This is a genomic window from Marinomonas foliarum (genome assembly GCF_003337275.1).
GTDB classification, from domain to species: domain Bacteria; phylum Pseudomonadota; class Gammaproteobacteria; order Pseudomonadales; family Marinomonadaceae; genus Marinomonas; species Marinomonas foliarum.
Window position 1 is genome coordinate 1 of sequence record NZ_QPJQ01000003.1, and the last position, 115,343, is coordinate 115,343.

Genomic DNA, 115,343 nt, shown 5'->3' on the forward strand with positions numbered 1-115,343 from the left:
ACGTTGATAGGTTGGGTGTGTAAGTGCTGTGAGGCATTGAGCTAACCAATACTAATTGCTCGTGAGGCTTGACCATATAACACCAAAGTGGTTTTGGATGAGAAAAGTGAAAGCTCAATCTCATCAAAATGACAAAGACACAGATACGATAAAGCATCAGCAATGATGAACATCGGTTTAATACTTGATCCACGTTATTTCAAAACAGAATTGTTAAAGATCCAAGCACGTATTCGCGTGTTTTGAGACAAGTCGAAAGACAATGCAATCAACGCATAGCTCAAAACAAACGCAAAACGAATTGCTTGACGATCATAGAGGCGTTGAACCACCTGATCCCATCCCGAACTCAGAAGTGAAAAGCGCCATCGCCGATGGTAGTGTGGGAGATCCCATGTGAGAGTAGGTCGTCGTCAAGCTTTATATTAAGAGAAACCCCATCCTGCTCAGCAGGGTGGGGTTTTTTCGTTATGGGGAATCACCATCGCCCATGCTAGTCTCGCAAGGGGATAAGCATCGTCAAGCTTTATATCAAGAAGGCCTGATAGCTAACGCTGTCAGGGTTTTTTTCGTTTAAAATAACGGCAATACAGATATTAACCTCAGAGTACCTCTATGTTAGATAAAGAAGCACAGAAGAAAGTTGATAAGGCGAATGTATACAGGTTAGTCGTATCAAATTTTTTAATTAATTTAGGGGATGTTTTGATTAACCCTAAGGTTACTCTTCCTTGGCTTCTACAAAGCGTAGGTGCACCCTTGTTTTTGTTAGGGTGGCTTGTACCTATTCGTGAGTCTGGCTCTTTGTTACCGCAGGTTATTATTGCTCACTTTATTTATAAGATAAAAATTAGGAAGTGGGTGTGGGTGCTTGGAAGTGTTATCCAATCTTTATGTGTCGTATTGATTGGCTTTGCCGCCTTATTGCTCGAAGGTGACTCTGCTGGTTGGGTGATTATTAGTGGATTAGTTGTTTTTAGTGTTGCGAGGGGATTGAACTCTGTCGCGTCTAAAGATGTTTTGGGCAAGACTATAGTTAAAAATAAACGAGGGAGTGTGACTGGTTGGTCAGCTAGTGCCGCTGGTTTTATAACTATTATCATTGCTTTCAGTATGTTACTCGGCTTTGACAGTCTTCATAACAATACAGGTCTCTACGTTTGGGGGATTGTTGCAGCTACATCTATTTGGTTAGTTGCTGCTTTAATTTACTCGTTCGTACGAGAGCCTTTTAGTGAAGTGGGTGGAGTAAGCTCGAGTTTACTTAGCGTATTTAAGGAGTTTGCTTTATTACGTACAGACCGGACATTCCGTTCATTTGTTATCGCCCGATCGTTGTTTTTGTGTGCTGCTTTAAGTGCGCCTTATTACGTTCTAATTGCTCAAAATAACGCTCAAAATTCAGTTTTCACTTTGGGCTTATTTATATTGGTAAGTGGTTTGGCTTCTTTGTTGTCTTCTCCGTTTTGGGGGCTTTTTTCCGATTATTCCAGCCGCCAGGTGATGGTTTTTTCTTCGTTATTAAGTGTGTTATCTGGGGTGGGATTATTTTTTAGTGCTAATTTTGAGCTAGAGATGTTCTCGGGAAGTTGGTTTTTACCTCTGTTATATTTTGTTCTTAGTATCGCGCATCAAGGCATTCGTATTGGGCGTAAGACGTATTTAGTTAATCTGGGAGAGGGGAATAGGCGTACCAGCTATGTATCTGTTAGTAATACAGTCATAGGTATTATTTTGTTAGGTATGAGTAGTATCAGCTTATTATCTTACGTAGTTTCCCTAGAAACTCTCGTTTTGATATTTTCATTCATCACTTTGGTCGGTGCTGTTATGGTTATTCGTTGCTTACCTGAAGTTTAAAGCGGCATTTGTTCTGATATTGCTAGTTTCTACCGCTTTAAGCTCTCTATTATTAGTTTGGTAAGGGTATAGAGGGGGCATGCTTGATACGATTCAGTACTACTGTTGAAGTAAGATCTCGAACACAGGTTAGACTGGAAAGTGACTCGCTTAAAAAAGAAGAAAGCGATGGTAGGTTTTCACTAATGACTCGCAGCCAATAATCAGAGTCACCGCTGACAGAATAGCATTCTAATATCTGAGGAATCGCCTCAATTGCCTGTTTAAACTCTTTATCAGAATTCTTGGTTCTCTTGTCGAGAGTGACACTAACAAAGGCGGTTATTTGATAACCAAGCTCACTGGCATTTAATTGAGTAAAGTAAGCTTCTATTAGATTGTTTTGTTCAAGTCTCTGTAAGCGTCGAGAGCATTGTGACGGTGATAAACTCACTTGTTCGGACAAGGCAACATTACTTAATCTTGCATTTGTTTGCAGTGCTCGTAGCAATCGCCAATCATAACTGTCTAGTTCAATATGACTCATTCAAAGTTCCTTAATCAGCATCTATAAATGTGTGCTGCTATTTTTATATTTACTAAGCTGTTTTTAGCTCAATCAACAAGAATAAGGGGTTTTATAAACTAAACAAGCTTAAAAGCTTTGTTTTTGCATTTTTTTAGACATTTATTTGCACTTTTGTATTTGTGGGTCGTAAACGCATGGAAGGTGTTTTGAATTCGTTGAATAAAAAATGCCGCGTATCATGGTTGATAGCGGCATTGATAGGTTTCTTTAGTAAACGGCTATTTTTGAGGTAGATGCTCAGATAGCCAAGCTAGTGCTTCTGGGTAAGGAGCTGGCATATTCAATTTTCTGAGTGCTGCCTGAAGTATTTCTGGGTTACCAGAGCAAAAATTAAGATGCCCGACTTTTCTCCCTGGACGCACTTCCTTTTTATACCAATAAAGCTCTAAGCCTTGTAAGTTGAGCCAATCATAGTTGAGATCGACGCCAATCAAGTTGACCATCATACTTTGATTCTTAACTTCTGATGGCGTCAGCGGTAAGCCTGCTACAGCTCGTACATGGTTCTCGAACTGACAAACACTTGCACCTGCTTGAGTCCAATGTCCGCTGTTATGGACTCGCGGAGCAAGCTCGTTGATGAGTAGCTTATCACCTACGCGAAAGCATTCCATAGCCATTACACCAACATAGCCTAAAGCGTCCATTAGTTTACTAAGCATCGCCTCAGCTTTGCTCTGTAGAGGCTTCAGGCGTTCTAATGGTGATATGGAGGCGTATAGGATGCCGTTAATGTGTAAATTGAGAGTTAGAGGGTAAAAATGTGTTTCACCATCTTTTCCTCTGACACCGACTAAAGAGACTTCCTCATCAAAGTTGATGGCTTGCTCTGCAATTGCGCGTCCTTTCCAATCTTCAGGGATTTCGGTTTCTTCAGATTGTTTTAACCAATATTGTCCTTTGCCATCATAGCCACCGCGACGCTGCTTCATGAGAACACGTTCACCTAATGTCTCATAAGCATATGTAGCTGTTGAATCTGATTCAACAGGAAACCAGGGCGCTGTAGCTAGGGCAAGACGATCTAGCCACTGCTTTTGTGTTAGTCGATCCGCTAGCTGTGGAAAGGTGGTTAAGTTGACAAAGTTGCTGTGCGTAGCGAGTTGTTTGGTCGCCACGGTCTCTGGCCACTCCTCTCTTTCTGCTGTCACAATGTCTGTTGGTGACAGAGCCAGTGTCTCTGTTGACTCAATATCAACTGGACGAACATCAAGACCAAGTGGTGTTCCTGCCTGCTTTAGCATCGCGCCTAATTGACCTGCACCTAATACCCATAGAACTGACATAGATTAAGCCTCTCTTGGGTCTGGATTCGCTAACACAGTTTCGGTTTGATTCGTGCGGAAAGCTTCAATTCTTTTCGCAAGCTCAGGGTTAGAAACAGCTAGAATTTGGCAAGCTAATAAGCCTGCATTGAAAGCGCCAGCGCTACCAATGGCAAGGGTTCCAACAGCAACGCCTTTCGGCATTTGAGCGATAGAAAGTAAGCTGTCCATGCCGTTTAGAGCTTTGCTTTGCACTGGAACACCTAAAACAGGTAAGCGTGTATGAGCAGCTACCATACCAGGTAAATGAGCCGCACCACCTGCGCCGCCAATAATGACCTTAAAGCCTTTGTCTGCAGCGCTTTCTGAAAATTCTGCAAGTTTAACTGGTGTTCGATGCGCGGACACAACCTCAACGTGGTAGCTTACGCCAAGAGCATCCATTATTTCTGCGGCACCTTCCATTGTCGCCCAGTCGCTTTTTGATCCCATTATTAGGGCTACATCTGCTTGCAAAACTCTTCTCCTATAAGTTGTATCCAACGTGATGTTGAGGGGCTTGTACGTTGAATCTAATTAGTAAGTTTACTTCGCTAAACGCGGCCTAACACGTTTATGCATGGTAACAATTGGCGGCTAATATAGCCGATTTTGAAGTAAACCGCGAGCTTTGAGGAGCGTAGAAGTGCTTAAGTTCAAACATAGTAAGTAGTAAAGAAAAGAGCGACTAAAGTCGCTCTTTTAGGTATTTATCGTAATCCGGAATCTGTCGTTCAAACTCCGTTTCAAATAATGGGGAAGAAACTAGAAAGTTTGCTGAAGAAACACTGCATGCAATCGGAATGTTCCAGACCGCAGCGACTCGAAGTAAAGCCTTAATGTCTGGGTCATGCGGCATCGGCTCGAACGGATCCCAGAAAAAAATCAATACATCAATTTTACCTTCGGCAATGAGACCACCAAGTTGCTGATCTCCACCTAAAGGGCCGCTAATGAGAGACTGTACAGGAACGTTTAATTGCTTATGCATTAAATTCCCTGTTGTCCCAGTTGCCATGAGGTTATGTTTGATTAGCTTTTTTTTGTGCTTTTCCGCCCACTCGATAAGGGCAGGTTTCATATTATCATGAGCAACCAGAGCAACATTTTTACGCTCTGGTGTCATGATGGTTTTTTGTTGCAGTGTATTGTTTTTCACTGTGGATTATTCCTCAGCAGCGCCCACTTTAACCACTTTCATCATGTTTGTTGTGCCGTAACTTACTAGGTGATCACCTTTAGTTACTATAACAAGGTCACCATCTTTGATTAGGCCAAGCGATTTAACATGGTCAACCAAGCCAGTAATAATAGTGTCTACATTGTACTCCTGTGAAGAGAAAGCCACTGGTGTTACGCCACGATAAAGGTTTACTTTATTCAGGGTGGCTTGATTTGGAGATAATGCATAAATTGGCAGACCAGAGCTGATGCGAGACATTAGAAGTGGTGTTGTGCCAGATTCAGTTAAGCTAATGATAGCTTTAACGCCTTCCAAATGGTTGGCAGCGTACATAGCAGACATAGCAATGGTTTCATCGATACTAGTAAAAGTAACATCAATACGGTGCTTAGAACGGTTAATTGCTGGTTGCTTTTCAGCACCCAGACAAACACGGTTCATGGTTTTAATTACTTCTTCTGGGTATGCGCCAGCAGCGGTTTCGGCAGACAGCATGACTGCGTCCGTACCGTCTAGTACAGCGTTAGCAACATCAAACACTTCCGCGCGAGTTGGCATTGCGCTAGTAATCATGGTTTCCATCATTTGAGTTGCTGTAATAACAGGGCGGTTCAACTGACGACAACGCTTGATCATGTGCTTTTGTACGCCGATTAATTCTGCATCACCAATTTCAACACCGAGGTCACCACGAGCAACCATAACGGCGTCAGAGGCAAGGATGATAGCATCCAGTGTTTCGTTGTCTGCAACCGCTTCCGCACGTTCTACTTTAGATACGATACCCGCTTTGAGGCCAGCAGCTTCCGCTAGTGCACGAGCTTCGTGAAGATCTTCTGCAGAGCGAGGGAAAGAAACGGCTAAGTAATCGGCTTTTAATGCCGCCGCTGTTTTGATGTCTTCGCGATCTTTATCGGTAAGTGCCGCTGCAGACAGTCCACCACCTTGACGGTTAATACCTTTGTTATTTGATAAAGCACCACCAACGATGACTTTAGTAATAACTTCTTGGCCTTTCACTTCTAATACTTCCAGGACAACTCGTCCGTCATCAAGAAGCAAAATGTTACCTGGTTGAGAGTCTTTCGCCAGTTGAGGGTAATCAATACCAACTCGAGTTTCGTCACCGTTGTTTTTGTCAAAGCCTACATCAAGAATAAAAGTCGCTCCGTCCTTCAGTTCAACCTTTGTATCTTTAAAGCGTGCAATACGGATTTTAGGACCTTGTAAGTCACCAAGGATTGCAACATGACGATTATTTTTCTTCGCCATTTCACGAACCACTTCCGCGCGGTTAATGTGATCTTCTGGTTGACCGTGGGAGAAGTTTAAGCGAAAAACATTCGCTCCAGCCAAAATCAGTTTTTCGATCATTTCTGGTGAGCTGGAAGCAGGGCCTAAAGTGGCAACAATTTTAGTTCTACGAGTCATGTTAAGTACCAAAGATTAGAAAGCGTGAAGAGAAGTATAAGAGACGACGAAGGCTGCGTCAGCAGCCTTCGTGTATTTTGACTATTTAGCAGTCATTAATGCGATAGTATTATCGAGCATTCGGTTTGAGAAGCCCCATTCGTTATCATACCAAGCCATTATTTTAACCAACTTACCTTGAACGCGAGTTTGTGTTGCATCAAAGTTAGATGTGTAAGTGCTGTGGTTAAAGTCAGAAGAAACTAGAGGTTCATAATTGATATGCAATACCTGAGCAAGAATAGGATCCGCTTTGATTGCGTCTTCTATAATTTTATTAACTTCTTCTACTGTCGTTTCGTGTGGTGCTAGGAAAGTTAGGTCAACCAAAGACACATTGATTGTAGGCACACGAACCGCCATGCCATCAAATTTACCAACCAATTCTGGCACAACAAGACCAACAGCAGCAGCAGCACCAGTTTTACTTGGAATCATATTTTGCGCTGCAGCACGAGCACGGTATAGATCTTCGTGATAGACGTCAGACAGGCGCTGATCGTTAGTGTAAGCATGGATAGTAGTCATTAAACCACTTTCGATGCCCAGTTTATCGCTTAATGGCTTAGCTACAGGTGCTAGGCAGTTAGTTGTACAAGAAGCGTTAGAAATAACTGTCATATCAGATGTAAGAACATCTTGGTTAACACCGAATACAACTGTTGCGTCAACTTCTTTTCCTGGTGCAGAAATAATGACTTTCTTTGCTCCCGCTGTGATGTGTGCACTGGCTTTTTCTTTTGTTGTAAAAAATCCTGTGCACTCATAAACAACATCAACACCTAATTCAGCCCAAGGAAGGTCCGCAGGGTTGCGTTCAGAAAAAGTTCGGATTTTGTCTTTGTTGACATAAAGAGCTTCATCATCAAAAGTGACTTCTTCACCAAAACGACCGTGTACAGTGTCGTATTTTGTTAAATGAGCGTTGGTCTTGGAGTCGCCTAGATCATTGATCGCAACAATTTGGATTTGATCACGCTTGCCTGATTCATACAAAGCTCTAAGCGTGTTGCGGCCAATGCGTCCATAACCATTGATAGCTACTTTAATTGTCATACTCACCTCTAAATAGTGCGAAAGTTACTAATTGTTCGAATTCGAACAATTAGCGTTCAATAATGTTCTTTGACGTAAAAATACTACATAAGTAATTTTTTAAGCAAGGATTAGTAACAAATTCCTTACAGTTTGACTATATTTTGATCAGTTGGTGGTTATTGATCATGCTGCATAGAAGTATATTACAAATGTCGGAAGATTTTAGCGGAAAAAATGCTTTTTTCGAATCCTTAATGTAAAAAAATTACAAAATAATGCGTTTTTAGTTGGTTTTATGGGATTTTTGACGTGAAATAAAATCAAAATGTAGTAATATTACATAAAAATAGTGTCAAGCAGCTTGCTGAGATAACAGAATGAGAAACGGAGATAAGCATGAATCCGATTGTTGCTAAGGTAACGAACGACATCATTGAGCGTAGTAAAACCTTGCGTGAGCAATACCTTAAAGATATGAGAAAAGCACAAGAGCAAGGGCCACATAGAGGGAAGTTGTCCTGTGGTAACTTAGCTCACGGCTTTGCTGCATGCGAACCTCAGGATAAACAAAAACTGACGCTAATGGATGAGGCAAATATAGGAATAGTGTCGTCATACAACGATATGCTATCCGCTCACCAGCCTTACGAAAACTACCCAGATCAAATCCGTTCTGCTGTAAAAGAAATGGGCTCAGTCGCTCAATTTGCAGGCGGCGTACCTGCCATGTGTGATGGTGTCACTCAAGGGCAAGATGGGATGGAATTGAGCTTATTTAGCCGAGATAACATTGCACAAGGTGCCGCGATAGCGCTTTCTCATAATATGTTTGATGCAGCTATCTACTTGGGGATCTGTGACAAAATTGTTCCCGGCTTGTTAATAGCTGCATTACGTTTTGGTCATTTACCGGCTTTATTTATTCCTGCAGGCCCAATGCGCTCAGGTATCACCAACGCGGCTAAAGCGGCCGTTCGTCAGCGTTATGCACAAGGACAAGCAACTCGAGAAGAATTACTTGAAGCGGAATCAGCGTCTTACCACAGCGCAGGTACTTGCACTTTTTATGGTACAGCTAACTCGAATCAGTTGTTGGTCGAAATCATGGGGCTTCAGCTTCCTGGTTCGTCTTTTGTTAACCCTGATGATCCATTGCGAGGTGCGTTGACTAAATACGCTTCTCAGTTATCCACTAAGATCACAGCGCTTGGCCGAGATTATCGACCTTTATATGAAATAGTTGACGAGCGCAGCATTGTTAACTCGATTGTTGGTTTATTGGCAACGGGTGGTTCAACTAACCATACGATGCATATTGTGGCTTACGCTCGTGCGGCAGGCATTATTATTACTTGGGATGACTTTTCTGCTCTTTCTAAAGTTGTACCATCATTGACTAAAATTTACCCGAATGGCCAAGCGGATATTAATCATTTTCATGCGGCTGGCGGTATGGCATTTTTGGTTAAGCAATTACTGAAAGGTGGTTTGTTGCATGAAGATGTAAATACTATCGTCGGTAAAGGTTTAACACATTACACCAAAGAGCCTTTCCTAGATGGCGATAATTTAGTGTGGCGTGATGGCACAGATGAAAGTTTAGATATGAATGTAGTGCGACCGATTGATAACCCTTTCAGCAAAGAAGGCGGCTTGGCTTTGTTAAAAGGTAATCTTGGTCGCTCTGTAATTAAAGTTTCTGCCGTAAAAGATGAAAATCGAATTATAGAGGCGCCAGCGGCTGTATTTCACAGTCAAAATGCATTGGCTGATGCTATTGCGAGTGGTGAGCTAAAACGTGACTGTGTGGCTGTGGTTCGCTTTCAAGGGCCAAAAGCATTGGGTATGCCAGAATTGCATAAATTGACACCTTACCTTGGTAATTTACAGGATCAAGGTTATCGAGTGGCGTTAGTAACCGACGGTCGCATGTCCGGTGCATCTGGTAAAGTGCCTGCGGCTATTCACCTAACACCAGAAGCACTAGCGGGTGGATTGATTGCTAAAATTCAAGATGGCGATATGGTGCGCTTGGATGCTATTGAAGGAACTTTGTCTGTCCTAGTTTCTGATGAAGAGCTGAATCGACGTGAAGCGGCTCAGCAAGATTTAACGGATTCCCATCAAGGCATGGGGCGTGAACTATTTAGCGCACAACGCATTCTAGTAAGCGGTGCTGAACAAGGTGCATGTAGCCTGTTTAATGACTAAACCTTTCCTCTGACTACTAACATTTGTTAGTAAATGGTGTTTGGGGGCTTGTTTCAAGCCCCATTTTTTTGTCTAAACTTTCTCCTTCTCCTGTTAGTGTTCGTTAACTCTTATGCTTATAAAGTCTTATATTTAAATATGTATTTCTCTTGAACCAAAAGGTGTTCAATTTCCTGTGGGCATAAAAAAGGCCCGAACCTATTTATGGGTTCGAGCCTTCTAAAGCAATAAACTCAGTGAGCTTGTTGCTCTTATTACTTAGTTCATTGTATCTAGAGCTTTCTCGTATTCATCAAAAGATTCGGTTACAGACTCTTCTGGTTTGCCTGTAGCCATGCTGACAACAATGATTGCGATGCTTGAAAATACGAAGCCAGGAAGGATTTCGTATAGGTCGAAGATACCACCTGTTAATTGCTTCCATACAACGACGGTAACACCACCGATAATGATGCCTGCTAGGGCGCCGTTACGGTTCATATTGCGCCAGAACAAACTTAGAAGAATAGCAGGACCAAATGCCGCACCGAAACCTGCCCAAGCATAAGACACTAAGCCAAGCACTGAGCTTTCAGGGTTTAGGGCAAGCACTAAAGCAACAATTGAAATCGCCACAACAGCAAAACGTCCAACGTTAACGATTTGTTTTTGCGTGGCTTCTTTATTGAATAGTTGTTTGTAAAAGTCTTCAGCTAATGCAGAAGATGATACTAACAATTGAGAGTCTGCAGTACTCATAATTGCGGCCAAAATAGCGGCAAGAAGAATACCCGCAACCACAGGGTGGAAGACGGCATTAACAAGAATCATAAAGATTTTTTCGGGATCATCTAATGTGCCAGCTAGGTTGTTATCAACAAATGTGATACCAACAAGACCGATTAATATAGCACCAACCATTGAGATAAATGTCCAGATAACCGCAATACGACGGGCCGTTTTGATGTCTTTATTAGAACGAGATGCTTTGAAGCGCGCTAGTATGTGAGGCTGACCAAAGTAGCCGAGACCCCAAGCAACAAGAGATATAATACCAATTGCCGTTAATGGTTCACCGCTCACACTTGTCCAAATATCTAGCAACTCCGGGTTTTTAGCTGTCAGTGTGCTAGACAGCTCAGACCAGCCTCCATCCAATGCAACAAGAGGCACGATAATTAACGCTGCGCTCATCATTAGGCCTTGGACCAAGTCTGTCCATGCAACTGCAAGGAAGCCACCAAATAGCGTGTAAGACACAACACATACTGTACCGATAACCACGGCATAGGTGTAATCTAAGCCAAATACAGTTTCAAATAACTTACCGCCAGCAACTAAGCCAGAACTTGTATAAAACAAGAAGAATAGTAGGATGAATAGAGCTGAAATCGTTTGAATTAGCTTAGATTTATCATTGAAACGAGTAGACAGGAAATCTGGAAGCGTTAAAGCATTGTTTGCTTTGATACTGTAGGTTCTTAGGCGTTTTGCACAGATAAGCCAGTTTAGCCATGTGCCGGCAAGAAGACCACCTGTAATCCAAACGGCTTCTAAACCTGAGGCAAAAGCGTAACCCGGTACCCCAAGCAGCAACCAACCGCTCATGTCCGAAGCGCCAGCGGAAAGAGCCGTCGGCCAAGGGCCTAGTGAGCGCCCACCAAGAAAGTAATCTTCAGAGCTGGAAGTGAGTTTGTAAGCATAAAGCCCAATACCTAGCATAACTACTAGATAGGCTAGGAAGGTAAAGCTGATCGCATAGCTGCTTTCTATCATTATTATTGTCCCCTAGTCGGAATTGTTTTGTGTGGAACAGCTTTGAATAAGTTGGGTTACTTATTCGTGTCCCGAAAAGTGGTAACGTCTAAATCGTTATCATGAGAGTCATCGATATTAGGTGTAAAAAATAATCGCCTGACTGTAAAGAGAATGGACGGCATTTTAATCTACCTCAAGACTCGGGCGGATTCTAAGTGGCTGGGGGGAGATAATCTTTCAAAATGCTCTCGCAAATTTACAAAAAAATCTGGTTTGCTTGCTGAGTAGATGGATTCGAACAAAAACTTAGGAATCATAAAGAAATTTATGAAAGAAGTAAGGCGCAACCAGTGCGCCTTATAGGGGGTTATTTCTTTTCTACTTTTGGTAGTCGAGTGTCCTGAACGCTTTGCTTTAGCTTTTTAAGGTGGGCGTTGAACTCAGGGCCACGCTTTAAAAGTACGCCAGTAGCAAGTGCATCTATTAACGTTAGATAAACAATACGCGAACTCATCGGCGTATAAATATCAGTGTCTTCAGTTTCTTCGATAGGAAGTACAATTGAACAATGTTCTGTTAACGGAGAGTCTGGATTGGTAATGCCAATGACCGACGCGCCAGTCGCTCTAGCAACACGTGCCGTTTCAATAAGCGGTAATGTTCGTCCAGTGTAGGAAATAACAACAATAGCATCTCCTGAATGAGCACCGGCCGCTGCCATGCGCTGTACCAATATGTCGGTGTAAGCAACAACAGGCATGTTTAGGCGAAAAAATTTATGATGAGCATCTTTCGCAACGGGTCCAGATGCACCTAAACCATAAAATTCAATGCGTCGAGCTTGGGCGAGTACATCGACAGCTCTGCTGATTAACGATTCAGGCAAAATCTCTTGAGCTCGAGTTAAATTGTTTTTCGCCGCTTCAAAAATTTTCGCTGTGACTGCTCCAGGCGCATCGTCTGGTTCCACGTTTAAGTTAACGTATGGCGTACCTGTGGCAAGACTTTGAGCTAGCGATACCTTAAAATCCGGAAAGCCGCTGCCGATTAGGCTACGGCAAAAACGGTTTACGGTTGGCTCACTCACCTCAGCTCTAGCTGCCAATTTTGCAATACTTGAGTGGATAGTCGTTTTAGGGTCGACAAGAATCGCTTCCGCAACTTTTCGCTCGGATTTGCTTAGTGTGCTTAAGCGTTCTTGTATTTTACGAATAATGTCTTCGTGTTTATTCATTGATCTGCTTCAAAGTTGTCTATTGACTCGGATGGTTCAGTTGTACATTCTGACAGCGACTTACATTTCTGGCAATAAAATGATGAAAAATGACTGAATTATCTGAGTATTTCGCAAATCTGGCTTGTATTTTACCAAGCTGCGACAAGATTAAAACCACTTCACTTGAAGAAGGCTTTTCTAATGAAGCATACTTAATTGATTGGGGGCACAGTGCTCGTTTGGTATTACGTGTACCCTTTATTGATAGCGATATATTTTATATTAATCGAGTTAATGAAGTGGAAACGCTAAAGAGTGCCGCTATATTAGGCTTATCTCCCGCTGTACTTTGGCATGATCAAAAGGGCGCAGTAGCTTGCCAGTTTGTTGCTCAGCCCTCGCTTGATTGGTCTGTTGCTCATGTGGATAAAGATATTGCTCGAATTGCTCAGGCATTAGCAATTAGTCATCAAGACCTACCAATTACAAATCATCAATACGCTGTTTTTGACGTCATTGAACATTACTTAAGCGGTATTTACTCTTACATTGAAAATGATGCCGTATTGCTGAACGAGTATGAATATCTTAAATCTATTGTTAGCCAGCTACTACAGCCGAATCCGTTGCTGAAGCCAGCGCTTTGTCACAATGATTTGAATCCAAAGAATATCCTCATGGATAATGAACAATTATGGTTCATCGACTGGGAGTACTGTGGTGTGGGTGATCCACTATTTGATCTTGCAGTGGTAGCAAAGTCGCATAATTTAGATGAAAGACAAACGATGCTTTTATTGGCAGAGTATGATGTGGATTTGCCTTTTACAGCGGCTTTAGAAGCAATCTCAGAGTATAAAAAAGCGTATGCAGTAAGGGAGATGGCTTGGTTATTACTAAAGCATTTGGTAACTCCAGAGGATTCTATTTCTTTGGCGTATTATTATGAGTTCAAAGCGATGCCTTCGCTCAATCCATTCTGTGCCTAATACTGGCTCGATATACAAAAGAGAAATGAATAATGGAATTAACAGGAGACTGGCAACACTATTTAGCCAGTGAACTTGAAAAAGAATACATGCATGACTTGCGAACATTTCTTTGTGAAGAACAAAAAACAAAGATAATTTATCCCTCGCGAGCAGAATATTTTAATGCGTTAAATACCACACCATTTAAGCAGGTGAAGGTAGTGATCTTAGGACAAGATCCTTACCACGGTGAGAATCAGGCTCATGGTTTATCTTTTTCGGTAAAGCCAGGGGTAAAAGTGCCGCCTTCTTTAGTGAATATATATAAAGAACTTGAAGCTGATTTAGGCATTGCTCCAGCACAACATGGTTTTTTATTGCAGTGGGCTGAACAGGGGGTTCTACTTCTCAATAGTGTGTTGTCTGTTGAAGCGGGTAAGGCAAACTCTCATCAAAATAAAGGCTGGGAAATCTTTACCGACAAAATTATCGAGCTAATTGATCGGAAGCATCAAGGCGTGGTGTTTATGTTGTGGGGATCTTACGCACAGAAAAAGGGTCGCTCTATTGATAGAGAAAAGCACTGCGTTTTAGAAAGTGTTCATCCATCGCCTTTGTCGGCCTATCGAGGCTTTTTTGGGTGCCACCACTTTTCAAAGGCCAATGAATATCTAACACAACAAAATAAAAAGCCTATTGAATGGGCATTAGAGCCAATAGAAGGCAGAGGAAGCGAAGACGGTGCCCAGTTTGGTTTGCCGTTTTAAGAGTGGTTAAGAGAATCGCACGCTTATCGTTAAGATCCTCTATGCGAAGGGCTATTTTTTGCTATCCAGCGAATATGGAAGAGGCAATAAGGTTACTTCTTCGTTACCTAGCAGGAGTTGCTTGGTGTCACTTGGATCAATGTTTAAAATAGCTTGAGCGAAGTGCGTATTGTTGATTTGAGAAGTTGCAAAGATTTGACCTGCGCTTTTGCCTTGCTCATCGACAAGCTCTTTTGTTGTCTCTGATTTTCCTTCCCAGGTTATTAAGCTAAGCTGCTTTTTCGACTTCCCCTTGTATTGCATTCGAGCAACGATCTCTTGTCCAGTATAACAGCCTTTAGTAAAGCTAATGCCACCAGTGCTTTGCATATTCAGCCATTGCGGAAGGGTTGTTTCACTTTGCTCCAAGGTAATCACTGGACGAGCTGCGAGCAAGCTAAGTGCTGCCAATTCTTTGTTTGTTTCTTCTATTGTTGACGTTGTGATTAACCATTCAATGTTTAGTGGTGTATTGCCCAGAGTCAAAGTGATGGTTTCATTGTTTCTGGTTGTTGCTAGCTGCGAGGATTCCGCACCTTCCGAGGTTAACTTGGTATAAATCGTAAAGTCGTCTTGAGCATCCGTTAGCTCAGTTTTGAAAAAGACCGCGTACTTTTTCAGGTGTAATAGGGTTTTTTCTACTAAGTCCTTTGCCATTAGCATTAGAATATCTTCGTTGCTCTGTACCAAGTAGAAGTTTGTAATGATGCGACCTTTTATATTACAAATAGCGCCATAAAGCCCAGAATTTGCTGATAAAGTATTAATATCACAGGTTATTTGCCCTTGTAGGAACTTTTTAGCGTCTGGGCCTGAGACGCGCAAAGCACCAATATCAGGCAGTTTTGCGATGACATCTTGTTTGAGCAGCGTTGAATCAATAATATCTTGAAGCGAGGGCATAAAACTTTCCGTAAATAGATGAACAAAAAATAGAGTAAGACATTTTTTGTGAAGTTAGCTTATTTGTAATGACTATTTTTTGCTTTTCAATAGATAGGTGATAATGAATTTTATTCTATCTCTGTTTCTGCAAATTGAGCTTTGATCGCTAATATTGTGTCCAGTTCTTGCTTCAGTAGTGGGGGAAGTGCTGGATCGAAATGTTTGCCGCTCTGCTCCATAATATAGCTGATTGCTTCTTCGGTGGGCCATGCTTTTTTATAAGGACGCTCACTGGTCAGGGCATCAAATACATCGGCTAGAGCAACAATTCGCCCTTCGATAGGAATGTCCTCTCCTGATAAACTGTTTGGATAGCCTGTTCCATCCCATTTCTCATGGTGAGTAATAGCAACAGAATGAGCGAGCTCGATAAGGTGAGAGCTTGGATTAGATAGGATTTCAGCACCAATTTGTGCATGTGTTTTCATAATTTCATATTCTTCGTCCGTCAGCTTGCCCGGCTTAAGTAGTATTTTATCGGCAATGCCTATTTTGCCTATGTCATGCATAGGCGCTGCCATCATGAGGTCATCGGCTGATTCTTCACAAAAACCATAGGCCAAAGCAATGACCTTTGCATAGCGGCTCATACGTTGCACATGCATGCCTGTTTCGTTGTCTTTGTATTCTGCTGCACGCCCCAGTCGTTGGATTAAGTCTATGTGGGTGTTAAGCAGCTCATCGGCACGAATTAAGGAGAGGTGCGTTTTGACTCGAGCGAGTACTATAGCGGGAGTAATAGGTTTTGCGATGTAATCAACCGCGCCAATTTCAAAGCCCTTTTCTTCATCAACACTGTCTTTGAGAGCTGTGACAAAAATCACCGGAATATGAGCGGTTTCAGGGTTTTGTTTTAAGCGTTCGCACACCTCTAGACCAGTCATTTCTGGCATCATAATGTCCAGCAATATTAGATCTACTTGTTCTTTTTCGACCAAGTTTAAGGCATCTTGGCCAGATCTAGCAAATGACAAACGGTAACGGGCGGCTTGAAGTACCTGCCTTAATACTCTTAAATTTGAAGGTTCGTCATCGACTATTAGGATTCGAGGGGCTTGTTTGCTACCAATTCTCATGAATTAGCCTCCTTTATCAGTTGCTCCTTGAGAGCGCTAATACTTTCAATGGCTTTGTCGAAGTCAAAGTTAGAAATAGATTGAGCAATATCTACTACTTGAGGTTTTAGGTGCTTTGGAGCCCCTGAAATGATTAAATCGATAGTATTATCATCAATTTCGTAAGATTCTACTGCCTTTATTAGCGTTTCAAGCAACGGCAATAGCTGAGTGTTAGTAAGTATCGGTGGGCCTTCTTGCTGCTTGTTTTCAGTACCATTTGCTTCACTTTCGGTTAACTGTTGAAGTTCGTTTAATATATGAGGAAATAGCACATCCAATGATTCGATGCTGTTATGACATTGGTGTTCATCTTTGTCTTGAGCTGCTCGCTCTAGTGTCGTCATTATTTTAGAAAGGGGAATCAAAGCGAGGTTGCCTGCAGTCCCTTTAATTGCGTGAGCCAATGCATAAAGCTCAGCGTATTCTTCATTGCTCAAATAATTGGAGAAACGACTGCTTAAGTTATGGTTTTGCTGAGAAAATGTAGATAATTCATCTAGGTACACAGAGCGATCTCGCCATAGGGCAAGGCCTTTTTTCATATGGATTTGTTGGATTTGGCCATTTGATGGGCTGTTCTGAGCGTGATCTAATTGCAGTGCTGTAGGTACCTCATTAAGAACCCTTGCCATTTCGCCAATAAGCACTTGGATATCAATGGGTTTATTGGCAAACCCATCCATACCCGCTCGCTGTGCGTCTAATTTATCTTCCATTAAAACATTGGCCGTTAATGCGATAATTGGCGTATGTTTTAAAGCCTGCTCTTTTTCGTAGCTTCGTATTATCTGGGTTGCGGTCAACCCATCCATATTGGGCATTTGAATGTCCATAAGGACGATGTCTGGTTTTATTTCTTTAAATTGTTCTACAGCAGTGATGCCGTCGTTCGCTAAAAAAATGGCGTGACCATAGCGCTTTAATAGTAAAGTCAGCAGAGTTAGGTTCTGTTCTATGTCGTCGGCCAATAAGATTCTTTTAGGGGAGATGGTTGAGAGTTGTGTTGAGTTAACTTCCGGCTGTATTTTTGATTCTTTAAGTGGAAGGTCAAAATAGAAACAGCTGCCTTTTCCTAGCTCACTGCGCACAAAGATTTCGCCACCCATGAGATTGACGAGTTGTTTCGAGATGCTGGTTCCTAAGCCTGTTCCACCGAAGCGGCGGCTCATTGAAGCATCTGCTTGAGTAAAGGGATCAAAAATGTTCTTGAGTCGTTCCTGCGGTATGCCAATTCCAGTGTCTTTAATTGTAAAGCGAAGGTTGCCATTGACAAGCTTGCTAATGGTTAAGGTCACATTGCCTTTTTCAGTAAACTTGATCGCATTTCCTAGTATATTCATCAGAACTTGTCTGATTCTGTCTTCAGCGCCTAAATAAGTATTCGCTACATTGGGTTCTATATGAAAGTTCAGCTCTAAGCCTTTTGACCGAGCTTGTAACCAAAGTGTGGATATAACGGTATCCACCATGTTTGCAGGTAAGAAGGCTCGGATGTCTAAGTCCAACTTGTTCTTTTCTAATTTTGCGCTGTCGAGTATGTCGTTCAGCAGGTGTAATAGAGAACGTGCCGATTTGCTAATTGTGGCTAGGTGCTGCTTACTTTCACCTGAAATATCGGCTTCTAGTAGAATGTCGGAAAAACCAATAATTGAGTTCATTGGGGTACGTATTTCATGGCTCATGTTGGCTAGAAATGACGCTTTACTTTCTGCGGACTCTTCGGCTTTTTCTTTTGCTAAACGCAGCTCGTCTTCCATTTTTATGCGCTGTGAAATGTCCAAAATAACGCCGTCTATCCATTCGGCTTCGCCGTTTTTGTTATGAATTACTGAACCATTTTCTAGCACCCAAACATAATGGCCATCTTTGTGTTTTAAGCGATATTCAATCTCATAAGACTTATATTCCTTTTCGGCCTCATTAATCGCTGCTGTTACGCTCTCTAAGTCATCTGGATGAAGGAGTTGGCCAAGTGAAATTTTTTCTTGATAGAAATCGTCTGTTTGCCATCCTGTTAGATCGTAAATTGCGTCACTGATAAAAAGGGCGGTCCAGTGGTCATTCATTAGGCAGCGAAAAGACGCACCTGGGATATTTTTCATAAGAGAGCTGTACTGTTGCTCACTTTTTTTAATGGATTCCTCCAGCGACTTTCTAGCGGATATGTCACTAATAAAACCAACAAAAAGTGTTTCTTCATCGAGCAAGTCGACCCTACCTACGCCCAACCGAATAGGAAACGTATGGCCATCTTTGTGAAGAGCGAGAATTTCTCTATCTTTGCCTGTTAGCTCGCTTTCTCCTGTTTTACGAAAATGCTCCAGCGAGGTGTTATATTCGTCTGTGTATTCAGGTGAGAACAAGATACCAAAAGACTGACCGATGATTTCCTGTTCTTGCCAGCCGAAAATTCTGATAGCGGCATGATTAAACTCTTTGATAATACCGTGGCTATTGACCGTTATAATGCCATCAACAGCGGTATCTAAGGTGGTCTTTAAGCGTTGTTCACTGGCTGTTTTCTCTAGTAAAAGTTGGCGGTAGCGTAATTGTGACGCGATATTTACTGCTAGGATAGAGAGTAATAAGGTAATAATGGCGACGACAAGAGAAAGGTAGTCGTTAGAGGTTTCTTGCATATGAGAATGAGACATCATTTCGTCGCCTGACGTAATGAACCTTGCCCCAGCCATGCCTGCATAATGCATACCTGAAATAGCTGCGCCCATAATGAGCGCACTAATGCAGCTGACCCATTTAGAGTCTAAATTCGACCACATTTTTCTTACATAATAGTGAGTAGACAGCGCGATAAATGCGAGAACAACTGCTATGACAATAGAAGCAAAGAACCAGGTAGGGTCATACTTGAGTTGGACCGGCATCTGCATTGCTTCCATGCCTATATAATGCATAGCGCCAATGCCACTTCCGACAAGTATTCCACTTGTAAGCAGCAGCCAGATATTTAAATCAGGAATAATTAATCGCTTGAGGGTTACGTAGGATGCCCAAATAGCGGGGATTAATGACAGTGTAGTGAGTAGTGGGTCATAGGTAACGCTATGGCCCATATTAAATGCCAGCATTCCGACAAAATGCATGCTCCAGATACCGCCTGCCATGATGAATGAACCAGACACTAATGCGATAGTCTTGTATTTTTCGATAACAATGTGCTGAGCAACAGAGGCGAAATGCAAAGCAAAAAAAGAGGCGCTAGATGCTAGGAAAATAGAAAGGATAACAAGTAGGTAGTTGTAACTCCCCATTGTTAGTTGGCTTTGATCTACTTGGGAAATAAAAAAACTACTCAACCATTGCATTAGATTACTTGCTACCTATTGAAGCTGTATTTGGATTACCAACTGGCTTATCTGTTTTGGTCAATTATGATATTCACTTAAACTAACCGTTTTTATGATCTGTTTGTACTAAAGAGGCCAATTCGTCAAATTTCATTGACTATCATCACTATTATTTCGAGTATGGTGATGTATGAGTTTGTTGGTTATAGCATGCCAGATAACAGAACAAAATAAACTACTATTTCTTGAGAAGATGAGTAACGAAATGTATTTAGGTCTTGATCTTGGAACCTCTGGGTTGAAAGGGGTTGTTATTGATACTGATGGAAACGTTCTAGCGCAAGAGTCGGTTTCTTTGGTCGTTAGCTCGCCTCAAACTCTCTGGTCGGAGCAAGACCCTGAGTCATGGTGGCAAGCTTGCATAGAGGTGATTCAGCAGTTACAGCAGCGTTTAGATTTAAGTAAATTAAAGGCAATTGGCCTTTCTGGACAAATGCATGGCGCTACTTTGCTTGATGCTCAAGGTAGCATTTTACGGCCTTGTATCCTATGGAATGATGGCCGTAGTCAAACTCAATGTACAGCATTGATGACGCAGTTTCCTGAACTAATGGAGCGCTCAGGTAATCTTGCTATGCCTGGCTTTACAGCCCCTAAAATACGTTGGGTGCAGGAGAATGAGCCAGAAATCTTCGAAAAGCTGGCATTCGTTCTACTTCCTAAAGACTATTTGGCTTATCGATTGACAGGTATTATGTCGTCAGACTGCTCTGATGCTGCAGGTACGCTTTGGCTAAACCCTCAAACACGACAATGGGACGATGCTTTATTGGCTGCCACTGGGTTAACTCAGTCTAATATGCCAACGGTTTATGAAGGCTGCGACATGGTGGGAAGATTATCGGATACAACAGCGCAAGAGTTGCAATTGCCTCCATTGCCTTTAGTGGCTGGTGCCGGTGATAACGCTGCTGGTGCGGTCGGTATGGGTATAACGAACCCTGGTCAAGGCTTTATTTCCTTGGGTACATCTGGTGTTTATTTCACAGTGAGTGAGTCCCATAAAGCCAATCCAGAAAATACAGTACATGCATTTTGTCATGCGTTGCCTAATCGTTGGCACCAAATGGGTGTCACTCTTAGTGCCGCAAACTCTTTAGCTTGGTTTGCAAAGCTGGTCGATAAATCAGTTGCTGAGTTGTTAGATGCTTTAGAGGATAGTGAAATCCAACGCACCAATGTGTTGTTTTTACCGTATCTTAGCGGTGAACGAACGCCGCACAATGATCCTTTGGCGAACGGGCAATTTGTCGGTCTGACCAACATCACGAATACCGAAATGATGACGCTGGCAATATTAGAAGGTGTGGCATTCTCTTTATTGGATTGTCAAAATGCCTTGGACAGCGCTGGTAGCTTTGTGGATGAATTGTCACTTATTGGGGGCGGAGCTCGCTCTGCCATGTGGCGCCAAATTATTGCCAATGTATTAAATAAACGTCTTATTTACCGTGATGGTGGTGATGTCGGTCCTGGTTTGGGAGCGGCGCGTTTGGCCTTGTTAGGTGAGCAACATAGCCAAGGCAAAGACATAGAGTTACTGATTGCAGAATATTGCACTATGCCAGATGTATTGGAAGTGAATGAGCCTGATCCGACTTTCGGACGATACTACCAAGACAAATACACTTTATATAAATCCTTTTACCAATCCACTAAAGGGTTTAATGAGAAGTTGGCCTCTCTGATCTCTTTATAGATATCCTTGTCTAAATAAGAGAAACGCCGTTGAACAGATAATGTACAACGGCGTTTTTTTGGATGTGTACTTGTTGCTTTAAGTTATTATGATACGGGAACTACACCTTCAATGTGAATATTACTTTGAGAGCGAAAATCTCTTGGGGTAACGCCTTTTAATTCATGAAATCGACGGTTAAAGTTGGCGACATTATTGAATCCGACTTGAAAGCAAATAGTAGCGATTTGTTGATCGGTTTCTGTTAATAAACTGCAAGCGCGGCTGACTCTAACGCGATTTACAAACTCAATAAAACGATTCCCTGTTGCTTTTTTAAAGAAGCGTGAAAAATGGCTATCGGACATGCCTATCAAACTGGCTACGCTAGAAAGCGTAATATCTTGGCTGTAATTTTGGGAGACATAATCTACAACCGTATTTATTTTCCGTTGCAGCGTCTCATTGGATTTTAGGTCGATTTGTACCGTTGAAAGTAAGCGGTAGCTCCGACTTTGTGCGAGCTTTTGCAATAAAGGTAGAGCAATAATCAGTCGTGATAAACCACTCGAATCCCTTACATTCCGAAATATTTCTTCTAAAAACTTATGGTCTAGGTCAAAAAACTCGATACCAGATTTTGCTCTTGCCAGCATAGGTAGGACTTCAGCAAGTTCAGGGATGATTTTCATGCCATTGGAAAAAGACTCATGGTCGAAGCGGATTACCATGTCTCTGAGTTGTACAACTTGTTGATCGTCTTGGCATATCCAATTGTGAGGAAGTCTGGGACCGGTCAAAATGAGTTGGCCGGGAGAGTAATTTCCAATGTAGTCCCCAACAAATACTTTACCTGATGTTGCGACTATAAAATGCAATTCATAGTCATCATGAGCATGCCAACGAATAAGATCACTTGGATGCCCATGTTCAAGATAGCGAATAGTTTCGTTGTCTTGAACAATTTCATATTCGGGGGTGATGCGTTTGGCGGTATTGGGCATAATATTCTCGCTCAAACAGCGAAAGATGGTGATGTCTCTGCATCGTGCGCTGTTTTATGTTCTTATTCTTTTATAAAAATGCACTCAAAAAATTAAGGTAATAACTAAATTGTAATACCTTAATTTCTTGAATTAGAGATACTTCTATCTAAGCATACTTTTCCATATTTGTCTGAATAGCTTGAGTAAGCTGAACAACAAAATCAGGAAATTCAGTTGGTATGTTACCCCATAAGAACCGATCTGTAGCAAAAGCCTGAATACCAGCAGCATCATTACCAAACGCAGCCAATGAGGCCTTATTTGGCTCATGATATGGTGTAGCTACTTTGCCTTGATTCGACAATTGCATAAAAGTAAACCAACTAGCAATGCCTTGGATCGTTTTTGTCGGAGTGCGGCCTTTGCGATAAACGCCTTCCAGTGTTGGGAAAACGAAAATCGGAAACTTGGCATAACCGTCCGTACAAATACGCTCAACCGTGTCACCAATATTGGCATTGCTAAAGCGCTGCGCAATAATGTCGAAATAAGCGGGTAGATCCACCACTGAATCACCAATAGCTGGAATCGAGTCTTGCAGAATAAAGTCTGTAAAATACTGTTTTAATTCATCGTCTCGCATGGCTTCATCAAAGTAAGTGAGACCTTTTAATGCCGCTTGATACGTAACACAGGTGTGACCAGCATTAAGAATACGAATCTTCGCCTCTTCAAACGGGTCCACCTTATCAACGAATTGAACACCAACTAGATCAAGAGCGGGTTTTTCGCCTACAAAATTGTCTTCCACTACCCATTGAATAAAGTCCTCGCCCATGACGGTCATATCATCATCAACACCAAAGCGGGCGCGAACATCATCCACATGTTGTTGGCTTGGCTTAGGCGTAATACGATCAACCATAGAGCAAGGGAAAGACACATTGACAGCAACCCATGCTGCTAAAGAGTAATCATTCTTAGCTTCTAAAAATTGCATCAGGCCGGTTTTGAGCAATTCACCATTATGGCGAAGGTTATCGCAGCACAGCAGCGTAATTTTGGCTTTTGACGTTTCGCTGCGAAGTTTAAGCCCTGCATATAAGAAAGCATAAAGAGTGTTACGTGCCCCTTCTATGTCCGCCTTTATTGCTGGGTGCTCAAGCATCAAACGGCGGTTTTCATCAAGGTAGTAACCGCCCTCTGTGACAGTGGAGGTGACGAGTTGAATCTTAGCGTCAGCAAGTGTCTCATCGACTTTCTTCGGTGCTTGCGCTCCGTCAATTTGCTGAACAATAGAGCGAATGTGCTCGTAATTCGTTGTGCCATCCGCAGCCATGGTTTTTAAGATATATTCGCCTTTTTGCTTAATAAAACGATCGAAAGCTTGACTATCTTGTGGGCGAATATTGACGCCAATAACCCCCCAGTTTTGTTGAGCGGTATGAGCTAGCAGTCGATCAATGTACACAGCTTGGTGGGCGCGGTGAAAAGCGCCAACTCCCAAGTGGACTATGCCTGCTTGAATAGCATCTTTAGCATAGTTTTGTACGCAAAGCTGCTCCACATTGGAGGAAGCTTGTAAGTAATTAGCCATATTACGCTTCCTCTGGAATAACAGAGATGACACGGTCACTTTCGTTAAACAAAATGATTTCTGAAACATCAATTTTGATATTGACTTCTTGACCGTCTTTTAGCTCTGTTCGAGCGGGCGCTTTGATGATAATAGTTTGATCACTAGACAGCTGTAGATGGGCATAGGCCTCTGAACCTAAATGTTCAACCAATTCAATGCGTCCGGTTAAATCTCCATCGGTTTCCACCAAGGACATGTGCTCTGGGCGAATGCCAATGACAACAGAGTCCGGCAACGGTCCCTTCAAGCGGTTAGCAGGGAAAGGTATTTGTTGTCCTAATAAATCGATCGATAACGTGTCTTCATTGCGCACAATTCTATTAGCTGGGATGAGATTCATTTTTGGCGTGCCAATGAACTCTGCAACAAAGCGGCTGTTAGGTTGGCGGTAAAGTTCTAATGGCGTGCCGACTTGTTCTATCTGACCTGCATTAAGAATAACTACGCGATCAGCCAAGGTCATTGCTTCGACCTGATCATGAGTTACATAAATCATGGTAGTGCCAAGTTTTTTGTGTAGGCGAGCCAACTCCAAACGCATTTGCACACGAAGGGCTGCATCTAAGTTAGAGAGTGGTTCATCAAACAAGAAAACTTTAGGTTGGCGAACGATAGCTCGGCCAATGGCAACACGTTGACGCTGACCACCAGATAGTTCTTTCGGTTTACGCTCTAATAATGCATCAAGTTGCAAAGAAGCCGACACTGAACGGACTTTGTCTTTGATTTCCGCGTCAGATACTTTGGCAAGACGGAGAGCAAACGACAGGTTGTCTGCTACCGTCATATGTGGATACAGCGCATAAGATTGGAACACCATGGCAAGGTCACGCTTTGATGACGCGACTTCAGTAATGTCTCTGCCATCTAGATCTATGCTTCCGCCTGTGCTGGATTCAAGGCCAGCAATAGTGCGTAGCAAAGTGGATTTACCACAGCCAGAAGGACCAACGAAGACGACGAATTCGCCTTCACTAATAGAAAGGTTGATACCGCGAAGAGCATGGTAATTGTCGTAATGTTTTTGTAGATCTGTAATCGCTAAGTAAGTCATAAAAAAGCTTCCTAATAATTATTTTACGGCGCCGAATGTAAGGCCTTGGACCAATTGTTTTTGACAGAACCAACCGAAAATGACGATCGGTGCGCAAGCAAGCGTGGAGGCTGCAGACAGCTTCGCCCAGAACAAACCCTCAGGGCTTGAGTAAGAGGCGATCATCGCGGTTAATGGCGCGGCATCGGAGGCGGTTAAGTTGAGAGACCAGAATGCTTCGTTCCAGCAAAGTACGATAGACAAAAGAGCTGTAGACGAGATAGCACCGACGGACAGCGGTAAAACGACTTTGACAACTTCGTCCCAAGGTGTGGCGCCGTCCATGCGGGCTGCTTCTAGAATTTCTTTTGGTAGATCTTTGAAGTAAGAAAACAGCATCCAAACGATAATGGGCAAATTCATCAGGGTGAAAATAATCACCAAAGCTGTTTTAGAGTCCAATAAACCATAGTTTCGGCAAAGGATGTAAATCGGTACCAAAACACCTACGGCTGGAAGCATTTTGGTAGAGAGCATCCAAAGCAGAATGTCTTTGGTGCGTTTACCAGGGAAAAACGCCATGGAGTAAGCCGCTGGGATGGCAATGATCAAAGCGATGATGGTAGAACCAAATGACGTAACGACTGAGTTCCAAGCATGGTGAAGGTAATCACTGCGTTCCTGAACAATTCGGAAGTTATCCAGTGTGGGCTCAAAAAATAGTGATGGTGGTACGGAAATCGCCTGCAATTCGGTTTTGAACGAGGTGATAAACATCCAAAAAATCGGGAAAAATAACACCAATGCGACTGTCCATGCGAACAAGCCAGTCAGAATGGTTTTTAGTTTACGTTGTTGATTAAGTGTCATTGTATTCACCTCACACCGTTAAGTTTTTGCCAACGGCACGAATTAAGAAAATGGCTACAATATTGGCAAGCAATACGGCAAACAAGCCACCAGCAGAAGCCACACCAACGTCATATTGAAGAAGCGCTTGGTTATAAATCAAATACGCCAAGTTGGTACTGTCGTAACCTGGGCCGCCACCTGTTGAGACGAAAATCTCAGCAAATACAGCCAACAAAAAGATGGTTTCGATCATTACTACCACAGCAATAGGGCGAGCAAGATGTGGAATAGTTAAGTAGCGAAAGATGTGCCAGCCTGTAGCACCGTCCATTTGAGCGGCTTCTTTCTGCTCAGTATCTTGGGATTGAAGTGCGGTCACAAACACTAAAATAGCAAACGGCAGCCACTGCCAGCTGACCATGATAATGACGGACATCAACGGATAACTAGATAGCCAATCTATTGGCTCGAAGCCGAGTGATTCAGATATCCATGCGAAAATGCCATAGACAGGGTTCATCATCATATTTTTCCAAATCAATGCATTGACTGTTGGCATGATGAAGAAAGGAGATATTAATAAAACGCGGACAATGCCTTGCCCAAAAAATGGTTTATCAATCAAAGCGGACAGCATCACACCTACAACCACCGTGATAATCAAAACGGAGAGTAGCAGAATGAGAGTGTTCGATACCGCAGGAATGAAGCCGGGGTCGGTGATAAAAAACTCAAAGTTCATCCAGCCGACAAAGTTGTTTTGACCTGGGTACAATAAGTTGTAGCGAATGGTTGAAAAATAAATGGTCATGGATAATGGGATGATCATCCAAACCAAAAGCATGATGACTGATGGTGCCATTAATAAGCGAGTGATTGAGCGCTTCATGGTGAGTTTCTCTTATTATAAGCAGGGTGCTTGTTCTTAAATAGAACGAATCAAAAGTAAGAAATAGGGCTTTTCAGCCCTATTTCTTTGTCGAGCTTAAAAAAGGTTAGTAATAACCCGCTTGACGCATTTGACGATCTGCAGAGGTATTGGCAGATTTCAAGGCTTGATCGACTGTCATAGAGCCAGATAATGCACCTGAGATCATTTGACCTGCTGTTGTCCCAATTGCTTGGAACTCAGGGATAGCAGCAAACTGCACACCAACATAAGGTGATGGTTTTAATGTACTGTCAGTTGGATCCGCAGAATTAATAGCTTTCAATTCAGCGTCAGCAAAGACAGCAGCTTTTTGGAACTTAGGGTTTTCATATGTGCTGGTTCGCGTACCTGTAGGAACGGCTGCCCAGCCATTCTTTTGACCCACTAGCTGAATGTATTCCTTAGAGGTCGCCCAGCGGACAAACTTCTGTGCTGCTTCAGCATTTTTCGTTGCAGCTGGAATACCAAGTGCCCAAGCCCATAGCCAGTTAGCCCCTTTTTCGGTAACAGAGTAAGGTGATTGTGCAAAACCAACTTTGTCTGCTACTTTACTTTGTTTAGGATCAGTCACGAAAGATGCCGCGATAGTGGCATCAATCCACATGCCGCACTTGCCTTCGTTGAATAATGCTAAGTTTTCATTAAAGCTGTTGCTGCTTGAGCCAGGAGGGCCATATTTTGTTAACAAATCAACGTAGAAGCTAACGGCATCTTTCCATTCGCTAGTTTCTAGCTGAGGCTTCCAGTTTTCGTCAAACCAACGAGCACCAAAAGAGTTTGCCATGGCAGTCATAAAGGCCATGTTGTCACCCCAGCCGGCTTTACCACGTAAGCAAATTCCGTAGATACCTTCATCTGGGTTATTAACGGCAGCAGCGACGTCACTAATATGTTCCCAGCTGTCACGGTCATTGATTTCCATTCCAGCGGCTTTAACAAGGTCTTTACGGTACATAACCATAGAGCTCTCGCCATAGAATGGTGCTGCATACATAGTGCCGTCATAAGATAGGCCGCCACGAATAGATGGCAGAATATCTTTTTCATCGTAGTTTCCGCTTGTGTCTACTGCTTGTAGCCAACCACGCTCGCCCCAGATAGGCGCTTCATACATACCGATTGTCATTACGTCATAGAGTCCACTGCCATTTGCAATGTCTTGAGTAACGTTTTGACGTAGCACACCTTCTTCCAAAGTTACCCATTTTACTTTTATACCTGGGTTGGCTTTTTCAAATTCAGGAGTCAGTTTTTGCATTTCAATCATGTGACCGTTATTTACTGTAGCCACTGTGATTTGTGTTGCAGAGAATGCACTCGCAGCAGTCATCGCTGCTGTGATAGATACCGCATAAGTTAGGGTATTCTTGGTAAGGCGTTTCATAGGTTTCCCCCAGTTTGGAGTTTCTTTGTTTTTATAGTCGTACCTAATTCTTGATAATTGGTTATCAAGTGATTATCAATATAAGTTATATAATAATTGACCTGTTAATACATAATATGCCAATAATTGTACTATTTTGTTTCATTTGGTGTTAATTGGCTGTAATTGAGTCAATATAATACTCTTTTGCGGTTCTTTTTATGGGGCTATCTCTTTGACTAATAAGGTTTTACATGACAAATGTCAGTAATCTATGCCGAGGCGTTTTCGTTTTTTTTACATAAATGGCTATAATGGCGACATTCTAGTTAAGGGGTTATGCCATGAGTGAAACAGTGGAATCATTGAGTTTTAAACGTCTTAAAATGCAGTGTCGTCGAGGCATGTTAGAGCTTGATGTTCTTCTTGAACCTTTTTTATCGGATGTGTATCTGACATTGGAAGAGGAAGATAAACAGAGGTTCACTCGTTTGTTAACCTGTGAGGATCAGGAATTGTTCCCTTGGTTTATGCAAAGTGAAGTGCCAGAAGATGAAGATCATGCCCGCATTGTTAATGTTATTTTGACTCGTGTTCAGCCTGAAAACTACCGAGCTTAAACGCTCTTGGATCGGTTTAAGCTTATGGCTGTTGACGGTCCTGGCTTATATGGCTTTACTGCAAGTTTTTTGGATGCCCGCTTTTTGGCGGGCATTGTTTTATGTCGGTGTTGGACTGTTTTGTATAATATTATTAGTTCGTGTATTTCTTAGAGAGAATCAACTGGTTGGGATTGGTGAGCAGGGTGCATATTTATTTAAGCGTGGACGTTATGAAAGGCTAATATTTGTGCGCGCTAACAATCTTCAATTGATTGCTAGAGTGGATCCCGATCAGGCATTTCTTGCGAGTATTTGGCCAAGTTACCGAGTTATTTATCGAGACAGTGTTCCGCTGGATGAATACCATACGTTGCTCTCTTTCGCGGCACAGCAAATTTTACTGCGCCGCAGTGAAGAGGCTAAAAAACGTTTTAGTTCTAGAAACTAGACGCTTTTTCTTCATCTGTTTTCTTGGGTGTGAGTATCGTTGGAGAACTGGAGGCGAGTTTTTCTGGGTAATCCAGAGTAAAATGCAAACCTCGGCTTTCTTTGCGCGACATGGCTGAACGTATAATTAAGTCTGCCACGACAGCGAGGTTTCGGAGTTCGAGTAAATCGTTAGAAATCTTATAGTTAGTATAAAATTCTTGAATCTCAGATAACAATAAATCAACACGATGTTTGGCTCTTAATAGGCGTTTATCCGTTCTGACTATGCCAACATAATCCCACATAAAGCGTCGCAATTCTTGCCAGTTATGGGTAATTACCACATCTTCATCTGAGTTTGTGACTTTACTTTCATCCCAGTCCGGAATGGTTACATCATTTGTTTTTTGCTTGTATTCGGATATATGGTGAGCCGCTGAACGGGCAAATACAATACACTCTAGTAAAGAGTTACTAGCAAGACGGTTTGCGCCATGAAGCCCTGTATAAGCGGTTTCGCCGATAGCGTATAAGTTGTCTATATCGGTTGCACTGTGGCGATTTACCACGACACCACCGCAAGTATAGTGAGCAGCGGGTACGACTGGAATCGGCCCTTTGGTCATATCATGACCGTATTCCAAGCAGCGTTTATAAATGGTTGGGAAGTGCTCTTTGATAAATTCAGGGTCTTTATGAGATATATCTAGTAAAACATGATGAATACCGAGACGTTTCATTTCATGGTCAATTGCACGAGCAACAATGTCTCGAGGCGCTAGCTCTTTGCGCTTGTCAAACTTCGCCATGAACGAAGAGCCATCTGGAAGCAAGAGTTTACCGCCTTCGCCACGCACAGCTTCAGATATCAAAAAGGTTTTTGCTTTTGAGTCGTAAAGGCATGTTGGATGGAATTGGTTAAACTCCATGTTTGCTACTCGGCAACCTGCACGCCATGCCATGGCAATACCATCGCCAGAAGCAGTGTCAGGGTTGCTGGTGTATAGATAAACTTTGCTACTGCCACCACACGCCAAAGAGATAAACTGGCCGTGGAAGACCTCGATGACATCATCGTCTAGATTTAAAGCGTATACACCTACAGCACGATTAGGGCCGTCAATGCCAAGTTTGTCCGTGGTAATGACATCGATCGCAACACGATCGGGGTAAAAATCGATATTTGGGTGCTTGCTGGCATTTTTAATTAAAGTTTTTGATATAGCCAATCCAGTAGCGTCTGCGCTATGGATAATGCGTCTATGGCTATGACCACCTTCTTTTGTTAGATGATACTCTTCGCTTTCACCGTATCGGGTGAATGGCACGCCTTGATCTATTAGCCAGTCAATACTTTCTTTAGAATGTTCAACGGTAAAGCGAATGGCATCCGGGTCACCAAGTTCAACGCCAGCGTCAATCGTGTCATCAATATGAGAATCTATGGTGTCTTTGTCTGACAATACAGCAGCAACGCCACCTTGTGCATACAATGTAGAGCCTTCACGGATATCGGCCTTGGTCAAAATTGCCACACGATGCTGGTCAGCCAGCTCAAGAGCAAGTGTTAATCCAGCAGCGCCTGCGCCAATAATGACGATGTCGTATTTGTAATGTCGGCTCATTGTATTGATCTAATTATGACTAAAAAATTAATGTTACTATTGTTGTTACTGAATAGTGAATACTTTCTGAGATCACATTTTGAATATTCATCATACTTTGTCGTTTTGAGTTCGTTTTCTCTCGTCTAAACAGGTTGTTTAGAATATCAAGCGGGAACTCAAAGGGATGCGCGTTGTCTTCTCTTTAAGTAGCAAAGGCGCAGACGAACAGGTTTTTTTACATGAGGTGCCTATGCAGCACGAAACGTCTTCAGATCAGGCGTTAGTTGAAAAAGTACAGCAGGGCGACAAGCGGGCTTTCGATCTACTTGTAGTCAAATATCAATATAAGGTGATTGGCTTAATTGGACGTTATGTACAAGACAGAAGTGAAGTATTAGACGTAGCTCAAGATAGCTTTATAAAGGCGTATCGAGCGATTGGAAGTTTTCGTGGGGAAAGTGCTTTTTATACTTGGTTGTATCGTATTGCTGTCAATACAGCAAAAAACTACCTAGTCAGCCGTTCTCGTCGTCCGCCTGAATCTGATGTTGAGCTGGATAATGAAGAAGTATTCAGCGTCTATGAGTCCTTAGCGGATATAGACACACCTGAAGCTAAATTAAACAGTGATCGCCTTGAAAAAGCGATTCATTATGCCATTCAACAATTGCCAGAAGAGTTGCGCAGTGCATTAACACTACGAGAGTTTGATGGCCTGAGTTATGAAGATATTTCGTTGATTATGGACTGTCCTGTGGGGACGGTTCGTTCACGTATTTTTCGTGCTCGAGAGGCGGTAGAAAAACACATACGTCCCTTGACGGGGGCAGGAGAGTAAAGATGAAAGCTTTAAATGATGATTTATCAGAAAATCATAGCTCCCGAGAGAAAGGTAACTCCCTAGATGTGAATGGTTACCCTGACGTGCTCCCAAGCCTGTCCGCTATGTTCGATGGCGAGGCAACAGAGCAGGATTTAGAGTGTTTATTAAACGCAGACAGTAACGATATAAGCCGACAGTTAGAAAACTTTCACTTGATTCAACAAACACTTCATAAAGAGTCATCCGTAGCCGTTGGACTTGAAGGGAGTTTGTTGTCTCGTATTCGAGCTGAATTGGATGTCGACGCCTCTTTTTCAGATGTGCAAGACAATTCAGAGGAAAGCAACCTGCTACCTTTTGTGTTACCTACAGAAAGTAAGCACGCTTCTCGACCAGCTTGGCGCATGGCACTGTCTAGTGTAGCAATTGCAGCCAGCGTAACGTTTGTCGTTATCTTTGCTGGAAATGAAATGTTAACAACAGAATCGCAAGCGCCAAATTTAACAGCGGATGTTCGTTCGTCTTTGCCTGATATGGTAGTGACGCCTTTAGCAGAATTAGACGGCGAAGCATTGCAGTTCGATAATGTGAAGTTACAGCATTACCTTAGACAGCATGCTGAGCAAGCGACAATGACAGTAGGTCAAGGCATGATTCCTATGGCCCGTGTCGTTAGTTACCCGATAAAAGAGTAATTTATGAAATTGATTTCGCCATTTCACATTTTTTTCACGGTACTGTGTCTTATTATCTCAGGAACGAGCTTGGCAGGTAATAAACCGCCAGATGCTCTGCATTTGTTAAGAAGTATGACTCAGTCATTTTCGACACTTAGTTATGATGGCGTTTTTGTGCATTCTGAAGCTATGAATATGAACAGTATGCGTGTTCGCCATGGTCTGATGAATGGCGTTGAATATGAAAGTTTAGTGGATTTAGATGGTGACAAAATCGAAGTTTTACGCATTGATGACAAAATAATTTCTGTCTACCCTAATGCAATGGTTGCCAATACGCGTGCTCCACTGATACCGCCTTTTAGACGCTTTAAAGACGTTGAAAGTGATCGACTTATTAAAGGCTACGAAATGGTGATTAGTGACAATATAAGCCGGATTGCTGGCCGTAAAGTGGTCGCTGTAAAGCTTGTACCGAAGGATCAATATCGCTACGGACATCAGTTTTGGCTAGATGAAGAAAACCACTTTCTTTTAAAGCATGACATGATGAAAAAAGACGGTAAGTTATTAGAAAGAATCCAATTTACTTCTGTTAACTTTGCGCCAGACTTGAAAGAGAAAGACTTTGTCCCCAAAGAGGGTAGTTACGCAGAGTCTGTTGTTGATACACCGCCAAGACGAGTTAAAAACCTTTGGCAATTCGATTGGCTGCCTAAGGGATTTTCCTTAGTTTGGCCTGAAGCGCGTTCTTTGAATCATGGTACTAGTATGCTGCTGCTATCAGATGGCATGACAACGGTCTCCGTGTTTATTGAGCCAACAATGAAACCCAAATCCATGTCGATTTTGAATATGGGGGCGACCATTGCAGGTGAGCGTAGTATCAAGGTAAAAGATCAATTGTATTTGTTAACTATGGTGGGCGAAGTACCAGAGCCTACAATTGAAAAACTGATGACCGTATTTATGCCAAGGCCAGAGCATGATTGAAGAATCTGGAAAAGTGTTATCTATAGAAGAGGGGTTTGCTGATGTCGAAACGATTCGAACAAGCACTTGTACTTCTTGTCGTGCGCGTCACGGCTGTGGTCATCATGCGATTGCGCAAGTTTCTTCATCCAATAGAATGCGCATGAAGGCAATTGACTCTTTTAATGTGAAAGTGGGTCAAAGTGTTGTAGTTGGTATTCCAGAAGATACATTGCTACAAGCATCTGTTTGGATGTATCTGATTCCTTTGCTTGGCTTAGTCGGTGGCGCTGTTCTGCCATCCTTATGGAATGGCGAGTCTGGGATTGCGGTTATTTTCTCTATTATTGGTTTCGCGGGTGGTTTATTGCTAGCGCGTAACAAGTCGAAAAAAGAAATGCATAACTTGGATTATTATCCAAAAATCTTACGAATTGAGGCACTTAATGACGGTCATATCCCTTTGGTTGTGACGCCATAGATGTCTAATGATCTTCACCTGGCACTGTAATGAATTTGGTACGTCTTAAGGAGACCAATCAATGAACAGATTGCTCAAACACGTAAGCATGATCGTAGTCAGCACTTTTTTGATGACTTCAATGCTTTCTCATGCTGCTTCTCTGCCTGACTTCACCGAGTTAGTTGAAGAAGCGTCCCCCGCTGTCGTGAATATCAGTACTGAACAGGCTGTTACCACAAAAACGGCTAACGAAAGTGGTCAGCAATTAGGGCCAAATAGTGAAGAGCTTAACGAGTTCTTTAAGCACTTCTTTGGTCAGCAGCCTTTCGGACAGCAAGCGCCACCACAACAAGGGCAGCGCAGTTCTTTAGGTTCTGGTTTTATTGTTTCGCATGATGGTTACGTCTTGACCAATAACCACGTTATTGATGGTGCAGATGTTATTCATGTGCGTCTAAACGATCGTCGTGAATATGTTGCTAAGTTAGTTGGAACCGATCCACGTACCGATTTAGCCTTACTGAAAATCGATGCCGATGATTTACCTATTGTAAAAATGGGCGACTCAGACAAGCTTAAACCAGGTCAGTGGGTATTAGCGATTGGCTCACCATTTGGTTTTGACTACACGGTTACTGCCGGTATTGTCAGTGCAACAGGGCGAAATTTACCCTCTGATAACTATGTGCCTTTTATTCAAACAGATGTGGCGATTAACCCAGGTAACTCGGGTGGCCCTTTGTTTAACTTAGATGGTGAAGTTGTTGGTATAAATTCGCAAATCTATACTCGTTCTGGTGGCTTTATGGGCGTGTCATTTGCGATTCCTTCTAAAGTTGCCATGTCTGTGGTTGATCAGCTGAAGAGCGATGGTAAGGTTTCTCGCGCTTGGCTGGGCGTACTGATTCAGGATGTAAATAATGAACTGGCTGAATCATTTGGTTTAGACAGATCAAACGGTGCTTTAATCAGTCGCGTATTACCTGATTCACCAGCAGAGAAATCAGGCTTAAGATCAGGCGATATTATCTTGAAATTTAATGGTGAATCTATCGCGCATTCTGGTGAGCTGCCTTATATTGTAGGGCAAATGAAGGCGGGTGAAAAAGTTGATGCCAGAGTATATCGAGATGGTAAAGAACAAACTATCTCGGTGACGCTTGAAGCACGCCCTAATGACCCTAAAGTCATTGCGCAATCGCAACAGGATCAAAACCGTCTAGGTATGATTGTTGGAGAAGTGCCAGCAGACATGGCTAAGAAATTTGAAATTGAAGGTGGCGTTGTCATTGAGCAAGTGCTTGGTGGTACAGCGGCACGCAATGGACTTCAACCAGGTGATGTGATCACCATGCTGAATGGAAAGCGCATTGAGAATGTGGCGAATTTTACTGATATTGCTAAAAATATTCCCAATGGGCGTTCAGTGCCAATGCGAGTTATCAGGCAGGGTTACCCAATGTTTATTCCGTTCAAAATCATGGAATAGCGCAATTAGATAGAAAAAAGCGGCCATGGAGCCGCTTTTTTTATGCCTAAAACTTGTTAATAAAGGTTAGACGTGTAACTATTTTTAAGCAAAATGACTTACTTAGAATAAGTCTGATTTAAGTGGCGTATTGTTTTGGAGGTTAGGTTGTGGAGCAAGTTGTAGAGAAAGGGATCTGCTTTCGTTTGGGTGATGAGCGGTACATTCATTCTCTTTCTAACGTAAAAGAAGTTCTGAGTTACCAGTCTCCAGCACCTGTGCCCGGTGCAAACGAAGGCGTAGAGGGAATGATTGACGTACGTGGGAATATGGTCACTGTTTTGTATGGTACGCACCTGTTGAAATTAGACCCTAATGAATGTGAGGAGGAAGGTCATATTATTGTATTGGATTTTCCTACTGGTCATTTTGGCGTTCGGGTAGAGGAAGTCGAACAGGTGATAGATATACCACAAAATGTGGATACAAATGGCCTTGAGTACCGAGACCATCACTGTATTCAAGGTACAGTGCAGCTAAATAAAGAACTTTATATTCTCGTGGAGTTTAGTGACTACTGTAAAGCACTGGACTGAATAAGAATCAATGACGACCTAGAGATAAGCTCTCTGGGTCGTTTATGACTTTGTACTTGTAAATTTTTAGGTATTACAATTTTTTAGCGAAGATTTTGGAGTTACGTTGATAGTTATACAGCGCTTGTTTTTGCGTTGGTAAACTTGCCAATGTTGTTTCGCTAAAGCCTCGTTCGATAAACCAATGGGCTGTTCGAGTGGTAAGTAAAAAAAGCATTGAGAGATTAAGCCGCTTAGCAGCTTGTTCTATGCCTTTTAGTAAGCGTTCACCACGGTTAGATCCCCGATAGTCTGGGGATACGGCCAAACAAGCTAACTCACCAGAATATTCTTGTTCAAAAGGATACAAAGCTGCACAAGCGACAATCGCACCGTCTCGTTCGATGACAATAAAGCGGTCTATTTCATTTTCTAACAGCTCGCGTGATCGTCTAACCAAGATGCCTTTTTCTTCTAACGGGGATAGCAATGCCATCATGCCGCCAACATCATCAATATGTGCTGGGCGCAGTTGTTCATAACTGTCTTCGTCGATCATGGTGCCTGAGCCTTCACGAGTGAAGAGTTCTTGCAGCAAACCACCATTTTCATTGTACGAAATTAAATGCGCTCTCGGCACGCCTTTGCGGACCGCTTGCACGCAGGCATCTAACGCTGCGTGGGTAATGCTAGAGAGCGACTTTTCTTTCAGAATGGCTTCTGCGTCCTTTGTCAAAAGCTCAGAGTAAAGTTCACCATCACTTTTAAAGACGCCTTCTTCTTCAGCGTAAATAATAAGCTTGTCAGCCTTTAGTTGGGTGGCTGCTTGAATAGCGACGTCTTCACTTTTTAGGTTAAATACTTCACCAGTTGGTGAAAAGCCAAGGTGTGGAAGTAGCACCATGTTATCGTCTTCAAGCAAGCGAAAGATGGCTTCTGTATCAATACGGCGAACTTCACCTGTATGGCCGTAATCAATGCCATCAACGACACCCAAAGGCCTGGCGATAACATAATTACCACTACAAACTTTTAGTCTTGCGCCATCCATAGGTGTATTCGAAAGGCCCATAGACAATTGAGCTTCCAGCTGAACGCGCACCGCCGCAGAGGCTTGAATAATATCTAATAATTGGTCTTGCGGTGTCACTCGGTAATCGTCTTCTACATGGCTAACTAAACGGCGATTGGCTAAAACTCGGCTAATTTGTGGGCGTGCACCTTGTACTAACACAAGGCGGATTCCTAATGAATCCAGCAAAGCAAGGTCATGAATAATGCTTGAAAAGTGAGCACACTCAACCGCCTCACCTGGGATCAGTATGACGAAGGTTTTTCCCCTATGGGCATTAATATAGGGGGAAGAATGGCGGAACCAGTCCACATAGTTGAATTCTTCAGGCACGCTATTCCTCATTTTGTTGCTCGTTTAATTGAAGGCAGAAACGCTCGATAAGACCGCGAATTACCTCTTGCATAGGTTGAATTTGATCCAGTGCCATAAATTCATTTGGCTGGTGAGCCTGATCAATTGAGCCCGGCCCTAAAATCAACGTTTCCATTCCCATTTGATTTAGGAAGGAGCCTTCGGTTGCAAACGCCACTGTACTTGCTTGGCGTTTAGTTAAGACTTCACAAGCTTTTATGATATCCGATTCGACCGATGTATAAAAAGACGGAACATCAGGAAATAAGCTATTTAACTGTATTATTGTGCCTGTTTGTTCTTCGATACGAGGAAGTATGGCAGCAATTTCTGCTATGAGTGCTTGATTACTCATTCCTGGAAGGGCTCGTAGATCAAACTCAAGCTCACAACGTCCACAAATTCGATTCGGATTATCGCCGCCATGAATGCAGCCAAAATTCATTGTTGGGTAGTCGATAACAAAACTGGTATCACGGTAGTTTGCTTTTAATTGCTGACGAAATAACATTAATTCTGACATGACATCGTGCATGGCATCCAGCGCGTTGTTCCCCAGTGATGGATTAGAGGAGTGACCAGACTGTCCTGTGACTTGGATTCGCTCCATCATAATGCCTTTGTGGGCATAAATAGGAGTTAATGATGTGGGTTCACCTATTAGTGCATAGCGAGCCTTTAGTGTGCCTTGATCCACAAGTGCTCTAGCGCCTGACATAGAGCTCTCTTCGTCAGCGGTTGCCAGGATAATCAGTGGCTGCTTTAAATTGGATAGCTGCATTTGTCGAACAGTATCAATCACAATGGCAAAGAAGCCTTTCATGTCGCAGCTGCCAAGACCGTAAAGTTTTTGCTCTCTCTCTTCCAGCTTGAACGGGTCTGATTTCCAGCGGCCTTTATCGTAAGGGACGGTATCTGTGTGACCGGATAATACTAAACCACCATCGCCACTGCCAAGCGTCGCAATCAAATTGAATTTATTGGGATTGTCTGGCAAAGGCATCACTTCGCATTGAAAGCCTTGGGAACTGAGCCAATTTTCAAGCAATTGAATAACGCCTTTGTTTGACTGATCCCAATCAGCTTGACTACAACTGATAGAAGGCGATGCAATAAGCTGAGACATCATACTAATGAGCGAAGGCAATGCGGGCATAGAAAGTGTTCCTTGAATCCGAGTTATTAGCGAATATTACTACTGTACGCTAGGCATCTGGTACACTTGCTCGCACATTATTTTTTCTTTGTTGTTTGCTCAACAGCAAAGGTTTTAGAGGTTCGTATATTATGGCTACCGAGCTAGAGCTAAAGTTAATGCTTCAGTCAGACTATCTCAAGTGCGCAAGTGATTTTCTTGATGAAATTTGTGCGCTTTCTGATACAGATGATCAATCTCGTCAGCCAACCTTGGCTTTGATGAACGCCTATTTTGATACTGAAGACGCCAGTCTCATGAAAGGGGGAGTGGCAATACGTATCCGAGCGGTGAACAATACCTTTATTCAAACGGTAAAAACTCGTGGTAGTAATCGTATTGGCATGCACGCCCGAGGAGAGTGGGAGTGGTTTTTACCTAATGACCAATTAGATTTATCGCTATTGAGTGAAGTGCCTCTGCCAGAAAGCCTACAGGATATGTCTTGGGCTGGTGAACTGATAGAAGTATATCGTACGGACTTTGAGCGACAAGTTTGGAATATTCAATCCCAAGAAACCAAGATGGAAGTGGTTTGTGATCAAGGGTTGGTTACCTCACCCTATGGTGAAGACGCTATTTGCGAGTTGGAGTTGGAGTTGAAGCAAGGTGACGAATCTGGTTTATATCAATTTGCGCTGCAGTTGGCTGAACAGGTTCCAGTGCAAGTGAGCATTGTCTCTAAGGCTCAAAAAGGCGTACGTTTGAAATATGGGCAGATAGAGTTCCCTGATAAACCACTTGCGACGTCAAGCTCTATTGAGCTGGCGGCGTATTGGTATGAAGTATGGTTAGTGTATTGGGAGGCAATGTATTTCATGGAGGATGAAGCGCTTTTGCAACCATTCCGTCACTCTATGGCGCAGTTGAAAAACTGCTTACCAGACACATTAGCGCAGCAATTAACCGCGTTAGATAATGAGTTAATGCCTTATTTAGCAGACGAATCTGTTGTGTTAAAACAGTTAGCTGGCATGACAAACATTGGCGTCAATATGTTACTTGTCGGGCAATGGTTAAACAGCCAAGCTTAATGATCTATGTTGTAACGAAAAAATAAAAAGAAAATGTTGTAAGGAAGCCCTGTGACACCACCTCATTTAAACCCAAATTACGCGATATTTTGTGAGCAATCTCTTTCTCGTTCCTTGTTATTGGAGCATGTTCAAGACGCACGAGAAAGACAAGGTCTTGATGCATTGAGCCAAGAGCAAATTGAGACATTAGAGCCATTGTGGATTTTGAGTGAGTATTTGCATCAGCAGTTTACCCGCTCTCCTCATTGGTTAGATGATCTATTAACGCTTAGCGAATTACCTGAAAAGCCATCAGTAGAAGCGTTGATGGCAGGTGAAGTGTTTTTTTCATGCGAAGCCAAGGCTTGCCCAACAGAATCATTGGAGCCATTGGACGAAGCTAGTTTTATTAAGCGTTTACGTTTGTATCGACAATGGTGGATGGTGCGACTGATCGCCTTGGATATTCAGCAGCAACTAACATTGACCGAGCTAACGTCGCGCCTAAGCGGTTTAGCCGATGCCTGTGTTAACGCCAGCTTGCAATGGACAACGCAGCACTACCTTGCCTTGTATGGTCAGGCATTGGATAGCAACAGCCAACCTCAGTCAATGATTGTGATTGGTATGGGGAAATTGGGGGGCAATGAGTTAAACCTGTCTTCCGACATTGATCTCATTTTTGCGTTCCGTGAACATGGTGATACTCAAGGCGGTAAAAAAAGTTTATCTCACCAAGAATACTTTACTAAGTTAGGTCAAAAACTGATTCAGCATTTGGATCAGGTAAGTGCTGATGGCTTTGTATTTAGAGTCGACATGCGCTTGCGGCCGTTTGGTCAGTCTGGTGCCTTGGTTTTGAATATGGACTCTCTAGAGAATTATTACCAAGATCAAGGCCGAGATTGGGAGCGCTACGCCATGATCAAAGCCCGGGTTATGGCAGGAAGCGCATTGGATGTTTGTGAATTCGAAGCGTTACGAAAGCCTTTTGTTTATCGCAAGTATTTAGATTTTGGTGCAATAGGAGCGCTGCGAGATCTTAAGCAAATGATCGCAAAGGAAGTTCGCCGTAAAGGCATAGAGCATAATATTAAACTAGGCGAGGGCGGCATTCGCGAAGTGGAGTTTATAGCTCAAGCTTTGCAGATTCTACATGGTGGTCGAGATCAGAAGTTGCAAACACCCTCCTTGATGAAAGTCTTGCCTTACCTTGCTAAGCAGGATTATTTGCCTGCTGAGGAAGTCGAGCAGTTACGTGAAGCGTATTTGCTTTTACGTCGAACCGAGCATGCTTTGCAAGCCGTGAATGACGAGCAAACTCAATTATTGCCCGAAGATGAAAGAGCGCGTACACGCATAGCCTTGCTGGTTGGATTTCCTTCTTGGGAGGCGTTAGATGAACGCCTATGGGAAGTGCGTAACAATGTTCATCGCTCTTTTGTGGCATTAATCGACGACGGTAATGAAAGTAGTGAAGAGGTTAAGAGCCAAGAAACATGGCGTTTATTGATCAAGCATCCAGAAGATAAAGAAGCCATTGAAGACGCCATTGAACTGATTATGTGGCAAGATCAAGAGGCAGCTATTGTACGAATCTCACAATTGCTTAGCTCACGCACCGTAGTGTACATGCAACCCATTGGTCATGAACGACTTGCTGTATTCTTAGCTGCACTCATAACGAAATTAATGGATGAAGCTAATCCTGATTTAGTGTTAGAGCGTGTTTTTCCTATATTAGAAGCGGTATTGCGCCGAACGGCTTATTTGGTACTGCTATGTGAAAATCAAACCGCGCTGACTCATCTGATTCGTTTATGTCGAGAAAGTGTTTGGTTTACCGAGGCAATTTCGACAACGCCAGCATTGTTAGATGAACTGTTAGACGCTAATACATTATTTTCTCCACCAGATAAGGCCATGCTTGCTGAAGAGCTCCAGCAGATATTATTGCGCTTGCCGGAAGAGGATGAGGAAGCGCAAATGGACGCTATGCGTCGCTTTAGGCGTTCTATTATTTTACGAATCGCAGCGTGCGATATCACCGAGATATTACCTGTCATGAAAGTGAGTGATCACTTAACTTGGTTGGCAGAAGTTCTTCTTGATCAAGTGTTACAGCAGTCTTGGCAATATTTGACGAAGAAGCATGGTTTCCCTGTAAGCCAAGGTGAAGCAGCTTATACACCACAATTAGCAATTATTGGTTACGGAAAATCAGGTGGCTGGGAGCTGGGTTACGATTCAGATTTGGATCTTGTGTTTATTCATGATGCACAAGCAACAGGTAGCACAGACGGCGAACGCAGTATCGATAATTTAACTTTCTATACTCGACTAGGGCAGCGTTTAATTCACATGATCACGAGCTTTACAGCTGCGGGCCGATTGTATGAGGTAGACATGCGCTTGCGTCCTTCTGGTAATTCTGGCCTATTGGTTTCTAGTTTAGATGCCTTTAAAGATTACCAGCAAAAGGAAGCGTGGGTTTGGGAGCATCAAGCATTGACGCGTTCTCGTGGTTTGGCGGGAGACCCTAATCTACTGGCTAAGTTTGAAGACTGCCGCAAAGAAATTATTGCTTCTGTTAGAGATCGAAATGAACTCAAAGCGGAAGTAATAAAAATGCGTGAGAAAATGCGTGCTCACCTTGATACTGGTGGTAAAGACAAAGGTTTTGATCTTAAGCAGGGCGCTGGTGGCATTATAGACATCGAATTTATGGTGCAGTACTTAGTATTGGCTTGGTCGCACCAGTATCCTGAACTTATGCGTTTTTCGGATAATGTCCGCCAGTTAGAAGCCGCAGCAAGTGTTGGGCTTCTAGATAAAGATCAAGCAGAGAAGATGACTGACACTTATACCTTGTATCGATCTTTTGTTCATCGGTTGAGTTTGCAGCAGCAGAGTCGAGTCATTCAAAATGAAAAGCTGGTCAGTAATCAGAGTTTGGTCAGCCAATATTGGGATAGCTTTGTTACGGATCAGAGAGTTTGAGTGAATTTTATCCAGTTTACAAAAAGACATTCGTAAATATGTTATTCTCTGGCTATACTAATTAAATTGATGTTTTTTTGATCAGTGAATAACCTACAAACACTAACAGCGTTCGTAGGTTTATAGGAGGAAAAATGCCAAGCATTAATGGTTTGAGTAGTCCTGCGATGGATTATGCTAGTGAAGTATACAGTGCAAGCTTGTCAAAAGTTGCTCAGCAACAAAAGGCAGAACAAGAGCTTACCTTATTAGAGGAAGCCGCGAAAAGTGTAACACCTGCTGCGAATAGCGGGTCGCACACCACGACAGATAACTTAGGTCAGAATATAAACGTTAACGTTTGACCTGATCGATTTGACGTTGCAAAACAACGAAAGCCTCGCCAGATGTTATCTGGCGAGGCTTTTTCATGTCTAAAATTGTATTTTAGCTAACTAGGTTAGCTATTTTCTTTATCTAGAAACGCCGCGTCTTCTTCAGGCAGTGGTTGATTGTCAATCACTGCTTCAAATGCTTTCAAACGTTTGTAAATAGATAATAGTTCTACAATCGTTGTCCAAGAGTTGATTAGGTATTGAAACGAATTCTCAACTTGGTTGAAGGCGTTTAGAACGCGCTGCATAATGCCTAGGGTGAAAGCGCCAGCAATGATAGATGGTGCTAATACAATCAGTGGAACAAACTGCCCAACATTAAGATAACCGTAACGAACGACATTGAAATATAGGTAGTTTGCATACAGGCGAAAGTAGTTTTTACGTACGTTATCAAACAGTTCAGTAAGGCTAATTGGCGTTGCTCTGTCAGCGTGGTCTTCACCATAAACCAGTTCTTTCCTGTAAGCAGCCTCAACACGTTGATTTTTAAACTCCAAGCCAGGAAGTTTAATTCCTGCTAGCGCCAGTAAAAGAGTACCGAATATTGACCATATAATGGCGGTGAATACTAATGCTTGTGGGACTTCACCAACAAGTGGAAGGGTTTTAACGTATCCAGATAAGCTCCATAAAATAGGCAAAAAGGCAATTAACGTCATAACAGATCTTAAAAGGCTCACTCCTAGCCCTTCGACAATAGAAGCGAAGCGCATGGTGTCTTCTTGAATACGCTGTGATGCACCTTCAATATGGCGTACCTGATCCCATTTGGAAGTGTAGTAATTAGTCATAGCTGTACGCCAGCGGAATACGTAGTGACTAATGAAAAAGTTGCTAAGAACGGACACTGTTATAGCAACCATTATGATGACTGCTACAGTAGATAGCTGAGCATAGTAGTCAGACAGTAGAATACTATTCGGTTCTGCTAATGCTTTTTGAATAAGGTCGTAAAAGCTGCCATACCACTCGTTTAGCATCACACTTACTTGTACTTGGAACCAAGTTATAAATACGATTAATCCTGAACCAATGACTGACCATTTAGCCCATTTCTGACCACCATAAATAACCCAAATACTAATAAATACTAGATAGCAAGCCGCCATATATTGGTATAGCCACACATCTAATGCAGTATTTTGTGCACTCTGGAAAGCGGTTTGTGCTGTGGCATCAGCGCCTTCTGCCAAAGCTTCAGGAAAGTGGACACCAAAAAGAGAACCTAGACTTAAAATGTGTCCTAAGTCCTGAACGATAGAGTACCATCCAATGACGCAAACAAGTGCCCATAAGGCAAAGCTAAGAAAAAATAATTTAGGTTTTGGAAAGAAAGATTGAAACACAGTGTCGTTTCTCTATATCTGATAGGTTGAAGGTGCCATAAACCATTGATTTACGCGGGATTGTTTAATGACGATGTATCTGAGCTTAAACCAGTCAAGTGATAATCACAATCAAACAGCCCACAAGGAATCAGTAAAAAAGGCGATAATTAGCTAAGAGATAAACATTTTAACTATAATAAAGCGATATTGTACCAAATCAGGGAGACGGACTCGTTATATGGAACAAGTTGAGGTGTATTTAGTTAGGGCTTTTTCTATTGCCGGAAAAGGTGGAAACTTAGCCGGTGTAGTGTTGAATGCGGATTCGTTAACCGAACCACAGAAGCAATTCATAGCGAAGCAAGTTGGTGTATCGGAAACAGCTTTTGTTAGCAAAAGTGATAAGGCTAATTTCCATGTATCTTTTTATACTCCCACCGTGGAGGTCGATTTCTGCGGCCACGCCACGTTAAGCTCTTTTTGGTTGCTACATCATTTGCAATATATTCCGGCTGGACGTTATAAGCAAGAAACTAAAGCGGGTGTATTAGCTGTAGACGTGGCATTAAACGGTGATGTTTTAATGAGCCAAAGTTTACCAACTTGGTTTGCCGAATATAGTGCTCAAGAGATCGCACCTATGTTAGGTATTCAACCGTCACTGATAGCTCAAACAGGTTTGCCTATTCAAACTATTTCTACTGGCTTGATTGATCTTATGGTTCCTGTTCCTTATGGCGTGCTGGATTGCCTTGAAGTTGATAATGATACGATAACGCACTTTTGTCAGCAGCATGAATGTGTCGGATTTCACGTATTTGAAATGAACCCGCCAGAAGCGTTTTATACGGCAAGTTGTCGAAATTTTGCGCCAGCGGTTGGTATTCCTGAAGAGTCTGCTACCGGCAGTTCGAGCGGTGCGCTAGCCTGTTATTTGCATCGTCATTTTGGTTATCAGCAAGCGATTTTTGAGCAAGGGAGAGCGATGAAAATGCCATCGTGTCTAGTGACTCAATTAGCAATAGAAAATGGAGAGTTGACTCAGGTTCAAGTCGGAGGGGAAGGGGCGTTTGATAAAGTGGTTTCTATTAACCTTTAAGGCATAAAAAAATCGGACCTAAGTCCGATTTTTAATTGTTTTGTCTAGTGCTGAATCGCTTATGCAGCTTTGTTGTTTGCCACTACAGTTGCAATGGCTTTATCTAGTCGAGCAAGGCCTTCGGCAACATCTTGTTCTGGAATGATCAAAGACGGGGCTAAACGTAATACGTTTGGACCAGCAACAAGAGCAAATAAACCTTCTTCGGCTGCGGCTTTAATGATCTCGCCAGCTTTTCCAGCAAGGCTGTCAATCATTTCAGCACCAATCAAAAGACCCATACCACGAATCTCTTTAAAGACATGGTGCTTTTCGTTTAGCGCTTTCAGGCCTTCAACAAATAAGTCATGACGCTTTGCCACGCCGCTGAGTACTTCAGGAGTATCAACGATATCAACAACGGCTTCAGCAATAGCGCAAGCCATTGGGTTACCGCCATAAGTGCTGCCGTGAGTACCAAAGGCCAAACTTTTTGCCGCTTTCTCTGTAGCTAACATAGCGCCAACAGGGAAGCCGTTACCAAGTGCTTTAGCGGTTGTTAATACATCAGGTGTTACACCTAACTGCTCATACGCAAAGAAGGTGCCTGTACGGCCTACGCCGGATTGAACTTCGTCATAAACCAATAATGCGTTGTGTTGATCACACAGTTCACGTACTTGTTTGGCAAATTCAATGTTGGCCGGAATGATACCGCCTTCGCCTTGAATAGGCTCCATGACTACGGCGCAAGTCTTATCACTGATGATTGCTTTAAGTTGTTCTATGTCGTTGTAGTCGCAATGTTTGATGCCGCCTGGTGTCGGCTCAAAACCTTCTTTGTATTTTGCCTGTCCGCCCACAGAAACAGTAAACAAGGTACGGCCATGGAAAGACTTGTTAAAAGCAATGATTTCATGTTTTTCAGGACCGAAATGATCAAACGCGTAACGACGAGCGAGTTTAAAAGCCGCTTCGTTGGCTTCTGCACCACTATTTGCAAAGAAGACTCGGTCAGCAAAGGTCTTTTCAGTCAATTTTTTAGCCAATCGCAGTGCTGGTTCGTTAGTCATGACATTGGATAAATGCCAAAGTTGTCCAGCTTGCTCACGCATGACGTTGACGAGAGTTGGATTGGAATGACCCAATGCAGTAACAGCAATGCCGCCTGCAAAGTCGATGTATTCTTTGCCTTCTTTGTCCCATATGCGAGAGCCTTCGCCACGCACTGGAATAATCGCAGAAGGTGCATAGTTAGGAACCATTACTTCGTCAAAGGTTGCTCTCGTTACTTGTTGTGTCACTTTTCTATCCATCCTAAAAAAAGACCTCTTAAAAATAGGCGGCCGCAATGGCGGCCACCTGTTGGTTTATATCAGATTTCTCAACTCACGAATAGCGACAGTTACCATGGCGAGTGTTAATTCGCTTTCCGCTTTTATTTCGCTAAAAGCGGCACGGTAATGTTTGATACTGTCACTATTTGACTCGCGCCAATGAGTTAAACGTAGTTCCAGTTTTTTGATATCAACACTGGACTGAATAACTTCTTGGGTGAGGGTTCTTAAGCTATTGTCGACTTCGTCGCCTAACCCTGATTTTGCTCGACGTTGCCACATATCATCAGCTGACAGTTCGCTGACTTTGTGACGCAACCAGTGCAACTCTAGATCCATTTCAAGGGCGAAATAAGTTTGAGCCACATCTAGGACTTCCGTGTCGGTATTCGCTGCAACACGGATTATGTCTAGTCCGTAGAATAGGTAATGCAGAGAAGACAATCTTTCCGCTATCTCAGTAGGGATGTTTTTCTCGACAAGGCCAGTAGCAATATCGGCCAAATGCTCTTGGCTTGATTCTGTCAAAATTGCCTGCATATTGGCTCTAATCACTTCAACGCCAGGCTTATAAGTGTCTTTTAAGCGCTGGATTGACAGGCTTTCACGTGTATTACGCAGTAACCATAGAGTTGCTCTCTCTAGAAGTCCTTGAATGCGAATTAACAGGCTATTCAATACTGTGTTAGACACAGAGAAGTCCAAGTTGTTGATCGCATCCCAAAGCGCTGGAATACCAAAAATATCTTCTGCTGCCATGTAGGCTCGAACGACGTTCAACGAAGATGCGCCTGTCTCTTCTTGCATGTAAGTTGTAAACGTTGGCCCCATGCGGTTGCCTAGGTTGTTTGTCACGTGCCCGGCTATGATTTCTTGAATCAACGGGTGTGACGACATTTGGCCGCCGAAGTGCTTGGTCAGCTGTGTTGGGAAGTACTCGTTGATCTGAGTGGTCAAATCCACGTCTTCGCCAATACTGTCTTCTACTAGCTGCTCAGATAATTTGATTTTTGAATAAGCAAGTAGTACCGATATCTCTGGGCGTGTTAAGCCTTGGCCCTTGTTCAAGCGCTTTTTGATTTGCGTGTCACTAGGCAAGTACTCGATTTCACGGTTCAAACGACCTTCACGGACAAGAGATTGAATCAAACGCCAATGATCGGTTAAACGCTCTGGTGCCTGTGCGTTTGCCAAAGACAATACGTGGCTTTGGCCACGGTTGTGGCGTAACACCAATTTACCCACTTCATCCGTCATTTCAGCCAATAAGCTGTTACGTTGCTTCTCGGTCAGGTCACCGTTCTCGACCACGCGGTTAAGTAGGATCTTGATGTTTACTTCGTGATCCGAGCTGTCTACGCCCGCAGAGTTATCGATCGCATCTGTGCTGATTAAGCCACCTTTTTGAGCGAATTCAATACGACCTAGCTGTGTTAAACCTAGGTTTCCGCCTTCACCGACAATTTTACAACGTAGTTCTTTACCGTTTACACGCAATCCGTTGTTTGCGCTGTCGCCAGCATCAGCATGGGATTCGCCTTCGGATTTCACATAAGTGCCGATACCACCGTTCCAAAGTAGATCCACAGGCGCTTTTAGAATCGCGTTGATCAAATCAGTTGGAGCCATGGATTTGATATTGCCCTCGATGCCCAAAGCTTTGCGAATATCTGCATTGATAGGGATAGATTTCGCAGAGCGATTGAAAATACCGCCGCCTTTTGAAATAAGCTCTTTGTTGTAATCTTCCCAAGAGGAACGAGGCAGTTTGAACATGCGCTCACGCTCAGTAAAAGATGTTTCTGCATCTGGCGTTGGGTCGATAAAGATATGCATGTGGTTGAACGCAGCGATTAGACAAGTGTGTTTCGATAACAGCATGCCGTTACCAAATACGTCACCCGCCATGTCACCGACGCCAACAGCGGTAAAGTCTGTCGTTTGGCAATCAATACCGATCTCTTTAAATTGGCGTTTAACGGATTCCCAAGCGCCGCGGGCCGTTATGCCCATTTTTTTATGGTCGTAACCGTTAGAACCACCAGAGGCAAAGGCATCGCCTAACCAGAAACCATATTTCGCAGAAATGCTGTTTGCTAAGTCAGAGAAGGTGGCTGTGCCTTTATCTGCAGCAACGACTAAGTACGGGTCGTCTTCGTCGTAACGAAGTACGGACAGTGGAGGAACCACTTGGTTTTGCACTAAGTTGTCAGTAATGTCTAGCAAACCGCTAATGAAAGTGGTGTAGCAGTGGATAACTTCTGCTTGTACTTCTTCACGAGACGCGTTCTTTTTAAGCTGCTTGGCAACGAAGCCGCCTTTTGCTCCTGATGGAACGATAACAGCGTTTTTCACCATTTGTGCTTTTACTAGACCAAGTACTTCAGTACGGAAATCTTCCATACGATCAGACCAGCGCAAGCCACCACGAGCAACTTTACCGCCACGCATGTGAATACCTTCTACCCAAGGCGCATAAACGAATATTTCAAATTTTGGTCTTGGAAGTGGTACGGCTGGAATTTGAGAAGGGTCCAGTTTGAAAGAAACGTAGTCTTTTACTTCGCCTTCAGCGCCTGCTTGATAGAAGTTTGTGCGTAACATTGCCTGAATCACAGAAAGGTAGTGTTTCAGAATACGGTCTTCATCCAAGTTGGCAACTTGGTCCAATTCTAGATCGATTTTCTCAAGTAACTTTTGTACCTTGTCGTCACGCTTGGCTTCTTGGCTAGGGTCGAAACGTTGTTCGAATAGTTGAACCAAAAGGCGAGCAATACCTGCGTTTTTCTCTAGTGTTTGCTGCATGTATTGAAGAGAGAAAGGCACTTGAAGTTGCATTAAGTACTTGGTCAAAGCTCTTAACATGGTGACTTGACGCCATGTTAGGGAAGCGCTTAGGACCAAAGCATTAAAGCGGTCATTTTCAACGCGACGGCTGAATACCTGGTTGAACGCGTCTTGGAACGCTTCGCGCTGAGTGCTCTTTTCAAGGTTTACATCGGCGTCTACGCTGATGGCAAATTCGACGACCCAAGTGTTCGCAGAGCCATCGCCATTTTGATCTAATTCATATGGGCGAGCTTCTAGAACGCGTAACCCCATACATTCCAAAATAGGCAATACGTCAGACAAAATGAGTGTTGTGCCAGTACCATACACCTTGAAGAAGTAATTGTTTTTCGTTTGTCCAACTTGACGGTAGATGTGCGTTGAAATATCGCCTTCACCGGATAATTGAGCTAAACGTTCAATGTCTAGGACGGCCGCATTTGGAGAGAAATCTTCACGGTAAGCAGCGGGCAAATAAGGCACATAATCGTTGAAAAGAATGTTTCCGCTTTCTTCACCGTGGCTTTTATGGAGAGCCGTTAATAGCTTGTCTTCCCATGAACTCATTGCGTCTTGCATCTTGCGCTGAATTTCTTCTGCGTCGATGGTTGGGCTTTGCTTAGGATCGGCTATTTGAATAGTGAAGTTGACGCGCGCCAAGACCAATTGTGAAAACTGCACGTTGAATTCAGAGCTTGTGCCGTTACAGGCGTTCATCAAGATGTCTTGCATTTTGATACGCAATTCCGTGTTGTAACGATCTCGTGGTACATACACCAAAGCGTTCAGGAAACGGCCGTAAATGTCTTTGCGCAGGAATACGCGCAATTGGCGTCGTTCTTGGATCGCCAAAATGCTTTCGATAGTTCCAAAAAGCTCATCAACTGGCGCTTGAAGCATCTCGTCACGCGGGTAGCTGTTTAAAATATGCTTAAGGTTTTTGCCTTTATGACTATTTGGATCGACGTTGGCTTTTTCTACGATGACATTGAGCTTTTTACGCAATAATGGAATATCTTGCAGGCGAGCAATATAAGCGGCAGAAGAGTAAAGGCCGAAGAAGCGCCATTCGCCGACTACATTGCCTTTTTTGTCGAAGCGCTTAATGCCAAGATAATCTAAGTGAACCGGGCGATGAATAGTAGAAACAGCTGTTGATTTGGTTAGCACTAATATGTTGCTGGTATCGACTGCAAGCTTGGCTAAGTGGTCTTGCAAGATAATGTCGCGCTTTACTTTTTTGTCGTTAATATCGCGGAATGTACCAAGCCCTGAGCCATCGACTAATTTAAGGTGTGTTTCTTCACCTTCAACAGATAGGTCATAGGCGCGGAAACCAATGAAGGTAAAGTGGTCATTCGCTACCCAGCGCAAGAAATCGAGAACTTCTAAGTGTTCTTCATTGGCTTTCAGGTGTGGTAGTTGCTCAGACTCTGCAATAACGTCATTTAGTTTGGCTTTCATTGTTGGCCAATCTGAGACGGTTTTTTTCACATCAACTAAGCTACTTAGTAACTCATCTTTTATTTCATCAAGAAGGTTGATGTCTGAAAGGCGGTCTATTTCGAAGCGCATCATAGCTTCATGAGATTTGGAAGAGAGGTTGATGTTTTGCAACTCGCCTTTTTTATTACGGTCCACCGGCACAACAGGGTGTGCTGTTAGGTGAATTGTGTGGCCAAGACGAACCAATGCCATATTGAAAGACGATACAAGGAAAGGCATGTCATCCGTTAGAATTTCGATAACGGTATGAGTGGATTGCCAGCTGTGCTCCTCGTAGTTCGGGTTGTAGACACGAACTTTAGGTTGGTTGCTTGGGCGTTGCTGGATGAAATCCCAAAGGCAAAGTATTGTGCCATATAGGTTTTCTATCGATTCATTAACCAAGTCTTCAGTTAGAGAGTCCTGAAAGTAAAGACGGGTTAGTTGAATCAAGTTGTTTGCTTCTGCGGCACTAAAGTTATCATTTATTTCAACTTCAACGCGTTCGATCAATTCGTTTTTTTTGTAATCAGTCATTAGAACTCATCCCTCATGAGTGGTGTTCTTAATAAAACTAGTTGTAAATGCAATTTTTCGAAAGTATGGGGTTAGGACTCTGTGTTAGATTATTATGAAAATTCGCCTCCTTTGATAGCGGGTAACTTTTCAAATTGCGACACATTGTTGTGTTGTCTGGTTAATTGGGTCAGAAAAGTCTTGCCCAACACGAAAAAAACCTTTGTTATCCATTTTAAACGAAATAAACTCCTTATTTGTCTATAGTTCGCAGGATAATATTTTGTACAAGACTGAATTCGCATCAAGAGAAATCATGCAGGCGAGTAAAAAACCTTTAAAGTACGGTTTTTTGCTGTTGCCACATTATTCCATGTTGGGTTTTTCCTCTGCTATTGAAACATTGCATATGGCGAACTGGGTGGCAGGAAAAGAGCTCTATTCTTTTTGCACAATTAGTCATGAAGAAAAAGAAATTCCTTCTAATACGGGTGTTTCAACGGTTTCAGACTATCTAACAAGTGATGCTTTGGGTGATTTAGACGCGATTTTTGTATGCGGTTCTTCTCCTGGGATAAAAAACGAAAGTCTGACTTTAGAAAATTGGATAAAAAAACAAGCAAAAAAAGGCATCGGCTTGGGCGGCGTCTGCACAGGAAGCTATTTATTGGCAAAAGCGGGCTTGCTTGATGGCTATCGAGCCACGATTCATTGGCGCAGTTTGGCAAATTTGCGAGATGAATTTTTACAGACGATCGTTTCAAATCACCTTTTTGAAGTGGATCGAGACCGTTATACTTGCAGTGGTGGGACTGCGGCCATGGATATGATGTTGTTTTTGATAGGCAAACAGCATGGCATGTCGTTAGCAAGTGGGATATCCGAGCAGTTTGTTTGTGAGCGAATACGAACGCATGAAGACCCGCAGCGAATTCCACTACAGGCGCGTATTGGTACAGGTCAGCCTAAATTAGTTGAAGCGGTTCAGCTAATGGAAGCCAATATTCAAGAACCCTTATCATCTGATGATATTGCTTATCATGTGGGGGTTTCTAGGAGGCATTTGGAGCGATTATTTAAGAGTAATTTAGATATTGTGCCATCTCGATACTACTTAGAATTGCGTCTTCAACATGCGAAGCAGCTAATAACTCAAACGGATAAGACGATTACTGAAATAGGTACAGAGTGCGGATTTGGTTCTGCGCCCCATTTTAGTACAACTTACAAGGGCTTCTTCGGCATTACGCCAAGAGAAGAGCGTAATAAAATTCATAATAAAAGCTCTGCGCCTGTCCAAATGGACAAGAAAAAGAGGCGGCTCTGGAAAAAGTAACTTAAAATACGGGGTGAATTGCTCTTGGCGTGATTCTTGTATTCTAGTTAGTTAGCTTAGGGTGTATTACCCTCATGGATTTGGTGCAGTTGAATGACTGTGCATATACTAGATAAAAAGTAATAAGTTCACATAAAATAAAGAAGGTAGAGAACATGTCGAAAGTCCCGGCGTTAGAGCTCATTGATATTCACAAAACGTTTGGTGATGTCGAGGTGTTAAAGGGTATTTCTTTAAAAGCCTATGATGGCGATGTCATTTCTATTTTGGGATCAAGTGGTTCAGGTAAAAGTACATTTTTACGCTGTGTGAACATGCTTGAAAATCCAACTCGCGGTGAAATTCTTTTTAACGGTAATAAGCTTGATTTGATTCAAGGTGAATCCGACTTAGTGGCTAGCAATATGAAGCAACTTACTCAAATGCGCCAGCAAATTGGGTTTGTTTTCCAAAGCTTTAATTTGTGGCCGCATATGACCATTCTTCAGAACGTGATGGAAGGACCTCTACATGTTCTAAAGCGCCCTAAGCATGAAGTAGCAGAGTATGCTGAGCATTTATTGCGTAAGGTTGGTATCGCGGAGAAAAAGGATATGTATCCTAATCAGCTTTCGGGTGGTCAGCAGCAGCGTGTTGCTATCGCTAGAACATTGGCAATGGATCCGCAGGTGATATTGTTCGATGAACCAACTTCAGCGTTAGACCCTGAATTAGTGGGCGAAGTGCTTGGTGTGATGCGCAATTTAGCAGAAGAAGGTAGAACCATGCTGATTGTTACTCATGAAATGAATTTTGCTCGTGATGTTTCGAGCGAAGTTGTTTTCTTGCATCAGGGTGTGGTGGAAGAAAAGGGCACTCCAGATCAAGTGTTTGGAGCGCCAAAATCAGAACGCTGTAAGGCTTTCTTATCCAGTGTGTTTTAAGTTAACAGCACATTTAAGCGAACGAAAATATAAAATCAAAAATGATTATATAAGCAAATATACTAAGGGGATATTGCAATGAAATTTAAAAAAATAGCATTGGGTTCAGCGTTATTGTTAGGCGCAGCGTTATCATCAGTTTCTGCACAAGCAGCTGATAAAGTTCGTTTTGTAACAGAAGGTGCATGGGCGCCATTCAACTTCATTGATTCAGCAGGTAAGCCTCAGGGTTTTGACGTGGATATTGCTCGTGCTTTGTGTGCAAAAATGGCTGCGGATTGTGAGATTCTAACGCAAGATTGGGATGGTCTTATTCCGGGCCTAAAAGTGCGTAAGTTCGATGCAATCATCGCATCTATGTCAATCACTGAAGATCGCTTGAAAGTTGTTGATTTTACTAATAAATATTACTCTGGTGGCTTGCGCTTCATGGGTCGTGTTGGCGAAACTTTTGACCTAGCGAACTTATCTGGCAAAACTATCGGTGCGCAGCGCGCGACTCTAGGTGCGCAGTATTTAGAAGATAACTTTGAAGGCAAAGCTGACCTTAAATTTTATGATAACCAAGATAATGTTTATTTAGATCTAGTTTCTGGTCGTCTAGACATCGTTTTGTCTGATGAATTGCCTACTTACAACTGGCTGAAAACCTCTGAAAGCGGTTCTGCATTTGAGTTCAAAGGCGATGCGTTCATGAAGACGGATAACATTGCGATTGCCGTTCGTAAAAGCGACACGCAATTGAAAGAGAAGATCAACAAGGCGCTTGATGCGATTCTTGCTGACGGCACTTATCAGAAAATTAATGCTAAGTACTTCCCTTTCTCTATCTACTAAGTGGGTATTTCAAAGGGTTGTTATTTGAGATTGTAATGACCCTTTGATGTGTTCGAGTGTTGATATTTCTTAGAGTTTCTTGGTGCTCCTGTACCAAGAAACTTACTTTAAGCTTACTCTGAGAAAAAACTATGATTGATCTTCATGGGTTCGGTGATCAGCTGTTACAAGGTGCTGTTGTTACCTTAGAGCTAGCCTTGTCTTCGCTGTTCGTCGGTCTTATTTTAGGATTGCTAGGCGCGTCTGCAAAATTATCTTCTGTACGTGCTTTTCGGTGGATAGCTAATGGCTATACAACCATTATTCGCGGCATTCCTGAACTCCTAACGGTACTTATCATTTATTTTGGCGCTACCAGTGTCTTGATGGCCATAGCTGGATTATTTGGTTATGACGAGTACATTGAGGTTGGCGCATTTGCTGCTGGCGTAACAGCGTTGGGACTAACGTTTGGAGCCTATGCCACTGAGGTATTTCGTGGTGCGTTACAATCCATTCCAAAAGGGCAGCATGAAGCGGCCACTGCATTAGGAATGGGGCCTATTAGAAAGCTTTACCGTATTATTTTGCCGCAGGTATGGCGAATTGCTTTGCCTGGGCTTGGGAATTTGTTTTTGGTTCTGCTAAAAGACACTGCATTAGTCTCCGTTGTTGGGTTGGACGATATTATGCGAAAAGCCAATATCGCAGTGAGTAGTACCAAAGAAGCATTTTTGTTTTATTTGGTAGCGGCATTTATGTATTTGGCTTTGACCATTATCTCTATGGTGTTCGTTTCTTTTATGGAAAAACGAGCCAGTCGCGGATTAACAAGGGGATAATGTATGGACTTTTCGGTTGTTATTGAATATTTCCCGCGTTTGTTAGAAGGAGCTTGGGTTAGCCTTCAGTTAGTGATGATCTCTATCATACTGGGTGGTATTTTTGCTTTGCCAATTGCACTAGCAAGGATTTCACCCATAGGATGGATCAGAGCTATCCCTTTTGCGTATATCTTTTTCTTTCGTGGTACTCCGCTGCTAGTGCAGATATTTTTGGTGTATTATGGCGCTTCGCAATTTGATGCAGTACGAGAGAGCTTCTTATGGCCGGTACTGAAGGAACCATTTTGGTGTGCCATCATTGCTTTTACATTGAATACGTCTGCCTATACGGCTGAAATCTTCCGTGGTGCGATTCAGGCTATTCCGCATGGGGAAGTTGAAGCATGTAAAGTTATTGGTATGACGAAGACTCAGATGTATCGACGGGTTTTACTGCCTCGTGCTTTTGGTATCGTTTTACCTGCTTACGGCAATGAGATTATCTTGATGCTAAAAGGCAGTGCTTTGGCGAGTACGATTACCATTCTGGATTTAACTGGGATGGCGCGAACTATCATCGCAAGAACCTATACACCTATGGAAATCTTTATAGCGGCAGGGGTTATTTATTTGGTGATTAGTATTGTGATTATTGCGATCTTTCGTCAAATTGAATTGCGTCAAAATCGTTACCTAGGAACCTTATCGATTAAGGTGCCAGACAAAGGTTGATAGATTGTTGAATATAAAAAAAGAGGCCTAGGCCTCTTTTTTTATATTCACTCATAATTAGATTGCTTCAGCGCCTGTTTCACCAGTACGAATACGGATGATTTGTTCTAGTGCTGTTACGAAAATTTTGCCATCGCCAATCTTTCCAGTGTTCGCGCTGTGTTGAATAGCTTCAATTGCGCGCTCTACTTGATCAGTTTCTACAGCAAGCTCTAACTTGACCTTCGGCAGAAAGTCGACAACATATTCTGCGCCGCGATACAGCTCTGTATGGCCTCGTTGGCGACCAAAACCCTTCACTTCTGTGACGGTAATGCCGTTAATCCCTATTTCAGAAAGTGCTTCGCGCACTTCGTCTAGTTTGAAAGGCTTAACAATGGCCGTGATTAATTTCATTTCTTTTCTCCATACGAATAAAGCATTAATTAGTCTAAAAATACCACTCTATTGTAAAAGTCGCCACTGGCTCGATGATTATGATCTACATTTAGTGAACCTATGTTCCTTAATATAAGGTGCTGAAAATGGAAACAATAGCATCAAGTGATCGTTTTACGTTTGGTTCAGAGTCGTTCTTTACCGATGTTACAGATCTGCTTTTTCATAAAGAAGGTGTTCAGCTTACGAGTGTGTCGGCTCCGCAAAGTGTTGCTTGTTATCAAACTAAGGGATTAGAAAAAAACTTTCGGCTGCGACTGGTATTAATTCCACTGATGAATGGCCGTTTATTAGGGCGATTGTCTTGGCTAGATGGGCAAGGGGTTGATCATGTTTGTTGTTACGTAAATGAGGCGTTTGATTGTGTAATAAGGAAATCGGATGGCGTCTGGATTAAGCAAGCGAAGAGTGCGGAAAAGGTATGTCTGCAGTGTTTTGTCAAGTTAGATAAATGAACTACTGTGAGCCCAACAATAAAAGGCTCACAGTGAGGACGTGAATATTAAAGGCCGTTTAATGAATCTAGGTCGTCGAATTTAGGTTCGTGGTACTTTCTCCCTAGTTCGTGGACAGCATCGATTAAATATTTAGGGTGATCTGGGTTCACGAACTGGTGAATGCCATGGCCAAGGTTAAACACATGTCCGCTGCCGGTGCCGAAGCCCGACAACACGTTTTCTACTTCACGCTCTATTACCTCTTTGCCTGCATATAAAACGCAAGGGTCAATATTACCCTGTAGAGCAACGCTATGACCGACGCGAGCACGGGCTTCTGATATGTCTGTTGTCCAGTCCAAACCTAGGGCATCGGCACCAGTTGCAGCTATGTTTTCTAGCCATTGGCCGCCATTTTTAGTGAATAGAATGACAGGGATTTTTCTGCCTTCATGCTCACGAATTAAGCCATCCAGAATCTCTTTCATATAAAGCAATGAGAACTGCTGATACATTGGTCCGCTTAACACGCCACCCCATGTGTCGAAAATCTGTAAAGCTTGAGCCCCCGCTAAGACTTGACCATTAAGGTAAGCGATAACCGATTTCGCAATTTTGCTAAGTAGGGCGTGTAGGGTTTCTGGCGAACGGTACATCATGGCTTTGATGTGACGGAAGTCTTTGCTGGAACCGCCTTCTACCATGTAGGTTGCCAATGTCCATGGGCTACCAGAGAAACCAATTAGAGGTACATCCCCATTTAAAGCATGACGAATCGTCGTCACTGCTTTCATTACATAATCTAGGTCACTGGCAGTGGTTACTGGAATTGCATCAACATCAGCTTGGCTGCGGATGGTGTGTTTGAACTTAGGACCTTCGCCTGTTTCAAAATACAGACCCAAGCCCATTGCATCAGGGATAGTAAGAATGTCTGAGAACAAAATAGCAGCGTCTAAATCGTATCGCTTCAATGGTTGAAGTGTCACTTCGCACGCGAATGCATCGTTTTTGCAAAGGCTTAAGAAGTCGCCAGCTGTTGCACGACTTGCACGGTATTCTGGTAAGTAGCGTCCTGCCTGTCTCATCATCCACACAGGCGTTGTATCGACAGGTTGTTTGAGTAATGCGCGCAAAAAGCGGTCATTTTTTAGCTCAGGAAACATTAGGACTCTCCAGTATGAATTTTCAGTTGGCGCATTTTACCTAAGTTGGACAGGAAAAGCAGAGTGAATAAGCACAATTTATGAGAAGGCGGCTGAAAAGGCCAATAATATTGATCTATGGCAGGGTTTGTTTTTGTCCATGAGATTGGCGAATTATAAGACACATTAATCACCTAAATAGGTTTTAAGGCTGTGCTTCTGAACTCGCTGAGCTGCATTTTCTATGTCTTTGTTGGCGTGTAGCTCTGCTAATAGTTTAGGGAATGCTGCCCTTGTTTGTGTCACATCCATTCCCGGTTTAAGGTGAGGGGAATAGAGCGCTTTAAGTAATAAATAATCTAACGGGCTAAGGTAAGAATCGATGCTGACATCATTGAAAATGGATGGAAATACATCATTTGAATCATTAGGAAGGCCCAGTAGTTGGGTGATTTCTTCGACAATGCAATCTAAAAAGCGCGCTTTTATACGAGCATAATCGACCGGAATAATAATGCTTCCTCTGGTTATCTCGTAGTTCCTATTACGGCGAAAATTTCCTAAACAAATCGCTTCATTCAGTGCTGTGCGAATTTTTTCTGGGTCGCCTATGTATTGTCTTACTTTGTTTTCCAAATTGTCATAGTTGGTAAAAATGACAAAAATATTGGCTTGCTTAGGATCATCGGTGAAGTCGATAGACAACCCAGTTATGTAGGAGAGGTGCTGGGCATGAACACTAAGTAGTTCTTTTTGTAGATTGGCATCACCGCTGTCGCTTTCAAAAAACAGTTTGATGGGGGTGGCCCAGCGGATGAGCTTAGGGTGTTTGGTTTCTTTGTATTCACGCTCTAAGGCAATTTTCATGAAACTGTCTTGTATATACGCGTCATTTTGCCAACGCTCTTCGCCTAGTGCGAACGAGGAAGCAAGCATGGAGAGGAAGCAAAGAATACTACAGCGGATCATCAGGCTTAGGCTGAGTTAATTTATTGGCGTAGTGTTTTAGTGCGCTGAGTGAGTCTGGAGTAAAGGGTAGTTCGCCAGTGTTACCTATAATACTATCCATGCTCATTTCATGGACTGAAGCGACTTCCTTAGGTTGTAAAGTTAGCTCGCCATGTATTGCCGCATCATAGTGGCAGGTAAAAATCTTGCCCCATATCTTGAAGCCTTCACCTTCTGTGAAAAAGACCCCTTGGCTTTCAAGTGGAGCATCAAAGCCTAGCTCTTCTTGCAATTCCCTGTGCGCAGAATCAATGTAGGATTCTCCCTTTTCGACCACGCCCCCCGTGGTTACACCGTAGAATCCTGGGCAAAACGCTTTGTTATCGGTTCTTTTTTGAACGAGTAAATTGCCTGCTTGGTTGAATACCAAGATGTAAGTAACACGATGGTAGTCTCTGCCAAAGTTCATTAAGTGTCTTGGCACATCACCAATGACCTTGTTACTTCTGTCGACTAAGGTAATGACTTCGTCATTTACAGGCATAAAATACTCTATTTAAAAGTGAATATAGTAGAAAACGAAAGGGTATCGGCATTTGTCTTGAAAGAAAAGCCTTCTAACGAGTTAAGAAAGTAAACGATTCAGTGTTGAGAGAGTATAAAAAAAGCGACCTGTTTTTATACATTTTATGCGGCTACAAAGATTACGGGTGATCACGTGTGTAAAAACAGTATGATTAAAACGTATTATAGGCTTATCTTGTGAAAAAAATGATAGGAAAAGTTGGTGAAATATGTCCATTTTGAACAATGATTTTTTAGCTTTTACACTCGAAAATCAAGATGCTGTAGCACCGTTTCAGTTCACTTTTCCAAGTGGTGTGGGCTTTGTTGAAGATACCGGTATTTTACGCCTTGAACCTAAGCATAGAAGTCGCATTAGCCTTGTGTTATCGGTTGGAGTTCATGGTAATGAGACTGGGCCAATTGAGCTGGTGAACAACTTGGTCGCAGCTGTTTTAGACGGTCGAATTTCATTGAAAATAAGGTTGTTGGTATTAATTGGCAATCCTGTGGCGGCAAACTTAGCTAAGCGTTTTTGTGACGTAAACCTTAACCGTCTTTTTAATGGTGGTTGGAAGAATTACGAAGGCTTTGAAGCCCGGAGGGCTCAGCGTCTAGAGCAGGCAATTAGTGATTTTTATGCGATTTCTGATAATGAAGTAGAGTGTGTAAAGTTACATTATGATTTGCATACTGCAATTCGCGGCTCAATGCATGAAAAATTTGTGGTTTACCCTTATGTCAAAAATGCGGTGTATAACAAAGAGCAACTCGCATTCTTATCTGCCAGTGGTATTAACGCTGTATTGCTGTCACATCAACCGACCACAACCTTTTCATACTATAGCTATGTGGAGCACGGTGCTCATGCTTTTACAGTAGAGCTTGGGAAAGTATATCCTTTTGGTGAGAATGATTTGTCGCGTTTTGCCGACCTAGATGCCAGCTTAATATTATTACTAGAAAAGGGTGATTTTGCGGAGTCTTCTTTAGCTGATTTGCAGGTATTTCGTGTATTGGATAGCTTGGTGAAAGACGACGACAGCTATGAGCTCTCTATCGATAATGAGGTAAAGAATTTTACTCAGTTTGAAGAAGGCCATCGCATGGCTCATTCGAAGAAGAGTGCTTATTATATAAAGCAAACAGGTGATGCCATCGTATTCCCCAACACGAACCTTCCGATTGGGCAGCGTGCTGGTTTGATGGTACGACCAGTAGCACTGGACGATTTACAGCTTAATTGAGCTATGCTCATGGCGTGTAAAAAAAGAGATTTAAGCCAAACTGCTTGAATCTCTTTTTTTTATATCGTATTGTTACGTTATAACATTAATTAAGTGGTAGTAAATAATGAACAAACTTCTTCTTGCCTTAGGTGTATCTGCTCTATCTCCCTTAGCATTAGCTAAACCTGTTATTGCCACCAGTATTAAGCCTGTTTCTATGGTAGTGGCAGCAATCGCTGGTGATAAAGCGGATATACAGCAGATCGTATCTAGTACGGCATCGCCGCATGATTTTGCAATGCGTCCTTCGGATCTCAAAAAAATATTGAAAGCAGATACTGTCGTTTGGGTAGGTGAGTCTTTAGAACGCTTTTTAGAAAAACCACTTGAAAATGCAGGCAAAGAAGACTCGTCAATCGAGTGGTTAGCATTAGATGGTATGGCATTGCATAACTTCGCTAAAGAACATCATCATGATGAGGACGAAGCAGAAAAGTCTCATGATGATCATGACCACGAAGCGCATGATGATCATGATCACGAAGAGCATGGTGATCACGAAGGACACGAAGGACACGAAGGACACGAAGGACATCATCATGATGGCGTAGATCCACATGTTTGGCTATCACCTGATAACGCTAGAGTATTGGCAAAAGCTGTCACAGCTCGTTTGGTGTCATTAGATTCGGCGAATGCTGAGTATTACAAAGAGAACTTGGCGTCCTTTGAGAAAGGTTTGAGTGCGAAAGATGCAGAAATTCGCAAAGCACTCAACAAGGTCAATAAAGTTCCTTATATTGTATTCCATGATGGCTATAGTTACTTTGAGCAGCATTATGGTTTGAGCCACGCTGGCGAAATTACCGTCAGCCCAGAGCGTAAACCAGGCGCGAAAAAGGTTGCTGAGATCCGTCATGAAATCCAAGAGCACAAAGTGCAGTGTGTGTTTAGTGAGCCGCAATTTAGTCCCGCAATAGTGAAAACCTTACTTGATGGTACTGATGTAAAAACAGCACCTTTGGATCCATTAGGTAGCAAAGTGAAGATGGGGACAAATGCTTATTTTTCATTCTTAGACAGCTTAAGCGGTCAATTTCTTAGCTGCTTAGGATAATTCTTCTGCGTTTATCAAAGAGTAAGTGTTGAATGCTTGCTCTTTGATAGTTCTTCCGCTTCCTCCTCTGTATAATGATTTCACTTTACGATTATTACATTGAGCAGCGAGGCTTTATGAGCGATCTATTTAATTTGAGTACTGATTCGAGTACCCACTCCGATATCCTTACTGAAAGTGCTCGACGCACTTTATCGACACAAGCTCAAGCCTTAGCTAATCTAGCCAATCAAGTAACCGAAGAATTCCCCAAAGCCGTTCGAATGATTCTTGCAAGTAAGGGTCGTACGATTATTTGTGGCATGGGTAAATCTGGCCTAATCGGTAAAAAAATTGCGGCTACTTTAGCCTCAACAGGCACGCCTAGTTTCTTTCTCCATCCGGGTGAAGCCTTTCATGGTGATTTAGGTATGATCCAGCCGGAAGATGTATTAGTGCTGATCAGTTTTTCTGGTGAAACCGAAGAGCTGATGCGTTTACTGCCTTCTCTTAAAAGTTTCGGAAACCCAAGTATTGCCATGGTAGGAAACACAGATTCTACTTTGGCGAAACATTGCGATTGCGTACTGGATCTTTCTATTGATAAAGAAACCTGCCCAAATAATTTAGCGCCTACGACATCGACGACCATGACAACCGCCATGGGTGATGCCTTGGCCGTGGCTTTGATGGAATGCCGTAACTTTCAACCACAAGACTTTGCCCGCTTTCATCCTGGTGGCAGCTTAGGTCGTAAACTGTTAACTCGTGTTAAAGACCTGATGCACAAAGATAACCTGCCTGTTTGTACACCAGAGACCACATTAAAAGACGCTATAACAGTTATGACTTATGGCAGAATGGGTGTTGTATTGATTCAACAAGCCGGCAAGTTACTGGGTATTTTTACCGATGGTGACTTACGTCGTGCCATGCTAAAAGAAAGCGAGGGTATGATACATAAAACCATGGCCAGTTTAATGACATCCAATCCAAAAACCATCAATGAAAATGTGATGATAGTGCAGGCGGAAGAGCAAATGCTGCACGATAAAATCACCTTGTTGGTTGTGGTGGACGATACGAATAACGTATCCGGTATTTTAGAAATTTACGATCGATAAAAAACGGCTTAAGAAATTCTACGCCGCTTTAGATTTGTCTAAAGTGAGCAAACCTAGATTAAAATGGAGTTCTCATGACGCAGTCAGCTCAAGAATCAAAGATTATTAAAATTGGCAATAAGGTTGAAGTAGCTAACCACCTTCCTTTTGTATTGTTCAGTGGTGTGAATGTACTAGAGTCTCGCGACTTGGCAATGCGTGTTGCAGAAGAGCATGTAAAAGTAACAGAGGCGCTGGGTATCCCTTATGTCTTTAAAGGCTCTTTTGATAAAGCGAACCGCTCGTCTATCAACTCTTTCCGCGGTCCAGGTATGGAAGAAGGTCTAAAAATTCTCCAAGAGATCAAAGACACCTTTGGTGTGCCAGTGATTACCGATGTTCACGAAGAATACCAATGTGCGCCAGTTGCAGAAGTAGCAGATGTGATTCAATTGCCTGCATTCCTATCTCGTCAAACAGACTTGGTTGTTGCAATGGCAAAAACTGGTGCTGTAATTAATATAAAAAAGGCGCAGTTTTTAGCGCCTCACGAAATGAAGCATATCCTGACAAAATGCCAAGAAGCCGGAAATGATCAACTTATGCTTTGTGAGCGTGGCACCATGATGGGCTACAACAACTTGGTTGTTGATATGCTTGGCTTTGGTGAAATGAAAAAGTTTGGTTTCCCTGTCATGTTTGATGTAACCCATTCTTTGCAGCGTCCGGGTGGCCGTGAAGATTCTGCCGATGGTCGTCGTGCGCAAGTAACAGAACTGGCTCGTGCCGGTATGTCACTTGGCTTGTCTAGTTTGTTTTTAGAAACCCACCCAGATCCAGATAATGCTAAATGCGATGGTCCATGTGCTTTGCCTTTGGGTAAATTGGCGCCATTCCTAAAGCAGATGAAACAGCTTGATGAATTGGTAAAAACCTTCGAAACATTGGATACGAGCGTTTAATAAATGGATGCGGCTTTTCTTTCTTCTTATCCTGCGCTTGCAGCTGATCAAGGTTTGTTAGCTAAACTACAAGCCTTGAAGCTGGTGGTTTTTGATGTGGATGGCGTACTAACTGACGGACGTCTGCTTTATACTGAGCAAGGCGAAACCATAAAACGCTTCAATGTAAAAGATGGCGTAGCAATGAAGTTATTGCCAAAGTGGGGCGTTCAGGTTGCGGTGATCACCGCAAAAGACTCTGCACCATTAAGACAGCGGATGAAAGAGCTAAAAGTAGAGCATTTCTATCCCGGTTGTCATAACAAAGCTGAAGCGTTTGATGGGTTGGTCGAGCGTTTGGGGATTACACCAGATGAAGCCGCTTATGTAGGGGATGATGTGATTGACCTTCAGGTTATGCCTAAGGTTGGCGTTGCTTTATGTCCCGCTGATGCGCATATTTTATTGCAACGTCATTGTCCGATTATACTCAGTAAAGCTGCCGGTGAAGGTGTCGCTAGAGAAGTCGCTGACATGGTGTTAGCCTCTCGAATGTCCTTAGAGCACGCTTATGAATTGGCTCAAAAGCCGGAGTTTGAAAAATAATGACCTCTCAATCTTTACCTGATTTTCACATTGTTATTCCTGCTCGTTACGCTTCTCAACGTTTTCCACAAAAGCTAATGGCAGATTTGGGTGGTAAGCCAGTATTACGGTGGGTTTATGAGCTCGCTTTGAAGGCTGGCGCAAAGTCTGTGACGATTGCCACAGACCATCAACTTATTGAAAAAGCGGCAATAGGTTTTGGTGCTTCAGTGGTGATGACTCGTGATGACCATGAAAACGGCACAGAACGTCTTGCTGAAGTGGCGGCAAAAATGGGTTGGCTGGGCGATGAGATTGTCGTTAACGTGCAGGGTGACGAACCTTTTTTACCGGTTAACTTGATTCATTCAAGTGTAATCGCGTTAAACCAAGATAAAGAAGCTGAGATGGCGACGGTCGCCTGTGCGATTGATCAAGTTGAAGATTTATTTAACCCTAATGTGGTGAAAGTAGTTTGTGATGAAAAGCAGCGCGCGCTGTATTTTAGTCGCTCACCTATGCCGTGGGATAGAGATGGTTTTGCGAGCAATATGGAGCGAACCGGTATGCTGCCTACTGATTTTCCGGCGCTTCGTCATATTGGTTTATATGTTTATCGTGCCAGCTTATTGGCGAGATACGCGGATTTACCTATGTCGCCATTAGAGCGTTGGGAAAAGCTGGAGCAGCTACGCTTCTTGCATCAAGGCATTAAGGTGCAAGTAGCATTGGCTGATGGTTTGCCTACTCATGGTGTGGATACGCCAGAAGATTTGGAAAAGCTTAGGTATCAGCTTTCTTTGGATAGCATTTAGTCTATTTATTTAAAAAAACAATTAAAACGGCAAACCTTATTAGGTTTGCCGTTTTTTTTATGCTTTATGTGTTTTTTGGTATATTTTTCCCTCATTTAGGGTAGGAAAAATGTAAGTAATACGTATACAATTAGTTTAAAGGTGATCATTTTTTGCTAATTACTTAAATTTTGTGTCGCGAAGGGCTAAATCATGAAAAAACTCATACTTGTATCAAGCAGCTTATTAAGCACCGCAGTATTGGCAGCAATGCCGGTCAATCAGCCAGTAGGCTCTAGCTTTACCTTGAGTAATGCACCTAACCAACGTGCATTGGCTACCGCTCTTGCTAACCCAGCCGCACCATTTTTAATGGTTAATCAAGAAGACGAAGACAACTTCCGTTTTGGTATTGTCGGTCCTCTGAGTGTCGGTATCGAGATGGGGGATGTGAGTGACCTAGGCGATCAAGTTGAAGAGATAGAAGATCTTATTGATAATGCTACTGCAGCGACTGCTTTAAGTAACAAAAATCGTGCAAATGATATTTTGGATGAAATTGGTAATACCGCGTATGTAAAAACATCCCTCGGTATGCAAGTGCCATTTATGCCTGTGATTTACAGAACCGATAATAACGCTGCGTTCATTTTGGATGCAAGCGTGTCTGCTGTTGTTAAAGGTAGCTTATTGGCAGATGATGTTGAGGCTAATATAGGTGCTGGTAAATTAGAAACTGATACTTCCTTTTACGCACAAACCGCTGTCGACCTTCAAATTGGGTTTGGTTATAGCCAGTCTATGTGGGAAAACTCCCACGGTATGTTAGTGGGGGGTGCTAAGGCAAACCTTCATAATCTCTCTATGGGTCGTGCTTTGGTGAGATTGGATGATGAAGATGTTGAAGCGGGCGATGCCATTTCGGATTCTATTTCAGATGATGCCGTTAGCAGCACAGGTGTTGGTATCGATTTGGGCGCTGTTTGGGTGTCTAATTACTACCAAGTTGGCGTAACCCTTGCGAATATTAATGAGCCTGAATTTGATGGTGCTCCTATTACAACGAATGGCGCTGCGGATAAATACGGTATTACCGCGTCAGATAAATATGTGATGGAGATGCAGAGCACAATTGATGCGGCTGTTTCTACTAAAGGTAAGCAAGTTACTTTAGGAATGTCTTACGACACTAATGCTGTAAAAGATGCTGTGGGTGATGAATATCAATGGGCTGCAGCGTCTGTGTCTTACTATGGCGACTCACACTTTCTTCCTGGTCTTCGCGTTGGCTACCGTCAGAATATGGCCGGTACAGAGCTAAGCTATGCGACTTTTGGTCTAACCTTTCTTAAGCGTCTAAATATTGATCTTGCGGTTGGTTTGGACACAGTTAAAGACGAAGACGGTGATGAAATGCCTCGTAGTGCTTTCTTCTCTATTGGTTATGATACTGCGTTCTAAAACTGTAAAGATTTAACAAATAAAGCCGATAACCTTTGTAAGGTTATCGGCTTTTTTGTTTGAAGTGCAGATAGATACAATATTTCCCCTAAATGGATAATGGATTGATGCAGTATTTAGTTTTATTTTTGATTGTTATTAGCGCGAATGTCGCGGCATCCGCGCCTGTGTATGTGCCTATTGGCTCCAATACTTCTTTAGGGGGCTACGCAAATAGACAATCATTAGAGACATCTTTATCAAATCCTGCCGCATCTTATTTGATGACCCCCATAAATAATTTTCGAGTCGGTTTTTTGGGGCCTTTAGATTTTGGGTTAGAGATTGGTGATGTGAAGGGAATAGAGGACAAAGCTAGTGATCTTGGTGATAAACTGGAAGCAGACTATAGTACCGAAGCTGAAATTAATGCTGCTTTAGTTGAAGTAAACGCCTCTCTTGCGTCGTTAGAAAGCGATGCTTACGTTAAAGTCTATGGTTCCTTACAAGCGCCATTTGCACCAATTATTTACAAGACTCGGAATCGAGGCGCTTTTTCTATCGATGCGGGTGCTTCTTTCGTCGCTCGATTAGGGTTAATAGCGGACGATATTTCAGTTGTTAATACAGGCAGTGATTTTAATTTTGAATCTAACTCTTCTGTCATTATAAAGCGGGCAACGGATTATCGCTTTGGTGTTGGTTATAGTCAGTTGGTGGGCAGGCCAGTCAGTGGTGCGCTTATTGTAGGGGGGAAAGTAAACTTGCATAGAATGGCCCTAGGCCAAAAAATTTCAGTGTTATCAGAAGGTGACGGTGATGATAGCTTGTCGATGAGCTACATATTTGACCGCGATTATGTTGATTCTGGGATAGGAATAGATCTTGGTGCGATCTGGGCTGCGCCGAATTATCAACTAGGTGCGACGGTAGCTAACGTTAATGAACCAGAGTTTAAGTTTAAAAAACTGGGTAATTGTGCAGGCTTATCCGGTTCTAAATTGAATGCTTGTAATGTGGCCATTGAGTTGGCAGATAAAAACAAGCTAACACTTAATGAAACTTATAAGAAGAAAGCACAGTTGACAGTTGATGCAGCGATTATAAGTGTTAATCAAAACTGGTCCCTAGCGGGATCATTTGATGTGAACTCAATTGCCGGGCCTTTGGGTGATAAATATCAATGGAGTACAGTGTCGATTTCTCATTTTAGCGACAATATTCTCTTCCCCGGTATTCGTATTGGCTACAGAAAGAACCATGTAGGCAGTCAGTTGAGCTATTTAACAGGTGGTCTAACCTTAAGTAGGCGCTTAAACTTTGATTTGGCTTATGGTTTAGAAACAGCCGGTAGTACACCGAGAAGCGTTAGCTTTTCTTTAGGGTATGCGTTCGCATTTTAGGTCTTTTAACTTAGACATTGATAATATGGCTTGGTGTTATTATCGCTTGTAATGGCACATCCCAACCTTCAATAGGCAGACTTTTTACCTCTTGGCAGTTGTGCGCCAAACCGATCAATAGTGGCTTTTCGTTGGCTTTCTTGTCGGCGAATGTTCTGTCGTAGAAACCACCTCCCATACCAAGACGACCACCTTTTGTATCAAATCCCACCAAAGGTAGCAAAACGATATCCAGTTCATCCCCTGACAGATATTCTGTGGTCACGGGCTCTTTAATGCCAAAAACATTTTCTTGCCAAACAGTATCGGGTGAATAGTGTGCAAAAGTTAATTGTTTCCCTTGTACAACAGGAAGGTAAGTCTGGATTCCTTGTTGCCAATAATAGTCGCATAAAAGGTGTGGGGAAATTTCACCATCATTTGTAAGGTACAAGGCGACGCGTTTAGCGTTCTCTATTTCAGGAAGGTCAGGACAATTCTTAATGCAAGAAACCAGCTGAGTCGCAGCGGTTAGTTGTTCTTCTGCTGATAGGTTTCTTCTAGTTTGTCTTAGCTGTCGACGAAGTGTTTGTCTAGGGTCTAGATGAGAGGTCATAAAAGAGTTTCCCAAGTTGCCGTTTCGGCTATTGGCCTTGAACCCAGTGGTTCAAGGTGGAGAGAGCTGTGATTCTTTAGGCTTTCCGACGCACGGACATGCACACCAAACCAGCAGGCTCTTTCCGGGGTATTACTCATAGGCTCAAGGGCGTTAAGCCGCTTCGAACAACCCAGGAAACGAAGTGCAGTATAGAGTATGTTGATAGATAAATCACTCAATCGCCCCATTCGTTTTCTGTGCTCCATGAAGAAAATTCGTGTTCTACGCTTGCAATCAAAAAAGTAGATCAAGAAACAAACCATGAATGTTTATTCGTTAACCAACTTTGTTTCATGCGCTAATGCTGCATCAAGCTGCGACGTCAGTTCTCGCAACTGTTGCTCGTTAGAGCGAGCGTATTTTCTGTTGTTAAGCATATCGTGAGTAATATTCAATGCCGCAAGAACGGCAATTTTTTCAAGGCCGATGATTTTCCCACTGGCTTTGATTTCACGCATTTGGTTGTTTAAATATTCAGCAGCTTCTTTCAAATCTGCTTCATGCCCTTTAGGGCAATTTATCTTATAATTTTGTCCCAGTATGGCGACTGAAACAGTTGGCTTATCCATATTGACTCCATTTGATAGCAAGGCCCACAAAAAATGGTCTGTTTTTCCATCATTGGGTAGCGAATGGCATTTTATGCTGCGACTAAATTCGTTACAATTCCGAATTACATTTATCCACACTGTTTATAGCAAATTGACGCCAATATGGAAATAAACCCGATACTTTCAAAGATAAAAGACCTTTCAGCTCGTGCTTTAACCCTTCGGGGGTATCTTTGACTACGAGTCAAAGAAAGAACGCTTAGAGGAAGTTAACCGTGAACTGGAAGATCCAGCTATTTGGAACGATCCAGAATACGCCCAAAAACTCGGTAAAGAGCGTGCAGCGCTTGAAGCCGTTGTTGAAACGCTAGACAGCATGGAATCAGGTCTTAATGATTCTAAAGAACTGTTAGATATCGCCGTAGAAGATAACGACGAAGATTCTGTAGAAGCGGTTGAACTTGAATTAGAAGAGCTAGAAACTCTGTTAGCCAAGTTAGAATTCCGTCGCATGTTTTCCAAAGAAATGGATGAAAACAGTGCCTTTTTGGATATTCAGTCTGGCTCTGGTGGTACAGAAGCTCAAGATTGGGCCAACATTCTGTTGCGCATGTATTTGCGTTGGGGTGAAGACAAAGGCTTTAAAGTTGAGCTGATGGAAGTGTCCGCGGGCGATGTGGCAGGAATTAAATCCGCGACTATTCGTTTTGAAGGCGAGTATGCTTTTGGTTGGCTGCGTACAGAAACCGGTGTACACCGTTTGGTTCGTAAGTCGCCCTTTGATTCAGGTAACCGTCGTCATACGTCGTTTGCGTCTGTCTTCGTTTCTCCTGAGATCGACGACAATGTTGATATTGAAATCAATCCTGCAGACATCCGTACAGATACTTACCGTTCATCTGGTGCCGGTGGTCAGCACGTAAACACCACTGACTCAGCTGTGCGGATTACCCATGTTCCGACAGGCATTGTTGTACAATGTCAGAATCAGCGCTCTCAACACGCTAACCGTGACTTTGCCATGAAACAACTTCGTGCAAAACTGTACGAGTTTGAAATGATGAAGCGTACGGAAGCGGCGCAAGCGGTAGAAGACAGTAAGTCTGATATCGGATGGGGAAGTCAAATTCGTTCTTACGTTTTGGACGCATCACGTATCAAGGATTTACGTACTGGCGTGGAAAGCTCTAATACTGGCGCTGTGCTGGATGGCAACTTGGACCAGTTTATTGTTGCAAGCTTAAAGCAAGGCCTATAACGCGGCGTTTCTTATTTAGAACATTTAAAAAGAGTAGATAGCAAAATCATGGCTAACGAAAAAAACACAGAATCCACAGTGCAATCAGACGACAACCGTTTAGTAGCGGAACGTCGTAGTAAATTGGCGACTATTCGCGCTGAGCGCAATGCTTACCCAAATACGTTTCGTCCAGATGCTTACGCAGCGGATCTTCAAGCGGAATTCGGCGAACTAGAAAAAGCCGAGCTAGAAGAAAAAGACCACAAGGTTAGTATTGCCGGTCGTATCGTGCGTAACCGTGGCGCTTTCATGTTGTTACAAGACATGACAGGTCAAATCCAAGCTTATGTAAACCGTAAAGCTTTGAGCCCTGAGCTATTGGCTGATCAAAAAACATGGGATTTGGGCGACATCATCGGTATTGCTGGTCCTGTGCACAAATCTGGCAAAGGCGACCTGTATATTGATATGCAAGAAGCGCAATTGCTAACCAAATCTCTACGTCCATTACCTGACAAGCACCACGGTTTGTCTGATATGGAAATGCGTTACCGTCAACGTTATGTTGATTTGATCGTAAACGAAGAGTCTCGCGAGACTTTCCAAATGCGTTCAAAAATTATTTCTACGATTCGCCGCTTCCTAGAAGACCGCCGTTTCATGGAAGTAGAAACGCCAATGCTGCAAACCATTCCTGGTGGCGCTACAGCGCGTCCATTTGTAACGCATCATAATGCGATGGATATGAGCATGTACTTGCGTATTGCGCCAGAGCTTTACTTGAAGCGTTTGGTTGTGGGTGGTTTTGAGCGTGTGTTCGAAATTAACCGTAACTTCCGCAACGAAGGTACCTCGACTCGTCACAATCCAGAATTCACTATGATCGAATTCTACCAAGCGTACGCAGACTACAAAGATCTAATGGATCTAACAGAAGCTATGTTGCGTGAAGTAGCTGAGAAAGTGCTGGGCACAACGACAGTCACTTATCAGGGCTCTGAATATGACTTTGGTGCGCCGTTTGTTCGCATGAGCATGTTGGATTCGATTTTGCACTACAACCCAGAATTGACTGCTGCAGATCTAGAAACATTGGAAGGCGCAACAGCTGTTGCGAAGAAACTAAAAATCGACGTGAAACCGATTTGGGGTCTTGGCAAGCTTTGGACGGAAATCTTCGAAGAAACCGCAGAACACAAATTGGATCAACCGACCTTCATTACGGAATACCCAGCGGAAGTATCGCCACTGGCGCGTCGTAATGATGACAATGATTTCATTACCGACCGTTTTGAATTCTTTGTTGGTGGTCGTGAAATCGCTAACGGTTTCTCGGAGCTTAACGATCCAGAAGACCAAGCAGAGCGTTTCATGCGTCAGGTTGCAGAGAAAGACGCAGGTGATGATGAAGCCATGCATTACGATGCAGACTATATCAATGCACTGGAATACGGCCTACCACCAACCGCAGGTGAAGGTATTGGTATCGACCGTTTGGTGATGTTGTTTACTGATGCACCATCTATCCGTGATGTATTGTTGTTCCCACATATGAAGCCTCAGGACTGATCCCAGGCCGGATAGTCACTGATACTTAGTAATGTATTTATAAGGCCTCTATTGAGGCCTTATTTTGTTTCCATACTCTATTTTTGATGACGTACAACGGAGCATTCCATGAGTCGTTTTTGGACAGATAAAATTGCTTCTCTTGACCCTTATGTGCCAGGCGAACAACCGCAAGATAAAAAGTACATCAAGCTAAACACCAACGAAAGTCCATACTCGCCGTCTCCTAAGGCGTTAGAGGCGATGGCGCTTGAGGTCAGTGAGCGTTTACGTCTTTACCCTGATCCAAATTGTGTCACGCTGAAAAATGCTTTGGCAAAAAGTTACCAGTTAGAAGCGAACCAAGTGTTTGTTGGTAATGGCTCGGACGAAGTCTTGGCGTTGGCTTTCATGGGGTATTTTGCTGGTGGTAAACCATTGGCCTTCGCTGACATTACTTATAGCTTCTATAAAGTGTACGCTGGTTTATACAGCATCGAACCAAAACTGATCCCGCTTAACGATGATTTCGATATTGTCTCTGCAGATTATGAAAACCTAGATGTGTCAGGTGTTGTCATAACCAACCCGAATGCTCCAACGGGTAAAGCCTTGCCTTTGGTTGATATTGAAGCGATTCTAAAAGCGAATCCAGATGTGGTTGTGTTAGTAGACGAGGCTTATGTGGACTTTGGCGCACAAAGTGCCGCGTCTTTGATCAATCAATATCCAAATCTGTTGGTTGTGCAAACCTTGTCTAAATCCCGTGCCTTGGCAGGGATTCGTGTTGGTTATGCATTGGGACACCCAGATTTGATTGAAGGTTTGGAGCGTTTGAAGAACTCTTTCAACTCTTATCCAATCGATCGTATTGCTTTAGCAGGTGCGACAGCAGCGGTGGAAGATGAAGCGTATCTAAAAGAGATTTGTGACAAAACCATTGCCACGCGCGAGCAGTCTGTTAAAGATCTGCAAGCGTTAGGGTTCAACATCATTCCTTCTGCGACCAACTTTGTTTTCGTGACACACCCAGACAAGGGTGCTGAGCAAATTTACTTGGCTCTAAAAGAGCAGGGGATTCTTGTTCGTTTCTTTGGTAGCAACAAACCACGTATTGGTAACTATCTACGTATTACTATTGGTACGGGTGAAGAAATGGCCTCACTAACGGCGGCGTTGAAAACACTGTAATTGCTAATTATAGCCTTTATTAAACGCTGAATTTGAAAAGCCGTTCTTCAATGAACGGTTTTTTTGCCAGCAAAAGCACCATTAGTTTTTATTTGTTTTTTTAAAGAGTTCTCATGGAAAAATTGTTAGTCAGCTCTTGTTTAATGGGTTGTAAAGTACGTTATAACGGTAGTGACCTTCCAATGAGTCGGGCCGATTTTAGTTGGTTGGCAGAGCATTTTGAGCTGGTGTCTTTTTGCCCTGAAGTGGCAGGAGGATTGCCTACACCTAGGCCGCCAGCCGAGATTGACGCTGGCGCTGGATCGGATGTATTGTCGGGCGGTTCTAGAGTTATAGGTAGCGATGGCGTGGATGTTTCCGAAGCATTTATAAATGGCGCTTATTTGGCTTTGCAAACTTGCCAAACAAACAATATTCGCTTTGCCATGCTGACTGAATCTAGCCCATCTTGTGGGAGTGCAACAATTTATAATGGCTCGTTTGATGGCATTAAAAAGCAAGGGCAAGGCGTGGCTGCGGCATTACTGGTGCAGCATGGTATTCATGTATTTAGCCAAGAAACTTTTAATGACTTTAAGGCACTGATGAAAATGAGGGGTCTAAATTATCGGGAGTTGGGTGTGTTTGAACCTGTAATACAAGAGGAAGCCACTGGTTGCGGCATTGCTGCTGTGGCGAATATTCTGGGTAAAACCTATTCACAAATGAAAGCCTCTGCCAATGCGATGGGAATTTATGCGGATGATAAATCTCTTTGGTCGAATACCAAGTATGTTAGAGAAATGCTGTCTGCTGCTGGCGCGAGAACATCGACCGAAGAGATCCCTTTTGCATCATGGAGCACTCTGCCAGATTTAGCTTTGCTAGCTATTAAGCATCATCAAGAAGAAGGCAAAGACTTCTGGCATTGGGTGGTGTTTAAGCGGGTTGATGGCAAAGCTTTTGTGCTAGATTCCGCCAGTTACTTACCTGCGAATATTCGAACTGACTTCGAAGGTATGCAGCCAAAGTGGTTTATTGAGGTTATGGTTTCTTGAATTGGGTTTAACTAAAAATAGTGTAATACTGACATCTTATGAAGTGGGTACCTAATCGATGCGAGTCTTATGAATCAATCTTTATTAGCGGAACAGCACACGACGGAATCCTTGGCGAATTTGCTTATTCGAGTGGCAAAAGAAGATCGTTCTGCCTTCTCTGAACTATATGAAGCAACTTATCGGAAACTTTTTGGCATTGTTTATCGTATCTTGAAGAATCAGGCGGTATCCGAAGAAGTACTGCAAGAGGTTTACCTTAAAATATGGGATAAAGCATCAAGCTTTGATGCGAGCCTTGCATCACCGATTACTTGGATGGCGACGATTGCACGTAACCGTACCATTGATGAAGTAAGGAAAAATCAATTGCCAGACAGTGATGCTGATGTGGACTTTGATTTAATCGTAGATGATTCGATGGCGCCAGATGATTCTTTTAGCAAGAGTCGAGATTTACTAAAGCTTGAGTCTTGCTTGACCGGCCTCGAATCGCCTCGTGCGGAAATGATAAAAGCGGCATACCTTGATGGTTGCTCCCGTCAGGAGCTTGCTGAGCGTTTCGAACAGCCTTTAGGCACTATTAAAACTTGGCTTCATCGCAGCATTAAACAGTTGCAAGGTTGTATGAACTTATGAATAACGACGAAGAAACATTCATTCAAACATTAGCAGCAGAGTACGTACTGGGTACTCTGGATAAAGACGAGCGCGACGCGGTAGAAGCTCGCTGTTTGAATGAACCTTTGCTTGAACAAGCCATTGTAAGCTGGCAAGCGCACTTTGCTGGGCTAAACGACTATGTGCAGGATGCAGAGCCAAGGGAAGGTTTGTTTGATGAGATTTTAGCTAAGCTCGATCAACAAACGGATAAAAAATCTGTGAGCAATAGTTCACTAAATTCAGCCTCTGCTGTTGTTGTCGAAATGGAAACGATGCGGGCCAAGCTGAAGCGTTGGCAATTTGGTGCGTTTGGTGCGTCGGCCATTGCGGCTTGTCTTGCCATCTTTATGGTAGTTAAGCCACCTGTTGCGCCAGCCGTTCAAGCTAATGCACCTTTCGTTGCTGTGTTTCAAGCAGACGATAAACAACCTGCTTTTATCATGTCGCTGGATATTGATACTCGCCAGCTTACTGTTCGTCCTGTCAGTGCGCAGGGACAAGGTGAAGGTAAAACCTATCAGTTGTGGATTAAGGCTGATGAAATTGGCCCAGCGCCACGCTCTTTAGGTTTGTTGGCCAATGTTGCTAACCCTATACAAAAGCAAATTAATTACGATCCAGCGGTGATTCGCCACGCGACGTTTGGCATAAGCGTTGAACCTGCAGGCGGTTCACCAACCGGAGTACCAACTGGGCCAGCCATTCACGGTAGACTATATCCAACGTCTTTGTGATGAAGGAATCGCGGTGGTGCAAAGTTGAACTAAGAAATCAGCCCTAGCAGGTCGCTAGGGCTGATTAGTAATCTGTATCATCTTTTTTTGAGCAGAGCTTTGTCGTCAAGCAGCGTCAAAACTTGGGCTTAATACTTCTGCAATGGCATCATTTGAAAGGCAGCCAATCACTTGGTTGTCACTGTCTAGCACTGGCAACAAATGATGGTCCGTTAACAGAGCGGTCGGTAGCACAGTTTGTAAGTAGTCTTTCTCTTTCACACTGGTTTGATGCAAAAGTGGTGAATCGATACGACCTGCTTGGTAAGCCGCTAGACGGTTTTTACTGACCACTCCTTGCAGCTGATTGTTTTTGATCCAAACTAAGGCGTCATGCTTTTTGAACGCATCATTTAAGCCTTCTACTGAATCGCAGTCGATGATTTTGTTCTTGCTTCGATCCATAATATGCTTAACTTTTAACGCCTTGGCGCGATTCACGTCTTTGGCGAAATCTCTCACATAATCATCGGCTGGGTTGAGAATGATATCTTCAGGTGTGCCAACTTGAATCATTTCGCCATCTTTTAGTACGGCAATCCGATCCCCTAAACGTAATGCTTCATCTAGATCGTGAGTGATGAAGATGATGGTTTTCTGTAATTTGCCTTGTAATGCAATTAACTGAGTTTGCATTTCATAGCGGATCAGTGGATCAAGCGCAGAAAAAGCTTCGTCCATTAATAGTATATCAGCGTCCGTACACAGGGCTCGGGCTAATCCAACCCGCTGTTGCTGACCACCAGATAATTGAGAAGGGTATTGATCCTCATAGCCTTCTAGACCTACGACTTCAAGCCACTCTTTGGCTTTGTTTTTCCAAATATTAGGTTTTTTCCCTTGTACAGACAGGCCGTATCCCACATTGTCCAGAACACTGCGGTGAGGCAATAAACCAAAATGTTGGAACACCATAGACATCTTATGACGACGGAATGCGACTAATTCTTTTGGACTTAAAGTTAGTATGTCTTCGCCTTCCACTTTGATTTTGCCCGCTGTTGGGTCTATTAAGCGGTTAAAATGGCGAATCAAGGTGGATTTACCAGACCCAGACAATCCCATAATGACAAAAATTTCACCGCGATTAACCGATAAATTAATGTCACGCAAACCAACGGTGTGGCCTGTTTTGGCGAGCACATCACTTTTGCTCATACCGTCATTTACCCTTGCTAGTACCTTTATAGGGTTGCTGCCAAAGATTTGAGTGAGAGACTTAATCTCAATAATGGGCCTTACGTTATTGTCCATTTTTGACGTCTCCAAGGTGTTTTTGTGTACGCTTTGCATAGCTCTGAGAGACGCGGTCAAACATGATGGCGAGGGCGACAATCGCTAATCCATTCAGTAGGCCTAGCGTGAAATATTGATTGGTAATGGATTTCAAAACGGGTTGTCCAAGACCTTTTACACCAATCATTGAAGCGATAACGACCATGGCAAGAGCCATCATGATAGTTTGGTTGATACCAGCCATAATCGTTGGCATGGCGAGTGGTAGTTGAACACCAAATAAACGTTGTGTCGGAGTTGCTCCAAATGCTGTCGCCGCTTCCAAGGTTTCGTGCGGTACTAGTCGAATCCCCAAATTGGTTAAGCGAATGACTGGCGGTATGGCGTAGATTACCACGGCTATTACCCCCGGAATTTTACCAATGCCCAATAGCATCACGACAGGAATTAAATACACAAAGGCAGGCATGGTCTGCATTATGTCTAAAAAGGGGGTGATAATGGATTGCGCTCGATTTGAACGAGCCATCATGATTCCTACGGGAATGCCTATGACGATGGCCAAGAAGGTGCAAACGGTAATAATACTGAGCGTTCTCATCGTATTATCCCACATGCCAAAATAACCAATGGCTAATAAGGAGATAGTGACTCCAGCACTAAGTTTCCAAGATCGACTCATGAAATAGACTAAGCCTGCTAGAACCCCCAATACTAACCACCAAGGTGTATTTAACAGTAAGTTTTCAAACCATACTAGGAAACTTAGTAGAGGATCGAAGAAAGCTTCGATTTGATCACCATAGGCGCGTGAAAAATCGCGGTATGCACCATCGAGTGTTTTTCGTATTCCCAGAAGTTCTCTACGGCTCATATCGGGAAATTCATTAAGCCAAGATTGATCTGTCATAGTGTATTCTTTCTGTTATATCAGATAGGAAACATTATGAGCAGGGAAGAGGTCATGCTCATAATGTGAATGTTATACGACAAACTTATAGGTTATCTAATGCGGCTATAAGTTTGTTTTTTACCTCAGTACTGACCCACTTCGACCAGATATCCTCATACTCAAACATAAAATTTTCAGCTGCATATTGTCCATCCGCCTGATTTTCTTCAATCCAAGCAAGCAAGCTATTCATTTGCTCATTGGTGAAAGAGCGTTTGCCTAGGTAGTCATATGCTTGTGGTGATTTGTCAGCAAATTCGTCTGTGGTGACGGTGTAGACCGGAGAAGGTGGGAACATAGACACTGTTGGCTCTAAACAGTCTGCTAACGCAATACAATTTAGGAATTCCTCTTTTTTCACACCTGAGCCAAAGTCGACTTGAACCATTTTGTACTTACCAAGTACAGCCGTTGGTGCCCAGTAATAGCCAAACCATGGTGCTTTACGCTCATAAGCCTTGGCGATGGAGCCTGCCAGACCCGCGCCAGAACCTGGGTCGATCAATTCAAACCCTGCTTCCTTCAGTTTTAGGGCTCGAAATAAATTAGAACTAGAAATCTGGCACCCCCAACCTGCAGGACAGCCGTAAAAGCCTGATACGCTGTCATCTTCAGTGTGTGGAAATTCTTTTGCGTGTTTAATTACTCCTTCGATTGTGGCAAGTTCAGGATTTTCTTTAACCATGTAAGCAGGAACCCAGAAGCCTTCTTCACCGCCGTCAGATAGAGATTTGCCAGCCAGTTTTAAGCGACCCTCATCAACACCTTGATTCAATAAGTCATTGAAAGAGTTGGTCCAGAGTTCCGGCGCTATGTCTGGTTGTCCTTTTTCAATCATTGACGTACCAGTTGGCATTGTGTCGCCCGGTACTAATTCTGCGTCACAACCAAAACCATTGGCTAGAATGAATTTATCAATGTTGGCAATCAATGAAGCTGAACTCCAGTTCATGTCTGCAATAGTCACTTTTCCGCATTCATGATGAGCCGCGAACACCCCTGAAGCGCCTAGGGTAAGGGCGACAGAAAGTAGCAGTTTACTTTTCATAATAGTGTCCTTTAGTGATGATTTTTATCAGGCTTTTTTAATTTTCTTATGGGAGGTTGACTATTAACTTACATCTCTAATTATTGTATTTCAAATATTTAGCCGCTTTAGTTGTGATTGTATGCGTCTAATATGCTTGATTTGGTTGCTTTTTAGCTGAAAAAGATACCCTGAGTATTTGAGCGGGGGGGGGGCTAAATTAGAGGTGTAAATTGTTTTTTTTGTCGGAGTTTATTGGCGTTTAACTCTTCTCTTAATTAGAAAGATTTGTACTTCTCATATGTGGTGGGTTGGCATTTATTTTCAAGTGTTAAAAAAAATCTAAGAAAACACTAATTGGCTGAAACCTTTTTCAATTGTGCTCGTAGCTATCAGTGTAAAAGGAAAATACTACTCAATAAGACACTATTTAGGAGTTTATTATGAAAAATACATTTTCACGTATAGCACTTGGCTTAGGTATTTTGACAATGACTGGTGCTGCGTTAGCAGGTGGAATGAGCGGCAAGCTTTCGGTAAAAGGCAGTGATCAAGATGTATCTGGTGGTACAGTAAGTGCAGATGTCGTTACCGCTGATAGCAATGGCTGGTTAGTTGTTCATCGTACAGATAAGGCGATGAAACCCGGTCCTGTCGTGGCCTATGCACCACTTAGAAAAGGTATGAATCATGATGTATCAGCGATTTTAACTGAGCCTGTTAAATCAGGTGAAATGTTGATGCTGATGTTACATGGTGAGGCTGGTGGCATGAAAACCGGTATTTTTGAATACACCTTAGGTGCGAAAGAAGATGGCCCTATCAAGGTGAACGGCAAGCTAGTGATGGACGTAATCACAGCAAAATAATGTCGAAGATTATTGATTCACAAGGGGGAGGTGTATTTTCATCTACCCCTTTCTTATGCGTTTTCAATAAGGCGTTTATCCCAGTAGGGATGCGAACGGCCAAAAAAGTCTGCCATAAAATCAAGAAAATACACCACTTTTGAAGACTTTAGTCTGTTGCCTGGATAGAGAGCATAAATGCTTTGTTGGGTGTCTTTCTCTGATCCTTCCCAGTTCTCTAGCAAGGCAACCAATTCTCCTGATGCCAAGTGCTTAAATACTAACCAGCGTGGAAATAAAATAATTCCTTGGCCAGCTAAGGCAGCTTGCACCAGAATGTCTGCATTGTTGCTGCATAGGTTGCCAGTGACTTCAATGTACTCAAATGCGGTCTTGCCTTCCTGTTGGAAGAACCAGCTACGACGTCCGTTATTGCCTTTATAAACCAAGCAGTTTAAATCGAGCAGTTGCTTTGGCTGAGTTAGGGTGTCGATTTTTTCTTTTATGCTTTCAAGATAACTTGGTGCTGCGCACAGTACGAATTGTTCGTCGGCAATGGCTTGGTAATTCAAACTAGAGTCTTCAAAACCACCAATTCTAATAACAATATCAGAGCCATTCGCGACAGGATCGACATAGGCATCGGTTAGCATCAATTCAACATTAATGTCTGGATAGCGCTGCTGAAACTGACCGATTAATTGAGATAAGTGTAATCGGCCAAATGAAACGGGCGCATTAATGTTTAGATTGCCCTGTGGAGTGAGAAGCGAGCCTTTAGCATGCTCTGTGGCTAAATCTAGGCTAGTTAATGCTTCTCTTACTTCCGCAAAATAATAATCGCCCACTTCGGTAAGCTTTACCGCACGGGTATGTCGATAAAAAAGACGCTGGCCAAGCTCCTCTTCCAAGGCTGAGATGTATCGAGAGATAGAAGACGGAGGTAAATTCAGCTCACGTGCAGCTGCAACAAAGCTACCTGTTTTAGCAACGGAAAGAAAAACTCTGAGTGGTTTGATGCTCATAATGCAATTATTACTTGTTATCTGTGTTATTGATTTAATTTAAGCATCAATGAACAATGCCCGCAACGAAAACAAGTGGAATAAAAGCTATGCAAATAATTGTTTATCTCTTGGTGTTGGCAGCGGGCATGGGATTGTCTGTTGAGGCTGGACTGTTAGGGCCATTAGGCGAATTAGTTGGACATTTTTCAGCTACCTTGGCGATTTTTATGATTGGGTCGATATTGTTGTCATTGATTATGGTGTTCTTTGCTAAGCCTAATTTACCTGAGTTGTTTAAACAGCCTAAATGGTTATTAACCGGCGGCGTTTTAGGACCTGTTTATGTTGTTTTTCTCACCATAGCAACACCTATTATTGGTGTGGGTATGACGATGACCAGTGTTTTATTAGGACAAATCGGTATGAGTCTGGTGATTGATCATTATGGTTTGTTGGGCAGTGAAAAACGCGGGATTGATCCGTATCGAATTTTGGCTGTGGTGATGATTGTCGCCGCCCTTTGGCTTTTGAGTTAGGAGAAAATAGTATGACCGTAATTATCGCCGTGTTTATGTTGATATTGGGTGGTGTGGCCCTGTCTGTTCAGTCTTCCATTAATGGCCGTCTTGGCAATACGGTTGGCGTAATTGCCAGTGCTTGGCTGACTTTTGTGACTGGTTTCGCTATCTCCTTCTTGCTGTTTTTCTTCTTTGAACCAAACCATGATGTCACGCTTTTTAGTGCGCCTAAGTGGCAGCTTATGGGAGCGTTATTTGGTGTGATGTATATGTTAATTGTGGTGTTTGCTGTGCCTAAAATTGGTATAGCAGCAGCGACAGTCTGTACGATTTCAGGTCAATTGATTATGAGTCTGGTCATCGACCATTTTGGCTGGTTGGAAAATAATATTATTCCATTAGATAGCAGCAGATACATTGCGATTCTGTTGTTAATTGGCGCGATCACAATGATCTATTTGAGTAACAAACGCAGTTTAAAAGCAGCTTAATTATTCACCCTGTTATCTTTAGTGGCCTAGTCGATTTGTAAACAATAGATCGGCTAGGCCACTTTCGTCTTTACTTCTTCAAATGCTGTCGTCTTAATAGAGCTGGCTCAAAAAAATGTCACAGAACAACCTTCTGTATTGTTCGCTTCGCTTGTAAACTGATATTTTTAGATGAAAAACTGCGACTTAAGGTTTGCGTTTACGGAGTAGAAATGAATATTCAGGAAGCGAATGTCGTAGATTTAGAACCTGTTAAGCTCTTTATTAGCCAAGTTTCTGCAGTGGACGTGTTGCCTCACTTCAATGTTCAGGGAAAAGCGGAATACCAAGCGCGTGTCTTACCCGATATTATTACGACGTTTGATGTAGAACGTTTCCAGACTCTAAAGGTCGTAGACTCTGGCGAGATCGTTGGTTTTGCTGCGTTACGTGATGGCAATTATCTTACTCATTTATTTGTGTCTAAATCGCTGCAAGGTCAGGGGATTGGTAAACAATTACTTAGCGCTTTATTAGAGACGACAGACGCTAAAGAGATCAGTCTGCGTTCGTCGGTGAATGCGGTTGGCTTTTATGAATCTTATGGGTTTGAAGTAACAGGGAGCGAGGCCGATTTTAATGGTATTCGCTTTGTGCCTATGTGTTTGGTGCGTTGATTAGATTATTAGAAGGAATACCCTTTTGCCTGAGTTAAAAACACTAGGTCTTTTTATGGTAACCGCACTGGCAGAGATTGTTGGCTGCTATTTGCCTTACCTTTGGTTGCGTGAAGGCAAAACAATCTGGTTGTTAGTGCCTGCCGCATTAAGCTTGGCGGCATTTGCTTGGTTGTTAACGCTGCATCCGACAGCATCAGGCAGAGTCTATGCGGCTTATGGCGGTGTTTATATCTTCATGGCCGTTTTATGGCTCTGGTTTGTTGACGGCATTCGTCCAACTACTTGGGATATGCTTGGTTCTGCGGTGGCGCTATTAGGAATGGCAATTATTATGTTTGCACCACGGTCAGCATAACGACAGACCGTGGCTTAGATTCAGCCTTGGACGCTTTTTATAGCGAGTTCAGCTTCTTTTCGATGGCTTTTTGAATGCCTTCTGCGTCCAATCCTACACGTTTTAGCATAGAAGCATGGCTGGCATGTTCTTCATATTGGTCTGGTAGGCCAAGGTGAAGTGTTGGAATGTTTATGTTGTTCGCAATTAGGAACTCACTAACTGCTGAACCAGCTCCGCCCATGATGGCATTTTCTTCAACGGTTACGATAAGTTTTGCCTCGCGATTAGCAAGTAACGCTTCTTCATCGATTGGTTTAACAAAGCGCATATCGAGCAAGGTTGCGTCTAACTTATCCGCGGCTTGCAGTGCATCATAAGTTGGGCGACCAAAACCGCAAATAACAATACCTGATTGACCTGTTCGTAGTGTACGAGACTTGCCAATTTCAAGTGTGCTCAATGTTGATTCAATATCAACACCTTGCCCTGTTCCACGCGGATAACGCACGGCAGCGGGGCCTTTGTATTCGTAGCCTGTTTGTAGCATTTTACGGCATTCGTCTTCATCAGAAGGCGCCATAACAACCATGTTTGGAATGCAACGAAGGTAACTTAAATCGTAAACGCCAGCATGAGTTGGGCCGTCTTCACCGACTAATCCCGCTCGGTCAATGGCGAACAAAACATCAAGGTTTTGCAAAGCGACATCGTGGATGAGTTGATCGTAAGCGCGTTGCAGAAAAGTCGAGTAAATTGCGACAACGGGTTTCACGCCATCACATGCCATGCCAGCGGCTAATGTCACCGCGTGTTGCTCTGCAATGGCAACATCAAAGTATCTTTCTGGAAAGCGATCAGCAAACTCAATGAGGTCAGAGCCTTCTTTCATAGCTGGAGTGATAGCGACCAATTTGTCGTCTTGTTCGGCTGCATCACATACCCATTTCCCAAACACATTACAGTATTTTGGTAATTTGCTTTTCTCTACGTTTGGTTTCGGATCAGGCTCGATCTTATTGATAGCGTGATAGCCGATAGGGTCGCCTTCAGCGGGTTCAAAGCCTTTGCCTTTTTTTGTTATGACATGAAGGAATTGAGGGCCTTTTCTGTCTTTTAGATTAGCGATAGTAGTTAATAAGTGGTCCATATCGTGGCCATCAATCGGCCCGATATAGTTAAAGCCAAGTTCTTCAAACATCATGCCTGGCGATACCATGCCTTTCATGTGCTCTTCGGCTTTTCGAGCTAGCTCTAATGCTGAAGGTAAGCCTGAGAAGACTTTTCTTCCGCCTTCTCTAATGTGGTCATAAGTTTTACTGGCCCAAATACGGGCAAAATAACTGGATAATGCGCCAACCGGCTTCGAAATGGACATTTCGTTGTCATTTAGAATGACCAGCATATCGGCTTTTACATCCCCCGCATGATTAAGTGCCTCGAACGCCATACCTGCAGACATGGCGCCATCACCAATGATAGCAACGGCTTTGCGGTTTGTTTTTAATTGACGTGCAGCTAGGGACATACCAAGCGCAGCGCCAATGGATGTACTTGAGTGCCCAACGCCAAAGGTATCGTATTCACTTTCATCGCGTTTAGGAAAACCGGATATACCGTTTTCTTGTCGAATGTTGAGTAAAGCTTCACGACGTCCCGTCAGAATTTTGTGTGGGTAGGCTTGATGGCCTACATCCCAGACGATACGATCTTCAGGAGTGTTGTATAAGTAATGCAGAGCGACAGTAAGTTCGACCACGCCCAGTCCTGCACCAAAGTGCCCACCCGTTTGTCCTACGCTATATAGCATGAACTCTCGTAGTTCGCGGACAAGCGCAGGTAATTGCTCTTTTTTTAAAGCACGCAAGTCAGCAGGAGAATTGACTTGATCAAGTAGCGGCGTTTCAGGGCGCGCTGTTGGTATCTCTTCGAACATGGGCACGGGTTTAGTCACATTTAATTAATCTAAAAAAGCGGGTAAGTATATCAGTGGTTGCGGTCAATAATATAGTTCGCGAGCTCAACTAAGGGTTTGGCAGCCTCTCCAAATGGTGAGACCGCTGTAATAGCTTGTTTATGTAGGTGTTTAGCAAGTGCTTGTGCACCTTCTAGCCCTAGCAGTTTTGGATAAGTTGGCTTATTGGCTTCTTCATCCGAGAATTGTGTTTTTCCAAGTGTCGCTGTGTCGCTGGTGATATCAATAATATCGTCTTGAACCTGAAAGGCTAGGCCAATAGCTGCAGCATAAGCGTCTAGGGCTGCTAAATCGCGTTCACTATGAGCGCCAGTACTGATAGCACCCATGCGCACGCTGGCTCGAATTAACGCACCCGTTTTGTGTTGGTGCATTTGCTCTAGCGCTTTAACATCAATGTCTTTGTCGACATTGGCTAAGTCGATCATTTGCCCTGTCACCATGCCATGACGGCCAGAAGCATGAACAAGCTCTTGAATTAACTGCAGCTGAGTATCAGTGCTTTGGTGTTTTACGTCACTCAATAGCTCAAAAGCAAAAGTTTGCAAGGCATCGCCAGCCAGAATAGCAGTGGCTTCATCGAATTGAATATGACAAGTGGGTTTACCGCGGCGCAGGTCATCGTCGTCCATTGCTGGTAGGTCGTCATGAATTAATGAATAAGCATGAATAGACTCGACGGCAGCAGCGCTCGCGTCAGTTAGCTCACAAGCGGGACCAAACAAAGACGCTGCAGCGTAGGTCAGCATTGGTCGAACTCGCTTCCCACCATTAAATAGGCTATACATCATAGCGTCTTGTAGATGTGTCGCGGGCGTATATAGGCTTAGGTTTTGCTTTAAATAATCATTAACTCGGTGACGAGTATAGTCAGAAAAATCGTCTAAGGTCACGAGTTTGATTCCGGGTCAAAAGTTTCTAGGTGCTCGCCATCTTGTTTCTCTAGCAGAATTTGAACTTTTTGTTCCGCTTGAGTAAGAACGGATTGGCAATCTTGGCTAAGTTTAACGCCTTTCTCGAAAGCCTTTAATGCTTCCTCTAGAGAAAGTTCATTAGACTCTAGTTGAGTAACAAGTGAGTCTAGTTCACTTAGATTTTCTTCAAAATGACGTACAGTTGTTTTTCGAGACATGATGACTACTCTTGTTTTAACCCACGTTTTGTAACAGAAAATGGTCTACTGTTCGAGGGAGTGTTAAGGAAAATTACAAAAATCATGTAAGAAGATGTCATTCTTAGTCTTACTTTCGTATAGAATTGCAGAAACGTATCGGTCGTATTATAGCTTTTTTGTCAGGAGACGTGTGTGGATATCGCAACGTTAATAGGACTTATTGGGTCCTTTATAGTAATTATCTCAGCTATTTTTGTTGGTGGATCGGCAGGGATGTTCGTCAATATGCCATCAATATTGATTGTACTGATTGGTTCTTTATTTGTTGTATTAATGCAATATCCACTAAGCCAGTTTTTGAGTGCTGGTAAAGTTGCAGCAAAAGCCTTCATGTTTAAAAGTGTTCCACTGGATACTTTGATTGATGAAATTTATGGCTTGGCTGATGAAGCTCGTAAAGGTGGTCTGCTTTCGTTAGAAGGGAGAGAAGTGAGTCATCCTTTCTTGTCGAAAGGGATTCAAATGCTGGTAGACGGGCATGACAGTACCGTTGTTAAAAGTCAGTTATCTAAGGATATGAATCAGGCTTATATACGGCATACTGCTGGTGCGAAAGTATTTAAAGCCTTTGGCGATGTTGGCCCTGCCATGGGGATGATTGGTACATTAGTTGGCTTGGTACAGATGCTGGCAAACATGTCAGATCCAAAAGCAATTGGCCCTGCTATGGCGGTTGCTCTATTAACAACACTGTACGGTGCCATGATGGCGAATATGGTGTTTTTGCCCATGCAAGTAAAACTAAATATTCGTGCTGATGAAGAGTTAATTTGCCAAAAATTAATATTGGATGCTTTGCTTGCTATTCAGTCTGGTCAGAATCCTCGTATTTTGGATGGTGCGTTGAAAGCTTATATGGCCGAAAATAAGCGGTCAGAACGTGAATAATATTTTAGTTGTTAATGGAATATTTGAATGAGCGATGAAGAAGAGTCAGATTGCCCTGAATGTGTAGAGGGCCTACCTGCTTACATGGGGACCTTTGCGGATCTCATGTCTTTGCTGATGTGTTTCTTTGTGCTGTTACTTTCATTCTCTGAAATGGATGTTATCAAGTTCAAGCAAATTGCAGGTTCATTAAAAATGGCGTTTGGTGTTCAGCGTGAGGTTAGCGCAGAATCTATTCCTATGGGGACATCTGTGATTGCTCAAGAATTCAGCCCTGGTCGACCTGAGCCAACACCAATCAATGAAGTTAAACAAAAGGCAGATACTACGCCTGAAAATACACTTGAGGTGATATGTAAGCCTGGTGATGCCGAATTAAAAGATCAAAGCGATTCAGGTTCTCCTTCGCCAGTAACTTATGTTGATAAATCAAACGCGGATCTTGATCGTGAGAAAAAAATACAGGAAACAGAGGGTGATGCTCAAATGATCGCCTCGATCATGCGTGAGGAAGTCTCTAAAGGCTTAGTAGAAATTGAAACACAGGAACAAACCATCACCATACGAATTAAAGACCAAGGTTCATTTGAATCAGGCTCAGCTGAGCTGAATTACGACTTTATTCCTGTTATCGATGTGATTCGTGATGTTCTTGTTGGTATACAAGGGACGATTTCTGTCGAAGGTAATACGGATAATGTTCCTATCGTTAGTGGTCGTTTTCGTTCAAATTGGCAATTGTCTTCTGCGCGTGCGATTTCTGTTGCTGAAGAGCTATTCTCAACGGGACAGCTTGATCAAAGCCGTTTTGCTGTAACAGGTTATGCAGACACTCGGCCATTAGTGGCAAATGATACCGCTGCCCATAGAGCAACAAACCGACGAGTAGAGATTGTTATTAAGCAAAATGACACATCACGCCCGAAAATGCGCAATACTGTGGATGAAATTTCGACAGATGGTGTTCTGGAGTTTGATCTTGATATGGTCGATGAATTGAGACCAGACGAGATTTTCTAAAAACCTTAGTTAGATGTTTATTGTAGAGATTTAATAAAGGAGCTAGCGCTCCTTTATTTATGGCCTGTAAAAAGTGTTGTTGATTTTTAATGCTGAGATTTAGACGGTTTTTTGTTATGGTTTACCAAGACAAAATTGAGGAAGCAGAGAAATGCGAGTAGCAGTTATTGGCGCATCAGGGCGCATGGGTAAAAATCTAATTACAGCCATTCACGATGCGAGCGGCGTCACTTTAGGGGCTGCTATTTTAAAACCTGGTAGTAGCCTAATTGGTGCAGACGCAGGTGAAATCGCTGGTGTTGGAAAACTGGGGGTTGCAGCCGTTGCATCGTTAGCAGATTGTGTGAACGATTTCGATGTATTAATTGATTTTACTACACCAAGTTTGACCTTAGAAAATGCGGCGTTTTGCGCTAAGTATCAAAAAGGCATTGTAGTTGGGACAACCGGTTTAAATGACTCAGAAAAAGAGACATTAAACGAAGCTGCTCAACAGTCATCAGTGGTTTTTGCTCCAAATATGAGTGTTGGCGTAAATTTAACTCTTAAATTACTTGCAACAGCAGCGCAAATTTTAGGCGATGATTATGATGTGGAAATTGTAGAAGCGCATCACCGTCATAAAGTGGATTCTCCTTCTGGTACTGCGTTGCGCATGGGGGAAGTAGTTGCCGAAGCATTAGGCCGCGATCTAAAAGAATGTGCTGTATATGGTCGTGAAGGCCAAACTGGCGCTCGTACTCAGAAAGAAATTGGTTTTGAAACTATTCGTGCTGGCGACGTTGTTGGTGAACACAGTGTTTGGTTCGCGACTGAAGGTGAGAGAATTGAAATAGTTCACAAGGCTAGTAGTCGTATGACTTTCGCCAAAGGAGCTGTCCGTGCAGCAAGTTGGTTAAAAGGAAAGTCTGCTGGCATGTACGACATGCAGGACGTGCTTAATCTGAAGTGATTATCCACCCTCTAGAAACAAGAATGGCCGCAAATATGCGGCCATTCTTGTTTCTAGCTTTCTGTTCTTTGGTGCTTAGCAGCTTGTGCTTATTAGGCGTCTGGCGAGTTAATATCAAGCAAAGGAGCAGCGTCCAGCGTTTCAGCATCCATCATCATCGCTATACGTTGCAGCGAAGCAAGTACTTGGGTTTGCTCCCAGCCTTCTAACGAATCAAATTCATCAATGAATTTTTCATGCAAAAGGGGTGGAGTCGTTTTTAATATTTCAATACCAAAGCTGGTTAAGCGTGCATTGACAATACGCTTATCCTTTTGACCTCTAACTCTTTCAACGTATTTCCTATCTTCTAAGCGATTTAAAATGGTGGTAACAGTTGCTTGGCTTAATGACACGCTGTCTGAAATTTTTCGTACAGTTACATCACCTAGTTCTTCAATAGAGCGAAGCACCATGATTTGAGGAATGGTTAAACCGCAGGCTTTTACTACACGCTTGGATTGTAGGTCGGTGGCGCGGATGATACGTCGCAAGTGGACTAGGACGTCATGTAAGTGTTGTGGTGAGTTAGACATAGCTGTAATAGATCCAAAAAATTTCACGAATTATAAAGCTTTGTTAGAGTCTGTAAAAGCGAAGTTTAAAAATAATGTTACAGCTCAAACTATAGAGGTATTTTTCGCATAAAGCATAGTAAACTCGAAAAATACCTCTTATAGCATTTATCTGCTTTTTAGCGCGTCAAATGCTTCAATGGCATGCAACCTAGCTGGCTTATAATCGATAATGGGATCTGGATAATTACACTGCTTTCTTTGGTCAGGTTTTGGATCATGGATAGACTTAGCATCCAAGCTTGCAAGTTCTGGAACAAAGCGACGGATAAAGTCACCGTTTTTGTCATAAGTTTGAGATTGTCTGGTGGGATTGAAAACTCGAAAATAGGGCGCGGCATCACAGCCTGTCGATGCACTCCATTGCCATCCACCATTGTTTGCTGCGAACTCACCATCAATTAGTTTACTCATAAAATATGCTTCGCCTTTACGCCAGTCAGCAAACATAAGTTTGGTGAAGAAGCTAGCTGTCACCATTCTTAGTCGATTGTGCATCCAGCCAGTCTGGTTCAGTTGCCGCATGGCCGCATCCACAATGGGAAAACCTGTCTTACCTTCACACCATGCTTGGAATTCTTCTTTATTACTTCGCCAAATTAAGGCGTTTGTTTCCATTTTGAACGGTTGGTGTTTAGACAGAAAAGGAAAGTGCATCATTAATTGACGATAAAAGTCTCGCCATGCGAGCTCTTTTAACCAAATGCTGTCCTGCCAGCGTTTTTCTTCTTGGTTACAGGTATAAAAGATGGCTTCCAAGCATTGTCTTGGCCCCAAAGCGCCTAGTGCTAGATAAGGTGATAAAGTGCTGGTGGCGGGCTCAATTGGATAATCTCTTCCTGCTTGGTAGTGGCGCTCTTTATGGTGACAAAATTGCCAAAGCTTTTGTTTGGCAGTGTCTTGATCGGCAGGCCATAAATCGTTTCTAAAAGGCTTCTCCCATGTGAACTCTATATCGGGTTCTGGTAATGGGGCCGCCTGAGGTTCGGGAGACTCAAGAGGGGTTATATCTTGTAGACCTAACATTGCCACCCATCGGTTAAAAAAGGGTGTGAACACCTTGAATGGCGTTCCTTGTTGGCTCAGTACATCCTGCGGAACAATAATGTCAGCGGCCTGAATATGAGAGTCAATCTGGTGTTGAGCCAGTTGTTCACATACAGCTTTATCACGTTGTTGCTCGTGAATTGGCATATCACGATTAAACCAAAGATGTTTTATGTGATGCCTGAGGCAAAATTGGGTAATAGCATCAGGCAGTTGATTGAAGTTATTTACCTCAAGAAAATGTACGGGAATACCAAGAGGTGCCAGTGCTTTTGCTAGGCTTTTGATTAACCCAGCGCGTAATCCCGTCTTTGCATTCGACTCATGATGTTCTGCCCACTGTGCTGGTGTCGGCGTAATAAGTACGGCAAGCTTTGTATTTTGTGAGCGAGCTTCCATGGCGGCAAAGTGAAGTGCTGGATTATCCAAGTGACGTAAATCATTGCGCAACCACACTAGATGTTCAACTTTCATACTATTGAATTACCTTAAACCGTATTACGGATGCCGAGTGGTGAAGGGTAGGGAATGAAGTAACTTTGTTGATTTATATAGTCACTTCCGTAATGTTTTAGGTAGTGATGGAGCAAGGTAACGGGCGTGGCAAGGTTTACTTCGCCTCGACGGTATTGTTCAACCACATCCAAAATATCTTTTCGAACGGACACATCCACAGCGTGTTTTAGATAGCCAACTAAGTGCATCAACACGTTGCAATGATTTTTGCGTGCTGCGGGCTTTGATAGGGTCGTCATTAGTATTTCAAAGTAAGCCGTTTTTAGTTGTTCTATGGGTCTTGGGTCATTACCAGAAAGCATGCGTCCAAGCTTGCGATAAATAGGCTGGGAATGTGCCATCACCATATATTTATAACGGCTGTGAAAAGCGATAAGGTCTTTCATCTTTGCTTGTTCGCCCATGCTGTGGCGGAAGTCGTGATGGGTGAAAACACGTAATAAAAAGTTCTCCCGTAAGGCTGGGTCATTCAAACGACCGTCTTCTTCGACTGGTAATAATGGATAGCGCTGCTGGAGGGCTTTGGTAAACAGCCCTGCACTTCGTTGCATATGAGGATGACCATTTTCTTGATATACCTTGATGCGCTCCATGCCGCAGCTGGGGGACTTTTTCATCAAAATGTAGCCATCAAGATGTGATAGGTTTTCTAGATACTTATTCGACGCGGCCATAAACTCATTAGAAACATCCTCTTCTGAGTTTTTACTAAAGACCATTCTTGGTGAATCTGGATCACCTTCTAAGCGAAGCGTTGGGCGCGGTGTACCAAAACCTGCCGCGACTTCAGGGCAAAACTTTTGATAATCAAAATAATGACTCAGCACTTTGTCACAATAATCAGAATGGCTATGACCACCGTTGTAGCGAACATTTTCACCTAATAAGCAGGCGCTAATACCCACGGGAATCTTATGTGTTAACTGATCTGGTGATGGTTGAGAATGTGGCATAGATGAGTCCTCCATTAGACAACGTCATTGTTCTATTTTGAATCTTTTATATGATTAACTAGTGATAGGGCGCTGAGTAAGGCGCCTTCAGCGTCGCCCTGACATAACCAGTCACTAGCTAGACCAACATTATGTTCAGGAGACCAAGCGAAGCATTTATTCCCCATACTTTCCGAAAAGCGGCTAAGGAACCAGCGGTGTGGCTCTCCGTGCTTTAATACTCTGTGTTCCGTTATTTCTGCAAAGGCTTGAAGTAACGTTTGAGTGACCCATTCTTTATCGGAATCAAGGTGCTGCTTTGTCCAGTTAGTATCCGTTTGTATAACCCACCGGTCTACTTTTTCACTATTTCGCATGGGCTTATAGTTGTCTTTTATCATGCGTTTAATTAAAGAGTTTTTAGGTTCAATTAGAGCATTTAGATCGCATGGCTCTGTTTCTAACCACATGGCCCACTGAGATTGGTAAGAAGCGCTCGCTTGATTTGCTCTCAGTAACAGTACGGCTAGTTTTTCGTGGGTAGCCAATATTGATGCCGTTTGAGGGGCTGGTGCAGCGATGATGACTTTTTTAGCCATGACAACGGGTTGATATTTATCGTTTCTTAATAGCCAACTTGTCTTTGTATCGCCTTTTTGTGTCACTTGATCAAGGTGGTGAATGCGAGTGCCTGTTATAAATTGAGCTGGTTGAATCCAGTGTCTAGTTATAGCGCTCATTTTAGGAGTACCGACAAAGGCTTGTACGTTACCTTTATTTAGCTGTTTCCATGGCGCTGCTACTTGCTCGTTGGTTAGTTGCTGCAAGAGAGTAATCACGTCTGGGTGCTGCGCTAAGATAAAGGGAGTGCCTAGGTCGCAGCTAGCATTATCTTCCAGTCTTTTGCTACTGGCACGCCCCCCACTGCCACGGCTTTTGTCTATGATGCAAACACTATTGCCTGATTGGGCTAACAAATGCGCACACAGGCTGCCAGCTAAGCCAGCGCCAATGATGGCGATGTCGAAGGCTGGTGTTGGTATTTGGTTGGTGGTTAATGTGCTCATATTGTTTTTCCAGTTAGTGCATTGCTTTCTTATACAATATAGAATCTTGTACAATAAAAGCAATTAAATTGTACAAAAAAATATTTGTATAGTTTTTAAAGACTATATTAAGTTTAGGTCACAATGGGTAAATCACCTTATGTGAATGATGATTTATTGGGATAAGAGTATGAGTCAGTCAAAACAAAACTTGGGAATGGAAAGTCTTAAAACACCTGAACCTTTAGATGACATTGTGCCTTTAGCTAGCGAGGCGTTTTTTCCTATTCGTGAACTATCATTAAAAACAGGTGTTAATTCTGTCACGTTGCGAGCGTGGGAGCGTCGTTACGGTTTACTAAAACCAAAGCGAACCAACAAGGGGCATCGATTGTATGACCAAGGTGACGTTCAACGTGTCGAAGGGATTTTGCGTTGGATTCAGCAGGGGGTTGCTGTAAGTAAAGTGCGAGCTTTAATAGATCAAGGAGTAATGTTTGATGCGGTTGCTCCATCAAACGAATGGCTGGAGTGGCAAGCGGCTCTTGTGAAGGCGGCAGACGCTTTTCAAGGTGAAAAAATTGAGCAAATGTATCAGCAAATATTTTCTCAATACCCCGCCGATATTGCTGTGCGAGATTGGTTGCTGCCTAGCTTTGAGCAGTTGGGAAAAGGGGCTGCCTTAGCGTTTTGTGAATCGATTGTAATGTCATGTTTAATAGCTCGCGTAAGTAGCTTTAAAGTGCAGAAAAAGAGCGCACACAATGTGTTGATTACGGGGTTGTCATCTCAGCGCAGCTTGTGGTGTTACATGGCTGCAGCCATGTTATTAGATAAAGGGTTGTCATGTTGCGTGGTGCCAAATGTTCTGCAAAGTAATGACTGGCTTAGTTTAGTAGAGGGTGTTCAGGCTCAGTCGGTATTGGCTTTTTGTGAAAGTGATTTGAATAACAAAGCGGCAGATTTGGTGTGCCAGATGAAGCAATGGCAGCGTCCAGTTGCTGTTATAGGGGCGAGTTTTTGGATAGCGGTTAATGAGAGTAATCTAATTGAATCGCAGGAAGTGAGGATCTATTCAGAGGCTTTTGATGGAGTGAATGACTTCATAGCACGAGTAACCTTCACAGCTAACAATGACTAAATGTTAAAAACTATTAGATGGATATCTATAATATATTTTCATAATGAGTCTGGCTTCACTACTCTTCTTATTATCGAAAAAAAGGAGATTCATCATGGCTAAAACAATGACTTTTGCAGTAATGCATTTTTCTATCGCGTTCTCTGTTGCTTACCTTATTACTGGGAGTTTATTAGTGGGTGGTTTGGTGGCTATTGTAGAGCCCGCTATTAATACCGTTGCATTCTATTTTCATGAGCTCGTTTGGAATAAAGTCCAACAAGCGGACATTACTGCTGAATTAAGTCAGACAATTCAGTCTGCGGGAGAAAATTATGCGCTACGATCGATGTGATATTTGGCGTGTGTAGAAAAAGTAAGCCCCATTGGCAAAGAGTACCAATGGGGCTATGGAAGCAACCTTAATTACGCTTATTGCATTGGGTTGATCAAGAAATACAACACAATGGCAACAGCGATTGGCGCTGTATATTTCATTGATATATTCCACAATTTAAAAACAGCACTTGGAAGTTGCAGTTCATCTTGTGCAAATTTGTCTTTTACGACCCAACCAGCAAACAAAGCAATGAAGATACCGCCTAATGGAAGCATAATGTTTGCAGTGATGTAGTCAAAGAAGTCAAAAGTGTTCTTGCCGAAGAAAGTCACATCAGACATAAAGCTAAATGAGCCTAAGCATGCAATTCCTAATCCCCAAACAATAATACCTAAGCCAACTGCTGCCGTAATACGTTTTACCTTGAGGCGCTCGACCAAGAATGCGACGGTTGGCTCTAGCAACGAAATAGCAGACGTCCATGCCGCTACGCCTACTAAGACGAAGAACAACACACCAAATAATTGGCCAAAAGCCATTTGACCAAAAGCAACAGGTAAAGAGATAAACATCAAACCTGGGCCAGCGGCAGGATCCATTCCGTTTGAGAAAATAATCGGGAAGATGGCTAAGCCTGCAACCAAAGCTACTAATGTATCCAAGCCGCCGATTGCTAATACCGTTTTACCGATGGACGCATCTTTAGTCATATAAGAGCCATACGCCATGATGGTTCCCATACCCAAAGATAGGGTAAAGAATGAATGACCTAATGCAACTAAAGCAGCATTCCAAGTTAGTTTGCTGAAATCAAACTCGAACATGAAGTTCCAGCCTTGAGCAAAACCACCAGTTGTCATAGCGTAGCCAAGTAAAATGATTAATAGCACGAACAAAGCTGGCATCATGATACGAGTTGCTGTCTCTATGCCTTTGTTGATACCTGCAGCAACGACTGCAATAGACATAATGCTGAATAGAGTGTGCCAGCCAAGTAGTGTCGCAGGATCAGCAAGTAGCGCACCAAATGCAGAACCAGCGGCATCAGATGTAACACCTATCATTTCACCTGTAAGCATTACTTTAATGTAATGAAGGACCCAACCACCTACAACAGAGTAAAAGGAGAAAATCAGAACGCCAGAAAGCATACCCATGAGACCAATAACGCCCCACTTCTTTGTGCTTTCAGACTCTTCAGCGACATCTGCTAATGCATTGATAGGGTTTTTACGAGCGCGACGGCCAATAAATACCTCGGCCATCATAATTGGAATACCAACCATCAGTATGCAAGCTAAATAAACAAGAACAAATGCCCCACCACCGTTTTCACCTGTGATGTAAGGGAATTTCCAGATATTACCTAAACCAACGGCAGAGCCTGTCGCCGCTAAAATGAAAATCCATCGACTCGCCCACGAGCCTTGGATCGATGTTTTATTCTTCATAGTTATCTCTAAGTTATTGATATAAATATATAAACAGCGTTCGAAGTCGGTTTCATAGCCAAACCTGTGCTTCCCACTTTTGCTAGTCAATAGAAAGAGACTAGTCAGCAAAACTCCGAATAGGGGCAGGATTTTCCGAATTTCAGTGCATATATGCAACAAAAAAGATGTTTTTATTCTATTTGCTTCTATGAAAGGTGCTTTTTGGTCTTCTCGGGGGCTGTGGTTAGTACTGTAAATGTAATAAATATTAGTTATGTAATGATTAGTTCTCTAAATAAAATGTAGCCAAGCATTTCATTTTAGGTATAATGATTAGACATCAAACTATTTTGCAGTCTGAAATGCTCAACTAAACCTGCAAATCTTCTATATATCGATTGTGTTTGATACTTAATACTTTGATTTCTAATGGATGTAGTTATGGATTCAAAAAAAATAGTGTTATCAAAACCAACAGCAAAAGATGGAATGGCTGTGAATCAGCTGGTGGCATCTTGCCCTCCATTGGATACTAATTCCGCCTATTGCAATTTATTGCAAGCCAGTCACTTCAGTGAAACATCGGTTGCAGCAAGCTTGGAAAGTGGAGAATTAGTCGGTTTTGTCTCTGGTTATGTTATTCCTAACCAGTTGGATACTTTGTTTGTTTGGCAAGTTGCGGTAAGTGAGAAAGCTCGCGGCCAAGGACTTGCTAAAAAAATGGTTTCATCACTACTTGAACGCTCCAATTGTTCGGGTGTGCGTTACATCGAAACCAGTATTACAGCAGCAAATAACGGATCTTGGGCTTTGTTTCGTCGTCTTGCTGATCAGCTTAAAGCGCCTTTGGAAGAGTCTGTGATGTTCGATAAACAGGCTCACTTTAACGGCTTGCATGATACCGAACACCTCGTTCGGATTGGTCCAATAGTCTTGTGATCTAAGAAGACGAGACGCTTGAAAGCCAAGCTTTCGCTCTCAGCTTTTTGATCTAAAACAGTAATGAACTTAAAAGGATAATAGAAATATGAAAATTTTTGACGAAATCGAATCAGAAGTACAATCTTATGCACGCTCTTTTCCTCGAATTTTTAATCGTGCACTCGGTGCTCATTTGTTTGATGAGGAAGGCAATAAATACCTAGATTTCTTGGCTGGTGCTGGAACATTGAATTATGGCCATAACAACCCTGTCTTTAAAGAAAAGCTAGTTGAATACATCATGGAAGACGGTATTACACATGGGCTTGATTTGCATACCAAAGCCAAAGGTGAGTTTTTAGAGTCTTTCAAGCAATATATTTTAGAGCCTCGTGGCTTGGAATATATGATGCAGTTTACAGGACCGACAGGTACCAATGCAGTTGAAGCTGCGCTTAAGCTGGCTCGTAATGTTACAGGCCGCGAAAATATTATTAGTTTCACTAACGGCTTCCACGGTTGTAGTTTGGGTGCTTTATCTGTTACTGGTAATTCTCATCACCGTGGTGCAGCAGGGACAACATTAGGTGCAGGTGTTTCTACAGTCCCATTTGATGGCTATTTAGGTGATGGTATTGAAACAACCGAATACCTAGACAAAGTATTGTCAGATTCTAGTAGTGGTGTAGATACGCCAGCGGCTGTTATCGTTGAAACTGTTCAAGGTGAGGGTGGCATTAATGTGGCGAGTTTTGAATGGTTACAAAACCTTGAAGCGGTTTGTAAGAAACACGGTGTTCTATTAATTGTCGATGATATTCAAGCTGGTTGTGGTCGTACAGGCACTTTCTTTAGCTTTGAAGATGCTGGAATTAAACCTGACATTGTTACTATGTCGAAATCATTGAGCGGCTATGGTTTGCCATTTGCGGTTGTTCTTATGCGTCCTGAGCTTGATGAATGGAAGCCGGGTGAGCATAACGGCACTTTCCGTGGTAATAACTTGGCCTTTGTAACCGCCAAGGTAGCGATTGAGACTTATTGGAAAGACGATGCGTTTGAGAAAGAAATTAAACGTAAAGGTGAATACATCCATCAGCGCACACAAGACATTATTAATGAGTTCGGTGAAGGTAACTTCATTGTTCAAGGTCGAGGTATGATGCGTGGTATCAACTGTGTTAGCGGTGAATTAGCGAATAAAATCACTAAAAAATGCTTCCAGAATGGATTGATGATTGAGACTTCTGGTGCTGATGACCAAGTGGTGAAGTTCCTTTGTCCTCTTATTATTAGTGATAAAGATCTAAAAGAAGGTATTGATATCTTGGAACGTGCCATTCGTGATGTTTGCGCCAAGGAAGATGACATGCCGGAAGCAAAAAGCTACTTTGATGAGAACTATGACATTGCTGTTTAGTTTTCATTCCCTGAGGACTGCAGCCTAACTTTTGCTGTGGTTCTTATTACATGCTTGAGTGATGTAAATCGTAAGCTCAAAACCTCAAGCGCGACTCGATATTTATTATCGATATGTTAATCGATCTAGCAAGATCATAAGGAGAAAAGAATGTTTGCACGTGATTTAGCCGAATGCGAAAAAACCGAACGCCGAGTAGTGTCACCTGATGGAAACTGGGAAAGCACTCGTCTTTTATTAAAAGAAGACAATATGGGGTTCTCTTTTCACATTACGACTATTTATGAAGGCAAAGACTTTGATATGCATTATCAAAATCACCTCGAATCTGTGTACTGCATTTCTGGAGAGGGTGAAGTTGAAAGCCGTGAAACAGGTCAAAAACACCATATTAAGCCAGGTGTCGTTTATGTACTGGATAAGCACGACGCACATACTTTGCGCGCTTTCAAAGAGTTGAAACTGGCTTGTGTTTTTAACCCGCCAATTACGGGTAAAGAAGTGCACAACTCTGAAGGCGCTTACGAGCTGGTAGATTGATGTGCAGAGCCTTTTCTTTTGTAGCGTAACTTAATAACTGTTGCGTTATAGATGTCGGTACCGTACTGCTCTTGGTGGTAGGCGGTACCCATACTTCTTCATATACAGCCGCATCTTATTGTCCTCCGATGTATTTTTCCTAATGGCTAAATACAGAATCAATTTAGCCTCAACAAATAACATTCTGTCTGCGGTTTTATGCATTGAAAAATACGATTAATGCTTAAAATTTCCGCAACCTTATGACAATATAGCGGCAGTTTTAGACTCTGGTCGAAAATTTGCTTTCGGCCCATAGATGAATTGGGTAAATAATGGGACAACATACAGTTGAAAAAATTGGCGGCACGTCCATGAGTGACTACCGTTCAGTTAGAGACAATATCATTTTCAAGCCTACTCAAGTAAACAACATGTATCAGCGTATTTTTGTTGTTTCTGCTTATGCAGGTATGACCGATAAGTTGCTAGAGCATAAGAAAACTGGTGATGCAGGAGTATTTGCATTATTTGCTCAAGAGCGCAAACAAAATAACTGGTTTCCAGCATTGCAAGATGTTCGAACAGCCATGTTAGAGATCAATCATACTTTGTTTGAAGCGGGTGAGTTGCGTGAAAAAGCGAATGCTTTTTTAAACAGTCGCTTGAAAGAAGCGCAAGAATGCTTAGAAGATTTACACCGTCTTTGTCAGCATGGTCATTTTTCGATTAGTGAGCACCTTGCTACCGTACGAGAAATGCTTGCAAGTCTTGGCGAAGCGCATAGCGCTTGGAATACTGCACACTTATTAAAGCGTGATGGTGTTAATGCCGTTTTTGTTGATTTGACCGGCTGGAATAGTCCAAGTCATATGTCTCTTGATGAACGCATTGTTGATGCTTTTAAAGACATTGATTTGAGTAAAGAGCTTCCAATTGCAACAGGTTACGCTCATAGTGAAACAGGTCTAATGTCTACTTTTGACCGCGGCTATAGTGAAATGACCTTTAGCCGAATTGCGGTTTTAACAGAAGCGCATGAAGCTGTAATTCATAAAGAGTTCCACTTAAGCAGTGCCGATCCGCGTTTAGTTGGTGAGAAAAATGCCGTACCTATTGGCCGTACTAACTACGATGTTGCTGATCAACTTGCTAACCTTGGTATGGAAGCAATCCATCCTAAAGCAGCAAAAGGTTTGCGTCAGAGTGGTATTTCATTGCGCGTAAAAAACACCTTCGAACCAGATCACACAGGTACATTGATTACAGGCGATTATGTAAGTGATGCGCCATGTGTTGAGATCATTGCCGGTTGTCGCGGTGTGTTTGCTGTAGAGTTATTTGATCAAGATATGGCGGGTGATATCGATAAGTTCGATGTGGATATTCTTAAAGTATTAAGGCAGTTCCACGCTCATATTATCGCGAAAGATATTAACGCCAATACCATCACACATTACTTGGCTATTAACCTGAAAACTTTGAAGCGTGTGATGAGAGTTCTGCACGAACGTTTTGCGGATGCTGAAATTACACAGCGTAAAGTGGCTATTGTGTCTGCGATTGGTAGTGATATGAAAACCACAGGTATGTTAGCCAAAGCCGTAAAAGCGATTGCTGAGCAAGACGTCAACGTATTGGCTATGCACCAATCTATGCGTCAGGTAGATATGCAGTTTGTAGTTGATGAAGAAGACTATGAAAAGGCTATATGCAGTTTGCACAAAGAATTGGTTGAAGTACATAACCATGGTAGTGCTATCTGTTTAGCGTCTTAGATAGATAAACTCTGTCCTTTCTATACAGGAAAGCCCAAGTGTCACATGTGTGGCACTTGGGCTTTTTTATCACCTGATTTTTTCTCACCGATAAATATTTGTTTATCAAGAATCATGGTGAGTAATGGGCTTCCCATTATTGAACTCATCCATAGTGACCGCTTTGCTCACATAATAGCCTTGGCCCAGATCGCATTTAAAGTTCGCTAACATTTTCCATTGCTCTCTAGTTTCTATGCCTTCTGCCAGCACTTTAATATTAAGCTTGTGCGCCATGGCAATAATAGCCTCAACAATTTTTCGATCGTCTGGGTCGCATTCTAAATCCATGACAAAACTGCGATCAATCTTAAGCAAATTAACTGGAAGGTTTTTAAGCTGAGAGAGTGAAGAGTAGCCTGTTCCAAAGTCATCGATGGCGATACATATTCCCATATCTTTAAAGGTCTGTAGCAAGTTTCTTGCTAAATGAACATCCTCAAGAATAGACGTTTCAGTAATTTCGAATCCAATCTGGTGTGCTGGTACTTGATACTTTTCCAGTAGCTCTTGCACCAAAATGACGAGGTGAGGGTCTGCTAATTGTCGAGAGGCGAGGTTAATATGCAACAAAATATCTGCTCTGTTTTCTATTCTCCGTCGAGCGAGATAGGCGATGCTGCTTTCTAGTATCCAGTAGCCTAATTCTACGATTTGCCCTGTGCTTTCCGCCAATGGAATAAAGTCATTAGGAAAAATGAGGCCTTTTTCCGGATGATTCCAACGAATGAGCGCTTCAGCACCAAAAATATGGTTTGTGTATAGATCGAATTGTGGCTGATAATATATTTCGAATTCATTTCTTTGCAGCGCAAGTGATAAGTCATTTTCCGCTTTTATAAGGTTGTGCGTATTAACCTTCATGTTCTCGTTATAGAAAGAAAACTGATTTTTCCCCTGTAATTTGGCTTGATATAGCGCCATGTCAGCATTTTGCATTATGCTAACTAAGTCGTCACCATGTTCAGGAATAACGGCAATACCCAAAGAGGTACTTAATATATATTCTCTGTTATCCATTTTTATAGGAGCGTGGATACTTTGTAGAATTCGGTTTGCGTGTTCTTCAATTTGAATCTCATTACTTATACCGCCTAAGAATATACCGAATTCATCGCCTCCTAAACGAGCTACTAAGTCAGAGATACCTTTTAGTTTATTTAATCTATCACCAACAATAATGAGTACTTGGTCACCAACGTCATGACCTATCGTATCGTTAATACGTTTGAAGTTATCAAGGTCAAAATATATAAACGCGGAAACTTTTTTATATCTTTGATTACTCTGTAGGATTTTAGGTAGGTTATCTTGTAAAAAACGACGGTTTGGAAGCCCTGTTAATGGGTCCTTATTGGCGAGAGTTTGAAGCTCCGCTGTTTTTTCTTTGACAAGAGTCCTAAGTTTTAAGGGTTGAATTAATATCGCGTACAGTGCGATGCTCAACAGGAGCGAAGCGATGAAACTCACCGCATAACCTGTCACTCTTCTATCGTCTAGTTGCTCATCAAGTGCCTTACTTATTTTTAGTGTCCATGTACCGACAGGTAAAATAAGCTCGGTCGATGCTTGAATATCCGACAGAGGGGTAAGGGAGTTTGATAGGGTTATCGTCTTCTTGGTTGCCGCATGCTTTCTTGATAAGTTGTATTGGTAGCCTTCACTTTCAAGGCGCTTTAGTTGAGTGGATTCTAGCAAATCATCTAAATAAATTACCGCAGAAGCGAATCCCCAAAAAAGCTCTTTTTGGGTGCCTTTATTCAAAAAAATAGGCGCACGACTAATAACGGCCACACCTCCTTGAACCAAGTTAATAGGGCCAATAACAAACATTTGATGGTTTCTAATAGACAGCATAGCTTCTTCTTTAAAGCCAGGTGTTGAGATGACGTTAAAACCTAGGGCGTCTTCATTTCCTTTCAGAGGATAAATATCAGAAATAATGCCGTCTGGCGCAAGCTGCAGATTTTCAATACCGCCAATAGACTCGATCAGCTTGTTTGCATAAGTAGGAAACCACTCACCGTTGCCGCCATTTTGTTCCACTTCATAGGCGAGAATTTGAGCCGAGGTAAAGGCTGACGAAAGACGCCTTTCTAGAACGGAGGCTTGCGTACGAGACAGGCCGCTTAAAAGCGACTGCTGTTGGTTGGTAATGGATTTATTCGTTGATTGGGTCCAATAAGCCCCAAAAGACGCAATGGCGAAGAAAGCTATTAGGGAGATAATCAAGGCGGAAGGTTGCTTAAACTCTGCTTTCTTCAACGATAGATCCTTTCTTGGTGAATTAATAGATAAACAAAATCATACACATAAATTCTTACAGGGTATTTATTATTTTTGTAAGTTAGGGGCACTGTTACGTGATTATGTAAGAATTAATGTAACAATTTTTTGAATGATTTATAGACACTATAGATGAAGTAGAAAAATAACGTCAAAACATAAAAAAGCCACGGTATATGAGATAAACACCATGGCTTCAGTAACACTGTAAGCTTTTACGCTAGTGCTAAAAATAATCCAGCTATAGCAATTAGACTACCTGTTATGCGAGTTACGATAGGTGCTTGGAAGCGAGCAACTGCCATACCAAAACCAATACCAGCAACATGCAACAGCGCCGTTGCAGCAGCAAAGCCTAAGGCATATTCTGCACCATTAGCGTTAAGAGGCATCTCTAAACCATGAGCAGCACCATGGAATAGCGCGAACAACCCTGCTATGCCGGCACAAGTGACAACAGAGAAACGTGCAGCACCGATCAACAATGCACCCATTAGAATGACGGATAAAACAATACCTTGCTCAATGAAAGGTACTTGTACGCCAGCGACCGCTAAACCGCCACCAACTAACATAGTGCCAACAAAAGCCGCTGGTACAGCCCACAAAGCTCGACCGCCAAGGCTAGCAGCCCAAAGACCAATGGCCAACATAGCCAATAAGTGATCCAAGCCCCCCATAGGATGCATGAACCCCGTCATGAAGCTTGTTGCATGTTCATGTCCAGGGTGAGCGAATGCAAGAGCTGGTATTGCAGCAAGAAGTGCCGCTAATGCCATTTTAAGCGTAGATAAACGCATGGTGTCGTCTCCAAAGAAAGAAATATAAGTATGAATAAGACCTTACAAACGGTCTTCTCGAAACCACCGCTCTTGCGGCTGGAAGCGAGGATTCTAACATACCCACAGTGAGGGTAAATTGAATCCTATTGGTAATCCTTAGCGAATTATTCAGTTTTTCGTGAAATATGGTGATAAATTAACCGACACTTTTGGCATTGTTCGGTTAGAGAAATGCTTTCATTGGAAAACTTGGAAACTAAAACCGTTGGTGGCGTGTTTATCACCATGGTAGCGGGGCATTGCTGAGCAATAAATAAAAATAATAGGAGCTGGTTTATGGCTGGTGGTTGGGCGCAAGATGGCGCGGTGCAAGATCAAATAGACGCAACAGTTGACTCCGAAGTTGAGCGTGCAAAAAACAGTATGCCAAAAGGTGAGAGCCTGACTCATTGTGAAGAATGTGATGCGATGATTCCTGAACCTCGCCGTAAAGCCATTCAAGGTGTGCGTTTATGCATCCAGTGTCAGTCCGAGCAAGAAAAGCAAGGTCGTTCTGCTTTGTATAATCGCGCTGGCAGTAAAGATAGCCAGCTAAGATAAGCTGTGTTGGCTGCTTTTTTCCATTTCATTGATCTTGATTCCAGTATTCTCCTTGGTGTCTGCGTATTTATCGTCGAATTTATCCTGCTTGATCTTCATCATTATGGTAAGGTTTCGTCTATCTAAAAGGGCGCTTTAACCATGGTTTGAATGCTCTGTTTCTTTCAGAATAAATAAGGATGAGGTTGTGGCTGACACTTACTCAACAGAAGTAAATAAATTAGAAAAATTACGTGCGGCTTGGTTGCCAGCAGTGGAGTTTCTTTTTGGCGAAGCCGTTGAAGAAGCCAAATTTGATGGCTTTGAAGTGTGGGATGACATAGCCAAGCCAAGCGCAGTATTTGCGCACCCTGATGAGCCATATCGTTACAAGATCCACATGCCAGCCAGAGTATTCAGTAATGATGTCATGCTGTTGGCGGATGTCATTCAAGAGATGGTGCGTGGCCAATATCCGATTGGTTATGACGGCGCGACAACACCTGCTTTATGTGAAGGTGTTGCTGTGTTTGGTGCTGTTACGGCGATTAAGCAAGTGTTTGGAGAAGAGTCTGTCGACTCTTACTTGAATGCGCTTAAAGAACAGGCTTTTTCTTACTATGATGCTTTTTCTTATGTTGCCGTCTTGCTGGCCGAAGATCCGCAAGCGATCAAGAAACTGCGTGGTGTTCAACCTTTCTTGTACAAGGTAGAAAGAGCCGATTTTGAAACGGCACAAGTAGAAATAGATCGTAAAATCAAAGATATCCTCTTGCTGGCGTTTCGTGCCTAAGAAATATTCTTGAACACAAGAAACAAAAATGCCGCGTGATCGCGGCATTTTTATAGCTACTCTTAAAGAATAATAGTATTAGCTTTTTAATTCAGACAATTGAGTTCTTTTAAGGTATTTTCTAGTGCTTTGTCTATTGGGGTAAATGGCTCGTACCCTAATTGTTGAATAAGTTTACTGTTGTCCATGCGTATCGTGTTTTGCCAAAGATATTTCATTTCCATCAGTTCTTTTAGTGTTTGATTGAATGGCGTGAGAAAACGTATTTGCCACCAAGGAAATGCGCAAATATTTGGCGTTCTACCCGTGCTTCTTTCTACTACTCGACGAATGGATTTTGCCATTTGCACTCCATCTTCATCCCAAAAACCATTCATATGAAATGTTGAAAAGCTGTCTAATGTGTCACGAGTTTCAATTAATTTAACCATGACTTTAGCGACATCTGGTAAGTAAGCCCATTGGTGGCCAATATTAATTTCAGATGGATTGTTGATGTTTTTTATGGCTTGATTTGGCTTGATTAATCCTTGAGAAAACCAGCTGTTCGCAGCGCTTGGTCCAAAAAAATCCCCTGCTCGAACTATGATAACTTTCCCTCCTGAGTTTGCAAAACCTTGTAAACGGCGTTCCATTTCAACCCTGATACGACCTTTTTTTGTGGTAGGGTTTTGTGGAGATGTTTCATGAATTACAGGAAAAGCATCGGGCCCATAGTTATAGATAGTGCCAGGCAGAACAATACAAGCCCCCGTTTTTTTGGCAACCGCAATAGTGTTATCTAACATAGGTAAAACCAAGGTCCCCCAGTTTTTATAGCCTGCGGGATTAACACCATGGAGGATGATTTGACAGTCTTCAGCCGCGGCTTCCACATCGGCTTGATTGAGTGCATCGCCTTCGAACCAAGTAATATTCTTCTTTTCCGACATGGTATGAGCACGACGTTTGAGTGCATTAATGTACCAGCCTGCATTGCTAAGTTGATTTGCTACTTCGCTGCCAATGCCTCCTGTGGCGCCTAATATTAAGGCTTTGTTTTGCTTTAATGACTGCTTCATTTTACTTCTCCAAAATTAAGTAGATTGATGAAGCAAGCTTAGATATTCTTTTAGTTGAATGAAATTGATGAAAACAATAGGGCGGCTATACATTTTTGTATGAATGAAAATATTGGATGGGAGTTATACAGGTCATTTCTTAGTGTCATGCAGGAAGGGTCTTTATCGGCTGCGGCACGTGCGCTTGGCTCCACTCAGCCTACTATTGGGCGGCATATATCTGAGTTAGAACGAGTATTGAAAATGACGCTATTTGTCCGTACTCAGGGGGGATTAACACCGACTGAAGCTGCAAACGCTTTATTGGCGCCAGCGAGTGAAATGGCAAGTATAGCTGAAGCTATTGAGCGTGTAGCGAGTTCGCAGTTTGACGGTATTCAAGGCACGGTGCGAGTCACAACCAGTGACGTGATTGCCATCGAAGTGTTACCAATAATTTTCGCTGACATTGCGGAACGACTACCGCAGGTTGAGATCGAGTTGGTTTTGTCTGATAAGGTGCAAAATTTACTCAACCGAGAAGCCGATATTGCAATACGCTTATTTCGTCCGACACAAACTCAATTAGTCGCACGACGTATTGGCAATATAGAAGTTGGCTTTTTTGCCCATCAAAATTATTTAAACAAGCATGGCGTGCCTATGACACTGGAGGATCTTGAAAAGCATCGTTTAATTGGTTTTGATCGGCTGACTGACTACATCCGAGCAGTAGTCAAAACATTACCTTTTTCTGTTGAGAAGGATAGTTTCTGTTTTCGCACCGACAGTAATGTGGCGCAACTCGCTCTAATTCGGGCTGGTGTGGGGATAGGTATTTGTCAGCAAGGTTTAGCCAAGCAAGATGATAACCTGGTTCGTTTATTAGCAGATGATTTTTGTTTTGAAATGGATACTTGGGTGACCATGCATGAGGATCTAAGAAAAAGCCCAGCTTGCAAAGCTGTCTTTGATCAACTTGTTACTGGTTTGCTAGGTTATGTGGATTAGCCAGAGAAAAAGCTTAGCTTGAAGCAATGGAAGGTCTTACGCGGGGAGTATATAGCCCAACATGTTGTCATGTTGGGCTATATTGAATGTTAGCTTTTTAATTCAGACAGCTCTTCACTGAACCAAATTTTGCGTTTAAATCGTGGGTTTTTAGAAGACATATCGATCTTGTAAGGATTCGGCTCGTGAGTTTGTGGCAAATCAAGAATGTTGCAAAGCTCTTGAGCAAGCCATTTCTCTACCTTTAGTACGACCATTTTCTTACGTAGACGGCCTTGCTCATCACGGTTCAAAATCGTAGGTAGGGTGTTTAGCGTTAAAATTTCACCGATCGCAGGATGCGCCATACGCTCACGTCCTTCATCGCTGGCATAAAAATGCGATACCGCAAACACCATACGCTCAGGATTGATCTGCTGTAAAAATTGGCATGACTTCACAACAGTAGAGCCTGTGCGAACCATGTCGTCGAACAATACAATGCTCGCACCATCCAGACCGTCGAAAGTATGTTCGCTTTCTTTATGAAGCGTGATTTCTACTTTGCGTTCAGCTGTGCGATCTTTATCAAGCATGATGAATTTTGCTTTGCTAAGACCCAGTGTTCTGAACATTTCTTTAACGAAGTCGCGGGCGCCTTTGTCTGGTGCGCATAGCACCAAACCTTCACCGTCTTCGCCATAGTTCAAAATGTTTGAATTCAATAAGTAATGAGCGTAAATCTCATAAGGGATTAAGTTATGGAAATCGCCTTCAAAGACGTCATTAAAGATCTTTTGCACAGAATCAGAATGGTTATGGATGGTCATTACCGTATCCACACCAGACAGCTTCAATAGTTGTGCATAAAGCTTCGCAGTGAAGGGCTGTCCGTCAAACTTCTTAACATCGTTGATGTCACGCTCGAAGCTGGTTTCACCTAGGCTTTGATGAGGGCCACGGTCTTGTGCGCTGTAGAATAAATCTGGTTCAACCAAGATAACGCGATCAGCACCATTTTCTTTTGCGGCGCGAGCGATAATTAGGTTGGACATGGCTAATTCTTGGCGGCTTTTTACATGACTGCCAGTACTGACGATGATGACAGCTTTACCCTTAAGTTTGCGGCCAATGTTTTCGAAATCTGCTTCGTCAGAAATAAAACGAGGGCAAAATTCAGAGTTCATGAATTGCTTCATACTGATCAGATCAGCGATGTCTTCGTGCTGGCCCATTGCATAGGCAACATCAATAGCAAAGGGATTATCAGAAGAGTTACTAACAACTACGACATTAGTTGACTGGCTGGTCGACAAAGTCATGAGGTTTCCTTAACTAAGGGTATGGGAATTTGCGCTGATTTTAATACTTGTGGGCGTATTTCGATAGGGCTGATTGAGGAAAAAGGCATTTTTATGTCGATCTAATGAAGCCTTACTTTTTCTTTAGCCAAAAACGAAGGGAAAAATTAACTCTATCGTCAGTAATGATAGGGATTCTCAGTTGTGTCCGCTCTCTAATAAGTGCCTTTTTACTAGAAACATTATTCCATTTGCATTTCGGGTAAGTGGTGAGCTATTGGGTGGTCCAAAGTAACGCTGTATTTTTTACGAAACTGCATGGGGGCGACATCAAAGCTTTGTTTAAATTTTTTAGAAAAATAGGTGGAGCAGTTGAATCCACTTGCGTAGGCAATATCGGCGATTTGTCGGCTAGTTTCGGTTAACAATAGTGCTGATTGTCTTAGCCGATAATTCAATAAGTAGCTGTTAGGAGAGCTGCCCAACGCATTACGAAATATACGATAGCACTCACTTTCACTAATGCTTGCTGCTTGGCTGATATCGGCAATGGAAATGCGTTCATCATAATGGCCATGAATAAAATTGAGTAACGTTTGTACTCTTCTTTCATTCGTTCTCGAAGCATTCTTTGAAGAGGTGATGTCTTGATGGTTCGTACAGAAAATATGCCAAAATTTCATTAAGGCTATATTCATATAGAATTCGCGATCAGAGCGCTTCTCATCCCATACCTTGAAAGCACTCGCTAACTCATGAATGACTTGTTGGTGCCAGGCTTTTTCTGTAGAAAATTTATAGAACATGAGTTCTTTGTTATTAATAACCGGAAGTACATGCTTTTTATAAATGAGCCCAAAATCGCCACCCCCGAGTATTTTCGGGCTGAATACCACATTGAGTATACGGCAATCTTCAGTTCCATGGTTCGTCAGCTTGTGTAGGGTGTTCGCGTTGATAAAGATCATTTCACCAGTTTTTACAATGTCACTGGTATTGAGACATTCGACTTTAGTAGCCCCTTCGATAACCAATACGACTTCAATTTCATCGTGCCAATGCCATGGAACTTCGCCACCAAAAAAATGGGAAAAACGTTCGTCATAAGATCCACAGGGAAAGTCATGGCTACCATGAGTAGTCAGTTCTTTGCCATTTTTTTCTGTTTCAATTTTATAAATTTGCATGGCATCACTTAGTAAAGTTGTTTGGTGACGTTGTTTCGATAGAATCGTTATATTTTAAGGAAGTATATATCTATATTCAAAATCAATTAGGCAGTATTGTTTTAAAAAATCATATATAGGTCAAGATTGTCATGCTATTGCTTTTTATTATTTACATCGCTTTTATCAGTTTAGGATTACCTGATGCTGTACTTGGGTCATCGTGGCCAGTAATGAGGAGCGACTTAAATGCCTCGATGGAATTTGCGGGTGTCATTTCTCTCATTATTAGTGCTGGTACCGTTCTTTCTAGTCTTTATGTGACAAAAGCAATTAACTGTTTTGGGATTGGAAAAGTCGTCGCAATCAGTGTTTTGCTGACAGCCATCGCATTACTTGGTTTTAGTATGTCCAATGTGGCTCTAGCGCTTGTATTTTTGGCTATTCCTTTGGGTCTTGGGGCGGGTGCAGTGGATGCTGCATTAAACAACTTCGTGGCTTTGCATTACAAAGCTAAACACATGAATTACTTGCATTCATTCTGGGGTGTGGGGGCGACGGCAGGTCCACTATTAATGGCGAATTACCTGACCCTCAGTGAAGGCTGGCGTGATGGCTATGTAACAATCGCTGTAGTGCAATTTTTGCTCGTTATTTTACTCTTTTCCTCCCTGCCACTGTGGAAGAAGTTTGCTGTTAAATCTTTAGAAAGCAATGACACTAGTGGGGCGTTAGTCTCGAATACGACCGCCTTGAAAATTACAGGCGTTCCATTGCAAATGGCGGTGTTCTTTTGCTATTGCTCGATAGAAATGAGTACTGGATTGTGGGCAGCAAGTTATCTCACGACACAAAGAGATGTCTTGGCTGCCGATGCCGCGTTCTGGGTCGCTATGTATTATTTGGGGATTACGGCTGGGCGGTTTGCCTGTGGCGTCATTGCTGAAAAAATTACCGAAGAAGCTCTAATACGAGCTGGCGTGTTCATTATCTTATTGGGTTGTATATTACTGGCTCTGCCGTTCTTTGATGGACTAGCAAAAATGGGCTTGATATTGATTGGACTCGGTTGCGCACCTATCTTTCCTAATACCCTTCAAATGACCCCAAAACGTTTTGGCTCGGCTGCATCACAAACCATTATAGGCTTATCTATGGCCTCCGCTTATATAGGAATTATGATAGTTCCGCCAGTGCTAGGTGGTGCCGCAACAGCCTTCACTTTCGCGTCATTGCCGGCGATATTAGTCTTTCTTTCTGTCGTTATATTAGTGACAACTGAGCGATTACGACGTTACAGCAATACTTCTTTACGTTAATAACTAAGAGCGACGTAATGATGAGCTTCGAGAATAGGAAAAGCATTCAGCGACAACAAACCATACTGCTGTTGTTAGCATTGGATGGAAAAGTATTCTCTGAGACGTTAAAGCAGCGATTTAATGTGTCGGATAACATCATTTACAACGACATGATTTATCTAGAAAAAGCGGGTTTGTTAAAACGTATTGACGCTGGGGCTGTTGTTGTAGAAGCGTATTCGGAGCTAGAAGAAAAGTAGTTATTATTTTTTCTTATTCACCGTCAAATTTTAAGAGTGATGAAGATACAGAAATAAAAGCCAAGCCTAACAAAACACCACAAGGCTTGGCTTCAATATATTAATTTTCCTCTAAAAATATCGACCATCGAGCCTCAGACTTCTAATAACTATTTAGAAAAAATTATTTGGCGATACTGTATTTTTGATTTTCCAACATAGCAACCAGTAGTATGTTCGCGCTAGTTGCTGCCTGCTCGCCTAGGACTGGCCAGCTTTGCACTATGCCTTCATGTAACAATAATAACTGAGCTTTTATTGTGGGAATGCCTGCTGCTTCTGTCATCCGTTCTGCTACTTCCTTCTTATGACGCTCTAACATAGACCGAATTGGCTCACTATTTGGATATGAGACAACTGCGTTATGGAAGAGACATCCTTCTGACGAATTCTCATGCATCCATTGACTAACTCTATAAAATATCTCGAATGGGACTTCATCTCTTTTAGCCGATAAATCAGTAAAGAGATGATTGAGATAACGAGCATGACGATACTCTAGTGCCATTATGATCATAGCTTCTTTTGAAGGGCAGTATTTATAGAGTGTGCGCAAGCTAACTTGTGCAGCATCCCGTAACCCATCGACACCCAGTTCGGTAAAACCATTTTTAGCAAAAGCTTGTTCGAGCCCTGCTGCTATTTTCTCATGTGTTTTGTTCATATTTGACAATGTAAAACGATCTCTCTACTATTTCAAGTAGAACGATAGTTTTACTTTTGCTTAATAACAACGAAAATTTTCTTAGTAACGTTTAGTTAGTGCTAGTACAAGACGCTAATTCGATACTTTCTATCATTATTTTTGAGGTGACTTTATGAACATATTGACGATTTTTTCACATCCATTTAGAGATAAATATCCAGCGGCTGTCATGGATGCGTTTCATGGGCCAATCATCAACGCGGGCCATTCAATTGATATATTAGACTTACATCGTGAAGGATTTGATCCCCGATTTACTGAAGAGGATCATGCTTGTTTCTGGGGAGGAGAGCTTCCAGCCGAGATCGCAGAGATGCAGCACAGAGTGGCAAAAGCAGATCAACTTGTGTTTGTTTTTCCTGTTTATTGGTGGAGCATGCCAGCATTGATGAAGGGATGGATTGAGCGAGTTTTTACCGTTGGTTGGGCATACCAATATGGTAAAAGCGTTGAAGACCGCGGCAAAGAAAATCTTAATGGCCTTCTTACGAATCTCCCTACGCTATTGTTAGGAGTGGGAGGTTCAAAAAAAGCGACGTATGAAAAATATAATTATGAAGAAGCCATGAAGGTTCAAATTGACCTTGGAATTTTTTCGTATAGTGGCGTAACGGATGTTGAGAGCCATTTAATTTATGATGTAGAAGGTGAAATTAACGTTCCCAATCGAAAGCAGGGGTTGTTGTTTGCAAAAGAATTGGGTGAAGGTTTTATTGCCCCAAGCCGGAAACAAAGAAACGCTAAGGAAGAGTTCTTGGTGAAAAAATCGTTAGCCTAGCTAATAGTGAAGTTGTTACCTTTTTAAAGTTAAAAGTATGGTGTTTATGAAGTTGTTAGAGGGACGAGTAAACACCATATTTTTTCCAAACAAGCTGACTACCGCGCCTCACATTGTTGATAACAACTCGGTTTCCTCGGGCAAACGGCGCCACGAGAGCAAATCAATCTCGCGTCGTTGTCTATGCCTCGTTCGACCCAGTTGATGTTTAAAATCTTCGCCACACTCATCAGGTCTTTTTTGATGCTTCTCGGAATCTGTGAGGAACCGCCTCTGGTTACGCAGGCTTCCCGTAAATCTGCCGCAATTGAAAGGGCGTCTTTGCCTTGGGCATCAATAGCTGGGTTTAAATCGATGCCGGAGCAAAGTACGTGATTGTTGCCTGCAAGATCTTGTACTTTGATCGATTCACAAGCGTAAATTCGCGGTTCGTCGCCGACATTAAGAATCGATATTTGTGCGGATGTGCCAGTGCTAGGTTCGCTGATTTTGCGAAATACAGACCAGTGCTGACAAGGATCTTCCACCATGCTCATGTTGCCCCAAGGTAAGGGAATACCATTACCTCGATACACGGCTTTGAGTTTACCCGGTGCGTAAGCATCAAAATAATGCCAATGGGGATAAGGCGACGCTGCTGTCATACGACGCATGGTGACCGATTCTGAAACACCCGCCAGTTGCGCGGTATTAATTTCGTAGCCGTTGCGATCCAGCATTTGTCGAAAGGGCACTTTTGGGCAAAGCAGAGCACCCGCAAAGAAGCTGCATTCGAAGTCTCGCCAAGCGTACAAAATATCCTGAGCATCCATACCAGATGATTGTATTTTGGATGACTTAGCCTGCAATGGGGATATTTCATTTCGCCCTGTGACCAAGACGTTTTTCATGCCGTCTTTGTCGTGCAATACCGTGTGACCAATATGCACTGCGAGATTGTATTTTAATCGTTGTGGTTGGGCTTTCATGATTTGGTTGATGTAAATAGTGCTCGGCGGATCAAAAAAAGACGTCACCACATGGCTTTCACTGATGCCCATCTCTTGTAATACCGCTAACGGCGTCTTGCGAAACCATTTAATCTGCAAGCCCATTTGCTTGGTGATGGCAACAATCTCATCAAGGCTCAATGGCAAACGTTTGAGTCCCACTTCTTCCGCCGCGCGTTCTAGATCAGGGAAATGGTTTTGATGGTGTTCTTGGTGGGCGCGAATCAATAAATGCGCAAATTGTCGACCGCTGGTGCCCGTTTGGGAAAGCATCTCTGGAATGGCGATTTGCAGTATTTCTTTGGAAAACAAAAAGTTCGGCTCTAGGGCCATCCCATCGATGCCACCACCGGAACCTTTGGAAGGCGTAATGGCCTCTTCTTCCGGAATATCATCTAGGAACCATTCGACTTCTTTCTGAAAAACGCTGGCGATGACTTCCAATACGTCTTCACTGGGGATACGTTTCCCCCTTTCTATCATGGATAAATAAGACACTGATGGGGCCGATTCTGCGTCTATTTTAATGCACCGTGCCGACAGGTCTTCCATCGTCAAACGGTTGCGTTTACGCAGGTTGCGGATTTTTGTTCCCAAAAAATGGGCTTTGCGATTGAGGCTATTTTTATTTTTCATTTTTGTAAAATTTACACTGTGTAATTCTTATTGTGAAATTTTATCTTAGTCGGGCATAGACTATAAATCAAGCAATCGAAAGAGAGATCAAGCGAATTGCTAACCCTAAGAATCAGAGTGATAAGAGAAAGAAGGAAAGCGAGATGAATATGCCCCAAGCGAAAAATAACAGTGTGATTCATCCAGGGTTTTGCCACTTCATCAATGAAGAAGTGCTGCCACTTCACGCTATCGAACCAACCAAATTTTGGCGCGACCTTGAGCAGCTGATTGCTGATCTATCACCAATTAATCGTCAACTATTGGCCACTCGTGACCAGATGCAACAACAAATTGATCAATGGCACCTTGATCATAAAGACCAAGTCATGGACACAAAGGCTTATGAAGCCTTCTTACGTGAGATTGGTTACTTGGTTAAAGAGGGCGACGATTTCACCATTACCACAGCGAACGTGGACGACGAAATTGCTCACTTGGCAGGGCCTCAATTGGTGGTGCCAGTCAAGAACGCACGTTTTGCGCTGAATGCCGCCAATGCTCGTTGGGGCAGTTTGTATGATGCTTTTTACGGCACGGATGTGATCACCAAAACAGACGAGCTAGCGACAGGCAAAGCCTATAACCCAGTTCGTGGCGAAGCGGTGATTGCCAAAGCCAAAGACTTTTTAGATGAGGTGTTTCCGCTCGAGTCTGGTTCTCACAAAGACGTGATCAGCTACGTGGTTTATTACCATCATTTATTGGCATTTTTCCAAGATGGAAGCCAAACCGGTTTACAGCAACCTTGCCAGCTGGTGGCGGTAAATGGTCAGCGTAGTGAGCCTGAAGCCGTATTACTGAAAAATAACGGCTTACACGTAGAAATCCAGTTTGATCGTAACGGTAAAAACGGTGTGAAAGACCCAGCTAATATCAATGACATTCTTATTGAGTCAGCTCTAAGCACCATTATGGACTGTGAAGATTCCGTGGCGGCCGTTGATGCCGAAGACAAAATTGACGTGTACCGCAATT

At 42.7% G+C, this 115,343-nt stretch carries 106 protein-coding genes, 2 rRNA genes, 1 other RNA gene and 1 pseudogene (1 of these 110 running past the window's edge); 61 read left to right on the forward strand and 49 right to left on the reverse strand.

Annotated elements, in window-relative coordinates; genetic code table 11:
* From DFP77_RS01935 to DFP77_RS01945, 3 genes are all read left to right on the forward strand, one after another.
* A 23S ribosomal RNA gene (locus DFP77_RS01935) occupies positions 1-76 on the forward strand; the annotation flags it as partial.
* A gap of 228 nt (positions 77-304) precedes the next feature.
* Positions 305-419 (forward strand): 5S ribosomal RNA (gene rrf / locus DFP77_RS01940).
* 196 nt (positions 420-615) lie between these two features.
* Positions 616-1,860: an MFS transporter gene (locus tag DFP77_RS01945; RefSeq protein ID WP_114410618.1), complete on the forward strand. Its 1,245-nt coding sequence runs from the start codon at positions 616-618 to the stop codon at positions 1,858-1,860.
* Between the two features lie 52 nt (positions 1,861-1,912).
* On the opposite strand, the gene DFP77_RS01950 is transcribed toward DFP77_RS01945, so the two are convergent.
* From DFP77_RS01950 to gap, 6 genes are all read right to left on the reverse strand, one after another.
* Entirely contained in the window at positions 1,913-2,386 is a 474-nt protein-coding gene (locus DFP77_RS01950) for an Lrp/AsnC family transcriptional regulator (RefSeq protein ID WP_114410619.1), read from the reverse strand.
* Between the two features lie 260 nt (positions 2,387-2,646).
* Positions 2,647-3,714, reverse strand: a complete 1,068-nt coding sequence (purK, locus tag DFP77_RS01955) for a 5-(carboxyamino)imidazole ribonucleotide synthase (RefSeq protein ID WP_114410620.1) — start codon at positions 3,712-3,714, stop codon at positions 2,647-2,649.
* A 3-nt stretch (positions 3,715-3,717) separates the two neighbouring features.
* Positions 3,718-4,209 carry a 5-(carboxyamino)imidazole ribonucleotide mutase gene (gene purE, locus DFP77_RS01960; protein WP_114410621.1) on the reverse strand — a complete coding sequence of 164 codons (492 nt, stop codon included), beginning with the start codon at positions 4,207-4,209 and terminating at the stop codon, positions 3,718-3,720.
* Between the two features lie 211 nt (positions 4,210-4,420).
* Positions 4,421-4,858: a methylglyoxal synthase gene (locus DFP77_RS01965; RefSeq protein ID WP_114410781.1), complete on the reverse strand. Its 438-nt coding sequence runs from the start codon at positions 4,856-4,858 to the stop codon at positions 4,421-4,423.
* 39 nt (positions 4,859-4,897) lie between these two features.
* Positions 4,898-6,346 carry a pyruvate kinase gene (gene pyk / locus DFP77_RS01970; protein ID WP_114410622.1) on the reverse strand — a complete coding sequence of 483 codons (1,449 nt, stop codon included), beginning with the start codon at positions 6,344-6,346 and terminating at the stop codon, positions 4,898-4,900.
* 81 nt (positions 6,347-6,427) lie between these two features.
* Entirely contained in the window at positions 6,428-7,441 is a 1,014-nt protein-coding gene (gene gap, locus DFP77_RS01975; protein ID WP_114410623.1) for a type I glyceraldehyde-3-phosphate dehydrogenase, read from the reverse strand.
* A gap of 378 nt (positions 7,442-7,819) precedes the next feature.
* On the opposite strand from gap, the gene edd reads away from it, so the two are divergent.
* Positions 7,820-9,634 (forward strand): phosphogluconate dehydratase, encoded by a 1,815-nt coding sequence (edd, locus tag DFP77_RS01980; RefSeq protein ID WP_114410624.1) that lies wholly within the window; start codon positions 7,820-7,822, stop codon positions 9,632-9,634.
* Positions 9,635-9,892: 258 nt separating this feature from the next.
* On the opposite strand, the gene putP is transcribed toward edd, so the two are convergent.
* Positions 9,893-11,389, reverse strand: coding sequence for a sodium/proline symporter PutP (gene putP / locus DFP77_RS01985; RefSeq protein WP_114410625.1), 1,497 nt, complete (start codon positions 11,387-11,389; stop codon positions 9,893-9,895).
* Positions 11,390-11,738: 349 nt separating this feature from the next.
* Positions 11,739-12,605, reverse strand: coding sequence for a transcriptional regulator HexR (hexR, locus tag DFP77_RS01990; protein ID WP_114410626.1), 867 nt, complete (start codon positions 12,603-12,605; stop codon positions 11,739-11,741).
* Between the two features lie 89 nt (positions 12,606-12,694).
* On the opposite strand from hexR, the gene DFP77_RS01995 reads away from it, so the two are divergent.
* Entirely contained in the window at positions 12,695-13,576 is an 882-nt protein-coding gene (locus DFP77_RS01995; RefSeq protein ID WP_114410627.1) for a choline kinase family protein, read from the forward strand.
* A 32-nt stretch (positions 13,577-13,608) separates the two neighbouring features.
* The gene (gene ung / locus DFP77_RS02000; RefSeq protein ID WP_114410628.1) at positions 13,609-14,325 is read left to right on the forward strand and encodes a uracil-DNA glycosylase; all 717 of its coding nucleotides are present in this window, start codon (positions 13,609-13,611) and stop codon (positions 14,323-14,325) included.
* A 51-nt stretch (positions 14,326-14,376) separates the two neighbouring features.
* Here the strand turns inward: ung and ygfZ are convergent, their stop codons facing one another.
* The 3 genes from ygfZ to DFP77_RS02015 form a co-directional block, all read right to left on the reverse strand.
* A complete protein-coding gene (gene ygfZ / locus DFP77_RS02005; protein WP_114410629.1) occupies positions 14,377-15,267 on the reverse strand; it encodes a CAF17-like 4Fe-4S cluster assembly/insertion protein YgfZ in 891 nt (296 codons plus the stop codon).
* 110 nt (positions 15,268-15,377) lie between these two features.
* Positions 15,378-16,385, reverse strand: a complete 1,008-nt coding sequence (locus DFP77_RS02010; RefSeq protein ID WP_114410630.1) for a response regulator — start codon at positions 16,383-16,385, stop codon at positions 15,378-15,380.
* Positions 16,382-19,753, reverse strand: coding sequence for a PAS domain S-box protein (locus DFP77_RS02015; RefSeq protein ID WP_114410631.1), 3,372 nt, complete (start codon positions 19,751-19,753; stop codon positions 16,382-16,384). The genes DFP77_RS02010 and DFP77_RS02015 overlap by 4 nt, the downstream gene beginning before the upstream one ends.
* A 172-nt stretch (positions 19,754-19,925) precedes the next feature.
* On the opposite strand from DFP77_RS02015, the gene xylB reads away from it, so the two are divergent.
* Positions 19,926-21,494: a xylulokinase gene (xylB, locus tag DFP77_RS02020; RefSeq protein WP_258861049.1), complete on the forward strand. Its 1,569-nt coding sequence runs from the start codon at positions 19,926-19,928 to the stop codon at positions 21,492-21,494.
* An 86-nt stretch (positions 21,495-21,580) separates the two neighbouring features.
* On the opposite strand, the gene DFP77_RS02025 is transcribed toward xylB, so the two are convergent.
* The 6 genes from DFP77_RS02025 to DFP77_RS02050 all read right to left on the reverse strand — a co-directional run bounded on the left by DFP77_RS02025 (position 21,581) and on the right by DFP77_RS02050 (position 28,298).
* Entirely contained in the window at positions 21,581-22,477 is an 897-nt protein-coding gene (locus tag DFP77_RS02025; RefSeq protein ID WP_114410632.1) for a helix-turn-helix domain-containing protein, read from the reverse strand.
* Between the two features lie 148 nt (positions 22,478-22,625).
* Complete coding sequence (locus tag DFP77_RS02030; protein WP_114410633.1) at positions 22,626-24,056, reverse strand: mannitol dehydrogenase family protein; 1,431 nt, start codon at positions 24,054-24,056, stop codon at positions 22,626-22,628.
* 1 nt (position 24,057) lies between these two features.
* The gene (locus tag DFP77_RS02035) at positions 24,058-25,152 is read right to left on the reverse strand and encodes an ABC transporter ATP-binding protein (RefSeq protein WP_114410634.1); all 1,095 of its coding nucleotides are present in this window, start codon (positions 25,150-25,152) and stop codon (positions 24,058-24,060) included.
* An 18-nt stretch (positions 25,153-25,170) separates the two neighbouring features.
* Positions 25,171-26,001 (reverse strand): carbohydrate ABC transporter permease, encoded by an 831-nt coding sequence (locus DFP77_RS02040; RefSeq protein WP_114410635.1) that lies wholly within the window; start codon positions 25,999-26,001, stop codon positions 25,171-25,173.
* Between the two features lie 10 nt (positions 26,002-26,011).
* Positions 26,012-26,872, reverse strand: a complete 861-nt coding sequence (locus DFP77_RS02045; RefSeq protein ID WP_114410636.1) for a carbohydrate ABC transporter permease — start codon at positions 26,870-26,872, stop codon at positions 26,012-26,014.
* Positions 26,873-26,978: 106 nt separating this feature from the next.
* Positions 26,979-28,298: an ABC transporter substrate-binding protein gene (locus DFP77_RS02050; protein ID WP_114410637.1), complete on the reverse strand. Its 1,320-nt coding sequence runs from the start codon at positions 28,296-28,298 to the stop codon at positions 26,979-26,981.
* A 323-nt stretch (positions 28,299-28,621) separates the two neighbouring features.
* Between DFP77_RS02050 and DFP77_RS02055 the strand changes: the two genes are divergently transcribed.
* Both DFP77_RS02055 and DFP77_RS02060 read left to right on the forward strand, forming a co-directional pair.
* Positions 28,622-28,897, forward strand: a complete 276-nt coding sequence (locus DFP77_RS02055; RefSeq protein WP_114410638.1) for an FAD assembly factor SdhE — start codon at positions 28,622-28,624, stop codon at positions 28,895-28,897.
* A 49-nt stretch (positions 28,898-28,946) separates the two neighbouring features.
* The gene (locus DFP77_RS02060) at positions 28,947-29,327 is read left to right on the forward strand and encodes a hypothetical protein (protein ID WP_147270544.1); all 381 of its coding nucleotides are present in this window, start codon (positions 28,947-28,949) and stop codon (positions 29,325-29,327) included.
* On the opposite strand, the gene nadB is transcribed toward DFP77_RS02060, so the two are convergent.
* Complete coding sequence (gene nadB, locus DFP77_RS02065; RefSeq protein WP_114410640.1) at positions 29,317-30,933, reverse strand: L-aspartate oxidase; 1,617 nt, start codon at positions 30,931-30,933, stop codon at positions 29,317-29,319. The genes DFP77_RS02060 and nadB overlap by 11 nt on opposite strands.
* 232 nt (positions 30,934-31,165) lie before the next feature.
* Here nadB and rpoE point away from each other — a divergent pair, with 232 nt between their 5' ends.
* The 6 genes from rpoE (at position 31,166) to DFP77_RS02095 (ending at position 35,914) form a co-directional block, all read left to right on the forward strand.
* Complete coding sequence (gene rpoE, locus DFP77_RS02070; protein ID WP_114410783.1) at positions 31,166-31,753, forward strand: RNA polymerase sigma factor RpoE; 588 nt, start codon at positions 31,166-31,168, stop codon at positions 31,751-31,753.
* A gap of 2 nt (positions 31,754-31,755) precedes the next feature.
* A complete protein-coding gene (locus DFP77_RS02075; RefSeq protein ID WP_114410641.1) occupies positions 31,756-32,433 on the forward strand; it encodes a sigma-E factor negative regulatory protein in 678 nt (225 codons plus the stop codon).
* A gap of 3 nt (positions 32,434-32,436) precedes the next feature.
* A complete protein-coding gene (locus DFP77_RS02080; protein WP_114410642.1) occupies positions 32,437-33,408 on the forward strand; it encodes a MucB/RseB C-terminal domain-containing protein in 972 nt (323 codons plus the stop codon).
* Positions 33,401-33,868, forward strand: coding sequence for a SoxR reducing system RseC family protein (locus DFP77_RS02085; protein ID WP_114410643.1), 468 nt, complete (start codon positions 33,401-33,403; stop codon positions 33,866-33,868). The genes DFP77_RS02080 and DFP77_RS02085 overlap by 8 nt, the downstream gene beginning before the upstream one ends.
* Positions 33,869-33,929: 61 nt before the next feature.
* The gene (locus DFP77_RS02090; protein ID WP_114410644.1) at positions 33,930-35,339 is read left to right on the forward strand and encodes a DegQ family serine endoprotease; all 1,410 of its coding nucleotides are present in this window, start codon (positions 33,930-33,932) and stop codon (positions 35,337-35,339) included.
* A 149-nt stretch (positions 35,340-35,488) separates the two neighbouring features.
* Positions 35,489-35,914 (forward strand): chemotaxis protein CheW, encoded by a 426-nt coding sequence (locus DFP77_RS02095; protein WP_114410645.1) that lies wholly within the window; start codon positions 35,489-35,491, stop codon positions 35,912-35,914.
* Positions 35,915-35,987: 73 nt separating this feature from the next.
* Here DFP77_RS02095 and argA read toward each other — a convergent pair whose 3' ends face one another.
* On the reverse strand, positions 35,988-37,310 hold the full coding sequence (gene argA, locus DFP77_RS02100; protein WP_114410646.1) for an amino-acid N-acetyltransferase: 1,323 nt from the start codon (positions 37,308-37,310) through the stop codon (positions 35,988-35,990).
* Positions 37,300-38,475, reverse strand: coding sequence for an acetylornithine deacetylase (gene argE, locus DFP77_RS02105; RefSeq protein ID WP_114410647.1), 1,176 nt, complete (start codon positions 38,473-38,475; stop codon positions 37,300-37,302). The genes argA and argE overlap by 11 nt, the downstream gene beginning before the upstream one ends.
* Positions 38,476-38,606: 131 nt before the next feature.
* Between argE and DFP77_RS02110 the strand changes: the two genes are divergently transcribed.
* The 3 genes from DFP77_RS02110 (at position 38,607) to DFP77_RS02120 (ending at position 42,874) form a co-directional block, all read left to right on the forward strand.
* The gene (locus DFP77_RS02110; protein WP_114410648.1) at positions 38,607-39,548 is read left to right on the forward strand and encodes a CYTH domain-containing protein; all 942 of its coding nucleotides are present in this window, start codon (positions 38,607-38,609) and stop codon (positions 39,546-39,548) included.
* A gap of 51 nt (positions 39,549-39,599) precedes the next feature.
* The gene (gene glnE, locus DFP77_RS02115; protein ID WP_114410649.1) at positions 39,600-42,530 is read left to right on the forward strand and encodes a bifunctional [glutamate--ammonia ligase]-adenylyl-L-tyrosine phosphorylase/[glutamate--ammonia-ligase] adenylyltransferase; all 2,931 of its coding nucleotides are present in this window, start codon (positions 39,600-39,602) and stop codon (positions 42,528-42,530) included.
* A gap of 134 nt (positions 42,531-42,664) precedes the next feature.
* Positions 42,665-42,874 (forward strand): hypothetical protein, encoded by a 210-nt coding sequence (locus DFP77_RS02120; protein ID WP_114410650.1) that lies wholly within the window; start codon positions 42,665-42,667, stop codon positions 42,872-42,874.
* A gap of 95 nt (positions 42,875-42,969) precedes the next feature.
* Here the strand turns inward: DFP77_RS02120 and sbmA are convergent, their stop codons facing one another.
* Positions 42,970-44,253: a peptide antibiotic transporter SbmA gene (gene sbmA, locus DFP77_RS02125; RefSeq protein ID WP_114410651.1), complete on the reverse strand. Its 1,284-nt coding sequence runs from the start codon at positions 44,251-44,253 to the stop codon at positions 42,970-42,972.
* 220 nt (positions 44,254-44,473) lie between these two features.
* On the opposite strand from sbmA, the gene DFP77_RS02130 reads away from it, so the two are divergent.
* Entirely contained in the window at positions 44,474-45,334 is an 861-nt protein-coding gene (locus DFP77_RS02130) for a PhzF family phenazine biosynthesis protein (protein ID WP_114410652.1), read from the forward strand.
* Positions 45,335-45,393: 59 nt separating this feature from the next.
* Here DFP77_RS02130 and DFP77_RS02135 read toward each other — a convergent pair whose 3' ends face one another.
* Positions 45,394-46,629, reverse strand: a complete 1,236-nt coding sequence (locus DFP77_RS02135) for an aspartate aminotransferase family protein (RefSeq protein ID WP_114410653.1) — start codon at positions 46,627-46,629, stop codon at positions 45,394-45,396.
* A 54-nt stretch (positions 46,630-46,683) separates the two neighbouring features.
* Complete coding sequence (locus DFP77_RS02140; protein WP_114410654.1) at positions 46,684-51,501, reverse strand: NAD-glutamate dehydrogenase; 4,818 nt, start codon at positions 51,499-51,501, stop codon at positions 46,684-46,686.
* A gap of 295 nt (positions 51,502-51,796) precedes the next feature.
* On the opposite strand from DFP77_RS02140, the gene DFP77_RS02145 reads away from it, so the two are divergent.
* The 5 genes from DFP77_RS02145 (at position 51,797) to DFP77_RS02165 (ending at position 56,111) form a co-directional block, all read left to right on the forward strand.
* Positions 51,797-52,816 carry a GlxA family transcriptional regulator gene (locus DFP77_RS02145; protein ID WP_114410655.1) on the forward strand — a complete coding sequence of 340 codons (1,020 nt, stop codon included), beginning with the start codon at positions 51,797-51,799 and terminating at the stop codon, positions 52,814-52,816.
* Positions 52,817-52,971: 155 nt separating this feature from the next.
* A complete protein-coding gene (locus tag DFP77_RS02150) occupies positions 52,972-53,739 on the forward strand; it encodes an ABC transporter ATP-binding protein (protein ID WP_114410656.1) in 768 nt (255 codons plus the stop codon).
* Positions 53,740-53,817: 78 nt separating this feature from the next.
* The gene (locus DFP77_RS02155) at positions 53,818-54,576 is read left to right on the forward strand and encodes a transporter substrate-binding domain-containing protein (protein WP_114410657.1); all 759 of its coding nucleotides are present in this window, start codon (positions 53,818-53,820) and stop codon (positions 54,574-54,576) included.
* 131 nt (positions 54,577-54,707) lie between these two features.
* Positions 54,708-55,397, forward strand: a complete 690-nt coding sequence (locus DFP77_RS02160) for an ABC transporter permease (protein ID WP_114410658.1) — start codon at positions 54,708-54,710, stop codon at positions 55,395-55,397.
* Positions 55,398-55,400: 3 nt separating this feature from the next.
* Entirely contained in the window at positions 55,401-56,111 is a 711-nt protein-coding gene (locus tag DFP77_RS02165; RefSeq protein ID WP_114410659.1) for an ABC transporter permease, read from the forward strand.
* Between the two features lie 57 nt (positions 56,112-56,168).
* Here DFP77_RS02165 and DFP77_RS02170 read toward each other — a convergent pair whose 3' ends face one another.
* Complete coding sequence (locus tag DFP77_RS02170) at positions 56,169-56,507, reverse strand: P-II family nitrogen regulator (RefSeq protein ID WP_110577288.1); 339 nt, start codon at positions 56,505-56,507, stop codon at positions 56,169-56,171.
* Positions 56,508-56,635: 128 nt separating this feature from the next.
* Between DFP77_RS02170 and DFP77_RS02175 the strand changes: the two genes are divergently transcribed.
* Positions 56,636-57,004 (forward strand): hypothetical protein, encoded by a 369-nt coding sequence (locus DFP77_RS02175; protein ID WP_114410660.1) that lies wholly within the window; start codon positions 56,636-56,638, stop codon positions 57,002-57,004.
* Positions 57,005-57,051: 47 nt separating this feature from the next.
* Here DFP77_RS02175 and hemE read toward each other — a convergent pair whose 3' ends face one another.
* The 3 genes from hemE to DFP77_RS02190 form a co-directional block, all read right to left on the reverse strand.
* Positions 57,052-58,152, reverse strand: a complete 1,101-nt coding sequence (hemE, locus tag DFP77_RS02180) for a uroporphyrinogen decarboxylase (RefSeq protein ID WP_114410661.1) — start codon at positions 58,150-58,152, stop codon at positions 57,052-57,054.
* A 165-nt stretch (positions 58,153-58,317) separates the two neighbouring features.
* On the reverse strand, positions 58,318-59,100 hold the full coding sequence (locus DFP77_RS02185) for a DUF2927 domain-containing protein (RefSeq protein ID WP_114410662.1): 783 nt from the start codon (positions 59,098-59,100) through the stop codon (positions 58,318-58,320).
* A complete protein-coding gene (locus DFP77_RS02190; RefSeq protein WP_114410663.1) occupies positions 59,087-59,623 on the reverse strand; it encodes an NUDIX hydrolase in 537 nt (178 codons plus the stop codon). The genes DFP77_RS02185 and DFP77_RS02190 overlap by 14 nt, the downstream gene beginning before the upstream one ends.
* 250 nt (positions 59,624-59,873) lie before the next feature.
* On the opposite strand from DFP77_RS02190, the gene astE reads away from it, so the two are divergent.
* The 8 genes from astE to traF (DFP77_RS02230) all read left to right on the forward strand — a co-directional run bounded on the left by astE (position 59,874) and on the right by traF (DFP77_RS02230) (position 68,234).
* Positions 59,874-60,890, forward strand: coding sequence for a succinylglutamate desuccinylase (astE, locus tag DFP77_RS02195; protein ID WP_114410664.1), 1,017 nt, complete (start codon positions 59,874-59,876; stop codon positions 60,888-60,890).
* 106 nt (positions 60,891-60,996) lie between these two features.
* Positions 60,997-61,989: a zinc ABC transporter substrate-binding protein ZnuA gene (gene znuA, locus DFP77_RS02200; RefSeq protein WP_114410665.1), complete on the forward strand. Its 993-nt coding sequence runs from the start codon at positions 60,997-60,999 to the stop codon at positions 61,987-61,989.
* A gap of 116 nt (positions 61,990-62,105) precedes the next feature.
* Entirely contained in the window at positions 62,106-63,092 is a 987-nt protein-coding gene (locus DFP77_RS02205) for a KpsF/GutQ family sugar-phosphate isomerase (RefSeq protein ID WP_220235515.1), read from the forward strand.
* A gap of 74 nt (positions 63,093-63,166) precedes the next feature.
* Entirely contained in the window at positions 63,167-64,033 is an 867-nt protein-coding gene (gene kdsA / locus DFP77_RS02210) for a 3-deoxy-8-phosphooctulonate synthase (protein WP_114410666.1), read from the forward strand.
* A 3-nt stretch (positions 64,034-64,036) separates the two neighbouring features.
* Positions 64,037-64,618 carry a KdsC family phosphatase gene (locus tag DFP77_RS02215; RefSeq protein ID WP_114410667.1) on the forward strand — a complete coding sequence of 194 codons (582 nt, stop codon included), beginning with the start codon at positions 64,037-64,039 and terminating at the stop codon, positions 64,616-64,618.
* Positions 64,618-65,412 carry a 3-deoxy-manno-octulosonate cytidylyltransferase gene (gene kdsB, locus DFP77_RS02220; protein ID WP_114410668.1) on the forward strand — a complete coding sequence of 265 codons (795 nt, stop codon included), beginning with the start codon at positions 64,618-64,620 and terminating at the stop codon, positions 65,410-65,412. Before DFP77_RS02215 ends, kdsB begins: the two co-directional genes overlap by 1 nt.
* A gap of 192 nt (positions 65,413-65,604) precedes the next feature.
* A complete protein-coding gene (traF, locus tag DFP77_RS02225) occupies positions 65,605-66,852 on the forward strand; it encodes a conjugal transfer protein TraF (protein WP_114410669.1) in 1,248 nt (415 codons plus the stop codon).
* A 107-nt stretch (positions 66,853-66,959) separates the two neighbouring features.
* Entirely contained in the window at positions 66,960-68,234 is a 1,275-nt protein-coding gene (gene traF, locus DFP77_RS02230; RefSeq protein WP_181858483.1) for a conjugal transfer protein TraF, read from the forward strand.
* 10 nt (positions 68,235-68,244) lie between these two features.
* On the opposite strand, the gene DFP77_RS02235 is transcribed toward traF (DFP77_RS02230), so the two are convergent.
* The 3 genes from DFP77_RS02235 to DFP77_RS02245 all read right to left on the reverse strand — a co-directional run bounded on the left by DFP77_RS02235 (position 68,245) and on the right by DFP77_RS02245 (position 69,440).
* Complete coding sequence (locus tag DFP77_RS02235; protein ID WP_114410671.1) at positions 68,245-68,829, reverse strand: 5-formyltetrahydrofolate cyclo-ligase; 585 nt, start codon at positions 68,827-68,829, stop codon at positions 68,245-68,247.
* A 4-nt stretch (positions 68,830-68,833) separates the two neighbouring features.
* Positions 68,834-69,011: non-coding RNA, 6S RNA (ssrS, locus tag DFP77_RS02240), on the reverse strand.
* 129 nt (positions 69,012-69,140) lie between these two features.
* On the reverse strand, positions 69,141-69,440 hold the full coding sequence (locus DFP77_RS02245) for a cell division protein ZapA (RefSeq protein ID WP_110577302.1): 300 nt from the start codon (positions 69,438-69,440) through the stop codon (positions 69,141-69,143).
* Positions 69,441-69,584: 144 nt separating this feature from the next.
* On the opposite strand from DFP77_RS02245, the gene prfB reads away from it, so the two are divergent.
* The 7 genes and pseudogenes from prfB to DFP77_RS02280 all read left to right on the forward strand — a co-directional run bounded on the left by prfB (position 69,585) and on the right by DFP77_RS02280 (position 75,835).
* Positions 69,585-70,680 (forward strand): peptide chain release factor 2 gene (gene prfB / locus DFP77_RS02250; RefSeq protein WP_114410672.1). Its coding sequence is split into 2 segments (ribosomal slippage): positions 69,585-69,656 and positions 69,658-70,680, totalling 1,095 coding nucleotides; the frame shifts between segments, so codons are not numbered across the junction.
* A 48-nt stretch (positions 70,681-70,728) separates the two neighbouring features.
* The gene (gene lysS, locus DFP77_RS02255) at positions 70,729-72,231 is read left to right on the forward strand and encodes a lysine--tRNA ligase (RefSeq protein ID WP_114410673.1); all 1,503 of its coding nucleotides are present in this window, start codon (positions 70,729-70,731) and stop codon (positions 72,229-72,231) included.
* A 108-nt stretch (positions 72,232-72,339) separates the two neighbouring features.
* Entirely contained in the window at positions 72,340-73,401 is a 1,062-nt protein-coding gene (gene hisC, locus DFP77_RS02260; RefSeq protein ID WP_114410674.1) for a histidinol-phosphate transaminase, read from the forward strand.
* Between the two features lie 113 nt (positions 73,402-73,514).
* A pseudogene (locus DFP77_RS02265) lies at positions 73,515-73,949 on the forward strand (2-thiouracil desulfurase family protein); the annotation flags it as partial.
* A gap of 72 nt (positions 73,950-74,021) precedes the next feature.
* Entirely contained in the window at positions 74,022-74,438 is a 417-nt protein-coding gene (locus DFP77_RS02270; RefSeq protein ID WP_114410785.1) for a hypothetical protein, read from the forward strand.
* A gap of 69 nt (positions 74,439-74,507) precedes the next feature.
* On the forward strand, positions 74,508-75,077 hold the full coding sequence (locus tag DFP77_RS02275; protein WP_114410675.1) for a sigma-70 family RNA polymerase sigma factor: 570 nt from the start codon (positions 74,508-74,510) through the stop codon (positions 75,075-75,077).
* Positions 75,074-75,835, forward strand: a complete 762-nt coding sequence (locus tag DFP77_RS02280; protein ID WP_114410676.1) for an anti-sigma factor — start codon at positions 75,074-75,076, stop codon at positions 75,833-75,835. The genes DFP77_RS02275 and DFP77_RS02280 overlap by 4 nt, the downstream gene beginning before the upstream one ends.
* A 105-nt stretch (positions 75,836-75,940) precedes the next feature.
* On the opposite strand, the gene DFP77_RS02285 is transcribed toward DFP77_RS02280, so the two are convergent.
* The 3 genes from DFP77_RS02285 to DFP77_RS02295 all read right to left on the reverse strand — a co-directional run bounded on the left by DFP77_RS02285 (position 75,941) and on the right by DFP77_RS02295 (position 79,110).
* Positions 75,941-77,128 carry a quaternary amine ABC transporter ATP-binding protein gene (locus DFP77_RS02285; RefSeq protein WP_114410677.1) on the reverse strand — a complete coding sequence of 396 codons (1,188 nt, stop codon included), beginning with the start codon at positions 77,126-77,128 and terminating at the stop codon, positions 75,941-75,943.
* Entirely contained in the window at positions 77,118-78,020 is a 903-nt protein-coding gene (locus DFP77_RS02290; protein ID WP_114410678.1) for an ABC transporter permease, read from the reverse strand. Before DFP77_RS02290 ends, DFP77_RS02285 begins: the two co-directional genes overlap by 11 nt.
* Before the next feature lie 85 nt (positions 78,021-78,105).
* The gene (locus tag DFP77_RS02295; protein ID WP_114410679.1) at positions 78,106-79,110 is read right to left on the reverse strand and encodes an ABC transporter substrate-binding protein; all 1,005 of its coding nucleotides are present in this window, start codon (positions 79,108-79,110) and stop codon (positions 78,106-78,108) included.
* Positions 79,111-79,532: 422 nt separating this feature from the next.
* Here DFP77_RS02295 and DFP77_RS02300 point away from each other — a divergent pair, with 422 nt between their 5' ends.
* Positions 79,533-79,958: a DUF7282 domain-containing protein gene (locus DFP77_RS02300; protein ID WP_114410680.1), complete on the forward strand. Its 426-nt coding sequence runs from the start codon at positions 79,533-79,535 to the stop codon at positions 79,956-79,958.
* Between the two features lie 53 nt (positions 79,959-80,011).
* Here the strand turns inward: DFP77_RS02300 and DFP77_RS02305 are convergent, their stop codons facing one another.
* On the reverse strand, positions 80,012-80,962 hold the full coding sequence (locus DFP77_RS02305) for a LysR family transcriptional regulator (protein WP_114410681.1): 951 nt from the start codon (positions 80,960-80,962) through the stop codon (positions 80,012-80,014).
* Positions 80,963-81,051: 89 nt separating this feature from the next.
* Between DFP77_RS02305 and DFP77_RS02310 the strand changes: the two genes are divergently transcribed.
* From DFP77_RS02310 to DFP77_RS02325, 4 genes are all read left to right on the forward strand, one after another.
* A complete protein-coding gene (locus tag DFP77_RS02310) occupies positions 81,052-81,480 on the forward strand; it encodes a DMT family transporter (RefSeq protein ID WP_114410682.1) in 429 nt (142 codons plus the stop codon).
* An 11-nt stretch (positions 81,481-81,491) separates the two neighbouring features.
* Positions 81,492-81,953, forward strand: a complete 462-nt coding sequence (locus tag DFP77_RS02315; protein ID WP_114410683.1) for a DMT family transporter — start codon at positions 81,492-81,494, stop codon at positions 81,951-81,953.
* Positions 81,954-82,165: 212 nt separating this feature from the next.
* Complete coding sequence (locus tag DFP77_RS02320; protein WP_114410684.1) at positions 82,166-82,609, forward strand: GNAT family N-acetyltransferase; 444 nt, start codon at positions 82,166-82,168, stop codon at positions 82,607-82,609.
* Between the two features lie 25 nt (positions 82,610-82,634).
* Complete coding sequence (locus tag DFP77_RS02325) at positions 82,635-82,967, forward strand: YnfA family protein (RefSeq protein ID WP_114410685.1); 333 nt, start codon at positions 82,635-82,637, stop codon at positions 82,965-82,967.
* A gap of 37 nt (positions 82,968-83,004) precedes the next feature.
* On the opposite strand, the gene dxs is transcribed toward DFP77_RS02325, so the two are convergent.
* The 3 genes from dxs to DFP77_RS02340 are packed head-to-tail and all read right to left on the reverse strand — an operon-like array spanning position 83,005 to position 86,053.
* On the reverse strand, positions 83,005-84,882 hold the full coding sequence (gene dxs / locus DFP77_RS02330) for a 1-deoxy-D-xylulose-5-phosphate synthase (protein WP_114410686.1): 1,878 nt from the start codon (positions 84,880-84,882) through the stop codon (positions 83,005-83,007).
* Between the two features lie 50 nt (positions 84,883-84,932).
* Entirely contained in the window at positions 84,933-85,814 is an 882-nt protein-coding gene (gene ispA, locus DFP77_RS02335; RefSeq protein ID WP_114410687.1) for a (2E,6E)-farnesyl diphosphate synthase, read from the reverse strand.
* Positions 85,811-86,053 carry an exodeoxyribonuclease VII small subunit gene (locus tag DFP77_RS02340; protein WP_114410688.1) on the reverse strand — a complete coding sequence of 81 codons (243 nt, stop codon included), beginning with the start codon at positions 86,051-86,053 and terminating at the stop codon, positions 85,811-85,813. The genes ispA and DFP77_RS02340 overlap by 4 nt, the downstream gene beginning before the upstream one ends.
* 174 nt (positions 86,054-86,227) lie before the next feature.
* Between DFP77_RS02340 and pomA the strand changes: the two genes are divergently transcribed.
* The 3 genes from pomA to dapB all read left to right on the forward strand — a co-directional run bounded on the left by pomA (position 86,228) and on the right by dapB (position 88,955).
* Positions 86,228-86,983, forward strand: coding sequence for a flagellar motor protein PomA (gene pomA / locus DFP77_RS02345; protein WP_114410689.1), 756 nt, complete (start codon positions 86,228-86,230; stop codon positions 86,981-86,983).
* 27 nt (positions 86,984-87,010) lie between these two features.
* Entirely contained in the window at positions 87,011-88,003 is a 993-nt protein-coding gene (locus tag DFP77_RS02350) for a flagellar motor protein MotB (protein WP_114410690.1), read from the forward strand.
* Positions 88,004-88,154: 151 nt separating this feature from the next.
* Positions 88,155-88,955 (forward strand): 4-hydroxy-tetrahydrodipicolinate reductase, encoded by an 801-nt coding sequence (gene dapB / locus DFP77_RS02355; protein WP_114410691.1) that lies wholly within the window; start codon positions 88,155-88,157, stop codon positions 88,953-88,955.
* A 92-nt stretch (positions 88,956-89,047) separates the two neighbouring features.
* On the opposite strand, the gene DFP77_RS02360 is transcribed toward dapB, so the two are convergent.
* The 4 genes from DFP77_RS02360 to DFP77_RS02375 form a co-directional block, all read right to left on the reverse strand.
* A complete protein-coding gene (locus DFP77_RS02360; protein ID WP_114410692.1) occupies positions 89,048-89,530 on the reverse strand; it encodes a MarR family winged helix-turn-helix transcriptional regulator in 483 nt (160 codons plus the stop codon).
* A 147-nt stretch (positions 89,531-89,677) separates the two neighbouring features.
* Complete coding sequence (gene phrB, locus DFP77_RS02365; RefSeq protein ID WP_114410693.1) at positions 89,678-91,090, reverse strand: deoxyribodipyrimidine photo-lyase; 1,413 nt, start codon at positions 91,088-91,090, stop codon at positions 89,678-89,680.
* Positions 91,091-91,104: 14 nt separating this feature from the next.
* A complete protein-coding gene (locus tag DFP77_RS02370; protein ID WP_114410694.1) occupies positions 91,105-92,085 on the reverse strand; it encodes a YbgA family protein in 981 nt (326 codons plus the stop codon).
* Positions 92,086-92,117: 32 nt separating this feature from the next.
* Complete coding sequence (locus tag DFP77_RS02375) at positions 92,118-93,131, reverse strand: NAD(P)/FAD-dependent oxidoreductase (RefSeq protein ID WP_114410695.1); 1,014 nt, start codon at positions 93,129-93,131, stop codon at positions 92,118-92,120.
* Positions 93,132-93,300: 169 nt separating this feature from the next.
* Here DFP77_RS02375 and DFP77_RS02380 point away from each other — a divergent pair, with 169 nt between their 5' ends.
* Together DFP77_RS02380 and DFP77_RS02385 are read left to right on the forward strand one after the other, a co-directional pair.
* Positions 93,301-94,251, forward strand: a complete 951-nt coding sequence (locus tag DFP77_RS02380; protein ID WP_114410696.1) for a MerR family transcriptional regulator — start codon at positions 93,301-93,303, stop codon at positions 94,249-94,251.
* Between the two features lie 94 nt (positions 94,252-94,345).
* On the forward strand, positions 94,346-94,585 hold the full coding sequence (locus DFP77_RS02385) for a DUF2061 domain-containing protein (protein WP_114410697.1): 240 nt from the start codon (positions 94,346-94,348) through the stop codon (positions 94,583-94,585).
* Positions 94,586-94,662: 77 nt separating this feature from the next.
* Here the strand turns inward: DFP77_RS02385 and DFP77_RS02390 are convergent, their stop codons facing one another.
* Positions 94,663-96,021, reverse strand: a complete 1,359-nt coding sequence (locus DFP77_RS02390; RefSeq protein ID WP_114410698.1) for a sodium-dependent transporter — start codon at positions 96,019-96,021, stop codon at positions 94,663-94,665.
* A 423-nt stretch (positions 96,022-96,444) separates the two neighbouring features.
* Between DFP77_RS02390 and ectA the strand changes: the two genes are divergently transcribed.
* From ectA to DFP77_RS02410, 4 genes are all read left to right on the forward strand, one after another.
* The gene (ectA, locus tag DFP77_RS02395; RefSeq protein ID WP_239544359.1) at positions 96,445-96,942 is read left to right on the forward strand and encodes a diaminobutyrate acetyltransferase; all 498 of its coding nucleotides are present in this window, start codon (positions 96,445-96,447) and stop codon (positions 96,940-96,942) included.
* Between the two features lie 88 nt (positions 96,943-97,030).
* Positions 97,031-98,344 (forward strand): diaminobutyrate--2-oxoglutarate transaminase, encoded by a 1,314-nt coding sequence (ectB, locus tag DFP77_RS02400; protein WP_114410700.1) that lies wholly within the window; start codon positions 97,031-97,033, stop codon positions 98,342-98,344.
* Positions 98,345-98,494: 150 nt separating this feature from the next.
* Positions 98,495-98,884, forward strand: a complete 390-nt coding sequence (locus DFP77_RS02405) for an ectoine synthase (RefSeq protein WP_114410701.1) — start codon at positions 98,495-98,497, stop codon at positions 98,882-98,884.
* A 314-nt stretch (positions 98,885-99,198) separates the two neighbouring features.
* Positions 99,199-100,641: an aspartate kinase gene (locus tag DFP77_RS02410; RefSeq protein WP_114410702.1), complete on the forward strand. Its 1,443-nt coding sequence runs from the start codon at positions 99,199-99,201 to the stop codon at positions 100,639-100,641.
* A gap of 105 nt (positions 100,642-100,746) precedes the next feature.
* Here DFP77_RS02410 and DFP77_RS02415 read toward each other — a convergent pair whose 3' ends face one another.
* A complete protein-coding gene (locus DFP77_RS02415; RefSeq protein ID WP_114410703.1) occupies positions 100,747-102,945 on the reverse strand; it encodes a bifunctional diguanylate cyclase/phosphodiesterase in 2,199 nt (732 codons plus the stop codon).
* Positions 102,946-103,181: 236 nt separating this feature from the next.
* Positions 103,182-103,766 carry a HupE/UreJ family protein gene (locus DFP77_RS02420; protein WP_114410704.1) on the reverse strand — a complete coding sequence of 195 codons (585 nt, stop codon included), beginning with the start codon at positions 103,764-103,766 and terminating at the stop codon, positions 103,182-103,184.
* Positions 103,767-104,084: 318 nt separating this feature from the next.
* Here DFP77_RS02420 and DFP77_RS02425 point away from each other — a divergent pair, with 318 nt between their 5' ends.
* Positions 104,085-104,348 (forward strand): DksA/TraR family C4-type zinc finger protein, encoded by a 264-nt coding sequence (locus DFP77_RS02425; protein ID WP_114410705.1) that lies wholly within the window; start codon positions 104,085-104,087, stop codon positions 104,346-104,348.
* A gap of 187 nt (positions 104,349-104,535) precedes the next feature.
* Positions 104,536-105,120 carry a hypothetical protein gene (locus tag DFP77_RS02430; protein ID WP_114410706.1) on the forward strand — a complete coding sequence of 195 codons (585 nt, stop codon included), beginning with the start codon at positions 104,536-104,538 and terminating at the stop codon, positions 105,118-105,120.
* 86 nt (positions 105,121-105,206) lie between these two features.
* On the opposite strand, the gene DFP77_RS02435 is transcribed toward DFP77_RS02430, so the two are convergent.
* Positions 105,207-106,181 carry an NAD-dependent epimerase/dehydratase family protein gene (locus tag DFP77_RS02435; RefSeq protein WP_114410707.1) on the reverse strand — a complete coding sequence of 325 codons (975 nt, stop codon included), beginning with the start codon at positions 106,179-106,181 and terminating at the stop codon, positions 105,207-105,209.
* 99 nt (positions 106,182-106,280) lie between these two features.
* On the opposite strand from DFP77_RS02435, the gene DFP77_RS02440 reads away from it, so the two are divergent.
* Entirely contained in the window at positions 106,281-107,171 is an 891-nt protein-coding gene (locus DFP77_RS02440) for a LysR family transcriptional regulator (RefSeq protein WP_114410708.1), read from the forward strand.
* A gap of 89 nt (positions 107,172-107,260) precedes the next feature.
* Here the strand turns inward: DFP77_RS02440 and DFP77_RS02445 are convergent, their stop codons facing one another.
* Together DFP77_RS02445 and DFP77_RS02450 are read right to left on the reverse strand one after the other, a co-directional pair.
* Positions 107,261-108,472 carry a phosphoribosyltransferase family protein gene (locus DFP77_RS02445; RefSeq protein WP_114410709.1) on the reverse strand — a complete coding sequence of 404 codons (1,212 nt, stop codon included), beginning with the start codon at positions 108,470-108,472 and terminating at the stop codon, positions 107,261-107,263.
* A gap of 221 nt (positions 108,473-108,693) precedes the next feature.
* Entirely contained in the window at positions 108,694-109,638 is a 945-nt protein-coding gene (locus DFP77_RS02450; protein WP_114410710.1) for an AraC family transcriptional regulator, read from the reverse strand.
* Positions 109,639-109,769: 131 nt separating this feature from the next.
* Between DFP77_RS02450 and DFP77_RS02455 the strand changes: the two genes are divergently transcribed.
* Positions 109,770-110,936: an MFS transporter gene (locus DFP77_RS02455; RefSeq protein WP_114410711.1), complete on the forward strand. Its 1,167-nt coding sequence runs from the start codon at positions 109,770-109,772 to the stop codon at positions 110,934-110,936.
* Positions 110,937-110,953: 17 nt separating this feature from the next.
* Positions 110,954-111,178, forward strand: a complete 225-nt coding sequence (locus DFP77_RS02460) for a DeoR family transcriptional regulator (protein WP_114410712.1) — start codon at positions 110,954-110,956, stop codon at positions 111,176-111,178.
* A gap of 163 nt (positions 111,179-111,341) precedes the next feature.
* Here the strand turns inward: DFP77_RS02460 and DFP77_RS02465 are convergent, their stop codons facing one another.
* Positions 111,342-111,881 carry a TetR/AcrR family transcriptional regulator gene (locus DFP77_RS02465; RefSeq protein ID WP_114410713.1) on the reverse strand — a complete coding sequence of 180 codons (540 nt, stop codon included), beginning with the start codon at positions 111,879-111,881 and terminating at the stop codon, positions 111,342-111,344.
* 154 nt (positions 111,882-112,035) lie between these two features.
* Here DFP77_RS02465 and DFP77_RS02470 point away from each other — a divergent pair, with 154 nt between their 5' ends.
* Positions 112,036-112,701 (forward strand): NAD(P)H-dependent oxidoreductase, encoded by a 666-nt coding sequence (locus DFP77_RS02470; protein ID WP_114410714.1) that lies wholly within the window; start codon positions 112,036-112,038, stop codon positions 112,699-112,701.
* 98 nt (positions 112,702-112,799) lie between these two features.
* Here DFP77_RS02470 and DFP77_RS02475 read toward each other — a convergent pair whose 3' ends face one another.
* On the reverse strand, positions 112,800-114,326 hold the full coding sequence (locus tag DFP77_RS02475; RefSeq protein WP_114410715.1) for a DUF3612 domain-containing protein: 1,527 nt from the start codon (positions 114,324-114,326) through the stop codon (positions 112,800-112,802).
* Positions 114,327-114,469: 143 nt separating this feature from the next.
* On the opposite strand from DFP77_RS02475, the gene DFP77_RS02480 reads away from it, so the two are divergent.
* Positions 114,470-115,343, forward strand: partial view of a malate synthase G gene (locus DFP77_RS02480; RefSeq protein WP_114410716.1) — the 5' end (the start) only. 1,313 nt of this gene lie beyond the right edge of the window; the window shows 874 of its 2,187 coding nt (coding positions 1-874); its start codon is at positions 114,470-114,472; its stop codon lies off the right edge, out of view.

Bases quoted from the DNA above. Each gene is read 5' to 3' on its own strand.
- DFP77_RS01965 (WP_114410781.1), bottom strand. From the start codon at position 4,858: ATGACACCAGAGCGTAAAAATGTTGCTCTGGTTGCTCATGATAATATG.
- DFP77_RS02045 (WP_114410636.1), bottom strand. From the start codon at position 26,872: ATGAAGCGCTCAATCACTCGCTTATTAATGGCACCATCAGTCATCATG.
- DFP77_RS02030 (WP_114410633.1), bottom strand. From the start codon at position 24,056: ATGGCTAATTACTTACAAGCTTCCTCCAATGTGGAGCAGCTTTGCGTA.
- DFP77_RS02305 (WP_114410681.1), bottom strand. From the start codon at position 80,962: ATGAGCATCAAACCACTCAGAGTTTTTCTTTCCGTTGCTAAAACAGGT.
- DFP77_RS02385 (WP_114410697.1), top strand. From the start codon at position 94,346: ATGGCTAAAACAATGACTTTTGCAGTAATGCATTTTTCTATCGCGTTC.
- DFP77_RS02055 (WP_114410638.1), top strand. From the start codon at position 28,622: ATGAGTGAAACAGTGGAATCATTGAGTTTTAAACGTCTTAAAATGCAG.
- ectA (WP_239544359.1), top strand. From the start codon at position 96,445: ATGGATTCAAAAAAAATAGTGTTATCAAAACCAACAGCAAAAGATGGA.
- DFP77_RS02185 (WP_114410662.1), bottom strand. From the start codon at position 59,100: ATGATCCGCTGTAGTATTCTTTGCTTCCTCTCCATGCTTGCTTCCTCG.
- ygfZ (WP_114410629.1), bottom strand. From the start codon at position 15,267: ATGCCCTCGCTTCAAGATATTATTGATTCAACGCTGCTCAAACAAGAT.
- pyk (WP_114410622.1), bottom strand. From the start codon at position 6,346: ATGACTCGTAGAACTAAAATTGTTGCCACTTTAGGCCCTGCTTCCAGC.
- DFP77_RS02130 (WP_114410652.1), top strand. From the start codon at position 44,474: ATGGAACAAGTTGAGGTGTATTTAGTTAGGGCTTTTTCTATTGCCGGA.
- gap (WP_114410623.1), bottom strand. From the start codon at position 7,441: ATGACAATTAAAGTAGCTATCAATGGTTATGGACGCATTGGCCGCAAC.
- DFP77_RS02420 (WP_114410704.1), bottom strand. From the start codon at position 103,766: ATGCGTTTATCTACGCTTAAAATGGCATTAGCGGCACTTCTTGCTGCA.
- DFP77_RS02380 (WP_114410696.1), top strand. From the start codon at position 93,301: ATGAGTCAGTCAAAACAAAACTTGGGAATGGAAAGTCTTAAAACACCT.
- DFP77_RS02075 (WP_114410641.1), top strand. From the start codon at position 31,756: ATGAAAGCTTTAAATGATGATTTATCAGAAAATCATAGCTCCCGAGAG.
- DFP77_RS02205 (WP_220235515.1), top strand. From the start codon at position 62,106: ATGAGCGATCTATTTAATTTGAGTACTGATTCGAGTACCCACTCCGAT.
- xylB (WP_258861049.1), top strand. From the start codon at position 19,926: ATGAGTTTGTTGGTTATAGCATGCCAGATAACAGAACAAAATAAACTA.
- DFP77_RS02050 (WP_114410637.1), bottom strand. From the start codon at position 28,298: ATGAAACGCCTTACCAAGAATACCCTAACTTATGCGGTATCTATCACA.
- DFP77_RS02275 (WP_114410675.1), top strand. From the start codon at position 74,508: ATGAATCAATCTTTATTAGCGGAACAGCACACGACGGAATCCTTGGCG.
- DFP77_RS02145 (WP_114410655.1), top strand. From the start codon at position 51,797: ATGCAGGCGAGTAAAAAACCTTTAAAGTACGGTTTTTTGCTGTTGCCA.
- DFP77_RS02190 (WP_114410663.1), bottom strand. From the start codon at position 59,623: ATGCCTGTAAATGACGAAGTCATTACCTTAGTCGACAGAAGTAACAAG.
- lysS (WP_114410673.1), top strand. From the start codon at position 70,729: ATGGCTAACGAAAAAAACACAGAATCCACAGTGCAATCAGACGACAAC.
- DFP77_RS02450 (WP_114410710.1), bottom strand. From the start codon at position 109,638: ATGCAAATTTATAAAATTGAAACAGAAAAAAATGGCAAAGAACTGACT.
- DFP77_RS02215 (WP_114410667.1), top strand. From the start codon at position 64,037: ATGGATGCGGCTTTTCTTTCTTCTTATCCTGCGCTTGCAGCTGATCAA.
- DFP77_RS02470 (WP_114410714.1), top strand. From the start codon at position 112,036: ATGAACATATTGACGATTTTTTCACATCCATTTAGAGATAAATATCCA.
- traF (WP_114410669.1), top strand. From the start codon at position 65,605: ATGAAAAAACTCATACTTGTATCAAGCAGCTTATTAAGCACCGCAGTA.
- DFP77_RS02300 (WP_114410680.1), top strand. From the start codon at position 79,533: ATGAAAAATACATTTTCACGTATAGCACTTGGCTTAGGTATTTTGACA.
- DFP77_RS02340 (WP_114410688.1), bottom strand. From the start codon at position 86,053: ATGTCTCGAAAAACAACTGTACGTCATTTTGAAGAAAATCTAAGTGAA.
- DFP77_RS02460 (WP_114410712.1), top strand. From the start codon at position 110,954: ATGATGAGCTTCGAGAATAGGAAAAGCATTCAGCGACAACAAACCATA.
- DFP77_RS01945 (WP_114410618.1), top strand. From the start codon at position 616: ATGTTAGATAAAGAAGCACAGAAGAAAGTTGATAAGGCGAATGTATAC.
- DFP77_RS02455 (WP_114410711.1), top strand. From the start codon at position 109,770: ATGCTATTGCTTTTTATTATTTACATCGCTTTTATCAGTTTAGGATTA.
- DFP77_RS02280 (WP_114410676.1), top strand. From the start codon at position 75,074: ATGAATAACGACGAAGAAACATTCATTCAAACATTAGCAGCAGAGTAC.
- DFP77_RS02425 (WP_114410705.1), top strand. From the start codon at position 104,085: ATGGCTGGTGGTTGGGCGCAAGATGGCGCGGTGCAAGATCAAATAGAC.
- hemE (WP_114410661.1), bottom strand. From the start codon at position 58,152: ATGTTTCCTGAGCTAAAAAATGACCGCTTTTTGCGCGCATTACTCAAA.
- DFP77_RS02025 (WP_114410632.1), bottom strand. From the start codon at position 22,477: ATGCCCAATACCGCCAAACGCATCACCCCCGAATATGAAATTGTTCAA.
- DFP77_RS02295 (WP_114410679.1), bottom strand. From the start codon at position 79,110: ATGAAAAGTAAACTGCTACTTTCTGTCGCCCTTACCCTAGGCGCTTCA.
- DFP77_RS02310 (WP_114410682.1), top strand. From the start codon at position 81,052: ATGCAAATAATTGTTTATCTCTTGGTGTTGGCAGCGGGCATGGGATTG.
- rpoE (WP_114410783.1), top strand. From the start codon at position 31,166: ATGCAGCACGAAACGTCTTCAGATCAGGCGTTAGTTGAAAAAGTACAG.
- DFP77_RS02015 (WP_114410631.1), bottom strand. From the start codon at position 19,753: ATGCAATGGTTGAGTAGTTTTTTTATTTCCCAAGTAGATCAAAGCCAA.
- DFP77_RS02285 (WP_114410677.1), bottom strand. From the start codon at position 77,128: ATGGACAATAACGTAAGGCCCATTATTGAGATTAAGTCTCTCACTCAA.
- DFP77_RS02155 (WP_114410657.1), top strand. From the start codon at position 53,818: ATGAAATTTAAAAAAATAGCATTGGGTTCAGCGTTATTGTTAGGCGCA.
- DFP77_RS02410 (WP_114410702.1), top strand. From the start codon at position 99,199: ATGGGACAACATACAGTTGAAAAAATTGGCGGCACGTCCATGAGTGAC.
- DFP77_RS02090 (WP_114410644.1), top strand. From the start codon at position 33,930: ATGAACAGATTGCTCAAACACGTAAGCATGATCGTAGTCAGCACTTTT.
- DFP77_RS02245 (WP_110577302.1), bottom strand. From the start codon at position 69,440: ATGGATAAGCCAACTGTTTCAGTCGCCATACTGGGACAAAATTATAAG.
- DFP77_RS02060 (WP_147270544.1), top strand. From the start codon at position 28,947: ATGGCTTTACTGCAAGTTTTTTGGATGCCCGCTTTTTGGCGGGCATTG.
- DFP77_RS02150 (WP_114410656.1), top strand. From the start codon at position 52,972: ATGTCGAAAGTCCCGGCGTTAGAGCTCATTGATATTCACAAAACGTTT.
- DFP77_RS02110 (WP_114410648.1), top strand. From the start codon at position 38,607: ATGGCTACCGAGCTAGAGCTAAAGTTAATGCTTCAGTCAGACTATCTC.
- DFP77_RS02445 (WP_114410709.1), bottom strand. From the start codon at position 108,472: ATGACTTTGTCGACCAGCCAGTCAACTAATGTCGTAGTTGTTAGTAAC.
- DFP77_RS02435 (WP_114410707.1), bottom strand. From the start codon at position 106,181: ATGAAGCAGTCATTAAAGCAAAACAAAGCCTTAATATTAGGCGCCACA.
- nadB (WP_114410640.1), bottom strand. From the start codon at position 30,933: ATGAGCCGACATTACAAATACGACATCGTCATTATTGGCGCAGGCGCT.
- DFP77_RS02085 (WP_114410643.1), top strand. From the start codon at position 33,401: ATGATTGAAGAATCTGGAAAAGTGTTATCTATAGAAGAGGGGTTTGCT.
- DFP77_RS02350 (WP_114410690.1), top strand. From the start codon at position 87,011: ATGAGCGATGAAGAAGAGTCAGATTGCCCTGAATGTGTAGAGGGCCTA.
- DFP77_RS02160 (WP_114410658.1), top strand. From the start codon at position 54,708: ATGATTGATCTTCATGGGTTCGGTGATCAGCTGTTACAAGGTGCTGTT.
- purK (WP_114410620.1), bottom strand. From the start codon at position 3,714: ATGTCAGTTCTATGGGTATTAGGTGCAGGTCAATTAGGCGCGATGCTA.
- ectB (WP_114410700.1), top strand. From the start codon at position 97,031: ATGAAAATTTTTGACGAAATCGAATCAGAAGTACAATCTTATGCACGC.
- DFP77_RS02175 (WP_114410660.1), top strand. From the start codon at position 56,636: ATGGAAACAATAGCATCAAGTGATCGTTTTACGTTTGGTTCAGAGTCG.
- DFP77_RS02080 (WP_114410642.1), top strand. From the start codon at position 32,437: ATGAAATTGATTTCGCCATTTCACATTTTTTTCACGGTACTGTGTCTT.
- DFP77_RS02390 (WP_114410698.1), bottom strand. From the start codon at position 96,021: ATGAAGAATAAAACATCGATCCAAGGCTCGTGGGCGAGTCGATGGATT.
- DFP77_RS02140 (WP_114410654.1), bottom strand. From the start codon at position 51,501: ATGACTGATTACAAAAAAAACGAATTGATCGAACGCGTTGAAGTTGAA.
- edd (WP_114410624.1), top strand. From the start codon at position 7,820: ATGAATCCGATTGTTGCTAAGGTAACGAACGACATCATTGAGCGTAGT.
- DFP77_RS01950 (WP_114410619.1), bottom strand. From the start codon at position 2,386: ATGAGTCATATTGAACTAGACAGTTATGATTGGCGATTGCTACGAGCA.
- DFP77_RS02475 (WP_114410715.1), bottom strand. From the start codon at position 114,326: ATGAAAAATAAAAATAGCCTCAATCGCAAAGCCCATTTTTTGGGAACA.
- DFP77_RS02405 (WP_114410701.1), top strand. From the start codon at position 98,495: ATGTTTGCACGTGATTTAGCCGAATGCGAAAAAACCGAACGCCGAGTA.
- DFP77_RS02235 (WP_114410671.1), bottom strand. From the start codon at position 68,829: ATGACCTCTCATCTAGACCCTAGACAAACACTTCGTCGACAGCTAAGA.
- argE (WP_114410647.1), bottom strand. From the start codon at position 38,475: ATGCCCGCATTGCCTTCGCTCATTAGTATGATGTCTCAGCTTATTGCA.
- astE (WP_114410664.1), top strand. From the start codon at position 59,874: ATGTCCATTTTGAACAATGATTTTTTAGCTTTTACACTCGAAAATCAA.
- DFP77_RS02320 (WP_114410684.1), top strand. From the start codon at position 82,166: ATGAATATTCAGGAAGCGAATGTCGTAGATTTAGAACCTGTTAAGCTC.
- dapB (WP_114410691.1), top strand. From the start codon at position 88,155: ATGCGAGTAGCAGTTATTGGCGCATCAGGGCGCATGGGTAAAAATCTA.
- DFP77_RS02375 (WP_114410695.1), bottom strand. From the start codon at position 93,131: ATGAGCACATTAACCACCAACCAAATACCAACACCAGCCTTCGACATC.
- phrB (WP_114410693.1), bottom strand. From the start codon at position 91,090: ATGAAAGTTGAACATCTAGTGTGGTTGCGCAATGATTTACGTCACTTG.
- putP (WP_114410625.1), bottom strand. From the start codon at position 11,389: ATGATAGAAAGCAGCTATGCGATCAGCTTTACCTTCCTAGCCTATCTA.
- DFP77_RS02290 (WP_114410678.1), bottom strand. From the start codon at position 78,020: ATGACAGATCAATCTTGGCTTAATGAATTTCCCGATATGAGCCGTAGA.
- DFP77_RS02370 (WP_114410694.1), bottom strand. From the start codon at position 92,085: ATGCCACATTCTCAACCATCACCAGATCAGTTAACACATAAGATTCCC.
- DFP77_RS02360 (WP_114410692.1), bottom strand. From the start codon at position 89,530: ATGTCTAACTCACCACAACACTTACATGACGTCCTAGTCCACTTGCGA.
- DFP77_RS02035 (WP_114410634.1), bottom strand. From the start codon at position 25,152: ATGACTTACTTAGCGATTACAGATCTACAAAAACATTACGACAATTAC.
- traF (WP_181858483.1), top strand. From the start codon at position 66,960: ATGCAGTATTTAGTTTTATTTTTGATTGTTATTAGCGCGAATGTCGCG.
- DFP77_RS02040 (WP_114410635.1), bottom strand. From the start codon at position 26,001: ATGACACTTAATCAACAACGTAAACTAAAAACCATTCTGACTGGCTTG.
- ung (WP_114410628.1), top strand. From the start codon at position 13,609: ATGGAATTAACAGGAGACTGGCAACACTATTTAGCCAGTGAACTTGAA.
- kdsA (WP_114410666.1), top strand. From the start codon at position 63,167: ATGACGCAGTCAGCTCAAGAATCAAAGATTATTAAAATTGGCAATAAG.
- DFP77_RS02170 (WP_110577288.1), bottom strand. From the start codon at position 56,507: ATGAAATTAATCACGGCCATTGTTAAGCCTTTCAAACTAGACGAAGTG.
- znuA (WP_114410665.1), top strand. From the start codon at position 60,997: ATGAACAAACTTCTTCTTGCCTTAGGTGTATCTGCTCTATCTCCCTTA.
- hexR (WP_114410626.1), bottom strand. From the start codon at position 12,605: ATGAATAAACACGAAGACATTATTCGTAAAATACAAGAACGCTTAAGC.
- DFP77_RS02165 (WP_114410659.1), top strand. From the start codon at position 55,401: ATGGACTTTTCGGTTGTTATTGAATATTTCCCGCGTTTGTTAGAAGGA.
- DFP77_RS02315 (WP_114410683.1), top strand. From the start codon at position 81,492: ATGACCGTAATTATCGCCGTGTTTATGTTGATATTGGGTGGTGTGGCC.
- DFP77_RS02120 (WP_114410650.1), top strand. From the start codon at position 42,665: ATGCCAAGCATTAATGGTTTGAGTAGTCCTGCGATGGATTATGCTAGT.
- DFP77_RS02440 (WP_114410708.1), top strand. From the start codon at position 106,281: ATGAATGAAAATATTGGATGGGAGTTATACAGGTCATTTCTTAGTGTC.
- hisC (WP_114410674.1), top strand. From the start codon at position 72,340: ATGAGTCGTTTTTGGACAGATAAAATTGCTTCTCTTGACCCTTATGTG.
- DFP77_RS02465 (WP_114410713.1), bottom strand. From the start codon at position 111,881: ATGAACAAAACACATGAGAAAATAGCAGCAGGGCTCGAACAAGCTTTT.
- DFP77_RS02135 (WP_114410653.1), bottom strand. From the start codon at position 46,629: ATGGATAGAAAAGTGACACAACAAGTAACGAGAGCAACCTTTGACGAA.
- kdsB (WP_114410668.1), top strand. From the start codon at position 64,618: ATGACCTCTCAATCTTTACCTGATTTTCACATTGTTATTCCTGCTCGT.
- argA (WP_114410646.1), bottom strand. From the start codon at position 37,310: ATGAGGAATAGCGTGCCTGAAGAATTCAACTATGTGGACTGGTTCCGC.
- DFP77_RS01995 (WP_114410627.1), top strand. From the start codon at position 12,695: ATGACTGAATTATCTGAGTATTTCGCAAATCTGGCTTGTATTTTACCA.
- DFP77_RS02010 (WP_114410630.1), bottom strand. From the start codon at position 16,385: ATGAGAATTGGTAGCAAACAAGCCCCTCGAATCCTAATAGTCGATGAC.
- dxs (WP_114410686.1), bottom strand. From the start codon at position 84,882: ATGTTCGAAGAGATACCAACAGCGCGCCCTGAAACGCCGCTACTTGAT.